The following is a 110670-nucleotide window of genomic DNA, read 5'->3' on the forward strand; positions in this document are numbered from 1 at the left end:
CAGAAGGTGCGCAGCGCCAACGCGGCCGCCCGCGCGGACTACATCGTCACCTCCATGCCCGCGCCCTTGCGGGCCGCCCTGGAGCTGGCGTACTTCAAGCGCCGCGACTACCGCCAGGCCGCCGCCGACCTGCAGATCAGCGAGGACGAGGCGCGGCGCAGGCTGCGGCTCGGCCTCCAGTTGCTGTCGACCGCCAACGTCCTCCCCCGGGAGGACACCGCCCCGCCCGGATACGGCCCACGCGGATACGGAACGCCCCGATGACCGGACCCTCCGAAGACACCCCCGACGACGCGTACGAGCAGCGGGCGGCCGGTCGCGCACGGATACCGGGTCCCCGCGCGGCCGGTGACGACCTGGACGCCCCCGAGACCCTGCCGGCCCCGCCGCCCTCGCACGCCGTGCTGAAGTCCCTGCTCGGCGCGTGGGCGCTCGCCGCGTGCTCCGCGGAGGAGACCCAGGCCGTCGAAGACCACCTGACCGAGTGCGCGCCCTGCGCCGAGGAGGCGCTGCGGCTGCGCGACGCGGTGGGCCTGCTGCACCCGGAGGAGAGCCTCGACCTCAAGCCGCTGCTGCGTTCGCGGGTGCTGGAGGACTGCCTGGGCAAGCGGCCCGCCCGCATCCCCGTGCCGGTGTGGGCGAACCCGTACGACACCGAGACGGCGCGGCTCGACGCGCTGCTACGGGACTTCGGCGACTCGGAGTGGCACACCCCGGTGCGGCTGAAGTGGTTCGAGGAGGAACGGCGGCGTACGCACCGCACCACGGTCGCGGGGGTGATCGGGCACCTGCTCACGGTGGACGGGCTGATCGCGACCGCGCTGGGGCTGGACGACCCGCTGGGCCCGGAGGCGCCGCCGGGCGGCCCGGCCGGACGCACCGAGCACTTCTGGAACTCCTCCCCCTACCCCGTCACCCGCAAGGTCCGCGAGCCCTGGCGGGCACAGGGGCACACGCTGGTCCGTACGGTGTCCTTCGCGGGCCGGGGCGTGGCCGAACTGGACGTGGACTACGGCGGGTTCGCGCTGCCGCTGGGGGACGCCTTCCTGGAGCGGGCCTTCGAGTGCTGGGTGCACGCCTGGGACATCGCGGAGGCGGTGGACTACCCGTACGAGCCGCCCTCGGGGCCGCACCTGCACCGGATGATCGACCTCGCTGCGCGGCTGCTGCCCGGAGCCCTGGCGGGCCGGCGCCGCTCGGGACTGGCGGCGCCGGCCCGCGGCCTGGTCGCGGCGGGCGCTCCGGGCCGGACCCTGCACCTGGAGATCGAGGGCGCGGGCGGGGGCGGCTGGGACATCGCCCTGGACTCCCCGGCCGCGAAACCGTCGCGGGAGCACACGGTGGCGGAAGTCGCCCTGGACGGGCTGGAGTTCTGCCAGCTGGCCGCCGGGCACATCTCCCCGGAGGAGGCCGCCGTCGGCCAGACCGGTGACCGGGAGGCGATCCGTGACGTGCTCTTCGCCGCGGCGTCGCTGAGCCGGCTGTAGGGCCGCGGCGGGCGGGACGCACGCGTACGCGGCTCCGGGTGAGTGGAGCCGCGTACGGGGGTGGCGGGATCAGTTGCGGGTGGCGAGCATCTGGGCGCTGCCGTCGGGGAGGCCGGCGATGGCGACCTTCTGGGCGCCCATTCCGGTGGCCCACCAGCCCTGCCAGGAGCCGTTGGCGTAGCGGGCGGCGTGGTAGGTCTTGCCGTCGTTGCCGACGGCGAGCATCTGGGTGTCGCCGCTGGGCATGCCGGTGATGGCGAGGCTGCTGGCGGCGAAGCCGGGGGCGCCGCCGTATCCGTCGACCTTGGCCCAGCCCTGGAGGGTGCCGTTGGCGGAGCGGATGTTGTGGTAGACGAGGCCGTCGTTGCCGGTGGCGAGCATCTGGGTGTCGCCGTTGGGGAGGGCGGCGATGGCGATGGCGCCGGCCTGGAAGGTGGCGGCGGTGCCGGTGCCGGGGAGGGCGTTCCAGCTGCTCCAGGTGCCGTCCACGGCGCGGACGGCGTGGTAGACGTTGCCGTCGTTGCCGACGATCAGGGTCTGCATGCTGCCGTCGGCGAGGCCCGCGGTGGCGATCTTCTTCGCCTGCCAGTTGCCGACGGGGACCCAGCCCTGCCAGGTGCCGTTCACGAAGCGGGCGTTGTGGTAGATGCGGCCGTCGTTGCCGATCGCCATCACCTGGGCGTCACCGCTGGCCATGCCCGTCATGGCCTGGTCCTTGGCGGCGAAGGTCGCGGCGCCGTCGAATCCGGGCAGTGCCGACCAGCCCGTCCAGGTGCGGTCCGTGTAGCGGGCGGTGTGGTAGAGGTTCCCGTCGTTGCCGGTGGCGAGGGTCTGCGTGGAGCCGTCGGGGGTGGCGGCGATGGATTCCTGCGAGGCGTTGAAGAAGGCCGCGCCGCCGAAGCCGTTCAGCGGAGCGAAGTTCTCCCAGCTGCCGTCGACGAGACGGGTCGCGTGGAAGATGTCGCCGGCCTTGCTGACGGGCGTCGAGGGGGTCTCGGGCAGGCCGGCCGGACCGACGAAGGCCAGGGCCCGGCCGGCGCCCACCGGGCTGGAGTTGGTCTTCCAGTTGAACCAGGAACGGAAGCGCACGCCGCCGCTCTCGTTGCCGCCCACCGTCTGGATGTCGTCCCCGCTGACCGCGACGACGATGTTGACGTGGTCGGCCTCGCCGTCGTTCAGGTTGCCGTCCTTGTCGTAGAGGACCGCGTCACCGACCTGCGGGGTGCCGTGCAGCGTCCCCTTGTTCTTGCCGTACTGGTAGATGCTGACCGCCGCCGCGCTGATGCCGGAGGTGTTCGCCCCGGCCCTGTTCCACACCCAGCGGGTGAACTCGGCGCACCAGGCGCCCGGGTACTGGCAGTTGTAGTCGCCGCAGGTGTTGCCGACCTGGGCACGGGCGATCGTGGCGACCGTCGTCGACTCGGCCTGCGCCGAGACCGCGGGCAGGGCCACGGCGAGCATCGGGGCGGCGACGAAGGAGGTGAGGGCGACGGTGAGCATGCGGGAGGAGCGGCGAGCGGACATGGTGGTGTTCTCCAGGAGGACATGGCGGCCCGATGCGTCAGGGCCGGGAAGGTTCGGGGACCGCGTACGTGTGACGCGGGCGGGCCTGGTCGAGGCCGGAAGGTGTGGGGCGCGCACCGTGGTGCCGGTGGGACGGCTGCCCTGCAGGAACAGCGGTCGGTGGGCCGGACGGAGAACGGTGGGCGGGGGTGGTGCGGTACGTCAGTTGGGGATCAGGGGGCCCATCGAGAAGTGGCGGGCCGCGCCGGTCGCGATGACGGCGGCGAGCAGTGCGCGGGCCTTGTCATGGGCGTGGGCGTCGTTCTCGGCCCGGACGAACAGGGCGACGCTCATCCCCTCCGGGAGGGGGCGCACCCGTACGTGTTCGAGGGCGTGCTGCGGGCCGGCGTGGGCCCAGAGGGCGTCCTGGAGGAGGCTCGCCCCGCTCTCCGTTCCCGGTGCCCCGGTGTGGCTGATCAGGGGCAGTCGGACGAGGAGCATGCCGTTTCAGTCCCACCCGATGGAGCGGTCCGCGGTGTTGCGGATCGCGAGGGCGCGGAGTGCGGTGAGCTGAGTGGTTCTGAACATGGCGGTGCCCCCTGGCGACGGTGCTGCGGTGGATCCGGAAGGCGGCTGTCCGGGCTTCGGGGGTGGTTGTCTCCCCGTCGGCCCCGGCTTCGGGTTTCGTTCCCGCCGCCGTTCCGGTGATCACCATCCTGCTCGGCCGCCAGGGCCCCGGGAAGGGCTTCGGCCCGGCACCAAGAGGCCTGGCACCTTGGTGTCAGCCGCCGCTCGATTCCGGCTCGGCTTCAGCTGTAGCGCTCGCGCAGCCGGTACTTCAGCACCTTGCGCAGGGCGTCGTTGCGGGGCAGGGCGTCGACCAGTTCCAGCTGCTCGGGGAGCTTGTGCGGGGAGAGGCCCTGGGCGCGCAGGTGGGCGGTGACCTGGGGCAGCGTGAGGGGGGCGGCGCCGGGGGGCTGTTCGACGACGGCGCAGACGCGTTCGCCGCGTTCCTCGTCGGGCAGGCCGATGACGGCGGCGTCGGCGACGCCGGGGAGCTGGTGGAGGAGGTCCTCGACCTCCTTCGCCGAGATGTTCTCGCCCTTGCGGATGATCACGTCCTTGCTGCGTCCGGTGAGGACCAGGTGGCCGGAGGGGGTGAGGTGGCCGAGGTCGCCGGTGATCAGGTAGCCGTCGGCGTCGAAGGTCTCCTCGCCGGTGTCCGGCCGGTTCAGGTAGCCCTGGCAGACGGCCTCGCCGCGCAGCCGGACCTCGCCGTCGGTGCCGGGGGGCAGGGGGGTGCCGTCGGGGGCGGTGATGCGGATGGACATGCCCCGCGGGGGCCGGCCCTCGGTGGTGGCGAGGTTCTCGGGGGTGTCGTCCGGGGAGCCCATGGTGATCATCGGTACCTCGGTCATGCCGTAGCCGTGGGTGAGCTGGCAGCCCAGCTCGCGCACCACCGCGTGGTAGATCTCCGGGGGCTTGGGGGCGCCGCCGCCCGCCAGCAGCCGCAGGCTCGGGAGGAGCCTGGCCGAGGGGTCCTTGCGCTGTTCGGCGAGGAACATGGAGTAGAAGGCGGTGGAGCCGCCGGCGACGGTGACGCGGTGGCGGCGGTAGCCCGCGAGTGCGTCGGGCATCGCGAACTTCTCGAAGAGGACGGCGGGGAAGCCGTACAGCAGCAGCATCACCGTGTAGTCGGGGCCGGCTATGTGCGCGTACGGGAAGGCCATCGAGCCGACGTCGGCGGGGGTCAGGCGCAGGGCGTGGGCGAGGCAGGAGCCGCCGGCGATGAGGGAGCGGTCGGTGTGCAGGACGCCCTTGGGGTCGGAGGTGGTGCCGGAGGTCCAGTAGATCCAGCGGACGGAGGTGCCGTCTGCGGGCGGCGGGGGCAGTACGGCCGGGTCGCCGTCGGGGAGGTCCGCGTACGCCTCGAAGACGCCGCGGGCGCCGAGCCGGTGGGCCATGGCCGTGTGGTCGAAGCCGCGCCAGGAGCCGGGTACGGCGAAGAACTCGGCCTTGGACTCGCGCAGCGCGAAGCCGACTTCGCGGTCGCGGTAGAAGGGGATCACCGGGGACTGGACGGCGCCGAGGCGGGCGAGGGCGGCCGACAGCAGCACGGTCTCGATGCGGGTCGGGAGCTGCCAGGCGACGACGGTGCCGGGGCGCACGCCCATGCCGTACAGGCCGGCGGCGACGCGTTCGGCGCGGTCGCGCAGGGCGCCGAAGGTGAGGGTGCGGTCGGCGGCGGGGTGGTCGGCGGCGGGATGGTCGGCGGCCTCCCGGTCGGCGGCGGGCTGACCGGCGGCCCCCTGCTCGGCGGCGGGATGGTCGGCGGCCTGGATGAGGACGGTGGCGGCGGGGGTGAGGGCGGCGCGGCGGGCGATCAGCTCCCAGAGGGTCGCGGACCGGCCGAGCGCGGTGGCGGTGGCCGTGGCGTCGTCCGCCGTCCGGGCCGCCGCGGCCGCTCCCGCCGCCGTTTCCGTGGTCGTCATCGCGGACCTCCCTGGGCGTGCCGGCCGGACACCAGCTGACGGTTAGTCAGATCAAGGGCCGAGCGTAGGGCTCCGGCGCTTGTCGGTCCAGGGGTGGCGGGGCTAGCTTGTTTCTGACGATGCATCAGATTGGGGAGAAGGAGCGCGCGCCCATGGCACTGGAACTGCCTCGGATCATCAGCGTCGACGACCACGTGATCGAGCCCGCCCACCTCTTCGACGTGTGGCTGCCCGCGAAGTACCGCGACCGCGGCCCCAAGGCCCTCACCGCCGGGATCGGGGAGCTGGAGTACACCGGCGGCAAGTACGTGATCTCCATGGATCCCGACGGCCCGCCCACCGACTGGTGGATCTACGAGGACCTGAAGTTCCCGTACAAGCGCAACATCGCCGCCGTCGGCTTCGACCGCGACGACATGACCCTGGAGGGCATCACCCGCGAGGAGATGCGCCGTGGCTGCTGGGACCCGAAGGCACGGCTCCTCGACATGGACCTCAACCACGTCGAGGCCTCCCTCTGCTTCCCCACCTTCCCGCGCTTCTGCGGGCAGACCTTCGCCGAGGCCAAGGACAAGGAGGTGGCACTGGCCTGCGTGCGCGCGTACAACGACTGGATGGTCGAGGAGTGGTGCGGCGACAGCGGCGGCCGGCTGATCCCGCTGTGCATCATCCCCCTCTGGGACATCGGCCTCGCCGTCGCCGAGATCCGCCGCAACGCCGCCCGCGGGGTCCGCGCCGTCACCTTCTCCGAGATCCCCACCCACCTGGGGCTGCCGTCCATCCACTCCGGGTACTGGGACCCCTTCTTCGCCGTCTGCCAGGAGACCGGCACGGTCGTCAACATGCACATCGGGTCCTCCTCCCAGATGCCCGCCGCCTCCCCCGACGCGCCGCCCGCCGTCCAGGCCTCGCTGAGCTTCAACAACGCCATGGCCTCGATGATGGACTTCCTCTTCAGCGGGGTGCTGGTGAAGTTCCCGACGCTGAAGCTCGCGTACAGCGAGGGCCAGATGGGCTGGATCCCGTACGCCCTGGAACGCGCCGACGACGTCTGGCAGGAGCACCGCGCCTGGGGCGGGGTCCGCGACACCGTCCCCGAGCCGCCGTCCACGTACTACTACCGGCAGATCTACTGCTGCTTCTTCCGCGACAAGCACGGCATCGCCTCGCTGGACGTCGTCGGCCGCGACAACGCCACCTTCGAGACCGACTACCCGCACGTCGACTCGACCTTCCCGCACACCAAGGAGGTCGCCCTCGACCACGTCAAGGGCCTCGACCAGGAGACCGTCCACAAGCTGATGCGCGGCAACGCCATCCGCATGCTCGGCCTGGACCTCGTCTGATGGACCTGGCCTACTCCGAGGAGGAGCGGGACTTCCGCGCCCGGCTGCGCGAATGGCTCGCCAAGGTGCTGCCCGAGCTGCCGCCCAGGCCCTCGCCCGACGACTGGCCCGGCCGGCGCGCCTACGACCTCGGCTGGCAGCGCAGGCTGTACGACGCCGGCTACGCGGGCCTGCACTGGCCCGTCGACGCCGGCGGGCGCGGCGCCACCCCGACCCAGCACCTGATCTTCCTGGAGGAGACCGAACGCGCGGGCGCCCCGTACGTCGGCGCGAACTTCGTCGGCCTGCTGCACGCGGGACCCACCATCGCCGCCGAAGGCACCCCCGAGCAGCGGGCGCGCTGGCTGCCGCCCGTACTGCGCGGGGACGAGGTGTGGTGCCAGGGCTTCAGCGAGCCGGGCGCCGGCTCCGACCTGGCCTCCCTGCGCACCCGGGCGGTGCGCGACGGGGACGCGTACGTCGTCACCGGCTCCAAGATCTGGACCTCGCACGCCGAGGTCGCCGACTGGTGCGAGCTGCTGGTGCGCACCGACCCGGCCGCGCCCAAGCACCGGGGGATCACCTGGCTGGCGATGCCGATGGACGCGCCCGGCGTCACGGTCCGGCCGCTGCGCACCCTCGTGGGGTCGGCCGAGTTCGCGGAGGTGTTCCTGGACGAGGTCCGGGTGCCGGCCGCGAACCGGGTCGGCGCCGAGAACGACGGCTGGCGGGTCACGATGGTCACCCTGTCCTTCGAGCGCGGCACCGCCTTCGTCGGGGAGGTCGTCGCCTGCCGGCGGACGCTGGGCGAGCTGGCCCGCGCAGCGAAGGCGAACGGCCGCTGGGACGACCCGGTACTGCGCCGGCGGCTGGGGCGGCTGTACGGGGAGTTCGGGGCGCTGTGGCGGCTCACGCAGTGGAACGTCAGCGAGGCGCAGGGCTCCGGCGGCGTCCCGGGCACCGGCGGCAGCGTCTTCAAGCTGGCGTACTCGCACGCCCGGCAGGAGCTGTACGAGGCGGCCGCGGAGGTCCTGGGCGCGCAGTCGCTGTCGCTGGAGGAGGAGTGGACGGCGCAGCGGCTCTCCTCGCTGTCGTACACCATCGCGGCGGGCACCTCCCAGATCCAGCACAACATCGTGGCCGAGCGGATCCTCGGCCTCCCGAAGGGGCGGTGAGCGGTCGTGGACTTCCGGCTGACGCGGGACCAGCGGGACGTGCGCGCGGGCGTCCGGGCCCTCCTCGCGGGGCGGTACGGGCGCGAGGCGCTGCGGTCCGACGTGGAGCGGGCGGCGGGGGCCGGGGTGGAGCCGGGGGCCGGGGCGGCGCCGGGGGCCGGGGTGGACCGTTCGCTCTGGCGGGAGTTGGGGGAGGCGGGCTTCTTCTCGCTCCGGCTGCCGGAGTCCGAGGGCGGGGCGGGCCTCGGCCTGCCGGAGGCGGTGCTCGTCTTCGAGGAGGCCGGACGGGTGCTGCTGCCCGGGCCGCTGGTGGCCACCCACCTGGCCGCCGGAGTGGTCCCGGGGGCGGCTTCGGGCGCGGCGGTGGTGACGGCCTTCGACCTGGACGGGCCGCTGGTGGCCCACCTGGGCGGGGCCGACGCCGTGCTGGGGATGCCGGAGGTGCCGGCCGGGGTGCCGGTGCGCTCGGCGGACCCGCTGACCCCGCTGTGGCGGGCCCGGGGCGTGCTGCCGGCCGGGTACCGGGACACGGGGGCGCTGCTGACGGCGGCGCTCCAGGCCGGGAGCGCGCTGCGGACGGTGGAGCTGGCGGTGCGGTACGCGGGGGAGCGCGAGCAGTTCGGGCAGCCCATCGGGGGCTTCCAGGCCGTCAAGCACCTGTGCTCGGGGATGCTGGTGCGGGCCGAGGTGGCCCGTACCGCGGTCTACGCGGCGGCGGTCACCGGGGACTCCGCCGAGATCGCCGCCGCCAAGATGCTCGCGGACGGGGCGGCGGTGCGGGGGGCCCGGGACTGCCTCCAGGTGTACGGCGGGATGGGCTTCACGTGGGAGGCGGACGTCCACCTGCACCTGAAGCGGGCCTGGGTGCGGGCGGAGCAGTGGCGTACGGCGGCGGGGGCGGAGGAACTGCTGGCGGAGGCGCTGCTGACGGAGGCGTCGGCGTCGGCGTCGGCGTCGGCGGGATAGCGTGGGAATGGCGCTCTGTTACGGGAGGAACGGCGCGGGACGCATGTCCGATTACAGAGAGTTGATATCGGTTTGTGTCCTTCGCCCGCCTCGATGCGGCCCGGAGGCGGGGGCGTGCCGCGATACGCTCCCACGATGCGAGCGGTTGAGCGGCGGCGTGAGCGTCGCACAGTATGCACCACGCCTACTCCTTCGCGCTGGAATATGCCCGAAGCGCTTGTTGTGGTGACTGTATGTCAACCATGCTGCTCGGCACGGGGATCACGGTCGGTGATCCCATCCTGTCGCGAGGCGAAGTGTCCGCCGGTTCGGATGGTGTGAGCGGTGCAGGTGCTTCAGGTACAGCTTGAGGTAGGACCCGACCCCGCCGAGGTCGGCCGGGCGCGCCGATGGGCGCGGTCCCGGCTGGCGGGCTCGGGGGTGGGGGACGACGAACCGCTCGCCGAGACGCTGATCCTGCTGATCTCCGAGCTGGTGACGAACGCGGTCGTGCACACGGGCTGTCCGGCCGTGCTGCGGATGCTGTTCGGGGGGCCGGGCGTGCGGGTCGAGGTGGCCGACGCCAGCGACCGCGCCCCGGCCAGGCGGCAGGCCGGCGGGGAGGACACCGGCGGGCGCGGCCTGGAGCTGGTGGACGGCCTCGCGGACCGCTGGGGCTGGCAGCGCGAGGGCGCGGGCAAGCGCATCTGGTGCGAGGTCGACCGGGCGGAAAGCGGCGGGCCGGAGGCTCCAGAGCAGGCTCCGAAAAATTGTGGGCTTATGCGGGAACCGCGCGTGTACCTCTAACGAGGTGTTGACGGTTCGTCACCTGTTGATCACCCTGGTGGTGAGCGATTCGTCGCGAGGGGACGCCAAGGGTCCTGTGCCTTGACGAGTGCGGGTCGTGGGGTGGCGGCTGCCGTGCCGCGCTCGGGGCGTGCACGACCGCACGCCGCCACCCGCAGGTTCCGCCGCTGTCACCACCGCTGCGTAGGCTCGGCCGCATGGCCGACCTCTACGCCCTCGAACTCGCCCTGACGCTCGACGCCTCCACCCCCGAGCCGGTCCTCGCCCTGATCCGCGACCACATGGAGCCGTACGCCGAGGACGGCGAAGCCGACTCCGACGGTGACGAGTGGGTACCCCCGCCCTTCAAGGTCCTGGCGGAACGCGGCCCGGCGTACCGCGTGGGCGGCGAGTGCACCGCGGTCCTCACCCGCACCCCGGTCGGCTGGACTCTCACGGCCCGCCAGGAGATCCACGCCGAGAACCTCCCGGACGCGGAGCACTTCCTGGAGGCCCTGACCCCCCACCTCCCCACCCCCGAGGCCCCACTGGGCACCCTCCGCTTCTACGAGGACCCCGCCCCGCAGCCGATCACCGCGGACGCGTCGGGGGCCGTGCGGCTGGAGTGGTGAGGGCCGGGGGTTGGACTACGTGCTGATGGTGTCGAACTCGCCGACCCAGCTGCGTGCGATGAGGTGCTTCGGCAGGTACTCGGACTCGATGGTCAGCGGGAATCCGGCGTCGCGGGCCAGGCAGGCCATGGCGAGGGGGCCGAGGGCGACGAAGCTGCTGCAGTTGCCGGTATCCGCGCCTCCGTCCACCCGCGTCCAGTACTCCTTGTGCCATCGGAGGGCGTCGGCGAGCGCCTCGTTGAAGCCTGCGTGGTCCCCCGTGACGTAGTGCAGGAAGAGGTTCATCGGGGGATAGATGATCCGCAGCATGAGAGCGCGGTCGGCTCCCTGGAGGCCTTCAGGGTCAGTGCCGGCCATAGCGGCGTCCAGCAGCGGGCCCAGGCCGTCACGCGAAGCCACCAGGTCTGCAGGGTCTCGATCCACGGGTAGACGTACTCGTCGTAATCGGCTCCCGAAGCCCGCAGGTGTTCCAGGGGGACCTGCGCCAGAGCCGTCATCCGCTCGGGTTCCCCGCAGACGATCGCCAGCCAGAACGCATTGATCCAGTTCTCCGGGTTGCTGTGGTACTGAGAACCGGTCGCAGGGATGGTCCGAACCTCGTCCGCAATACGGCACTTCACCGTGCCGGACGCCGCCATCGAGGTGGCGAAGAGGGCGGAACCGACCTGGGTGGCCGTCACCCACGCCTCCCAGGTCGGCAGGCTCGCCGCACGCGGGTCCTCACCGCAGTGCGTGAGCGCGGCCAGCAGCGCAGTACCGAAGGCCAGCCTGAAACCCGCCGGCGACGACTCCAGCCACGCGATGTTCTCCGCGGTGCTCTTGTCGAGCTCCTCGGCGCGACGTCCCAGCCCATCGGGCAGCTCATGCCGGGGAACGGAAACAGTCATGTCGATCAGCCTATCCATGGCGAAAGGGGTGGCGGTGGGGCCGAGGTGCGGGCCGGAGGGGAAAGGGGGTCGGCGGGTTTCGTTGCCGGGGGAGATCGGCGGGAAGTCGGGGGTGGGCGGCTGGAATTGGGGGGTCGGGTTGGTAGGAGCGTACATAAAGGGCAGGGGGGCGTTGTTTTGGGGTCAGGGGGGTGCTTACGGTGGCGGCGCATTCTCAGCGGGCCGTCGTCGGTACGCCTCCGGCGGCGGTCCGTGATCCTTTGATTCGGCCACAAGCCATGGATTGGGAGAGGGGGTACGGCGATGAAGATGCTTTTTGCCATCCGTAACGCTGTTTCCGGTCAGAAGAGCCTCAAGAAGAGCGCCTGGTACTTCTGGTACTAGACCGGCACAGCCGCCCCGGCCGCCGACCGGCGGCCGGGGCGGCGCAGCCGAGGCACCGACCGACGGTCAGACGGATACATCGGAGTCCCGCATGTCCATCGCCTCCCCGCCGGCCACGCGGACCACGCAGTTCGCGCCCCGGCTGGCCGCCCTGCTGCGCGAGCACACCGGCAAGGACGCCTTCCGGCTGGAGCCCGACACCATGGGCGTCGCCGGCCACGAGCTGGCCGACCGGATCCTCGCCGCGCGCCGCGCCACCGAGACCGAGCGCCCCACCTTCAAGCCGCTGCACGGCCGCTCCATCGAGCGCAACGAGGCCGCGGCCGTCATGCGCGTCATCGGGAAGGACGTACGGGAGGCCCTGGAACGGCCGTTGGTGAGGAGCGTCGATCTCGCCGGGAGCTGGCCGCTCACCGGGCACCTGTTCCTGCGCGACCTCATTCTCGGCAACGACCCGAGGCGACTGCGCATTCTCATGAGCCGGAATCTGGAACTGACTCCGAAACTCACCTGGTCGGTGATCGCCGCCGGCGCCGCCATTCCCCGGAGGAAGGGGGCGGGCGCCGACTCCAGCGGAATTGCGCGGCTGTTCGCCGAAGCCGGGGGTTATCACGACCGGCGTTACGCGATGGGGATCTACCGGAGGGCCGCCGCCCCCGTCTGCTTCACCGTCTCCACCCTCGTCGCGAACGCCCTCTGGCTCGGCTCCCCCTTCGACGAGGGCACCTCGAACCGCAACGTCCTCCACGAGGCCGCCCGGCTGCTGCCGCCCTCCTGGAACATCCTGCGCTACGCCTCCCCCGAGTACGGGGCCCTCGACGTGCGCATCGGCGAGCTGGACGACGTACTCGTACTGCCCCTGCTGTCCCACCGGGACCCCGCGCTGTGGGAGGACCCCGACGCGTTCCGGCCCGAACGGTGGGACCACCTCGACCCCGACACCGCCCCCGGCTACCTGCCCTTCGGGCACTCCTCCGAGCGCTGCTGGGGCCGGCACATGGTGATGCCGCTCGCCGAGCTGCTGCTCGACCTCGTCCGGGGCGCCGGGCTCGAGGTCGACCCCGCGCAGCGCACGGCGAAGGTGCCGCTGGTCGGGCTGCTCGGGGTGGAGGACGTACGCCTGGTCAAGGGGGCCGGGCGGCGTGGGCGTTGAGGAGGCGGGGGCCGAGGAGGTGCCCGTCTCCTTCTTCGACGACCCCCACCCCGACTACCGGCGCTGGCGGGAGCTGGCCGGCGGGGCGCACCGGGTGCGGATCCTCGGGGAGGCGCCGCTGGAGGGGTGGGTGGTCACCGGGCACGCCGACTGCCGGGCCGCCCTCGCCGACCCCAGGCTCAGCAAGAACGCCGCGACCGAGGCCTTCGACCGCCGCGACGGCTCCGACGAGGGCCCCGGGCCGGGCCGGGCGCTGACCGCGCACATGCTCAACTCCGACCCGCCCGCCCACACCCGGCTGCGCCGCCTCGTCCAGCAGGCGTTCACGGCACGGCGGGTGGCGGCCCTGCGGCCGGTGATCGAGGGGCACGTGAGGAGGCTGCTGGACGCGATGGAGGGGCGCGGGCCCGCCGTCGACCTGGTGCGGGACTTCGCCGTGCCGCTGCCGCTCGCCGTGGTCTTCGACCTGCTCGGCGCCTCCGACGGCGCCGAGGGCGTCCTCAGGGCCTGGGCCGCCACCCTCAGTGGCGAGGAGGGCGACGGGGAGGTCTCCGTCGGCACCGCCGAGGCGCTGGTGGGGCACATCCGCGCGCTCATCGACCACAAGCGCGCGCACCCCGGCGACGACCTGCTGACCGCGCTCATCGCGGCCCGCGACGAGGGCGACCGGCTCAGCGAGCAGGAGATCACCTCCATGGGGTTCCTGCTGGTGGCGGCCGGCCACCAGACCACCGCCAACCTCATCTCCAACGGCGTCCACGTCCTGCTCACCCACCCCCGCGAACGGGCCGCGCTGCGTGCCGACCCGGCCGCCCGGACGGGCCCGTTCATCGAGGAGGTGCTGCGCCACGAGAGCCCGTTCTCCATCGCCACCATGCGCTACACCACCCAGCCGGTGACCATCGGCGGCACCGCCGTGCCCGCCGGGGAGTTCGTGCAGGTCTCCGTGCTGTCGGCCAACCGGGACCCCGCCGTCTTCGCCGACCCCGACCGCTTCGACTCCTCCCGCCCCACCGCCGGCCACCTCGCCTTCGGGCACGGCATCCACCACTGCCTCGGAGCACCCCTGGCCCGGCTGCAGGCCGAGATCGCCTTCGGGGCGCTCCTCGCCCGCTACCCGGCGCTGCGCCCGGCCGCGCCGGGGGCCCGCCCGCTGTGGTGGCGCAACCCGCGCCACCGGGGACTGCGCACCCTGCCGGTGCTGCTGCGCTGAGGTCAGGGCCGGCCGCGCGGTGCGATGACGCGTACGTCGCCTCCGCGCGCCCGGATCCAGTCCTCCAGGGCGGTGCCGGCGAGGGCGGCGCGGGTGCCGTCCGCCGCGACGTGTTCCGCCGGGCCGAAGACGGTTCCGGTCAGGCCCGCCACGCGGGTGTCGTCGTCCAGCGTCACCTTGAAGCCGTTCTCCCGGAGCACCGCGCCGCTGAGGTCGGCCCCGCGCAGGTCGGTGCCGTACAGGTGCGCCCCGAGGATGCGGGCGCCGCGCAGGCTCGCGCCGCGCGCGTCGGCCCCGTACAGCTCGGCGCGTACGAGGTCGGCGCCGTCGAGGACGGTGCCGCGCAGGTCGGCTCCGTCGAGTCCGGCCCGTACGAAGCAGGCGCCGGTGGCGTCGGCGCCGGACAGGTCGGCGTCCTGGAGGTGCGTGCGGTAGAAGTCGGTGCCGGTGAGGCGGGCGCCGGCCAGCTCGGTGCCGCAGAACAGGGACGAGGAGAAGTCGGCCCCGGTCAGGTCGGCGCCGCTGAGGTCGAGGCCGCTCATGTCGGTCCCGCCGGGCTTGCCCTCGGCCCCCTCCTCGACCCACTTCCACAGCCAGTCCGCCGCTTCCGGGTCGGCGGGCAGCAGCACCCGCCACGGCAGTACGGCGGGCCGCCGCAGCCGGTACCAGGGCGCGGTCGCCGGGTCGGAGCCGAGCTCGTGGCCGGCGTCGTCGACGGTGACGGCTCGGAAGCGGGCGTCGAGGGCTTCGAGGCGGGGGTCGCCCTCCAGTTCGCTGCCGCGCAGCGCGTCGCGGGCGTCGAGATCCTCCGCGTACATGTCGGCCCCGTACCAGCGCAGGGGCGGCCATCCCCCGGCCTCCATGCGGCCGATCAGGTCGGCCCAGGCCCACAGGCGGGGGTCGGTGCCGCGGGGGGCGAAGGGCAGGGTGCGTACGGCCTCGGGGAGCCCGCGCACGGCGGCGTCGGGGAAGGCGGCGACGCCGGTCTGGGTGGTGGTGACGCGGAGGGCGGGGCGGTCCTCGCCGTCGAGGTCCTCGACGGCGGCGAGGGTGGATCCGCCGCCGGGGGTGTGGACGTGGTGGAGCCACGGCTGGGTGGCGTGGCCCGTCAGGACCGCCGTGCCCAGCCCCCGCGCCAGGGCCCCCGCGACGGCCTCCTCGGTGGGCGGGTCCTGGACGGCCTGGCCCGCGTAGAGGAGAAGCTGGCAGGAGATGTCGCCCGGCCCGAACCACGTGATCCCGCACTGGACCGGAGTGTCCCACCGCCAGCCCTCGGTCTCCCCCTCGGGCCCGACCTCGACCGCCCCCTCGCCGAGGCCGAAGACGGCGTCGAGTACCGGGCCGAGGGCGGCGGGGTCGGGCGGGGCGGCGACGAGGAAGCCGTAGTCGCGGCCGGCCATCAGGCGGATCCGTGGTGCTGGGCGGCGTACCGGGCCTCGATGCCGGCGACGACGAGGGCGAGGCCTTCCTCGAAGCCCTGGTCGTAGTCCTGGAAGAGGTCGGCTCCGGCTTCGGCGGACAGCGGGAACCGGGCGAGGCGTTCGGCGCGTTCGGCGAGGTCGTAGCCCTCGCGGCGTTCGCCGGGGAGCGGCTCGACGCCCTGTTCCTCGGTGACGAAGCCGAGGGTGAAGAAGTACGCGGTGGTCGTGGCGCGGACGGCCTGGTGGAGCGTGAACCCGGCGGCGGTGAGGGCGCGCAGGTGCTCCTCCATCTGGGTGGCGTACTCGGTGCCGGTGAAGCGGGATCCGCTGAAGACCTTGGCGCCGTCGCGGTAGCGGAGCAGGGCGGCGCGCAGGGCGCGGTTGGCGGCGAGGAGCCGGTCCTGCCAGGAGAGGTCCGGGGGGAGGGCGGCGTCGGCGGTCATGCGGCGGTACATCTCCGTCGCCATCTCGTCGAGGAGTTCCTGCTTGTTCTTGAAGTGCCAGTACAGGGCGGGCGCCTGGACGTCCAGCTCCTTGGCGATGGCGCGCAGGCTGAGCCCGTCGAGGCCGAGGTCGTTCAGCAGGCGCAGGGAGGTCTCGACGGCCTGCTTCTTGTCCAGCTTGGGAGTTCTGCGGGTAGCCACGCTTGACAGCTTAACAGTGTTAAGTGCAGTCTCGTGGAGTCAGCTACTTAACACCGTTAAGGAGAAGCTCATGGGCACCGTGAACACGGACGTACTGATCGTCGGCGCCGGCCCGGCCGGACTCGCCCTCGCCGTGGACCTCGCCCGTCGCGGGGTACGGGCGACGGTCGTGGAACGTTCCGCCGGCCTCTTCCCCGGCTCGCGCGGCAAAGGCATCCAGCCGCGCACGCTGGAGGTCTTCGACGACCTCGGCGTGTACGAGGCCGTCCGCGCGGCGGGCGGCCCCTACCCGGTGGGGATGATCTGGCAGGACGGGAAGAGGGTCGGCGAGCACGCCATCCTCGACCCCGACGAGACCGGCACGGCGGACGAGGCCACCCCCTACGCCGAGCCCTGGATGGTCCCCCAGTGGCGCACCCAGGAGATCCTGCTCGCCCGCCTCACCGAACTGGGTGGCGAGGTGGCCTACGGCCGGGAGCTGGCCGGCATCGCGCAGGACGCGGACGGGGTGACGGCCGAGTTCGCCGCGGGCCCGCCGGTCCGGGCGCGGTACGCGGTCGCCGCCGACGGCGGCCGCTCCACGGTGCGGCGCGCGCTCGGCATCGGCATGACGGGGGAGACCGTCGACCCAACCCCGATGCTGGTGGCCGACGTACGCATCACCGGCCTCGACCGCGACCACTGGCACGTCTTCCCGCCGGCCGACGGCGCGAACGGCTTCCTCGCGGTCTGCCCGCTGGCCGGCACGGAGGACTTCCAGGTGACCGCGGCCCTCCCGCCGTCCGAGGGCCCGGCCGACCTCTCCCTCCCCACCCTCCGCGCCTTGATCGCGGCCCGCTCGCACCTTCCCGCCGACTCCGTGACGGAGGTCCGCTGGGCGTCGGACTTCCGGCCGCGCGCGGCGATGGCCGACCGGTTCCGGGAGGGGCGGATCTTCCTCGTCGGCGACGCGGCGCACGTCCACTCCCCGGCGGGCGGTCAGGGGCTCAACACCAGCGTGCAGGACGCGTACAACCTGGGCTGGAAGCTGGCCGCGGTGCTGGGCGGGAAGGCCCCTTCCGGCCTCCTCGACACGTACGAGGAGGAACGCCTGCCCGTCGCCGCCGAGATGCTGGGCCTGTCGACCCGCATCCACCGCGGCGAGGCCCGCCGCGGCGCGGCCACCCGCCAGCTCGGCCTGGGCTACCGGGACTCCTCCCTGGCGGTGGAGACCCGCCCCGGCCTCCCGGCGGACGCCCTCCGCGCCGGCGACCGCGCCCCGGACGGGGTACGCGGCGGCACCCGCCTCTTCGACGCCTTCCGCGGCCCGCACTGGACCCTGCTGACGGTCGGCACGGCCCCGGCGGCCACCCTCCCGGGGGCCCGCACGGTCAGCATCCCGGCGTACGGGGCGTACGGCGACGGCGTCTTCCTCATCCGCCCGGACGGCTACGTGGCCTGGGCGGGCCCGGCGGCGTCGGCGGACCTGACGGCGTACGCGGCGCGGGTCGGGCTGTCACTCCAGGGCGAGTAGCGCGAGCGTCCCGAACTCCTCGACCTCGACGGCGGCCTCCGCCTCGGGCCGCCCCGCCACGGGGTCACCGGGACTCCGGCCCAGCTCCGCGAGGGCCACGCTGGGTGACAACCCCCGGTCGTACGCCGCCTGCAGCCGGTCCAGCCAGACCAGCCCGGCCCGGTAGGCGTCCAGGTCGGCGGCATCACGCGGCTCGAAACTGGCAGCGCCTTCGGCGTCCGAGGCCCAGAGGTAGCCCAGGACCTCTTGGGGGCCCGCTACGGGTACATACCGCACGGGGCCGGATGCCTGACGCCCGTAACCGGGCGTGAACTCCGGAGTCTGGCTGAAGATCCGGTTCCGATAGGGGATCTCGAACCGCCCCCATACGTCGGACGGGGAACCGTCGTCGTCCTCGAAGTGGTTCTCGACCCCCGATTCCGTCGGAATGCCGAACCAGGTGGCGTCGTCGGGATCGGTCTCCAGACCGAGCGCTTCGGCGATCTCCGCGAGCGCGGCGGCCAGACGGGGCCGGTTCGCGGCGCACACGGCCTCCTGGGCGCGCCCGCGCAGGTCATAGGGCATCCAGACGTCGGAGAAGGTGGTCAGGTCGACGACGCAGTACTCCGCGTAGGCGTGGACACCCAGCTCGAAGAGACCTTCCACCGGCTCGGCGCCGGCTCCCGTCTCGACGCTGCCGCCACAGGCGGCGTCCAGGTCCACGGTCGTCATCTCCCCGGCGGCCATGCCGTGCCGGATCCGGCACGCCAGGCTTTCGGCGAGCTGCGCCTCCCCCGCCGCACCGATCGCGGAGGCGTCGACGGGAAAGTCGGCGCGAAGCAGGGTCTCGCGGCCGCCCCTGCTCGAGACCCGCACGGCCACCAGCCCGCCGCGCGTGACGCCGAGCCGGTGCCGGGTGAGGACCCCGAGCGCCACGAGGAACTGCCGCACGGCCTCACCGACGAGGTCCGGGTGCTGGCCGAACTTCCCCCACGTCCAGCGCGCTACGGGTGTGCCGGCGATCACGGTCGTCCTCCTGATGCATGACTGATCGGTTCGAATCCGGGTTCGTAGCGCGACATGCGACGGACAGCCTCATGTCGGTGGGGGCTGGCCGGGGAGGTCGCGGCGTTCGCGGTACGGGTCCTGGACTCGCTAGGGGGCTGTTGACGCGGCCCGGCGGACCATTTCCGCGATCCAGGCGGGGGCGAAGGGGGAGGTGCAGCCCGGGGAGGTCGGGTAGTCCTTCAGGACCTCCAGGCGCTCCCCGATGGCGATCGCGCGGGCGCGGTGTTCGGGTTGCTCGATGCCGATCTGGGCGAGGCAGTGGTTCATCGCCCACTGGAGGCGGTCCGGGGCGTCCTTCATGTGCGTTTCGATGAGGTCGAGGAGGCCCGGGAGGTCGAGTCCCTCGGGCTTCTTCGCCACCCGGTCGGTGGTCAGCGCCCAGCCGGCGCTCGCGACCACCGGGTCCGGGTCGGCGAACCAGGCCCGGCGCAGCTCCTCGGCGTGCGGGCTCTTCTTGACGACGTTGCCGACCAGCCAGTCGTGCACCTTGGGCGTGCGGGCCTCGCGCAGCATGGCGTCGAGCTCGGCCCGGTCGTACGCCTTGGGGCGGCAGACGAGGAGTGCGAGGAGTCGGGCGGCGCTGTCGCCGGTGGCCCAGAGCTCGCGGGCGAGGTCCTGCTGCGTCCTGAGGCGTTTGGCGAGGGCGCGCAGCTTGGTGAGGTTCACGGCGTGGTCGTCGCCGTGGCGCTCGTTCACGGCGCGGATCCTCGGGTCTTCGAGGTCCGCGAGCTCGGCCATGACGGCGGCGAGCGTGGGCGTGTCGGTCACCTGGGCGTTTCCTGTCCGTCGTGCGCGCACGCGGGGCAGACGTGCAGTTCGTGTGCGGCGGTGGAGAGCATTCCCACGATATTGACGGACGGCTCGCGGAACTCGGCGGCGACCACGGCGAAGGGGTCGATGCGGTGGGCGCTGTGGGTGCTGCCGTGCCGGCCGGGGGCTTCGAGTACGTAGCGGTAGCCGCGCGACGTGTCGGGGTCGTCGGCGGTGCGCCAGGCGGCGCCGTGGCACCGGATCATCACGTCCGCGAGGTACGCGACCAGGTCGCAGTGGAGCGTGATCCAGTCCGACTGCTCGAACTCGTCGAGCGGGGCGCTGTGGACGTAGTCCTGGAGGGGCAGGACCAGGCTGGTCGGGTCGGCTGCGTACGCCTCGGCGGGTACACCGAGCATGTCGGCGATGCCGCAGGCGTTCTTGTGGTTTCCGTCGTGCCATTCCCGGATGTCCGGGGGCGCCGCAGGCATCAGCGGACCTCGAATTCGCCGACCCAGGAGCGCTTGAGGAGGTGCTCGGGGAGGTAGGGGGACTCGACGTTGACGGGGATGCCGCCGTCATGGGCGAGGCAGGTGACGGCGAGGATGCCGATGGGTACGAGGCCGTCGATGTCGTCGGCGCGTTCGGGGGTGGCCGTCCAGTACTGCTTGTGGAGTTCAAGGGCCTCGAGGAGGGCCAGGCGGAAGCCCTCTTCGTCCTTGCGGAGGAACTTGTAGAAGAGGTTGATCGGGGGGTAGGCGATGTGTTGGATGTAGTCGCGTCCGGCGATGACGGCGACGTTGGGGTGGGAGCGCTGGAAGGTCAGGGTGAGTTCCGGAACCAGTTCGGGGCGCTTCAGCCAGTAGGCCTGGAGTGCGGCGACCCAGTGGTAGAAGAAGTCGTCGTGGTCCGCGCCTGAGGCGCGCAGGACGTCGATCGGCAGCTCGCACAGTTCCGTCATGCGCGGCTGGTCGCGGGTGATGACCGCGTACCAGAACGCCTCGGTCCAGTCCTCGGCGTTCGCTTCCCACGAGGGCCCCGCCGCCGACAGGGTGCGCATCGCATGGTGGATGCGCACCTCGGTGGTTCCCTCGGCCATACCCGCCGTGCGGAACAGCGCGCAGCCCAGCTGTGCTGCATCGACCACGGCTTCCCACGTGCCCAGCTCGGCTGCCTGCGGGTCCACCCCGAACCGGGCCTGGACGTTGAAGGTGCCGTCCTTCCAAGCCGACCTGAGCCGCCGGGGCGATGAAGACAGGGCGTCGAGGTCCCTGATCAGGTTCTCGGTAAGCCTGGTGACCCAGGCCGCGCTGGTCGGCCTCGGCTCCGCATGGCTGGCCATAGGGACCGTCATCGCGACTCAGACTTCGAACTCGCCGACCCAGGAGCGCTTGAGCAGGTGCTCGGGCAGGTAGGGGGACTCGACGTTGACGGGGATGCCGCCGTCGTAGGCGAGGCAGGTGACGGCGAGGATGCCGATCGGTACGAGGCCGTCGATGTCGTCGGCGCGTTCGGGGGTGGCCGTCCAGTACTGCTTGTGGAGTTCGAGGGATTCCAGGAGTGTGGTGTGGAAGCCCTCTTCGTCTTTCTGGAGGAACTTGTAGAAGAGGTTGATCGGGGGGTAGGCGACCTGCTGGATGTAGTCGCGTCCGGCGATGACGGCGACGTCGGGGTGGGAGCGCTGGAAGGTCAGGGTGAGTTCCGGGACCAGTTCGGGGCGCTTGAGCCAGTACGCCTGGAGGGCGGCGACCCAGTGGTAGAGGTAGTCGTCGTGGTCGGCGCCCGAGGCGCGCAGGACATCGATCGGTAGCTCGCACAGTTCGGTCATCTTCGGCTGGTCGCGCGTGATGATGGCGTACCAGAACGCCTCGATCCATGCCTCTGCGTGCGTGTACGACGTGGGCCCCGTGGCCGACACCGTGCGCATCTGGTGGTGGATGCGCACCTCGGTGCTTCCCTCGGCCATCCCGGCCGCCCGGAACAGCGCGGTGCCCAGCTGTGCCGCGTCCACCACGGCCTCCCAGGTGCCCAGCGCAGCGCCGTGCGGGTCGACCCTGAAGGAGGCCCTGACGTTGAAGGAGGCGTCCCTCCATGCACGCCCGAGCCTTCGTGGTGACGCGTTGAGTGTTTCGAGGTCGTTGACCAGATCCTCACCGAGCTCGCTGACCCAGGCCGCGCTGTCGGGCCTAGGCTCCGAATGGCCGGCTACGAAGACGGTCATCGCTTCTCCTGTCACTTGGTGAGATCGAAACGCCGGATAGTGTATCCGGCGTAAGTACCCGTGTTATCTGCGCCCTTGACGACGACGTAGTCGATCCGCGGAGGTTCCGCGTCGAATGCTGCCTTCAGGGCCCTGTACAAGGTCTTTTCGCTTTCGATTTTCTGTCCGCGCTTCTTCATTTGCTCGAGGATGTCCTCGAAGTAGTCGCGGGTTCCTTGCGAGACACGCCTACCGCCGATCCGGCGTTCGCCCAGGTCCGTGGTGACGTGGCTTTTCGCCTCGACCACGACGTACCGGTCGCCGTGCTTGTACACCTGGTCGAACTGGTCGTTTCCGTTGGCCGGGCCATGCAGCGTTTCTTCCTTGGCGCCGGGGAATTCCTTCGGTATCGCGTGTTCCCTGGCTATTGCCTCGCCGTACGCCTCGCTCTTCTTGGAGAGGGCTTCGTGGAGCGGCGCGTGCTCTGCCCTGGCCGCGTCGAGGGCGGCCTGGGTTTCCGGCGTGTCGAGGAGCTTGTGCGCCTTCTTGGCCTCGCCGTAGGCGTCGTGGGGGCCCTTGTCGGCTGCGATGGCGTCGTGACGTTCCTTCGCGGCCTGGTCGAGGGTGTCCCGCATCTCCTTGGTGACGAGGACGTCCGTGTGGTCCACGGACTTCGCCTTGCCCAGGTAGTCCGGCGGAACCGGCGGCGGGATGTCCGACTTCGGTACCCAGACGTCGGGGGCCGTTTCCACGAGCTGCGGCGGGACCAGGCCGGTGTGGTCCGGGACATCGGCCCGCAGGCGGTAGCCGAGCTTGTTGTAGTACTTCTTGAAGTAGCCGTCCGTCGGGTCGTTCGCCCGGTGGACCTGGTACTCCATGATCTGCCGCTTTTCGGCGTCCGTGTACTTGTGGGCGTTCTCCCGGTGCGGAGGCAGCTCGGGGCGTCCGCCGTGGTCCGGCACCGCCGGGTCGGGGCCGTCTCCGTGCCCGTGGCCCAGGTTGTCGGGGACGCCGCCGCCTTGGTGCGGGATGGTCGGGCCGTCGCCGTGGCCGCCGCCGCCCGTGGAGGGGCCGTCGCCGTGGCCGCCCGTGGAGGGGGTGTCGGTGTGGCCGCCGGTGGGGGTGGTGTCGGTGCCGCCGTGGCCGGGGGTCGTGCCGCCGGGTTCGGTGTGGCTGTTGTGCGGGAGGTTGTCGGCGGTGCCGCCGGGGGTGTGGGACGCGGTCCCGCCGGGGGTGTGGGTGGCGGTGCCGCCCGGGGTGTGGGAGGTGACGTCCGCCGTGTGGGCGCCGACACCGACCGGGACTTCCTGCTTCTTGGGGACCTCGGCCAGGGGGTGGTCGGGGCCCTTGGGGACCGAGGTGAGGTCCTGCTTCGGGAGGCCCTTGTGGTCCAGGAGCTGGTTCGTCGTCTTGTCGAAGTACTGCGGACGGCCCAGCGCGTCGTCCGGGAGACGGACCGTGTCCTCGGGGTGGGGGAACTTGATCCCCGGGGCGTCGGCCTTGGGGAGGTCCTTCCACACCACGTCGTCGATCTTCGGGAACGCCCCGTCGACCTTCCCCAGGTTCGCGAACAGGTCACCGATCTTCAGCTTCGCCAGGGAGCCGGCCTTGCCGATGTAGGTGATCGGGTCGATGATCCTGCCGGCCTTCCCGGCCACCGAGAGGACCTTCGCGATCCCGCCCGTCTTGGCCGCGGTGCCGGCGCCGCCGGTGAAGACGGTGGTCAGGACGTTGAAGGTGACCGCTCCCGCGGCGCGGGCGGGGTTCTTGCCCCACTCGTCCCAGGCGACCAGGGCCTTGCCGGTCTCCTTCATCGCCGTGCGGGAGTCCTTCAGCCAGCCCGGGAGCTGCTTGTCGTCCGCCGCCCAGAACGCGGCCCCGACACCCGGCATGGAAGTGATCACGAGGCCGGTGGCGAGTTTGGCCAGGCCCGTCCAGGCCTGGCCCGCGGCGTCCCAGCCGTCGACGCCGACCAGGGTGCCAAGGCCCCGGATGGTGCCCCAGATGCCGTCGACGATGATCCCGTCCCACACGAAGGACTTGACCCAGTAGCCGACCTCCCACGCCCGGTGGGTCTCCTCCAGCTGCGAACCCCACGGCAGGTCCTGGACCTTGTTCAGGTCATCGGCCTTGTAGCCGTACATGTTCGCGCCGTTGGAGCCGTCGTTCACGGTCAGCGGCGGGGCGCAGTACAGGGCGCGGATCTTGTTCGCGCAGGTGCGTTCGGCCGCCCAGAACGCCTCGGCGGCCGCGTTGACGTCGTGGATCAGATCGTTGTTCTCATCGATCTTCTTCCCGTCGTCCTTCCAGTGCTCGTCCCCGGCGATCTTGTTGGAGAACGTCGTCGCCTTCGCCTGGAGCGCCTTCAGACGCGCCACGATCGGGCGGGCCTCGGTGACGTACTCGCCCAGCGCCTTCGCCGCCGACTCGAGCTGGTCGGCGAAGAAATCGCTGTCCGTCTTCACCGGCTTCGTGGTGGCGAACAGCTTCGCGGCCTCGGGAGCGGCATAGAACGCCGACAGGCCCTGGAACTCGGAGTCCACGTTCTCGCCGGCCGTGCGGAAGGTGCCCGCTGCCGCCGTGATCGCCGCGTGGTCCTGCTCCAACGCGTCCAGGTCACCCGTGAACTGCGGGATCGTGCACGGATTGATCGGTACGTGGTCGGTCACGTGTTACTCGCCCCCCGAGGTCGAGCTGCCTTCGCGAGCATCCTTGTCTACTCGTCAACTGACGCGAACACAAATGCGAATGGTTCCCGTGGGGGTCGGGGTGAGGGAGAGGTAGTCGACCGGGCGGACGCGCCATTCGGGGCGGAGGCCGCCGCGCAGGACGATGCTGAAGCCGGCGGTTTCGCCGCGGTGGAGGGCGGCGAGGGTGTGGATGCGGCCGCCGCCGTCGGCCCAGGTGAGGGCGCGGTGCACTTCCGTGGGGGAGAGGGCTAAGGGGTGCGCGGTGCGGATCTGGAGGCGGATGCGGCGGACGGCCTCTTCGGGGGTGTCCAGCATGGCGCGGTCGAGGAGTTCGGGGGGCCGGTCGCGGGCGTCGCGGTAGCGGAGGGCTTCGAACCAGTACCCGGTGCGGATGGCTGCCGTGTGGTCCAGGGGGAGGGGTCGCGCGGGCATGTACGGCTCTCCTGCCGTCGCTGAGGGTCGCCCCTTCCGGACCGTGACGGGCGGCGGGAAGGGGCGACGGTGACGCCTCCGGCCAACTGGCGCATAGTCGGCGGGAGTTACGTCACGGGACGTCGCCTGGCGGGCGACTCCCGTGACGTACAGCGACGGTAGCGTCACAGGCGTAGCCGTCGCAATGGTGTGACGTCCCAAAGTTGTACCGGCACATGCTGAGCGCCCCTCACCTGCGGGAATGAGGGGCGCTGCTGGTCGAGATTCGTCAGATCAGGTGATCGAACTCGCCGGCCTTGACTCCGAGGATGAAGGCACGCAGCTTCTCCACCGTCGTGGTCACGATCACGTGCGGGTCGTCGCTCTCCCGCATCTTGATCGCGCCGGCGACGGGCGCCAGCTCAACGCAGCTCTGGTTGTCGTCCGGTCCTGAGAACGAGGACTTCTGCCACTTGATTCCGTCGGTCATGCGCCTTGACTCACACTTCCTGAGCGATGCGGTGAATGTGTTCTCTCGACTCTTCCGGTCCGAGCGAGATCGACTCGATGGATTCGAGCAACCCTCGGTACTTGGCGAGCTGAGCCTCTGCGTCCAGGAATCCGCCGTCGAAGGCGCTGTCGATCTGGACGGTGTCGAGCGCCGGGATGGCGCCGCCTGCGTAGAGCATCGAATGCACGGAGCCCGTGATCTGCCGGTCGAAGGGGATCAGGCGAACGGTGACCGATGGCCAGTGGGAGACCTTGTCCAGGAAGGCGAGTTGTTCCCGCATGACCTCCGCGTCGCAGTACCGCATGCGCAGGGCGGCTTCGTGGATGAAGGCCTCGAACGGGGTGGGGCGGGGGCGGTCGAAGATGACCCGGCGCCTCATCCTGTGCTCGACGCGCGTGTTCAGTTCGTTCGCGGGCAGGTCGGACATGCCGCTGCGGATCAGGCTTCGGGCGTAGGCCTCGGTCTGGAGCTGCCCCGGGACGTACAGCATCTGGATGACGCGGATGTACGTGGCGTGGAATTCGAGTTCGGCCACGTCGAGGAAGCCCGGTGACAGGCGTCCCCGGTACTCGTCCCACCAGCCCTTGCCGCGCTCCTCGGCCATGCTCGCCAGCGCGTCGACGAGGTGCTTGTCCGTTGCCGAGTAATGGGAGGCCAGGCGGCGGACGCGCTCGTCGCTCACTCCGTAGCGACCTGACTCGATGTGGCTGATCTGGGCGCGTTCCCCGCCCAGGTAGGCGGCTGCGGTCGCGCCGTTCATGCCGGCCTTCTCGCGTAGCTTGCGCAGCTCGGCGCCCAATCGCCGTTGGCGGGCGGTCGGATAGCTCCTCGGCGGCATGACCCCTCCATCTCGTCCGGGTACGAGTGTGCCGCTCGCTCCGGTCCGGGGTCCACTCAAACGGATGTTACGGCCGTCCCACTGTTGCGCCGTCCCAATGTTGTGCCCTACGTTCCGAGGGCTGGAGCAGCCGGCGGCTGACCGAAGTGCAGCTGTCCACAGCCCTGTTGGGGCGGGCGGACGGCCAGGGACACGGTCGTGAGGAACCGGCATCGGATTCGTCTGGTGGGGAGAGGTCGCGATGAACGCGAACGCACTACGACAGGACTGGGCCGGACCGGCGGAGGGGCTCACCTACCGGATGGTCGCGCCCAGCAGGGCCGAGGCCGTCAAGGTCGCCCGGGACTGGGTCGTGGCCGTGCTGCGGAGTGCCGGGTGCGGGGCGGAGGTGGGGGAGCGGGCTCGGCTGTGCGTGTCCGAGGTGGTGACCAATGCGCACCGGCACACCGACTCCCCCGAGATCGCCGTCGAGGTGGCCCTGCTCGGGGGGAGGGTCACCGTCTACGTGTACGACTGCGCGCCCGAGCGGTGGCCCGATGAGGGAACGCGCGGGGTGATGGCCACCCACGGTCGGGGCCTCTCGCTCGTCGCCGCCACCGCCGACGACTGGGCGGCCGTGGCACAGGGGGACTGCGTCAAGGTGGTGTGGTTCGGCTTCGCGGCGGCGGGGGCGGAGGGCACGGGGTGAGGCCGCCCGGCCCCGCGGGCGGGATCGGGCGGCCTCGTCGGAGCGGCGCGTCTCAGCAGGGGCGGATGTGGTAGACGGGGGTCCAGGAGGCGGTGCCGCTGCCCTTCGCCACGTGCGACCAGCGCTCGCTGCCGTCGCTGTTGTAGAAGCGGGCGCGGGTGCCGGAGGTCTGGTTGTTGTTGAACGTGCCGTTGCCGACGCCGTTGAAGTCGTAGTAGCCGCAGCGGTAGTAGTCGTAGTTGTTGCCGTTGCCGTCCACGATGCACAGGTGGCCGTTGTTACAGGCCAGCGCCGTGTCCGGAGCGGCCAGGTCGCGGGTCTCGCTCTGGCCCGGGGCCCGCAGGACCACGCTGCCGCCCGCGGTGGAGAGCTTGTTCGCCGAGACCTGGCGGGCCGACGGGTCCGACGCGAGTAAGGCGTCGACCTGCTGCTGGAGTCCGGCCGTCTGCGCGGCCGTGAGGCCGGCGGCGCGGGTCTGCTGGGAGAAGGCGGTCGTCGTCGAGGCTTCGGCGGTCAGGACCGGGCCCGCTATCAGGGCCGCGGTGGCGGTCATCGTCGCGAGGATCTTGCGCGGTGACATGGGTGTTCCCCTTCTTCTGCTTCGGCAGCCGTGCGGTCGCCGCTCGTGACGGCGGCCGCTGAGTCGCGGGACTCATCGTTCCGAAGGCATGGCAGGGCCTGAAAGGGGTGAATCGGCCGGGTTGCGGCTCTTGTCGCGATACCTCGGCTATGCGCGTGCCTCAGGAGTCTCGGGGGTTACCGAACTGGTGCGTGGTCCATGCATCGTTCTCGCTGGCCGGGCGGGGTTCTTCGTCACCGTCCGTTGCGGTGGTGGCGGCGTGGCGCGATGAGGGTGGAACGGTTGGCCGTCAGCGCGGCGCGGCGTGGGGCGGGGCCGGCTGGAGGGAGAGGTGGTCGATGGAGCGCGCCTGCCGCACGAGCTTCGGAGCCACCGCCCGGAGGCTCGCCGCTGGCGCCGTAGTGAGCCTCCGGAGCGAGCGGAGTGCGAGAGCGCGGAGCTGCTTGCCGCGCCGGACGGTACGGGCTCCCCGGAGGCGCCGGCTACCGGGGGCACGGCGGCGGGGCGTGCGGCCTCGTGCGCGGGCACCCCCTAGCGCGCCGCGGCCCTGACGTTGTCGGCCATTCGGCGGAGGACCCGCAGTGCGGCTACGTACTCCTCGTCGGTGATGCCCTCGTGGATCTCCGTCCGGAGGGCGGTGACCAGTTCCCGGATCCGCTCGATGGCCTCGCGGCCGGTGTCGGTGACGGTCAGCAGCTCGCCGTTGCCGTAGCTGTCCAGCCAGCCGCGGTGAATCAGCTGGTCGACCGCGCGCGGGACGTCGTGCGGGGTGTCCGCGGACTCCGCCAGGTCGGCGAGGACGGTCTCGCGGGGAAGCGGCCCGTCGGCCCGCTGGACGCGGTTGAGCGTCCACCACTGGGGCTGGGTGACGTCGACCCGGGCCATCGCGTCCCGGATGTGCCCGATCACGGCCCGGTGGGCGACCCCGCTCCAGTACCCGATGGGCTGGCTGGGCAGCATCTCGTCGGTGGCGGCGGGGTCGGCGGGGGCGGCTGTGCGCTGGGTCTGTGTGGTCATGCCGCTGACCGTAGGACCCCAAGTCCACTTGAGGTCAACCCGCTTGGTCGAGGATCGCTCGACCCGGGCCCCTTCGCCCGGACGTATCGCCCGGTCGGCGCAGGTTGACGGGACAGGCGGGTCGTCCACGGGTGTAATGGCAGCCGGGGGTGAGACGGTGCCGACAGGGGCCAGCGGCCCTGGACAGCTTGGGAATGGGCGGCGAAATGGACAGGGCTCAGGCCGAGGAGCTGTCGCGTCGTGCAGGGGAACTGTTCCAGTCCGGGAGGGAGCGGATCTTCGATGACGTGGCGCAGCGGAGGCTCCACTACCACCTCCTCCGGCTGACCCTCGCCGGCCTCACCCGCGAGGACGTGGAGGATCTGCGCGAGCTCGGCCGCCGCGTGTTCGAGGACGGGGACGTCGCCGAGCAGTCGGCCAGGATCAGCCGACGGGCCGACGCCAGTGCCCTCGCGATGGCGATCGTGGGGGTCGTGGACGGTGTCGCGCAGGCCGGGAACGGCGCGCCCCGGGAGCAGGTGATGCTCGGAGCGATCCTCGGCGCGTACGCGGTCGTCGGCGGCTCGGGCGTGTTCAGCGGTGTCGCGCGGGAGGACCTCCAGACGGCGGCCGTTCTCTGCGCGGTCGGCGGTGCCCTCGCCACCTCGGCGAGCCCTGTCGTCCTCGACAGGATCGCCCAGGTGGGTCTGGAGGAGTACCTCAGTCATCAGGATTGAGGTGCCGTGCTGGAGCCCCCCCTGGATCCGTCGATCGTCCGGGACGGGGGAGGGGGAGCTCAGAGCACCGCCACCGGGGCCACCGGGGTGCCCGTGCCGCCGACGAAGGGTTCCGGCATCGCCGACAGGAGGAAGGAGTGGCGGCCGGCTTCCGCACAGGCTGTGGACAGTTCCTCCAGGTTCCAGTTCTGGCCCTGGTGCATGCCCATCTCGACCAGGTCCAGCGCGTGCACCGGCAGCCACAGGTTCTCGATCTCCGGGGGGAAGATCTCGAACGTGAGGGTGTCGTTCGCCACCGCCGCCACGTCCCTCGCGTGGAACCACTGGGGGGTGTGGACGGAGAGACCGGGGGACGGGAAGCCGTAGCCGTGCCTGTCGCCCGCCAGGTAGGTCTGGATCTGGCCGGTGCGGACGAGTACGACGTCGCCCGCGCGGACCGTGACGCGGCCGAACTCCTCCGCCTCCGCCAGGTCCCCGGGGGTGACAGCGTGGTCCCCCGGGAGCCGGTCCAGGCCCTTGGCGCGGGCCACGTCCAGCAGGACCCCGCGCGAGACGATGTGCCGGGCCTTGTCGATGCCGCTGAACTCCGCCCGCCCGTGCGCGGTGATCGTCGACGCCGGGCGGCCGTTGTAGATGCGGCCCGAGTGCGAGACGTGCGTGAGGGCGTCCCAGTGGGTGGCCGACTGGAGGCCCATCGTCACGGCGTCGTCGGAGCACGCCACCGTGCCCGGACCGAAGAGCTCCTGGTTGATCTGCACCATCGTGTGCAGGGGGTTGACCCGGCCCGGGATCAGGCCCGCCTGGACGCCGTCCTCCTTGAGGGGGAGGGCCAGGGGGACGCGGCGGCCGGTGCGGATCTCGGCCGCGGCCGCGCGCACCACCTCGTCGGTGATCAGGTTCAGCGTGCCGATCTCGTCGTCGGCGCCCCAGCGGCCCCAGTTGTTGATCCGCTTGGCGATCTCGTGGAACTCGGGAGGGAGGGGCACCGGCCATCAGCTCCTAGGACTCAGGGCTTGTGTGAAGGGATCTGACTGGTCATAGAATCTAACGGTCCGTCAGAAAACACGGGAAGGGGTCGGCCGTGGGGAACTTCTTGGCAGGAAAGGTGGTCGCCGTCACCGGCGCGGGCCGGGGCATCGGCCGGGCGGTGGCGCTCGCCGCCGCCGCCGAGGGCGCCAAGGTCGTCGTCAACGACTACGGGGTCGGGATCGAGGGCGGCGAGCCCACCAGCGAGATCGCCCAGAACGTGGTCAAGGAGATCCAGGCCGTCGGCGGCGAGGCCGTCGCCGTCGCCGACGACATCTCCACCATGGCCGGCGGCCAGCGCGTCGTCGACACCGCCCTCGCCGAGTACGGACGCGTCGACGGCGTCGTCTGCGTCGCCGGCATCCTGCGCGAGCGGATGCTGTTCAACATGTCCGAGGAGGAGTGGGACCCTGTCGTCGCCACCCACCTGAAGGGCACCTTCACCGTCTTCCGGGCCGCCTCCGCCGTCATGCGGCGCCAGGGCTCCGGCACGCTCATCGGGTTCACCAGCGGCAACCACACCGGATCCGTGGCCCAGGCCAACTACAGCGCCGCCAAGGGCGGGATCATCTCCCTCGTCCGCAGCGCCGCCCTCGGCCTCCACAAGTACGGGGTCACCGCCAACGCCGTCGCACCCGTCGCCCGGACCCGGATGTCCGCCAACGTGCCGATGGAGCTCAAGGAGATCGGCGACCCCGAGGACGTCGCCGCGCTCGTCACGTACCTGCTCAGCGACCGCGCCAAGGCCGCGGACATCACCGGGCAGGTCTACACGATCGCCGGCCCCAAGATCGCCGTCTGGGCGCAGCCGCGCGAGCTACGCGCCGGCTACGCCGAGGGCGCCTGGACCCCCGAGCGGATCGCCGACTTCCTCCCGGGGACCGTCGGCACCGACCCGATGCCGATGCTCGCCCAGCTCGACGCCATGGCCAAGGCCGCCGCCGCCAAGGACCGGCCCAACGCCTAGAAAGGGGCAGCGGCGTGGACTTCAGCTTCGGGGCCGAGGACGAGGAACTGCGCGCCCGCGCCCGCGCCTGGCTCACCGCGCACCTCGCCGGCCCGTACGGGGAGGCCGTCGGCCTCGGCGGGCCCGGCAGCGAGCACGAGGGCGTAGCAGCCCGGCGCGCCTGGGAACGCGAACTCGGCCGCGGCGGCTGGATAGGCACCGGCTGGGACGCCCCGGCCGGCGCCTACGGGCAGCAGCGGCTGACCCTCACCGGGCAGGTGGTGTGGGCCGAGGAGTACGCGGCGCTGCGCGCCCCCGCCCGCGTCGGCCACATCGGGGAGAACCTCCTCGCCCCCACCCTGATCGCCTACGGCACCCCCGGACAGCGGGCCCGCTTCCTGCCCGCCATCGCCCGCGGCGAGGAGCTGTGGTGCCAGGGCTACAGCGAGCCCGGCGCCGGATCCGACCTCGCCGGCATCCGCACCACCGCCGTGCGCGACACCGCCGACGGGCTGCCGCGCGTCACCGGACAGAAGATCTGGACCTCCCTGGCCCGCGAGGCCGACTGGTGCTTCGTCCTGGCCCGCACCGAAGCAGGCTCCCGCCGCCACCGGGGGCTGTCCTTCCTCCTCGTGCGCATGGACCAGCCGGGCCGCGTCGAGGTCCGCCCGATCCGGCAGATGTCCGGGACGGCGGAGTTCAACGAGGTGTTCTTCGACGGGGCCGTCGCCTCGGAGGTCGTCGGCGGCGAGGGCAACGGCTGGACCGTCGCCATGGGCCTGCTCGCCCTCGAACGCGGCGTCTCCACCCTCGTCCAGCAGATCGGCTTCGCCGCCGAACTGGAGCGCGTGGTCACGGCGTACGCGGCCTGCGGCGCGCCCGATCCGGTCCTGCGCGAGCGCCTCGTACGGCAGTGGGCGGAGCTGCGCACCATGCGCTGGAACGCCCTGCGGACCCTGGGCGGCGCGGCCGGTGACCCCGGCGCGCCCAGCGTGGCGAAGCTGCTGTGGGGCGGGTGGCACCGGCGGCTCGGGGAGCTGGCCGTCCAGGTCCGGGGCGCGGCCGCGTCGGCCGGGCCGGGGCTCTGGGCGCAGGGGGACCCGTACGAACTCGGGCTCGACGAGGAGCAGCGCCTCTTCCTGTTCAGCCGGGCCGACACGATCTACGGCGGCTCGGACGAGATCCAGCGGAACATCATCGCCGAGCGGGTGCTCGGCCTGCCTAAGGAGCCCAGGTGAGAGGCGTCGTGTTCGACGGCAAGCAGGCCCAGGTGGTCGGGGACCTGGAGATCCGGGACCCGGGGCCGGGGGAGGTGCTGGTCGCGATAGCGGCGGCCGGGCTGTGCCACAGCGACCTGTCGGTGATCGACGGGACGATCCCCTTCCCGCCGCCGGTGGTGCTCGGGCACGAGGGCGCGGGGGTGGTCCAGGCCGTGGGGGCGGGGGTGACGCACGTGGCGCCCGGTGACCACGTGTCCCTGTCGACCCTCGCGAACTGCGGGGCCTGCGCGGACTGCGACCGGGGCCGGCCGACGATGTGCCGCAAGGCGATCGGGATGCCGGACCGGCCCTTCTCCCGGGCCGGGCTGCCGCTGTTCCAGTTCGCCTCGAACTCGGCGTTCGCGGAGCGGACCCTCGTCAAGGCCGTGCAGGCGGTGAAGATCCCGGACGACGTGCCGCTGACCTCCGCCGCCCTGATCGGCTGCGGGGTGCTCACCGGGGTGGGTGCGGTCCTCAACCGGGCCAGGGTGGGTCTCGGGGAGACCGTCGTGGTCATCGGCACCGGCGGGATCGGGCTCAACGTCATCCAGGGCGCCCGGATCGCGGGCGCGTCGGTCATCGTCGCGGTGGACGCGAACCCGGCGAAGGAGGCGGTGGCCCGGCGGTTCGGCGCCACCCACTTCGTGGACGCGTCGGCCGTGGACGACACCCCGGCGGCTGTCCGTGAGGTCCTGCCGACCGGCGCGGACCACGCCTTCGAGTGCGTCGGCAACGTGAAGCTGATCCGGCAGGCCGTCGACCTCCTCGACCGGCACGGGCAGGCGGTGCTGCTCGGTGTGCCGGGCTTCAAGGAGGAGGCGTCCTTCCTGGTGTCCTCCATGTACCTGGACAAGACGATCATGGGCTGCCGGTACGGGTCCTCCCGCCCGCAGCGCGACATCGCCCTGTACGCCGAGCTGTACCGGCAGGGGAAGCTGCTGCTGGACGAGCTGGTGACCGAGGTCTACCCGGTGGAGGACTTCGCCAAGGCCGTGGACGACGCCCACCACGGGCGGGTCGCGCGCGGAGTGCTCACGTTCTGATCCGGGTGCCGGGCGGCCCGCCGCACTATGCGCGGCGGGCCGTCCAGGTCAGTGCCAGCGCCGGCGCGGGAAGGGCGAGCAGGGCCCACAGCCGCGTGAAGCCCGCCACCGGCACGTCCAGGGCCACCGGCAGCAGCGCGAGGACGCCGAGGAGCAGCAGGCCGAGGGCGGGCAGGTGCGTGCCGGGGTCGAAGCGGCGCATCCGCTCCACGGCCTCCGGATCCATGTACGAGCGGATCGCGGCGCCGGCGACGAAGGGCCACGGCCCGAGGGCGATGAAGAAGACCACGGCGATCAGCCCGCCGCCCGTCCGGGCGGGCGAGGTGCCCACGCCGACCTCGGGGTGGCCGGGGGCGAAGAAGACCTCGGCCGTCGTGCCCGGCCCGGGCCGCTCCCCGGTGGACACCCCCGTGACGGGGACGTCCCGGGGGCCGTCGTCGTAGGGGACGCTGAGGACCGCGTCGGTGCTGTAGTACGCGTCGCCGTCGTCCGTGGCCGGGTGGTGGACCGGTTCGCCGGCCAGCCGGACGATCCGGGCCTCGTGCCGGTCGTAGCCGGCCCGCTCCAGCCGCTCGACGCGCCTGCCCTTCTCGCCGGACTCGGTGAAGCACAGGACGAGCGCCGCGAAGGTGGCGACGGGGACCCCGAAGGCGAGCACGATGCGCAGCAGGCGGCCGCGCGGGCGTCGTCCCGGCGGGCGTTTGCGCAGGTCGGCCCGGGGCGGGACGCGGCGCGCGTGGAGGGAGGCGGTCACCCAGCACGCGGCGAAGAGCACGGAGGCGCCGGCCAGGCCGGTCTCCACCGTCAGCGGCGGGTACGGGCTCACCCCGACGATCGCGCACAGCACCGCCGCCACGGCGCTCCCCACCATCAGCCACCCGGTGGTGCTGGTCCACCGGGTGCGCCCCGGCCCGTACGTGTTCTCCACCGCGGCCCCCGCCCTGACGTCGACGGCAGGAGGATAACGGCTGGTCGGGGCGGGGCCGTCAGTCGGCCAGGCGGGCGAAGCGGCCCTTGTGGAAGAGGAGCGGGCCGCCCTCGCCGGAGGCGCCCATGGCCTCGACGCGGCCGACCACGATGAGGTGGTCCCCGCCGGTGTGGACGGCGTGGATCCGGCAGTCGATCCAGGCCGGTACGTCGTCCAGCTGCGGGGATCCGGTGGCGGGGGCGGGCCGGTGGGAGACCCCGGCGAACTTGTCGGCGCCGCTGACCGCGAACGCCCGGCACAGCTCGCCCTGCCCGGCCCCGAGGATGTTGACGCAGAACACCCCGGCGCGGGCGATCCGCGGCCAGGTGGTCGACGTACGGGCCACCATGAAGGTGACCAGGGGCGGGTCCAGGGAGAGCGAGGCGAAGGACTGGCAGGCGAAGCCGGCCGGGCCCTCCTCGCCCTCGGCGGGCGGGGCGGTGATGACCGTGACCCCGCTCGCGAAGTTGCCCAGTACGGCCCGGAAATCGGCGGGGCTGACGGGCGCGCGCTCGTCCTCGCCGACGGCCCGGAGGTCGGGGCGGGGCAGTGCGTCGACGTTTCCGGCGGAGGTGGGGGAGCCGGCTGACCTGAGGTATCGGACGACGGCGGCCGCCATCCCTGCGTGTCCCATCACCCTCCCGATTGAAGCTGACGATGTGTCAGATGGGAAGGGGTGCGGGGCGGCGCGAACAGCGCCTCCCACCCCCGGCGGCCGGCACCGGCCGCGCATCCCCCGAGCGGGTGAATCCGACGGGCCCCGGGCGGCCGTACGCCGTCCCGCGCGCGGGGGCGCGGGCATGGTGGCCAGCGACCGTGTCGCCCCACCCGCTGGAGGACCCATGCTCGGCACCGCCTTCCGTACCGGATCGCCCAACTGGCTCGACCTCGGCAGCCCCGACACCGCCGCGGCGGCCGCCTTCTACGGGTCGGTCTTCGGCTGGGAGTTCGTCTCCGCCGGGCCCGACACGGGCGGGTACGGGTTCTTCCGGCTCGGCGGCAGGACCGTCGCCGCGCTCGGCCCGCTCACCGAGAAGGGCGCCACCTCGGCGTGGATGGTGCACTTCCAGAGCGCCGACATGCAGGCCACGTCCGAGGCGGTGCGGGCCGGGGGCGGGACCGTGCGGATGGAGCCCACGGACGTCATGGGCGAGGGCTGGCTGGCGCAGTTCACCGACCCGCAGGGCGCCCAGTTCGCGTCCTGGCAGCCCGGCAAGACGGGCGGGCTGGAGGTCGCCTCCGAGGTGAACACGCTGGTGTGGGTGGAGCTCCACGTACCCGACCCCCTCGCCGCGATCCGCTTCTACGGCGGGGTGTTCGGCTGGCGCTACATCGAGATGGACACGCCGGGGATGACGTACCGGGTGCTCAGCATCGGCGAGGGCGACCAGGAGCAGGGCTCCTTCGGCGGGGTGGCCCCGCAGGGCGAGGGCGCGGGCGGAGCCTCGACGATGGTGCCGCGCTGGGTGCCGTACTTCCACGTGGTGGACGTGGACGCCACCGTCACCGCGGTCGAGCGCAACGGCGGCGCGGTAATGATGCCGGCCGCCGACGTCCCCGACGTCGGCCGGATCGCCTGGGCCTCCGACCCGGCCGGGGCGGTGTTCGCGCTGCTGAAGCCCAGCCCGCGCGCGTAGCCGCCGACGGGGTCCGGCCGACGGGGCGTGCGCCCCGCCGGCCGGTCCCGTTCACGGGGTCGTCTTGCCCACCTCCAGGTCGGCCGTCGGCTCCTTGACCGTGCCCGCGGGCGGGCCGGCCGCCGCGCTGGTGTTGTTGGCCGGCCGCGGGTCGGCGGTCAGCGAGTCCACCGTCGCCGTGTTGCGGATGTCCGAGCCGTTGCCGGTGTACTCCGGGTCCAGCTTCACCTTGATCACCCAGGTCACCGAGGCGCCCGGGGCCAGGTGGGCCAGCGGGCCGCAGGTGACGGTCCGGCCCGAGACGCAGGTCGCGTCACCCGAGACGAAGCTCAGCGCCGTCGGCAGGCTGTCGGTGACGCTGACCTGGTCGGCCTGCGAGGGGCCGTTGTTGGTGACCGTCAGGGCGTAGTCGAAGGTCTCGCCCGGGGCGACGGCGGAGGTCTGCACCGCCCGCTTCACGACGGCCAGGTCGGCCGAGGGCTCCGCCACGTGACCGCCGGGGACGGTCGCGGTGCCCTTGTCGTTCTCCGAGGCCGGGTCGATGTTGTCGGCCGTGACCTCGGCGGTGTTCTTCAGGTCGGAGCCCGTGCCCTTGTAGGCGGGGTCGATCTTCACCGTCAGCAGGTACTCGACCGTCTCGCCGACCTTCAGCGGAGCGGTCCGCCTGCACGAGACGAGGCGGCCGGCGGCGGTGCAGCCGGACGGCGAGGAGCTCACGTACGAGAGGCCCTCGGGCAGGTTGTCGGTGAGCTTCACGTTGAACGCGTCCGCCGACGGACCGTAGTTGCTGACCCGGATCCGGTAGTCGAAGGTCTGGCCCGGCACCGGCGGCGTGGTGCCGACGGCCTCCTTGCGCACCCCGAGGTCGGCGGTCGGCTTGTTGACGCGGCTGCCCGGCAGGCCGGCGGGGCTGCTCGTGTTGTTCTCCGGCTTGGGGTCCTTGGTCCGCGCGGTGGCGGTGGCCGTGTTGCGGATGTCGGAGCCGTCACCGGTGTAGTCGCTGTCGAGGCGGACCGTGAACCGCCACGTCCGGGACGCGCCCGGCTCCAGCACGGCCTGCGGGCCGCAGGTGACCGTGCCGTCCGTGGCCCGGCAGCCGTCGGACGGGGGCGAGGACACGAAGGCCAGCCGGGACGGCAGCCGGTCGGTGACGAGGGTGTCCACCGCACGCGACGGGCCGTCGTTGGTCGCCGTCACCACGTACTCGAAGGTCTGGCCGGGGGCGATCACCGTGTCGTTCGCGGTGCGCTTCGTCGTCCACACGTCGGCCTGCGGCTCGGTCACCCCGCCCGGCGGCAGCACCGGCTGCGAGGTGTTGTCGGCGGGCTCGGGGTCCTTCGACGCGGACGTGGAGGTGGCCGTGTTGCGCAGGTTCTCGCCGTCACCGGAGTAGGCCGCGTCCAGCTTCACCTTGAACGTCCACACCACGTCCCCGCCGGGGATCATCCGGGCCAGCGGGCCGCAGGTGACCGTCCGGCCGGACGCCGCGCACGGGTCGGCGGAGGAGACGAAGGCCAGCCCGTCGGGCAGGGCGTCCGTCACCGTCACGTTGCGCGCGTCCGAGGGGCCCTTGTTGGACGTGCGGATCTCGTACTCGAACTCCTGGCCCGGCACCGTCGGCCCCGACCCCAGCGGGGTCTTGACGGTGGCCAGGTCCGAGACCGGGGTGAACGGCCCGGGCGGCAGCACCGGGTCGGGCCTGTTGTTGCCCGGGTCCGGGTCGGTCGCGTCCGAGGTGCCGGAGGCGCTGTTGCCGAGGTCGGTGCCGTCGCCCTCGTACGAGGGGCTCAGCCGGGCGTGGAAGCGCCAGCTGCGGCTCTGCCCGGCCGCCAGCTGCGGCTCGGGCCCGCAGGTGACGGTCTGGCCGGCGGCCGTGCAGCCGTCGGAGGAGTCGACGAAGGTGATCCCGTCGGGCAGCCGGTCGGTGGCCGTCACGTTCCGGGCGACCGACGGCCCCTTGTTCCTCGCGGTGAGGGTGTAGGTGATCAGGTCACCGGGAGCCCTGGCCGCGGCCCGTTGGGTCGTCACCTCGACCTGGGCGGGCCGCGCCGCCGGGGGCTGTGCGGTCGCGGGGACCGGCGCGGCCCACAGTGTGGCCGCGCAGAGCAGCGGGGCCAGGGCCCGCACCGGCGACCGCCGGCCTGGGGTCGTCGTCATCGCGCATCGTTCCGTTTCGTGCGTGAGAGACCGTACAGAGCGCTGTACGGGAGATCCGGGGCCGTGGACACCGGCCGGGTGCGGGGGCGGGGGGTCAGCCCGCGCGGACCGCCTTGGACAGTTCGAGGTCGGCGGTCGGCGGGCCGACCCGGCCGCCCGGCGGGCCGGCCGAGCCGCTGTTGTCGACGGGGTTCGGGTCGGCGGTGTCCGACACCGCGGTCGCGGTGTTGCGCAGGGCCGTGCCGTCGCCCGCGAACGCCGGGTCGACCCGCACCGTGAACGTCCACGCGCGGCTGCCGCCCGGGTCCACGGCCGCCTCCGTCCCGCAGGTCACGTCCTGCCCGGAAGCGGTGCAGCCGTCGCCTCCGGAGACGAACGCCAGGCCCGTCGGCAGCGGATCGGTGACCCGCACCCGCCGGGCCACCGACGGGCCCGCGTTGCGCACGGTCACCGTGTACGTGAAGGTCTCCCCGGGCGCGACCGGCGTACGGTCCTGCGCCGCCTTGGCCAGCGACAGGTCGGCCCGCGGCGGGGCGAGCCCGCCGGGCGGGCCGGCCGCCGCGCTCGTGTTGTTCTCCGGCCGGGGGTCGGGGATCCCGTGCCGGACGGACGCCACGTTGCCCAGGTCGACGCCGTCGCCCGTGTACGCCGGGTCCAGCCGGACGCGTACCGTCCAGGAGGCGCTCGCACCGGCGTTCACGGGCCCCCGGGCCGGGCAGGAGAGCCGCTGCCCGGCCGCCGTGCAGTTGCTGGCCGAGGACACGAACCGCAGCGGGTCCGGCAGGGTGTCGGACATCAGCACCGTCGGGGTGTGGGAGGGGCCGAGGTTGCGTGCGGTGATCCGGTACTCGAACTCCTCGCCCGGGGCCACCGGCCCGGCCCCGAGGCCCTCCTTCTCGGCGGCCAGGTCGGCGCGGGCCGTGACGGTCACGTCCGGCGCGGTGGAGGTGTTGTCGGCCGGGTTGGTGTCCGTACGGTCGGCCGGGGCCGTCACCGTCGCCGTGTTGGCGAGGGAGGTCGGCTGCGCGGGGGCGTTGCCGGTGATCGTGTAGGTGACGGAGCCGCCGCGTTTCAGGTCGGCCTTCGTGTCGAGCGTGCTGCCGCTGCCGGAGGAGGCGCCGCAGGTGCCGCCCGTACCGGCCTTGCAGGTCCAGGTGACGTCGGTGAGACCGGGCACGGTGTCGCGTACGACGGCGCCCGTCACGTCGTTGGCCTGGCTGTTGGAGACGGTGACCGTGTACGTCACCGGGGCGCCGGCGGCGACGGTCGACTGGCCGGTCGACTTCACCACCTTCAGGTCGGCCGGCACGTTGATCGTCAGGTCGTCGATCTCGTGGATGTTCGTCGCGCCGCCGGTGCCGGCCGAGAAGCCCACCTTGAGGGAGGCGGGGAGCGACGGCTGGCTGGTGATCGAGGTGACGTCGTAGTCGGTGATCAGCTGGGTGAGGGCGGTGTCCGGGCCGCTGTCCGACCACACCGACAGCAGCAGCTTGCCGCCGCCCGGCAGCAGGGAGACGCGTACGCGGCGCTCCTTGGCCCGGCTCCCCGTCTCGACGGTCGAGCCGGGGCCGTCGGCGGCGGTGGCGTAGCGGTAGCCGGTGGTGCCGCTGCCGCCGCCGCGCACCACGATCTTGTTGGGCTGGGCGCCGGGGCCGCCGTTGCCGACGGAGCCGGAGGAGAAGTTGCCGAACTCGTCGAGGCCGATCCCCAGGTACGCGCCCGGCACGCCGGAGGCGGTGCAGCGGTTGGCCACGCCCGAGCAGGCGTAGCCGAGGCTGCCGCCGGAGGGGCCGGTGCCGTCGGCGGCGGTGCCGTCGGTGAGGTAGAAGGACAGGCCGTCGCCGCGCTTGCCCTCGAAGGCGGTGCCGCCGTAGGTGGCGTAGCGGAACTCGGCGACGACGCCGAGGGTGGTGGAGAAGGTGTCCCTCATCTTCCAGGTGCCGGCCTGGCTGCTGCTCGCGGACGTCAGCCGCAGCCAGCCGCCGCCGGCCGGGTAGGAGGCGTTGCCGCTGGCCGTGCCGAGGTTGGTGGAGCTGTCGAAGGTCTCGTTCACGGGGAAGGCCAGGGCCGCGCGGGGGCGCTGCGCGGCTTCGGCCTCGGCGTCCGCGGCGGCGGGCGTCAGGAGCGCGGCCGCGCACAGCAGGGGGAGGGCGGCCCTGAACCACCGGGCCGCGGTCCTCATCGGCGGCGCCGGGCGGCGACGCGGAGGGCGGTGCCGCAGGCGAGGAGGGCGGCGGAGGCCCAGGAGAGCCACCGGGGGAGGCGGGTGCCGCACTCGGCGAGTTCGGCGGGGTCGGCGGGGTCGGGGGCGTCGGCGTGCGGCTGCCGGCCGGGCCGGCCTTGGTCGGGGTGGTCCTCGGCCTCGTGGGGGTCGGGTTTCCCGGGGGTGCCGTGCTCGTTGCCGTTGCCGTTGCCGTTGCCGTTGCCGTTGCCGTGGTCGTGGTCGTCGTGCCCGGGCCGGGTGTCGTGCACCAGGCAGAGGCGGCCGCCGGCCGGGCCGGTCGTGCCCGGGGCGTTGGCGTTGTCGGACGGGTCCGGGTCGCGTACGGCGGAGGTGACGCGGGCGGTGTTCTCGATCGGGGTGCAACGGCGGCCGGGGGGATTGGCCCGGTCCTCCTCCCCGGTCAGGGCGCGCACGGTGAGGCGGAACTCCGCCGTGGCCCCGGCCGGGAGCCGGTCGAGCGCGGGGCACCGGACGAGGGGCTCCTCACCGGGGGCGGACGCGCAGTCGTCGGGGGAGGACAGCAGGGCCAGGGAGTCCGGGAGGCGGTCGGTGACCGCGACCTGGCGGGCGGTCGCGGGGCCCGCGTTGTGCACCGAGATCAGGTACGTGAACTTCTCGCCCGGCCGTACGTCCTCGCGGCCCTGGGCGAGTACGGCCGTCTTGGTCAGGGAGAGGTCCGCCAGGAGGGCGCTGGGCGGGAGGACGAGCCCGGTCAGCGAGGTCGCGTTGTTCGCGGGGCGGGGGTCCTTGGTGGCGGCGTCGACGAAGGCCTCGTTGACGATGTCCCCGCCCTCGCCGCGGTAGCCGGGCGCCAGCCGGACCGTGATCACCCAGGTGTGGGAGGCGCCGACTGCGAGGGTGGGGAGGGGGCCGCAGACCACGGTCCGGCCGGTCGCCGTGCCGGTGCAGCCGTCGCGGGAGGCCAGGAACTCCAGGGCGGCGGGGAGGCGGTCGGTGACGGTGACCTGCCGGGCGGCGGAGGGGCCGTGGTTGGTCACCGTCACGAGGTAGTCGTACGCCTCGGTGGCCCGCGTGCCCTGCTGCGGGCGGAGGGTGGCGGTGACGGCCAGGTCTGCCGGGGTGTCCGCGGCCGCGGCGGGCGCCGCGCCGCACAGGAACGCGGTGGCCGCGGTAGCCGCGGTGGCCGCGCACAGGTTGATTCGCCGGGCTCGCCGGGTTCGCCAGGTAGGACCCATGCGGTCAGCTATTCACATGAATCGGGCGTCGGGGGTTCGGTCAGTTGATCACTGCTGCCTCATGGGTGATCGATTTCAGTCATTCGGAGCCAGGCCCCCCGGGCAGGCCTCAACGGCCGAGGTACTTCGGGGTGCGGCGCTCCACGAAGCTCGCCACGCCCTCCTTCGCGTCGGCGGTGGTCATGTTGATCTCCTGGGCGGTGGCCTCGGCGGCCAGCGCGTGCGCCCTGTCCCCGTCCAGGGAGGCGTTGACCAGCTGCTTCGTGAGCGCCAGGGCACGGGTGGGGCCCTGCGCGAGCCGCTCGGCCCACTCGCGGGCGGCGGCCTCCAGACCGTCGGCGGGGACCACCTTGTTGACCAGCCCGAGCCGGGCCGCCTCCGCGGCGGGGACGGCGTCGCCGAAGAACATCAGCTCCTTGGCCTTCTGCGGGCCGATCAGGCGGGGCAGGAGGTAGGCGCCGGCACCGTCGGGGACGAGGCCGCGGCGGACGAACACCTCGACGAAGCGGGCGGTGTCGGCGGCGATGACGAGGTCGCAGGCGAGGGCGAGGTGCGCGCCGATGCCGGCGGCGGTGCCGTTGACGGCGGCGATGACGGGCTTCTCGCAGTCCAGGACCGCGGTGATCAGGCGCTGCGCGCCGAGCCGGATCATGCGGGCGACGTCGCCGGCGACGCGCTCGCCGCTGGCGTTGGCGCTGCCGCTGCGGAGGTCGGCGCCGGCGCAGAACCCCTTGCCGGTGGCGGTGATGACGACGGCCCGTACGCCGGGGTCGCCGGAGGCGGCGTCGAGCAGCGCGATGACGCGCTCGCGCTGCTCCCGGGTGAGGGCGTTCATGGCGTCGGGCCGGTTGAGGGTGATCCAGCTGACGCCGGCGTCGGTGCGGTGCAGGATCTCGTCCACGGGTGCGCTCCTGTTCGGGGTGGGTACCGCCGTTGCCCTGGGCGGGCCGGGGGCCGGGGCGGGTGGCTCGTTGCGCGGGCCGGCGTGCCGTGCGGGGCGTGGGCCCTGCGGGGCTGCTCCCCGCCCCACCCTTCGCCCGTTCCCCGGGCTCCGCCCGGACCCGCGCCTCAAACGCCGGCGGGGCTGGAAGAGCCCGGGGCTGCGCCCCGGCCCCCTGGGGGCTTCGCCCCCGGACCCCCGCGCCTCAAACGCCGGCGGGGCTGGATACATCCAGCCCGCGCGGCGTTTGAGCGCACCGGGCGCGGAGCGCCGTACTTCCAGCCCCGCCGGCGTTTGAGGCGCGGGGTCAGGGGCGGAGCCTCTGGGAACGGGGGAAGGGCGGGTAGGGGACCTCGCCCCGCGCAGCGGCCCGCCCACCCGCACCCGACCCACCGGCCCCGGCCACGGGCACGGGCACCGGCCCCGCCCCGCGCGAGCGGCGCGTCGGAAGGGCGGCGGCGGCGTCAAAGGCAGACCGCCAGCGCGTCCAGCGCCACCGCGCCCTGCCCGCGGGGCAGGACCATCAGGGGGTTGATGTCCAGTTCCGCGAGGTCGTCGCCCAGTTCCAGCGCCATCCGCTGGACCCGCAGGACGACCTCCACCAGCGCGTCCACGTCCGCCGGCGGTGCACCCCGTACGCCGTCCAGGAGCGCGTGCCCGCGCAGTTCGCGGAGCATCGTGCGGGCCTGGTCCTCCCCGAAGGGGGGTACGCGGACGGCCGCGTCCCGCAGGACCTCCACCAGGACGCCGCCGAGGCCGACGGTGACGGTGGGGCCGAAGAGGGGGTCCTGGGTGACGCCGACGACCATCTCGACGCCGCGTTCGATCATCTGGCAGACCAGGATCCCGTCCAGCGGGACGTTCTCGTAGCGGGCCGTGTCCGTCAGCTCGCGGTACGCGTCGCGGATCTGGCTGGCGGAGGTGAGGCCGACCTTGACCAGGCCGAGTTCCGTCTTGTGGGCCAGCTGGGGGCCCGAGGCCTTCATGACCACCGGGTACCCGACGAGCCCCGCCGCGCGGACCGCGGCCGCCGCGCTGGTCACCAGCTGCTCGCGCGGGACGCGGATCCCGTACGCGCGCAGCAGCTGCTTGGCGGCGTGTTCGCTGAGCTGCTGGCCGGGCCGCATCAGGGCCTGCGCCTTGCGGTGGGAGGGCGACGGGGTGCGGGGGGCGTCGGCGAAGGGGGAGCGGTAGGAGGCCGTGAAGCGGTGGTGTTCGAGGTAGGCGCGGACGGCGGTGATGCAGTTGCCGAAGGTGCGGAAGGTGGCGACGCGGGAGGAGCCGAGCAGGGTGGTGCGGTAGGCCTCCTCGGTGCCGACGGGGGAGCCCCAGATGACGCAGACCAGCTTGTCGGTGGCTTCGGCGGCGTCGACCAGGTCCTGCGCGAGCCTGTCGCTCATCGGGGGGAAGGGGCCGGTGATCGGACAGATGAGGACGCCCACGGACGGGTCGGCGAGGATCGCGTCGATGATCTTGCGGCCGCGCCAGTCGCCCACCGGGTGGCCGCCGTTGTCGACGGGGTTGGCCACGTTGAGGTAGGAGGGGATCCACTGGTGGAGTTCGGCCTGCTTGGCGTCCGAGAGGGTGGGGAGGGTCAGCCCGGCCTCGGTGGCCAGGTCGGAGAAGTGGGCGCCGGTGCCGCCGGAGATGGAGTACACGACGACCCCGTCGGCCCGTGGCGGGCGGGCCCGGGCCAGGAGGGCGGCGGTGTCCTGGAGCTCGTCCAGCCCGTCGACCCGGATGACCCCGAACTGCCGCATGGCGGCGTCCACGACCGTGTCGGCCCCGGTGAGCTTGCCCGTGTGGGAGGCGGCCATGCGGGCGCCGGTCTCGGTGCGGCCGACCTTCACGGCGACGACGGGGACCTTGTTGCGGGCGGCGCGGTCGGCGGCGAGGAGGAAGGCACGGCCGTCCTTGAGGCCTTCGACGTAGCAGGCGATGGCGCCGACCTCGGGCCGTTCGGCGAAGTAGGAGATGAAGTCGGAGGTCTCCAGGTCGGCCTCGTTGCCGGTCGGCGCCCAGTGGGAGAGGCGGATGCCCAGCTCCTGGAGGGTGTAGACGGGCCGGCCCTGGTGCCCGGACTGGGTGATGAGGGCGATGGCGGGGCCGTCGAGGTCCTCGCGGAACTCCTGGAAGGCGTTGAGGTTGGTGTTGGGGCCGAGCAGCCGCAGCCCGGAGCGGCGTACGGCGGCGGCCAGGCGGGCCTGTGCGGCGGCGCCCGCGTCGCCGGTCTCGGCGAAGCCGGAGGCGAAGGCGACGGCGAACTTCACCTTGGTGTCGGCCAGTTCCTCGATGACCGGGATCGGGTCCGCGACGAGGAGCACCGCGAGGTCGACCTGTTCGGGCAGCTCGGCCACGGTGGCGCGGCAGGGCAGCCCGAAGACGGCGGTGCGGGTCGGGTGCACGGGGTGGACGCGGGCGCCGACGCGCTCGGCCCAGGCGATGAGCTGCCGGGTGATGCCGGTGTTGGGCCTGCCCTCGGCGTCGGAGGCGCCGACGACCGCCACGGACTCGGGCCGGAAGAACCGGTCCAGGTCGGGCACGTCGGCGTGCAGGGGACGTCCGCTGACGTCCAGGGCGTCCGGCTCCTCGGGTGTCGCCGTGGAGTGGACGGCCGTCCTGGGGGTCTCCCCGCAGGCCTCGACGCGTGCGCGGAAGTCGGTGGTGAGGGTGCCGTGAGTAGATCCAAGCATCGCTTCGCCCGCCCTGCTCGAGAGTCCATAGCTGACGCCTAGTCAGATTACTGAACTGACACGCCGTCAGGAACAGGGATGCGCAGGAAAGGTGGTGGAGGTGGTGTGCTTGAACGGTGGCAGAACCGTCCGCTCCGGTACAGAGGTGATTTCGGCCCTCCGGGCCGCCCGGGCCCACGGCTAGGCCGTGTCTTCCGGATCTTGCTCCCCCAGCTACCGCTGGGAGGTGCCCCCAGACCCGCGCCGCCCGGTGCCGCACCTCGCCGCGTTGGCGGAGCACCCGAGTACGTCCAGTACAAGGGCGCCCCGCCAACGCGCCGATGCACGGCACCTGGGGGCCCCTCCCAGCGGTAGCTGGGGGAGACGCGGGCTTAACCGGCAAGATCCGAAAGACACGGCCTAGCCGCGCGAGAGTGCCTTCGCTATGCGCACCGCGTCGATGGACAGCTCGCGGAGCATCCCGCTGATCGGGTTCGTGTACCCGGTGAAGTGCAGCCCCGGCGCGTTGCGCGGCGCGCGGGGGCCGTGCGCGATGGGCCGGCCCCGCTCGTCCAGCACGTCCAGGTGGCCCACCAGCCCCTCCAGCCCGCGCCGGTACCCCGTCGCCGCCACCACCGCGTCCGGGGTGATCCGCGTACCGTCGGCCAGTACCACCTCGTCGCCGTCGAAGCCGGTCACGGCGGCCACCGGCTCCACCCGGCCCCCGCGCACGGCCTTGATCAGGCCGACGTCCTGCACCGGCACCGCCCCCTCCAGGACCCTGCTGTACAGGCCCGAGGCCGGGCGCGGCAGACCGTACGCCGTCAGGTCGGGGACGGCCTTGGCGGCGAGCGCCCCCAGCCGGTCCACGAGCCGCACCGGCAGCCTGCGCACCAGGATCCCCGTCCGCTGCGCCGGCCAGCCCAGGGTGGAGCGGCGCACGAGGTGCGGGACGGTGCGCACGGCGAGCCGCACCCGCGCGGCACCGCCCTCGGCGAGGTCGGCGGCTATCTCCGCGCCGGTGTTGCCGACGCCGACGACGAGCACGTCCTGCCCGGCGTACGGGGCCGGGTTGCGGTAGTCGCGGGCGTGCAGCAGCTGCCCGGTGTACCCGTCGCGGCCCGGCCAGTCGGGCAGTGCCGGGGTGTGGTTGTAGCCGGTCGCCACCACCACCGCGCGGGCCGCGAGCAGCCGCCCGCCCGAGGCGTGCAGGGTCCAGCCCTCCCCGTCGGCGGCGCGCTCGATCCGGGTCACCTCGACCCCGGTCACCAGCTCCAGCTCGTGGAACTCGGCGTACTTCTCCAGGTACCGGACCACGTCCGCCCGCGCGACCCAGCGCCCGAAGCGGCGCGGGATCGCCAGCCCGGGCAGGCCCGACAGCCGCCGGGTGGTGTGCAGCCGCAGCCGGTCGTAGTGGCCGCGCCACGACGCGCCGACCGCGCCGCTCCGCTCGACGACCACCGCGCGCACCCCGCGGGCGCGCAGCGCGGCGGCGGCGGCGAGCCCGCCGGGGCCGGCGCCGATCACGTACACGGGGCGGGGCTCGGTGGAGGTCAGGTCGGGCTCGGGCATGGCCAGTGAGCGTATCGACACAGGGCGTTGATGGGTCTCGGACGAGGAGGGAATCGATTGCGGATCGATCACGGGCGGCGGACCGCACCGGCGCGGCCCGCCGCCCGTGCGGCACGGGTGGTGTCAAAGTGGGACATACGGTCCCGATGTCCGGCCCCCGAGAGGAGTGCGTGCGCGATGTGGCAGCCCGACGGGTGGGACGTGCGCGTCCGCCTCGGAGTCCTCACCCCCCACGCCGACGTCGGCCCCGAGTCGGAGCTGCGCGCCATGGCCCCGGCGGGCGTGGGCCTGCATGCCGCCCGGGTGCCGTTCGCCGCGATGGGGCCGGGCGGCGAGATGGGCCTGACCGTGCCGCTCGCCCCCGTCCGGGCCTTCGCGGAGCCGCCGCACGTGGACGATGCGGCCGAGCTGCTGGCCGCCGCGCCGGTGGCGGCCATCGCGTACGCCTTCACCAGCTCCGCGTACGTGATCGGCGCGCGCGGGGAGGCGTACATGCTGGAGCGGCTGACCGAGCGGGCCGGCGGCCTGCCCGTGGTCGCCACCTGCGCCGCCGCCGTCGGGGCGCTGCGCGCGCTCGGGGTCGCGCGGCTCGCGCTGGTCGATCCGCCGTGGTTCGACGCCACCCTGAGCGATCTGGGGCGGGGCTACTACGAGGAGGCCGGGTTCGAGGTCCCGTACGCGGCTCCGTGCGGGCTGCCCAGCGGGCAGGCGCTGATCCGGCCGGAGGCCCTGTACGGCTGGGTGCTGGAGCAGGTCCCCGACGCGGCGCAGGCGGTGGTCGTCGGCGGCAACGGCTTCCGGGCGGTCGGGGTGATCGAGGCCCTGGAGGCGGAGCTGGAGCGGCCGGTGCTGACCGCGAACCAGGTGCTGCTGTGGGCCGCCCTGCGCGCGGCGGGCGAGCCGGTGGACGGGATCACGGGCTACGGCCGCCTGTTCTCGACCCCCTGAGTCAGGCCGCCCCGCCCCCGGTCCCGTCGCGTCCGGCCCCTTGCGGGATCGCCGCCGATCCGCTGAACTGACGTACCGTCAGATCGAGTGGGTGGAGGGGCGAACCGTGCAGACCATCTGGCTCACCGGCGCCGAGTGGCTCGCCGTGCTGCGGATAGGCCTCGGCCTGTGGTGGCTGGAGAGCTGGCGGCACAAGGACAAAAAGGGCTGGTTCGAACGCGGCACCGGCATCGCCTGGGCCGCCGACGTCGCGGGCAAGCACCGCTGGGGCTTCGTCAAGGGCGGCTTCGAGAAGGTCGTCAAGCCCCGCCCGCGGCTGATGGCGTACGTCGTCGTCTACGCCGAACTCGCCCTGGGCCTCGGCCTCGTACTCGGCTTCCTGACCCCCGTCGCCCTCGCCGCCGGCCTGCTGCTCAACCTGCTCTACCTGGTCCTGATGATCCACGACTGGGCCGAGCAGGGCCAGAACTCGATGATGGCCCTCATCTCGGCGGTCGCCCTGTTCGCGATGTCCTGGCAGACCTGGTCCCTCGACGCGGCGATCGGACTGTTCCCGTGAGCGCCGCACGGTACGACCTCCCCGAGACGGACGAGTTCACCCGCCCCTACTGGGACGCGGCGGCCGGGGGCCGGCTGCTGCTGCGCCGCTGCGCCGACTGCGGGCGCGCCCACCACTACCCGCGCGAGTTCTGCCCCTCCTGCTGGGCCGGGGAGGACCGCGTCACCTGGGAGGAGGCGAGCGGCCGCGCCACCCTCTACACCTGGTCCGTCGTCCACCGCAACGACCTCCCGCCCTTCGGCACCCGCGTCCCCTACGCGGCGGCCGTCGTCGACCTCGCGGAGGGGCCCCGGATGATGACCGAGGTCGTCGGCTGCCCGTACGGGGACCTCCGCATCGGCATGCCCCTGTGCGCCGCCTTCCGCGAGACGGCGCAGGGGGTGTGGGTGCCGGTGTTCCGGCCGGACGCGGACTGAACCGCCCCTGGCGGGGACCGGTCAGAAGTGCGGGTCGAGCACCGAGCCGAAGACGTAGGTGCCCTGCTCCAGCCTCTGCTCGTGCGGGTCGACGAGGTACGCGGTCTCCGAACCGGGCTTGGACAGGCTGGACGACTGCTTGTAGTAGCCGTTGCCGCCGGCGCCGCCCGACCTGGGGGTGAGGCAGTCCGTCCAGGTGTACGTGCCCGAGGCCAGGTAGAGGTCACGGGTCGGCCACTGGATCCCGTCGAGCGTCTGCCTCCACGTGTAGGTGCCGGACGCCAGGTAGATGCTCCTGGTGGTGCAGGCGGGCGCGTCGCTGTCCATGGGCACGCCGTCCACCCACACGCTCCGGGTGTTGTACGCGTCGGCTGCCGCGCCGGCGGGCGTGCCCGCGAGCGTGACGACCGCCGTCGCCGCGGCGGCCACGGCCGCGGCCTTGCCGAACGTGCTGGACTTGCCGAACTTGCCGAACTTCCCGGACATGAGATGTCTCCCCTTGGTGACCTCGTCGTCGATGGTGCTCGGACGATGAGCAGCCGCCGGACCCCCGATTCGGGCAGGGGTCCCGCGGCCGTCATCCGCAGGTGAATCTAGGCGCGGGCGGCACGAGTTGGTGTGCGTGGCGTGCCGGGTTCCTGTGCTCTGCGTGCGGTGCGGCGCCCAGCGAGAGCGCACGGTGCTCGGTCGGCGTGAGTCCGTACACCTCGCGGAACGCCCGGCTGAATCCCGTGGCGCTGGTGAAACCCCAGCGAGCCGCTATCGCCTGGACGGGATGGCCGCCGAGCTCCGCGCGGGCGAGGTCGGTGCGGGCGCGTTCCAGCCGGGACCGGCGGATGTGCGCCGCGAGGGTCAGGGGCTGGCCGGCGAAGAGGGCGTGCAGTCCCCGCAGCGACATGTTGTGCCGGTCCGCGATCAGGCGCGGGGTCAGGTCCGGGTCGCCGAGGTTGTGCTCGATGAAGCGGTGGATCCGCTGGAGCGTCTCCCGCGCACGGGCCTCGGCGGGCGTCGCGCCGGGTTCCCCGAGCTGCCCCGCGAGGAACGCGGTGGCCAGGTCGAGGGTGACGGCCCCCAGCCCGCGCAGCTCCTCCGGACGGCAGTGCGGGGCGCGCGCGAGCAGCGACCTCATGAAGTCGGCGACGACCGCTCCGGAACCGCTGTCCGCGGGCAGGTTCCGTGCGAGGAGGCCGTCGAGGCGGTCCGCGCCGAGCGGCAGGGCCTGCCGGGGGATCTGCAGCACCACCGACGTGAGCGTCTCGTCCGCGCAGGCCGCCTCGCTCGGCCGTGAGGTGTCGGTGAGCACGAGTCCGCCCGAGACCACCGACTCGTTGCCCCGCTGGGAGATGCGGAGGGCGCCCCGGGTCAGGAGCGCCAGCTGGAGGTGCTCGGGATCGCCCTGCCGGACGTGGGTCATGGTGCGGCGCGAACGCACCGGTGAGCAGGTCATGGCGGACAGGCGCACCGCGCCGAGGTCCACCTCCGTGATGTCCGCCCGGAAGTCGGCCGTGTGCCGGCTGCTGAGCAGGACGGGCATCACGTGGCTCGACACGGTCTCGCAGAACCAGTCGAACCTGTCCTCGCGCGCCCCGACGACGTCCGACGCGACCAGCGTTCCCATACGCCCCAACCCCCCCCCACACCTCCACCCGACACGAACCCGGCCCGGGGCGCGTCCGCCCCGGTACGCGGCTCAGGGCCAGAGCAGCTCCCGGACCCAGCCGTCACCCCCGTCGGCCCGGCGGTAGCGCAGGCGGACGTGTCGGCGCGCGGCGTCGCCCTGGAAGAACTCCGCCTCGGCGGGCTCCAGTACGTACCGGGTCCAGGTCGGCGCCGGCGCGTCCGGCTCGGACCCCGCCCGCTCCCACGCCGCCGCCGAGGCCCGCGCCAGCTCCTCGGCGGAGCCCAGCACCTCGCTCTGCCGGCCGGTCAGCGCGGCCGCCAGCGCCCCGCGCGAGCGCACCGCCAGGTCCGCCCGGCTCTCCGCGGCCCCGCACGCCACGACCCGGCCCCGGACCCGCACCTGCCGGGCCACCGCCGGCCAGTAGAAGACCAGTGCCGCGTCGGCCCGGCCGGCCAGCTGGCGGCCCTTGGCGCTCGTGGAGTGCGAGGCGAAGTGCCAGCCCCGCTCGTCGGCGTCGTGCAGCATCAGCACGCGCACGTCGGGCCGCCCCCCTGAGTCCACCGTCGCCAGCCCCATCGTGTGCGGCTCCGCCTGCCCCGCCCGCGCGGCGTGCACGAACCACTCCCGGAACAGCTCCACCGGCGTGCCGGGGGCGTCCGCCGGGTCGAAGCCGGGAAGCGGGACGTCCCACACCCGCAGGGAGTGCAGGACCTCGTGGAACTCGTCGCTGCTGCCGTCGTTCGTCATGCCGCCCAGGCTAAGAGGTACGCGGCCGGGTCCGGGCCGGGGGCTCAGATCCAGCCGTGGTCGCGGGCCAGGAGGGCCGCCTGGAAGCGGTTCGTCGCTCCGAGGCGCTGCATCAGGTCCGCCACGTACTTGCGGTACGTCCGGACCGACACGCCGACCTCGCGGGCCCCCGTCTCGTCCTTCTCCGCCTGGTACATGGTGGCCAGCACCTTGCGCTCGATCTCGCTCAGCCCGCCCTCGGGGCCCTGCCGGGCCGCGACGGCCTCCGCCAGCGGCACCGAGTCCGACCACATCCGCTCGAACAGCGACACCAGGTTGGCGACGAGGCCCGTCTCGCGGATCACCAGGGCCCCCAGCCGCGGGTTCTGCGGGTCGATCGGCGTCAGGGCAGCCGCCCGGTCGAAGACCAGCATCCGCTCCAGCGGCTTGTCCGAGATCCGGATGTCCGCCCCCATCGCCGAGATCTCCTGGAGGTAGGCCAGCGTCGGCGCGTCCTCCACCGCCGCCGGGCGCATGATCGTCCGCATCTTGATGCCCCGCCGCAGGATCCGGGCGTCCAGCGGCCGGGACGCCTCGATGCTGGCCGCGCTCAGCGCCCCGTGCGGCTGCGTGGTCAGCCCCTCCTCCCGGGTGAAGAAGGTCAGCTCGTCGATCACCGCCCGGACGTTGGGCGTGCCCTCCACCCGCTCGATGGGCGGCCGCTGCGACGCCTCGCGCACGGCCGGGCGTACCGCGTCCCGTTCCGCCAGCAGCGACTCCACCACCCGCTGCTCGGCGGCCACCCGCCGCAGCTCCTCCTGGAGTTCCCGCAGCCGCAGGTCGATCAGCCGCTGCACGGCAATCGCGGGCGGGGCCGGCCGGATGCTGCCGTTGTCGGCCAGGGAGGTCAGCTCCATCGCCTCCAGCCGGGCCAGCCACTCCTCCACCTCGTCCAGCGGCGCCCCGAGGTGCTCCGCCAGTACGGGGGGCGTGCCCTCCGTGAGGCGGAGCAGGCATCTGTACAGGTCTTCGTCCTCGGCTGACATCCCCAAGTGGATGAGGCTTCCGGCGCGCATGGTTCCCCCTTGTGATGGTGCCCCGTGTGGTCAGCACGGTGGGCTGATCATACGAACGCGGACACCGGCTGACCATGGGTAACGGAAGCGTTCCTACCGCTCTTGGTTCCCGCGTCCGCGCAGCTCGTCGTGCAGCTTGTTGCACGCACCGACGCAGGAAGCTGCGTCCGGAAACGCTCGAAAGCCGGTCCACCGAACGGCAGTCTTCTCCATGTCGGAACAACGGCGATCCACACAGGGGGAAACGATGAAGAAGAACCAGCTCGGCGGACGCATCCGAATCGCCTCGCTCGCCGCGGGATTCGCGGTCGCGGCCGGACTGACCTTCTCCGGGCCTTTCATCCACCCGCCGGCCCAGGACCAGCTCACCGCGTCCGGTCAGGCGGCCGACAGGGCCCGCTGCTTCCTCTCCGTCGTGGAACTCGACGACCTCGACATCACGAAGTGCGCACCCAAGGTGAAGCTCCCCGTCGACCGGCGCGAAACGTTCGACTGGATTTAACGGCGGGACACACCCCGGCCACGGAACAGAAGACGAGGAAGGAAGAAGGGAGCCACACCATGACCACCCACTCGGTACTCATACCGTTCCTGCCGACCCGGCCCGAACAGATCCTCCCCTACGCCGGCCTCGTCCACTGGACCCGGGCGCACCGGCTCTGGCAGGGACAGTCCCTGATGGTCGAACCCCACCACGGGTTCGTCCACGCCGCGGGAGCCGGCTTCCGGGTCCCCACCGGCCTGGGCGTCACGCTCATGCCGCTGCGCCACCCCTACGAGGCCGCCCTCCAGGCCCGCTCGCTGGCCCTGGCCACCGGGCAGCCGGTCACCGCCGGCTTCGGCCCCGGGGCGCCCTCCCTTCAGCAGGCCCTGCGCGGGGCCCCGTACCGCAGTCCCCTGACCGCGGCCCGCGAGTACCTGACGGCCGTGCGCGGCCTGCTGGCCGGGGAACACGTCACGATCGACGGCGACTACGTCACCTGTGACGCGCAGCTCGCGCCCTTCCCCTCCGCTCCGGTGGAGATCGGCCTGGGCGTGCTGCGGCCCGCCATGGCCCGGCTCGCCGGAGAGGTCGCCGACGTGGCGATCACCTGGCTGACCCCGGCCGCCTACCTGCGGGACACCGTCCTGCCGGCGCTGCGCGAGGGCGCGGCCAAGGCCGGCCGGCCGGTGCCCAGGCTGACGGCGATGGTGCCGCTGGCGCTCGCCAGGAAGGACCGCACGGCCGGCGAGATCGCGCTGGCCAGCAACTCCGCGCACCTGGGACTGCCGCACTACGTCGACATGCTGCGCAAGTCCGGGATCGGCATCACCGGCACGGACCGGGAGCTGGACGCGCGCGCCCTCGTCGAAGGGCGCGGATTCCTCAGCGGCGACACCACGGAACTCCTCGCCCAGCTGAAGGAGTACGAGGAGGCGGGCGTCGACGAAGTCGTCCTGAACGTCACCGGCGTGGCCAATTGCTACGGCCCGCAGGCGGCCTCCGAAGAACTCAGGACGATTCTGTCCGCCCTGGCCTGACCCCGGAATCTCCGGGTCCGGCCGCAGCACGGCCGGGCCCCGGCCCGGCGTGCCCCGAATCACTTCACACCACTGCACATCGCTTCACACCACTGCACATCGCTTCACATTGCTTCGCATTCCTTGAAGGGGGAGTCATGGCGGGAATCAAACGGCATCTGATGCTCTGGGGTACCGGAAAGCCGGGGGCGGAGCTTTCCGCGACGGGCTCCGCGACGGTCGTCCTGGAGAATCCGGACCACCTTTCCACGCTGCTCGGCTCCGACCTCGTAGGACCGCACTCGGTGGTGTTCGCCCCCGGCCACACCCCGGACGCGGGAATTCCGGACGGCCCCGTCGTCGCCGGCTACGAGGGTTCGCTGAGCGAACCCGGCCTGGAATGCGCCCTCGGCACGGACTTCTACCTCCAGATCCAGAACTACGGCGTCAGCGCCTACATGTCCGTGGTCGGTCCGACGCTGATCCGCGTCGCCGACGACATGGACCTCGACGCCTACCTCGCCGACGCCGACCAGGCCCGGCAGACCGGCGCCTTCCCCGACTTCCTCACCAACCCCGTCATCCAGCTCGCCGACCTGCCCGCACTCGGCGCGGGCCCGGCCGGCGACGGCCCCCGCTGCCGCCTCTACGCCGACCAGGACGGCGTCCTGTCCACCGCCCCCGGCGGCGCCCGGCTCGGCGTCCTGGGCGAGGACACCCTGGAGCAGCTCGACACCCGCTGGCTCCTCGACGCCGCCGCCGGCACCGACGGCGGACCGGCCGCGGAACGCCCCTGGCTGGCCCGCTACCTCGCCGCCGTCTCCGCCGTCCGCGACCTGCGGGCCCGCGGCCTGGCCGCCGACGTACGGGTCTCCGGGTTCGGCGGCCGGCTGAACGCCGCCGCGGCCTCCGTCCCCGCCGACGCCGCCGCGGACACCACCGACGCACGGCTGCCGCTGCTGCTGTGGTCCGGCGAGGACGCCTTCGTCCACGACCCGGCGAGCGGGCGCACCTTCGGCCTCGACCCGGTCGCCGCCGGCCTCGCCGAGGTGCTCCTCGTCGCCGGTTCGGTGGAGGCGGGCGCCTCCTACGCCGACCGGGCGGCCCTGGAGCAGGTCGCCGCCTACTTCGAGGACGCCGGGGTCACCCTGCGGTCCGCCCGGCTCGTGACGGCGGGGCACTGACCGCCATGACGACGATGACGATCACCAAGCCGATGTCCGACGCGGGCCACCGCGTCCCCACCTCCGCCGACGTCCCCGGACGCGCCGGCGAGCTCCTCGCCTCCCTCGGCGACCGGGCCGTCCTGTGCGACCTGTACGACGCCGTCGGCGCGACCGTCTACCACGACCTCGCCGGCACCGGCACCCACGAGGTGCGCGAGCTGCTCGCCCTCGTCCGCCGCATCCCCGGCGACGTCCTCGACCTGGCCGCCGGCTCCGGACGCCTCACCCTGCCCCTGCTCGCCCTGGGCCGCCAGGTCACCGCCCTCGAACTCTCCTCCTACATGCTGGAGCTGCTCGACCAGCGCCTCGCCGCCGCCCCGCCCGCACTGCGCGCACGCTGCCTGCCCGTCCGGGCCGACATGAGCGCCTTTGACCTCGGCCGCCGCTTCGGCGCGATCGTGCTGGGCACCACCACCATCTCCCTGCTCGACGCCGAGGGCCGCACCGGCCTCTACCGGGCCGTCCGCGAACACCTGGAGCCCGGCGGCCGGTTCCTGCTCTCGACGGTCGACATGGCCGCCACCGGTGAGGGCCCCGCCGAGGTCGACATGGAGATCGTGACCGACAGCGGACGCGCCTACCGCCTCTTCGAACACTGGACGCCCGACTCCGGCAGCCGCACCGTCACCCTCTTCCCCGCCGGCCCCGGCGCACCCGGCGACGAAGGCCCCGTCCAGGTGTGCACCACCACCATCGGCGTCCTGCCCGCCGAACTCCTGGAGGCCGAACTGGCCGCCGCCGGGTTCTCCGTCCGCTCCCGCCACCCGCTGCCCGCCGTCGGCGAGCGCCACCACGACGTACTCCTCGAAACGGAGGTGACCCCGTGAACGACACCACCACCACGCCCCCCGGCCACCACCCGCTGTGGCCGTCCCTGACCGCCCCCCAGGACCAGGGCCGCGACGACACCTGCGCCGTCTCCGCGCACGGCGTACGCGTCCGCTTCGCCGACGGCCGTGAACTCGTCGACGGCTCCAGCGGCCTGTGGAACACCAACATCGGCTACGGCAACGAGGCCATCGCCGCGGCCGCCGCCGAAGCCCTCCGCGAAGCCTCGTACCTCTCCGTCTTCCGCTACGAGAACACCCACGCCCGCCGCGCCGCCGAGGCCCTCGTCGAAGCGGCCGGCCCCGCCCACTACGGCCGGGTGCTGTTCTCCACCTCCGGCGGCGCCGCCAACGACCTCGTCATGAAGGTCGCCCGGCACTACCACGCCCTGCGCGACGAACCCCGCCGCAAGGTCGTCGTCGGCCTGCGCGGCAGCTACCACGGCCTGACCTTCGGCAGCTTCGCCCTCACCGGCGACGACCTCGGCCAGCAGCTGTACGGCGTCGACCAGCGGTTCGTCCGCCACGTCGCCCCCAACGACCCGGCCGAGCTGAACGCGCTCATGGCCCGCCAGGGCGCCCAGATCGCCGCCGTCGTCGTCGAACCCGTCCTCGGCAGCGGAGCCGTACCCCTCACCGAGGAGTACCTCGCCGAACTGCTGCGGCTGCGCCGCGAACACGGATTCCTGCTGGTCGCCGACGAGGTCGCCACCGGCTTCGGCCGCACCGGCAGCCTCTTCGCCTCCCAGCAGTGGGCCGAACAGCCCGACCTGCTCGTCTCCTCCAAGGGACTCACCAACGGCACCAGCGCCGCCGCCGTCGTCATCGCCTCCCGCCAGGTGGCACGGGCCTTCACCGACGCCGGCGCCATGCTCACCCACGGCGAGACCCAGGCCGGCACCCCCGTCACCTGCGCCACCATCACCGCCACCCTCGACGAGATGCGCCGCCTCGACGCGGTCGCCCTCGGCCGGCGCCTGGCGCAGCGCCTCGACACCGAACTCGGCGCACTCGTCGCCCACCACCCCCGGATCGCCGCCACCACCGGCCTCGGCTGCTTCCGCTCGGTCCGGCTGTGCGACCCGGACGGCACCCCCTTCCCGCAGGACCAGGTCCACGCCCTGGTCCGGGCCATCCGCGACGCCGGCGCCATCGTCCACCCCGGGGTGAACGGCATCCAGCTCTTCCCCGCCCTCACCTACACCGACGCCGAACTCACCGAACTCCTCGCCGCCGTCACCGCCGGACTCGACCTCCACCTGGCGCGGACCGCCGCCCCGGCGGCCGAGGCCCTGGCGTGAGCGCCGGCTGGCACGCCCCGGCACAGCAGCTGATCGGCTGCGACAGCCTGGGCGCCTGGTTCACCGGACGCCCCGAGCGGCGGATCACCGTCCTCGTGGACGCCGCGGTCGCCACCGCCCCGGTCACCGGCCGGGTACGGGCCCTGCTCGCCGGGGACCGCTACGAGACCACGGTGCTGGAACTGTCCGGCCCCGGCGACCTGGACTCCGTCGCCGCGCTCGCCGGCCGGGTCGCGGACGCCGAACTGCTCGTCGGCATCGGCGGCGGCTCCCTCCTCGACCAGGCCAAGCTGGCCGCCCTGATCCGGACCAACCCCGACGCGTACGCCCGCCTCACGGTGCCGCAGCGCAGCGGACTCCTGGTCCTCGGCCACACCACCCGGCGCGGACTCCCGCTGGTCGCCGTACCCACCACGGTCGGCACCGGCACCGAGTCCAGCGGAGTCGCCTGCCTCGGCTACCCCGGCCACGGCAAACGGCTGGTGATGGGCACCGCACTGCGGCCCAGGGCAGCCGTCCTCGACCCGGTCGCCACCGCCACCCTCGACGACGAACTCGTCGCCGAAGGAGTCCTCGAAGCACTCCACCGCGTGGTCAGCCCGTACGTCGGCGACCACGGGGACCTGCCCACCGAGGACGCCCTGGTGGAGACCATCGCCGAACGGCTGGTGCTGCTGGGACACGAGGTGCGCGACGCGCGCCGCGCCGGCCGCCCCACCGACGACCGGCTGCGGCTGGAGATCGCCAAGCTCAGCGGCCTCAGCCACGCCGAATGGGCCCACCTCGGCCGCGACCTGTACGCGGTCAAGGGCTGGCTCATCGCCAACGAGCTGTCCTCCGCCCTCGGAGTGCGCAAGATGACCGCGGTCGCGGCGATCCTGCCGCACCTGTGGCGGGCGATCTCCGCCGGCGAGGCACGGCTCGGCTCCGCCGGCCGGCTGCACCGCCTGTGGTCCCGGCTGCGGGCCACCGACCCCGAAAACCTCCCCGCGGACCCGGCGGCGGGCATCGAAGCCCTCACCGACTCCTGGGGGATCCACCGCGGCATCGACGCGGGCCCCGACCGGCTCGCCGAGATCGCGCACCGCACCGTCCGCGCCTGGGGCGCCGGACTGCCGATGCTCGGCGGCCTGCGCACCGACGACGTGTACGGCCTGCTGGCCGACGCCGCCGCGGCCTGAACCACCAAGACTTCCGCACCCGCGAGCACACCGCCGCGAGGAGCGGACGGGATCACACGTCCCACGCACAGAGCACGCCCTGATCGACCCACACGGAAAAGGAGAACGACCCATGCAGGACAACCTCGCGATCGACGCCTTCCCCGCCCTGGAGCTCGGCATGCAGGAGCTGGAGGCCATGGAGGCCCCGGGCTGGTGGACCGGTATCGGCGTCAGCGCCGGCGTGGTCGTCGCCTCCGCGGCGGGCTACGGCTCGTACGTCGCCTCCGCGGCCATCATCGCCACCTGAGAAGCCCGTACCGCGCACGGCGGTACGCCTTCCACCCACCAGAGAAAACACCCACGGAAAAGGAGAACAACCCATGCAGGACAACCTCGCGACCGACGCCTTCCCCGCCCTGGAGCTCGGCATGCAGGAGCTGGAGGCCATGGAGGCCCCGGGCTGGTGGACCGGTATCGGCGTCAGCGCCGGTGTCGTCGTCGCCTCCGCGGCGGGCTACGGCTCGTACGTCGCCTCCGCGGCCATCATCGCCACCTGAGAAGCCCGTACCGCGCACGGCGGTACGCCTTCCACCCACCAGAGAAACACCCACGGAAACAGGAGAACCCCATGCAGGACATCGTGAAGCAGGACATCGCCACCGAGAACCTGGAGCTCGGCATGCAGGAGCTGGAAGCCATGGAGGCCCCGGGCTTCTGGTCCGGCTTCAAGCAGGGCGTCGTCATCAGCGGCATCGCCGTCGCGAGCGCCACGCTCGCCACCTGATCCCCCCGGCGGCCCGCGCGGCCGCCGAGATCACAGCGGACCGGACTCCCGGTCCCCCAGGGTGACTTGGTCCCGTGGCGGTGGCAGCCGCCACCGCCGCGGGCCCCCGCACCCCCTCACGCACCACACGCACCACACGCACAGAGCGGAAGGAAGAGGGAGCCAACATGCCGAAGGAGAACCCCCGCAAGGGGACGAACGGACAGCTGGGGACGACCGCCGCGCTGCTCGCGCTGGCACTGGCCGTCGCCAACGCACAGCTGACCGGAGCCGCACTCGTCGCCGTCATGAGCGTCATCGGCCTCGGTCTCGTCGCCTGCGCCGCCAAGGTCGGCGCCAACGTCGCCGCGGGCAAGCGATGAGCGCCGCCGGCGTCGTCCGCGCCTCGGGCCTCACCAAGGAGTTCGGCCCGTTCACCGCCGTGCAGGACGTGACCTTCGAGGTCCGCCCCGGCCGGGTGACCGGACTGCTCGGCCGCAACGGCGCCGGCAAGTCCACCTCCCTGCGCATGCTCCTCGGCCTGGTCCGCCCCACCTCCGGCACCGCCACCGTCTTCGGCCACCCCTACACCGAACTCCCCGACGCCGCCCGCCGCGTCGGCGTCTGCATGGACGGCATCGGCCCCACCCCCGGCGCCTCCGGCCGCCGCGACCTGCGGATCTGGGCCCGCACCCTCGGCGTCTCCCGCGCCCGCGTCGACGAGGTCCTCGACCGCGTCGGCCTCACCGACGCCGCCGACCGCCCAGCCAAGGGCTACTCCACCGGCATGAAGCAGCGCCTGGCCCTCGCCACCGCCCTGCTCGCCGACCCCGAACTCCTCGTCCTGGACGAGCCCGCCAACGGCCTCGACCCCGACGGCATCCGCTGGCTGCGCGACACCCTGCGCGCCCTGGCCGCCGAAGGCCGCACCGTCCTGGTCTCCAGCCACCTCCTCGCCGAGGTCGAGCAGACCGTCGACGACGTCGTCGTCATCCAGCGCACCCTGCGCTTCGCCGGCTCCCTCGCCGAGCTCACCTCCGACGGCGCCCAGCGCCTCGAAGACCGCTTCTTCTCGCTGGTGGACGGGGACGCCGAGACCGCCGCGCGCACCGAAAGGCTGACCCATGCGTAACGTCCTCGCCGGCGAGTGGATGAAGGCCTGGACCGGCCGCACCTGGCTGATCCTCGCCACCGCAGGGACCTTCATGTCCCTCCTCACCTGCTTCGGGTACGCCTCCACCGGCGACGAGGCCATCGCGCTGGGCACGTCCACCGCCGCCGCCGTCACCGACGACATGGCCCAGGCGTGGATGATGACCTTCCTGATGTCCGCCGTGTTCGGCGCCATCCTCGTCACCCGCGAGTACAACACCGGCGCCATCGCCCGCTCGGTCCTCCTCAGCGGCGGCCGGCTGCGGCTGCTGTCCGCCAAGGCCCTCGTCGCCACCGCCGCCGGACTCCTGGGCGGCCTGCTCGCCGCCGCCCTCGCCGTGCTGTGCGCGTTCACCCTCCCCGGCCACTTCGGCTACGACGGCGACTGGACCGGCCACACCACCCGCATCGTCCTCGGCGTCGTCACCGTCAACGTGATCGCCGCCCCCTGGGGCGCGCTCCTCGGCTGGATCCTGCGCAACCAGCTCGCCACCGTCCTCACCGTCATCGCCCTCACCCTCCTCGTCGAGCCGGGCCTGCAGGAACTCGCCCCGAAGGCCGCCGCCTACCTGCCCACCATCGCGATGAGCTCCGTCTACCTCGACGGCAAGCCCGAGCTGCTCTCCGTACCGCTCGCGCTCCTGGTCCTCGCCGGCTGGCTCGCCGCCGCCGGGACCGCCGCCCGGCAGCTGCTGCTCTCCCGCGACGTCATCCAAGGGTGATCCCGACATGTCCACCAAGACGCTCATCCGGAAGGCGGCCCCCGCCCCGGCCGCCCCCCAGCCGGCCGCCTCCGCCGCGGACGGCTGGGACCCCGCCCTCCTGGAACGCCCCCGCATCGCCGCCAACGTGGAGATCCACGAGCCCATCGAGAGCGGCGCCCCCTGGGTCCTCCAGCGCGGCAACCACCAGCACTTCCGCCTCCAGCCCGACATGGCGCGCCTGGTCCGGGCCATGGACGGCACCCTCGACCACGACGGCCTCGCCGAGGTCCTCGGCCCGCCGTGGACCGCGCAGCACGTCGGCACCGCCGTGCACAAGCTCGCCGACTCCAAGGTCCTCGACGACGGCAAGCCCGCCGAACGCCGAAGCACCTGGTTCCGCTTCGTGCCGCCGATGACCCTCCAGTTCACGGTGCTGCACCCCGAGCGGGTCCTCGCCCGCCTCGCCCCCGTGATCCGCCTCCTCGCCGGACGCACCTCGGCCGCCGTCGCCGCCCTGTTCGTCCTCGGCGGGATCCTCGCCCTCGCCCTGCTCACCCCCGAGGTCGACGCCGCGCTCGGCAGGCCGCTCCCCTTCTACGCCTACTTCGGCGTGATGGCCGGAGTCCTGGCCACCACCGCCGTCCACGAGGTCGGCCACGGCGCGGTCCTCACGTACTACGGCGGCCGGCCCAGCCGGATGGGCTTCATGCTCTTCTACATGTCGCCCGCGTTCTTCTGCGACGTCTCCGACGGCTGGCGGCTCTCCCGCAAGGAACAGCGCGTCCGCGTCGCCCTCGCCGGCATCGCCACGCAGACCGTGATCGCCGGGGCCGCCGCCCTGAGCGCCCTGTTCCTGAGCCCCTCGGACCTGCGCGACGCCGTCCTCGTCTTCGCCGTCGCCACCTACACCAGCGGCGTCGTCAACCTGCTGCCCTTCGTGAAGCTCGACGGCTACATCGCCCTGATGAGCCACCTCGACGTCCCGCACCTGCGCGACCGGGCCATGACCGACGCCCGCCGCTTCCTCGCCCGGATCCTCTTCGGCGGCCGAGGCTACGCACGGGAACTGGCAGGCCGACGCTGGGCGGTCGCCTTCGGACTGGCCTGCATGGCCTTCCCCCTCTACGTCATCGCCGGTGCCCTGACCCTCTGGTCGGACCTGCTCCAGCGGCTCGGAGCCGTCGGCACCAGCACCGTCCTGATGGTCGTCTGCTACCTCGTCTACCGCCTCGGCCTCGGCTTCGCCAAGCTCACCACCGAGGGCCGCGCCGCCGGCGCCCCGCTGTGGCGGGTCATCGCCGCGGCCGTGCTCCTCACCGGGGCCGCCGGGGCCGCGCTGGTCCTCGTCAAGGCGCCGTACACCGTCGCCGCCGGATACGTCGCCCACGACGGCGGCCGCGTCGAGCTGGTCCTGCCGGACACCGCCGACCTGTCCGCCGTCCGCCCCGGCTCCGACGTCCGCTTCTACCGGGCCGGACTGATGACCCGCGAGGAGACCGGCGCAGCGAACGTCGCCGCGACGGCCCGCACCGAGACCACCGCACCCATGTCGGCCTTCTTCCCCGTCGCCGCCACCCCGGTGCGCATGCCCGTCGTCAGCCTCCCGCTGACCGTCGGCCGGGCCCCCGCCGACCCCGTCGGAGCCGCCCGGGTCGACCTGGGCGAACTCCCGCTGGGGGAGTGGCTGTACGTGAAGTACGTCGCCCCGCTCTGGCGCCGGTAAGCCTCCCCTTTTCCTTACCTCCCGCCCTTCCCGTCCCTCCTGTCACGAACGGAGTGCACCATGGACCTCCGCTACATGAACTACTGCCAGCCCGGCAATCCGTTCTACGACGTACCGGCCACCGCCGCCGCCGACGCCAGCGTCTTCCCGGCGGTGACCGGCCCCCTCCCCGAGGGCTGGACGCGCAACGACAACACCCACTGGCTGCTGATGACCCCGCCCGGCACCGTCCTCCCCGGCCAGGGCTGGAAGATCCACGTGTCGGCCACCCTGGAGAACGCCGACCGCGTCCTCGACCTCGTCTGGGACTTCTGCGTCGCCGAACGCGTCACCTTCAAGTTCATCCGCAGCGCCGGCATCCTCAAGATGCGCAACAGCAAGTACGGCGACCGCGGCAGCAGCGGCAAGTTCTTCACCATCTACCCCGGCGACGAGGCGCAGCTGGAGCGGATCCTGCGCGGACTCGGCGACCTCCTCGACGGGGAGGCCGGCCCCACCATCCTCAGCGACCTGCGCTGGCGCTCCGGCCCGCTCTACGTCCGCTACGGCGGCTTCGTCTCCCGGCTCGGCCGCTCCGAGACCGGCGAGCTCGTGCACTGCATCGAGGACCCCGAGGGCCGGCTGGTCCCCGACGTGCGCGGCCCGTCCTTCCGGCCGCCGTCCTGGGTCGAACTGCCCGCCTTCCTCGGCGAGGCCCTCGCCGCCCGCAACGCCGCCACCCTCCAGGACTTCCCGTTCCGCGCCACCAAGGCCCTGCACTTCTCCAACGGCGGCGGCGTCTACCAGGCCACCGACACCCGCGACGGCGGCACCGTCCTGCTGAAGGAGGCCCGCCCGCTGGCCGGCCTCGACGAGGACGGCGCCGACGCCGTGACCCGCCTCCAGCACGAGCACTGGGCCCTGGACAAGCTCGCCGGACTCGACTGCATCCCGCCGGTCGTCGACTACCGCAAGGGCAACGAACACTGGTTCCTGGCCCGCGCGTACGTCGACGGCAAGCCCCTCGCCCGCGAGCTCCTCAGCCGCAACCCGCTCGTCAACGACGACCGCACCGAAGGCGCGTACGACGCGTACGCCGACTGGGCCCTGAAGATCGTCGACCAGGTCGAGCGGGGCGTCGAGGCCATGCACGCCAAGGGCGTCGTCTTCGGCGACCTGCACCCCAACAACATCCTGGTCCGGCCCGACGACACGATCTCCTTCATCGACCTGGAGACCGCCACCCCCGTCGAGGACGAGTCCGCGCAGGCCATCGGCGCCCCCGGCTTCCGCGCCCCCGCCGGCTACACGGGCACCGCCGTCGACCGGTACGCCCTCGGCTGCATCCGGATCGGCGTCTTCCTGCCGCTGACGGTCATGGCCACCTGGTCCCGCGCCAAGGTCGACCAGCTGATCGGCCTGGTCACCGAGCACTTCCCGGTCCCCGACGGCTTCGCCGGGCAGGTCCACGCCGACCTCGGCCCCGACCCGCACCCCGGACAGCTCCCCGACCCCGGCCCCGCACCCCTGTGGACCGCCCCCACCGCCGCCGACTGGCCCGCGCTGCGCACCGCCCTCGCCGAGGACCTGCTGGCCAGCGCCACCCCGCAGCGCGAGGACCGGCTCTTCCCCGGCGACGTCGAGCAGTTCTGCGTACCCGGCGGCGGAGCCACCCTCGCCTACGGCGCGGCCGGCGTGCTGTGGACGCTCGCCGAGCTGGGGCACGCCCCCGCCGACGAGCACCTGGCCTGGCTGACGGACGCCACCGCCCGCGCCGCGGACATGGGCCCCGGTCTGTACGACGGGCTCAGCGGCGTCGCCTACGCCCTGGACCGGCTCGGCCGCGCCGACGAGGCCGCCGCCGTCCTGGACCGGGTCCGCCGGGCCCCGCTGGAGGACGCCGACCACAGCCTCTTCGGGGGCCTCGCCGGCATCGGCCTGACCCACCTCCACTTCGGTGACACCGACGAGGCCGCCCGGATCGCCGCGCTCATCGCCGACCAGGCCCCGGGCGGGACGGCCGGCCGGCCCCGGCCCGGGCTGCTGCGCGGCGCGGCCGGCGGGGCCCTGCTGATGCTCCGGCTGCACGAAGCCACCGGCGGTCCCAAGTACCTCCACGTCGCGGCCGAGTTGCTGCGCCACGACCTCGCGGAGGCGGGCTGGTCCGAGGACGCCGACCCGGCGGGCTCCGAGGACGCCGCCTGGAAGGTGCCCTTCCTGGCCTTCGGCGGCGCCGGCCTCGCCATGGTGCTCCACGAGGCGGCGCGGCTGCTGCCCGACCCGGAGTTCGCCCGGGCCCGGGAAGCGCTGCGCGAGCAGGCCGGCCCGTCCTTCATGCTCAACGCCGGGCTCTTCCACGGCCGGGCCGGCGCCCTGCTCGCCCTGCGCCACCTCCACGACGGCTCCGCCGCCACCGACCGGGCGGTCCGGCGGCACCTGGACGCCCTCGGCTGGCACGCGGTGCGCTGCGACGGCCACCTGGCCTTCTTCGGCGACCACACCCTGCGCCTGTCCGCCGACCTCGCCACGGGTTCGGCCGGTGTGCTCCTCGCGGTGGAGGCCGCGCTGGGCGATGCTGGCCCCGGTCTGCCGTTCCTCGCGCCGGGCCCCCGATGACCTGCCAGGAGGCCCCGATGCGCGGCACCACGTACCACTTCGTCGTCGCCCCGGACGGCCGCGGCCCCGAGGGCGGCGCCCCGGAGCTGGCGGCCGTGCGGCTGATCTCGTTACTTCCGGCGGACTGGGGCTACGCGCCCGAGTTCCCCGGCGGGACGGTGTCCCTGCGGCTGACCCCGCCGCCCGGCACCACCGAGGAGGCGGCGCACGCGGCCTTCGCCGGCGCCCTCGCCGCCCCCGGCCTGCGCGGCTGGAGCTGGGCCAACCGGCCGGCGTGAGCCGCCCGCGGCTAGGGTGCGGGGTCATGAACACGCCCAGAGCCGCCGCGTGGGGGCTGGTGGCCCTCGCCGGGGCCGCCGCCGCCACCGCGGTCGCCGCCCCGCTGTACGCACACCCCGGCGGCCCGGCCCTCGCGGCCGACCTGGACCACCCCCTGGCGCTGTGCGGCCTGGCGGTCCTCGCGCTCGCGGGGGCCGCCCTGCTGCGTTCGCGCCGCCCGCGGCTGCGCCGGGCGGCCGGGGCGGGGCTGGCCCTGGCGGTGGTCCTGGCGGGGCTCGCCGTCCCCGCGTACGGGGTGGTCACCGATCCGCAGCCCCTGCTGGAGTGGGACGTCCCCGCACCCGACGGGTCGGCCCGGCGGCTGGTGGTGGAGCAGACCTCGGCGCTGACCGACCCGGTCTGGCGGATCCACGTCGACGCCGGGACCTTCCCGACGGCCCGCCGGTGGCCGGTCGCCGCGTACCGGCCCGACCCGGAGTTCGACTTCACCAAGGGCGTACTGGAGGCGTACTGGCCTGACCCGGACCACGTCCGCATCATCGACCTCGACCACGGCCACCACGACCTGCGCATCGCCCCCGACGGCCGCCCGCTGGACCGGCTGGACTGGTAGCAGATCGCCGCCCGCTCCGGGGCCACAAGGGCGGAGCCCGCCCCAACGGGCCGCGTCCGGTGGGACGATGGTGCGAGCCGTCGAGGCAGGACGCCGAGTCGGGCCGAGGTCACCAGGGGGTGCCATGAGCGTTGACGTCCGCGAAAGGCTAGCCGAGCTCGGATTACGGCTGCCGGAGGTGAGCACCCCCAAGGGGGCCTACGTACCCGCCGTCCGCAGCGGCATCCACGTCTTCGTCGCCGGCCAGATCCCGCTGACGGCCGGGGAGCTGACCCTGACCGGGAAGGTCGGCGCCGAGGTCTCCCCGGAACGGGCCAGGGAACTGAGCCGCCAGTGCGCGTTGGCGGCCCTGGCCGCCGCCGACTCGGTGGCCCCGCTGGAGTCCGTGGTGCGGGTGGTGAAGGTCGTCGGCTACGTCTCCTCCGCGCCCGGCTTCACCCGCCAGGCGGGAGTGGTCGACGGGGCGAGCGAACTCCTGGTGGAGGTCTTCGGCGAAGCGGGCCGCCACGCCCGCAGCGCCGTCGGGATGGACATCCTCCCCCTGGACGCCCCCGTGGAGATCGAAGTCGTCCTGGAGGTCGCCCCCCATACGGCCGACCGCCTCTAGGCCGTGTCTTCCGGATCTTGCCTGACCCGCGCCGCCCGGCACCGCACCTCGCCGCGTTGGCGGAGCACCCGAGTACGTCCAGTACAAGGGCGCCCCGCCAACGCGCCGATGCACGGCACCTGGGGGCCCCTCCCAGCGGTAGCTGGGGGAGACGCGGGCTTAACCGGCAAGATCCGAAAGACACGGCCTAGCCGATCGGGACCGCTGTGCCCGTCACCTCGATGCCGGCCGACGGGTCCGCCGGGACCCCGACCGTGATCAGGCTCGGGCGGCCCATGTCGACACCCTGGTGGACGGTCAGTACGGCCGGCAGTTCGACCAGCCCCAGGCTCCGCAGGTACCCGCCGAACGCCGCCGCGGCCGCACCCGTCGCCGGGTCCTCGACCACCCCGCCGGGCGGGAACGGGTTGCGGGCGTGGAAGACGTCCGCCGACTCCCGCTGGACCAGGGTGATCGTCGTCCAGCCGCGGCGCGCCATCAGCCCGCTCAGCGCCGGCATGTCGTAGTCCAGGTCGGCGAGCCGCTCCCGGCTCGCCGCCGCGATCACCGGATGCCAGGCCCCCGCGTACGCGGCCCGCGGCGGCAGCTCCGGATCGAGGTCCTCCGCCGACCAGCGCAGCGCCGCCAGCAGCTCCGCCAGATCGGCGTCCGCCAGGGGCTCCGTACGCGGCTCCACGCTCACCAGCGTCGCGACGACGCCGCCGTCCGGGCCGGCCGACGTCGTCACCGGCACCGGCCCCGCCTGCGTGTGCAGCAGCAGGTCGCCGACGCCGTGCCGCTGCGCGTACGCCACGGCCGTCGCGATCGTGGCGTGCCCGCAGAACGGCACCTCCGTCCGCGGGCTGAAGTACCGGATGTCCAGCGCCCCGTCCTGGCGGGGCACGGCGAACGCCGTTTCCGAGTAGCCGACGTCCGCCGCGACCGCGGCCATCGTCGCCTCGTCGATGCCGGTGGCGTCCAGCACCACACCCGCCGGGTTCCCGCCCAGCGGGTCGGTGCTGAAGGCCACGTAGCGCAAGAGATCCATCACCCGAACCTAGCGGGCCCGGTCACCGGTCGTCAAAAGCGTTTCCCGGTACGGGAGTTGACGCTTCCCGGTACGGCGGCGGGCCCGCACCGCGGGTCCGTCACGCCCAGGTGAGCAGCCGCCCGGACGTGCCGATCCCCACCGCGAACCCCAGCGCGATCCTGCGGTCCCCGTGACTGGGCCGGACCGCGTGGAAGAACCGGGGATCGATCAGCAGCGCCTCGCCGACCTCCGGAGCCAGCTCGATCGACTCCGCACCCGCCACCACCGACTCGTCGAACCCGTACCGGGCCGACAGCCGGTGCGCCTCGTCTTCGGGTTGCCAGCGGTGCCTCCACAGCACCGTCTCACCACCCTCCGGCGGCACGCTCAGGTACAGGTTGAACGCGAACTGCCCGATCAGCGGTTCGTCGAGCAGGTCTCCTTCGTACTCGCGCAGCGCGTCGTCGAAATGGACCTGGAACCCCTGGTTCGGCTCCCGGGCCACCCCGTCGCCCATCTCCACGCCGCCCCTGCGGCCCACCGCCACCCCGCCCGGCCAGGCCACGGCCAGCGCCTCCCGGCAGGTGCGGAACGGATCGAACGACAGCCCCAGCCCCTGCCAGGACTCGTGGTGCCCCTGCAGTGCCTTCCAGTACGTGTCGGCGACCCCGCCGTCCGCCATGTGGTCGCTGACGCCCACCCCGAACCGCATCACCGGCGGATCGACGCGGGCCTTCCCGTACGAGTCGAACACCTGCTGCCGCAGCGCACCGAGCACCTCGTCACACCGCTCGCGCGGCAGGAAGGAGGGGACCCGGACCGCCGCGTACCGCCCGGCGGCCAGCCCGGCGAGCAGCTCGTGGGTGAACGCCGGCGCGGTCACGGCGCGGAAGAAGGGATCGTGCGGTGGAGCCGGTAACGCACTCTGAGTGGTTCGCCCTGAGGATTGCCCTGACGTCATTCGATCGCCCCCCGGCGTCGGAAAGACAACAGAAACCAATGGCGCCTATCCGGGATGCGTCCCGCTGGTCGCGCGGAACGCCGTCTTCGCGTCGAGCTCCAGTGCCTGCCGCCCGGCCTCCAGCGCTTCCATCGCGATCCGCCGGCCGACCTCCGCCTGCATCTGCTCCAGGTCACTGCCCGGAGCGCCCCATCTGAGGGACTGGTCGTCGTTCGTATCGGTCGGGACAGCAGCCATCGGCGGACCTCCGCGCGTTTCGGTGTGGGACGCGTCACACAGGGTGAGGCAACGTCAGGCTACGCGCAAGCTCGCCTCAGCCGAGCGAGTTCCGCCCAACTGATATGAAAAGAAGGGGATTTCACCCGGGCAGTTCCCGCAGAAGTTTCTGCAGAAGCGCCCTGGCCTGCACCAACAGCGGATGCTCCGGAGCCACCACCCGGGTGAGGTCGCGCACCAGCGCCGTCAGCTCGTTCACCGCTTCGGGGGTACGCCCCACGATCCCCAGCAGCACCAGGACGAACGTGTAGCGGAACCGCATCACCATGTTGGAGTCCGGCGGCTGCGCCGCGTCCCGCAGGGCCTCCCGGATCACCTGCTCCGCCTCCGATGCCCGCCCCTGGTCCAGCAGCGCGTGCGTCAGCGTCTCCCGCACCCGCAGGATCTCCGGCGTCGACGGCGGCCAGTGGTTGCGCCGGCTGATGTCCAGGATCTGCCACGCCTCCGCCTCGGCCTCCGCGTGCCGGCCCAGCGCGCGCATCGTCCGGGCCAGCGTGTGGCGCACCACCAGCGTGTCGTAGTGCTCCCGGCCGCGCACCTCGTTCTCCGCCTCCACGATCGAGCGCAGCATCTCCTCGGCCTCCGCCTCCCGCCCCTGCTGCTCGTTGATCGCGCGCGCCAGCTTGTGCCGGCTGGCCAGCGTGTCCGCGTGGTTCTCGCCCAGGATCCGGGTCCGCGCCAGCACCACCCGCGACAGCACCTCCTCCGCCTCGGACAGCTCCTCCCGGTCCAGATGGATCCGGCCCTGCTCGTGCCGCAGCCCCAGGACCTCCCGGTCGTCGATGTCGAAGCCGAACGAGGCGCAGCGGTCCACCATCGGCAGCACCAGGTCGTACGCCGGCCCCAGCAGCCCCGTCGCGATCAGGTAGCGGGCCGTCAGCCGCGCCAGCTCCAGCGCCTCCGTCCGCACCGTACGGTCCGACAGCTTCAGCTCACCCAGCAGGCACGCCCGGGACACCTCCAGCGCGTGCGGGGCCAGCGCCGCCCACAGCGGCCAGTTCGCCGGATGGTCGGGGTTGCGGTGGAGGGTCGCCCGCAGCACCATCCGCACCGCCAGCCCGTAGTAGTCCGCCGGCCGGTCCCGCACCCCAGGGTCCTCGCGCAGCATCCCGTGCACCACCGGGTGCAGGGTCAGCACGTGCGCCAGGTCCCGCTCGGCGACGCCCTCGCGCTCGTAGAAGTCCACCAGCCCGAACTCCTCCAGACCCGCGAGCGCCGCGTGCGTGCGCGCCGGCGTGATCCCCGGGAACAGCGGGGACTGCGACAGCGGCGAATCGCCCAGCAGGCACCGGTAGGGGACCGGCGCGACGCTCAGGCAGGCGAACACCTTCAGCAGGCTCGCCGCCTCCGCCCGCCCCTGGCTGCTCAGCAGGTCCATCGCTATCCCGCAGACCTTCTCCACGCTCTCCCGGCCCAGCAGCTCGCCCAGGTCCGGGCCCGCCCGCCCCGGCGCGGAGTCCACCCGCGCCGCGACCGCCCGGCCGAAGGTCTCGAAGTCCCGGATGTCACTGTCCAGGGAGATGTGGCTGTCGTTGACCGCCCTGATCACGTCGGCGGCGTGCCGCAGGGCCAGCGGCAGCCCGCCCAGCTGCCGCGACAGCCGGCGCGCCTGCTCGTTCGTACCGCCCAGGCCCCCCGTCCGCTCCAGCAGCATCGACGCCCCGTCGTCCTCGCCGAGCGGTCCCACGTCGTGCAGGGCGGCGCCCTCGCCCCACGTCTGCTGGCGGCGCACCCGGCTGGTGACCAGCACCGTCCCGTTCGCGTTCTGCGGGCGGCGCAGCCAGCCGGTCCCGTCGGCGACCGGGCCGTCGCGGGGGCCGAGCCGCTCCGGGTCGTCGGCGTTGACGAAGATCAGCACCCACGGGTCCGGACACCCGTTCAGCAGCGTCCACACCAGGTCCATCGCCGTCCCCAGCAGCCACGCCCGGTCCACCGTGATCGACGGGGCCCCCAGGTCCCGGGCGATCATCCGCATCCGCAGGCTCAGCTCCGGCATCGACACCCACCACACCCGCCGCCCGGCCCGCTGCGCCCGGTCGGCGACCTCCAGCGCCAGCCGGGTCTTGCCCGACCCGCCCAGCCCGGTGATCACGTGCACCCGCTGGCGGGCCTGCTCCGACAGCAGCGACGCGACCAGGCTCAGCCGCTCCTGCCCCTTCAGCTTGCCCTCCTCCAGCGTCCCGTACGGCGGCGGCGGGAACGGCGCCAGGTCCAGCTCCCCGGCGGCGGGCGGCGGCAGCGACGGCCGCCCGGCCGCCTCTGCGGCGGAACGCGGCGCACGCAGCCCGCCCCCGTCCGCGTCCCCGTCCGGCGGCCCCTCCGCCGGCGCCTGCGCCGCCTCCCGCAGCGCGGCGCGGACCGCCTGGTAGGGGGCGGCGGAGCGGTCGGCCGGCTGCACGATGGAGAAGTGGTCGGCGGTGACCACCCCGCCCTTGGGGAACACCCCGCGCGCGACGACGGGTGGCACGATCTCGTCGGCGGAACCCCCGTACGCGCGCACCGGAATCGGACACTCCTGGTCCCCGTACGCCCGCCCGTGCACCACGGCACTGAGGACGGTGCGCTGCGCTTCGGTCACGGCCCGGTCGAAGGGGCGCAGCTGCTTCTCCTGGGGGTTGTTCCAGATCTTGAGCCAGCTGCGGACGGTGAGGAAGAACCCGGACCCGGTGTTGGGGCAGGCGAACATCGTGAAGTGCTTGATCCGTGACAGCTCCCGCCCCTCGCCGACCCACAACTTCCGTGCGAGGAACCGCTGCACGACCAGTCCGCCCTGGCTGTGGGTGACGAGCACGATCCGCTCGGCCTCGGCGAGCTCGGTCTCCAGGAAGGTGCCGAGCAGGTCGGCGACGTCGTCGGTCTCCGCGACCCGCCGGTCGGGGCGCAGGCGCACGAGCGGGGAGTCGTACTCGAAGAGGTGGACGCTGACCCAGTCGGCCAGTTCGGGGTCGGTGGTGAGGAGGGCGTGGAAGGCCGTCCACACCTTGGCTGAGGAGAACAGGCCGTGCACCAGCACGAGGTGGACGCGTGTCCGTACCGCCATCGCGAACCTCCGCAGCCAGAATGTGGGTTGAAGCAGAAGGATTTCGGTCGCAGACGAAAACTCGGATGAAGAACTACCCGCGTCAATGATGCACGCGTGGCGACCGCGGGAGCCATAACCAGACACCCTTCCACCCGGCGCGCGACAGGCGCGCCGGTCGCGCGCGGGGGCGCGCCGAGCGCGAACCCCGCCGGCGCGAGCGCCCCGAAGGGGGGCGCCCGGCACGGCTGGGGCGCGTGGGGCGCGTGGGCGCGTGAGGGTGGCGGGGCGGCCGGAGCGGGATCCTCAGAAGTCGCCCGGCGGGAGGGGGAGCGGCAGTCCCGGCAGGCCGTCGATGCTCTGCGCGATGTGCTCCTTCTTCGCGAAGTACGCGCTCAGCGAGGCGTCGTCCTCGCGCGCGAAACGACGGCCGTGCAGGTCGCGGTCCTCGTCGTACGACATGAACGGCACCCCGTACCCGCAGGAGTCCCGGACGAGCTCGGCCGTCACGACGATGATCGCCCGCAGGCCGTGCTGGGTCGGGTCGATGTCCGGGAAGTGGGAGAGGAGCTCCTTGAAACGCGGATCGTCGCGGAAGACGGGCTCCCCGCGCCCGTGCACCCGGACGATGTTGGGCGGCCCCTGGAAGGCGCACCACATCACCGTGATCCGGCCGTTCTCCCGCAGGTGCGCGACGGTCTCGGCGGTGCTGCCGGCGAAGTCGAGGTAGGCGACGCGCTGTTCGTCGAGCACGGCGAAGGAGCCCTTGAGGCCCTTGGGGGAGAGGTTGACCGTGCCGTCGCCGGAGAGGGGGGCGGTGGCGGTGAAGAAGACGGGCTGCTGCTCTATGAAGGCGCGCAGGCGGCCGTCGATGCGTTCGTAAGTCTTTCCCATGGCCGAGGATTATCCGGGTGGCGAGCCCTCACCCGGAGGTCGGCTCCCGCCCGCACCGGAGGCTGACCGGGCCGGTCAGCGGATGCCCTCGTCCATGAGGACGTAGAGGAGGGGGACCAGGCAGCCGCTGCTGACGATCTCGCGGCGGTCGATCATCCCCCGGATCTCCGTCAGGGGGATCCACTCGACGCGGTCGGACTCGTTCTTCTCGGTCGGCGGTCCCACGTACGTGGCGCCGTCCGCGCGGAACAGGTGGTGCCGGGAGTCGGTGATGCCGGCCGCCGGCTCGGCGTAGACGAGCGGCCTGACCGGCCCCGGCCGCCAGCCCGTCTCCTCGAGGACCTCGCGGGCGGCTGCCTCGGCCGGCGTCTCGCCCGGCTCGATCAGGCCCATCGGGAGCTCCCAGGCCCAGGTGTCGGTGATGAAGCGGTGGCGCCACATCATCAGCACCTCGCGCCGGTCGTTGACCACGGCCGCCACGGCCAGGTTCTTCAACTTGACCACGTGGTGCTCGAAACGGCTCCCGTCAGGAGTCTCCACGTCCGCGAACCAGAGGTCGAGCCACTGGTTCTCGTAGATCGGACGCTCTCCGTGGATCTTCCACTGCATGCCTCAAGCATCGCTTATTCGGTTGCCGCCGGTCAGCCCGGCCCGATAGGAAGCTCACATGCTGAGAGGTGCCAAGGTCGGGCTCAGGGCCCGGCACGAGGACGACATACCCGTCCTGCGGACCGAGCTGTACGACGACGTCGTCAACGGCTCGCGCTCCGAAGCCGGGCCGTGGAAGCCGATCACGCCCGGCTCGAAGGACCCCCGGCTCGTCGTGGACGACACGAGGGACACCAGCGTCCAGTTCTCCGTGGTGGAACTGGAGGGCGGCTCGCTCGTCGGCACCGCGACGGTCTGGGGCATCGACACCCACAACCGGTGCGCACACATCGGCCTGGGCCTGCTGCCGACCGCACGCGGCAAGGGCTACGGCAAGGACGTCGTCGCCGCCCTCTGCCACTACGGCTTCGTCGTGCGCGGCTTCCACCGCATGCAGATCGAGACGCTGGCCGACAACACGGCGATGCTGCGCGCGGCGGAGGGCAACGGCTTCGTCCGCGAGGGCGTCCTGCGCTCCTCGGCCTGGGTGCTGGGCGAGTACCTGGACGAGGTCATCCTCGGCCTCCTGGCCAAGGACTGGAACCCGAAGTCCTAGGCGCTGAAGGCCTTGCGCAGCGCCCCGGCGAACTCGGCGGAATGCGTGGTCGTGCCGATGTGCCCGCCGGGAAAGCGCAGGAGCTCCGTGCCGAGCCGCTCGGCCAGGAAGGAAGCCGCACGGTAGGGCAGCTCCCCGCGCGAATCCCGTCCGCCGGCGAGCACGAGCCGGTCCGCCAGGACCCCCAGCCGCTGCACGTCCGGGACGTACGACATGAAGCCGGGCACGATGCGCCCGAGGAAGTACGGCAGACCGGCCATCGTCTGCTCGACACGCTCAGCCGGCACCGTGACCTCCTCCCTCGGCCCGTCCTCCCTCGGCCCGTCCCCCCTCATGCCGGCGGCGAACAACGCCACCGCCGGCATGAGCCCCTGGGCCCGGAAGACCTCCTGCACGCGCGCGAGGAACACCCGGTGTTCGGCGGCGTCCGGCAGGACCTCCACCACGGGCGGCTCGTGCGCCACGAGGCGTTCGACGCGTTCGGGACGGGCGGTGAGCAGGTGCAGCGCGGTGATCGCGCCCGAGCTGGCGCCGAACACCCGCGCGGGCGCGCCGGGCGACAGCAGCTCCAGCACCCGGAACGCGTCGTCGGCGTGCTCGGCCACCCGCTGCTCGGCCCCGGCATCGTCCAGCGTGCTCCGGGCCATGCCGCGCGGGTCGTAGGTCGCGACGGTGTACTCGCCGGCCAGATCATCGGCGATCCCGGCCAGGGAGGCCGCGCCACCGGTTCCTCCCGGTATCAGCAACAGGAGCGGACCATCGCCCCGCACCTCGTAGTGCAGGGTCGCGCCGTTCACCCGCAGGCCGGTCATGAGGGGTCTCCTTCTCGGGACGGGGGCCAGTGCTCCAGGAGGGTGTGCAGGGCATCGAGGGCGCGGACCCAGGAGTCCTGGGCCGGCCGCGCGTGCCCGAAACCGCCCGAGGCCTCCAGGGAGACGAAGCCGTGGAACGTGCTGCGCAGCAGCCGGACCGCATCGGTCAGGTCGGGCTCGGCCAGCCCGTAGCCGCGCAGCATGCTGTACGTCAGCTCGACCGCGCGCCGGGGCCCGGACGCCTTCGCGACCAGCTCGGGATCGATGGCGATCGAGGTCTGCGTCGCCATGTAGCGCCCGGGGTGCTCGTGAGCGTACGCCCGCCACGCGTCGGCGAACGCGAACAGGGCGCCCTTGCCCGAGTGCCCGGCGGTCGCCTCCGCGATGCGGAGCGTCTTCTCGTCCGCCGCCAGCAGCGCGATCCGCCCGCGCAGATCCTCCAGGCCGCGCACGTGCGTGTAGAGACTCGCGTCCCTCACGCCGAGCCGCCGGGCCACGTGCGCCATGGTCACCCGCTCGAACCCGACCTCGTCCGCCAACTCGGCGCCCGCGACCGTAACCCGTTCTGTTGTCAGTCCGGCCCGCACCATGCACATACTCCTGTTCCTAGGGGTCCTAGGCTAGGCCTAGGGCCCCTAGGGCTGCAACCCGTTTTGGTCCGACCGGCTGGACATGCCGGTGGGTCGCGCCTGGGCGCTCTGCGGCGCGGCGGAGGCGGGCTATGAAGGGAATCGAGCCAAATCGGATGGAAGTTCGCTATCCGGCCATTCCCGAACCTCAACCTCAGGAGTCGCACGATGCGCCCCATCAGAGCGGCCTGCCTCGGCACGGCCACGCTGGTCACCCTCCTCACCTGCACCCCCGTCGCGGCCGCCGCGACGGACACCGGTTCCGCCCAGGCCGGTGACAAGGGCCGGACCATCACGGTCACGGCCGAGGTGCAGCAGCTGACCCGCTTCCCCGTCCTCCCCGAAACCCCCGGCAGCCCCAAGCAGGGCGATCAAGTCGTCGTCCGCTCGCTCCTCTTCGACAAGGAGCACAACCAGATCGGCGAGACCCACGGCAGCTGCGTCACCACCCGGGGCGGCGCCGACGAAGCGGAGCAGTGCCTCGTCACGTACATCCTCCCGGGCGGCCAGCTCACCACGCAGGGGGTGTACTTCAACTACCTCGACCAGGGCCCCTTCGACAGCGCGATCACCGGCGGCACCGGGGAGTACGCGAAGGCGCGCGGCTGGGTCCACTCCACAACGATCTCCACGCCCCCCACGACCCCCACGGTCGTGAGGCGCTTCACGATCCACCTCGCCTGACCCCGGAACCCGGCTCCGCGGGGCGCTCTGATCGACCTTTCGTGCAGGCAGTCGCGCCCCCATCGCGGGCATCTGAGGGGCCCGGATACCCGGCGGGCCGGGCCCTTCGAACCCACCCTGAGACCGCCCGCGGGGGATCCCGCACGTGCGATCTGATGCGGCAGGAATTGCCGCACGGGAAACGCAGTTGATCACTGCATGACCAAGCCCGCGGCACCGCGCCCGCTCTCCGACGAAGAACTCTCCGACCTGCTCGGCCGGCAGCAGTTCGGCACGCTCGCCAGCATCAAGCAGAGCGGCCACCCCCACCTGACCACGATGCTCTACAGCTGGGACCCCGAAGGCCGCACCGTGCGGTTCTCGACGACGGCGGACCGGGTCAAGGTCGGTCACCTGCGCCGCAATCCCAGCGCGGCCCTTCACGTACAGGGCGGCAACGTGTGGTCGTTCGCCGTGGCCGAAGGCGACGCCGAGGTGTCCGAGCGCACCACGGTGGCGGGGGACGCCATCGGGCGGGAACTGCTCGGCATGATCCCGGCGGCCGCGCGCCCCCAGGACGAAGCCGCCTTCCTGGAGCAGCTGGTGGCCGAGAACCGCGTGGTCATCCGCCTCAAGGTGAACCGCCTGTACGGCACGGCACTCGACATCGACGCCTAGACCAGCCCCGGACGACCGCCGGCCGCCAAGGCCAGAGGAGCGCGTAGCGATCTGCTGCGCTTGGGGGCTCCGCGGGGCGCTCTGATCAACCGTTCGTGCGGGTAGCCGCGCCCCTCGCCCGGGATCGGGACTTCTGAGGGCCCCGGGTGGGCAGCCACCGCCCGGCCCCAGGGGGTCGAGGGGGAGATAGCGGGCCCGCGCCGGGAACCCCCGCCCCCTACCCCCGCCCCAGGATCACCGTCCCCGAGGAGCAGAACCAGCCTCCCGTGCCCGAGGCCAGGGCTACCTCCGGTAGACGGCCGCCCGGCTTCGTCACCTGGCCCTCGCCCGCCTCGCCGCGGAGTTGGCGGACGGCTTCGACCAGCAGGAAGAGGCCGCGCATGCCCGGATGGCAGGCGGAGAGGCCGCCGCCGTCCGTGTTGACCGGGAGTTCGCCCTGCCGCAGCAGGCGGCCCTTCTCCACGAAGGCGCCGCCTTCGCCCTTGGCGCAGAAGCCGAGGTCCTCCAGCGTCACCAGGGTCATGTACGTGAAGGCGTCGTAGATCTCCGCGAGGTCCACGTCCGCGGGGGTCAGGCCCGCGCGGGCGAAGGCCTGGCGGCCCGAGGCGGCCGCGGGGGAGACGGTGAAGTCCTCCCACTCCGACATGGTGGTGTGGGACACCGCCGTGCCCGTGCCCAGCACCCACACAGGGGACTTCGCCGTGTCCGGTACGTAGTCCTCGGCGGCCAGCAGCACCGCGCAGCCGCCGTCCGAGCGGATGCAGCAGTGGAGCTTGGTGAACGGGTCGGCGATGGGGTCGGAGCCGAGGACGTCCTCCACCGTGATGGGGTCCCGGAACATCGCGTCCGGGTTCGTCGCGGCGTTCGCCCGCGCCTGGACGGCCACCGAGGCGAGCTGTTCCAGTGTCGTGCCGTACTCGTGCATGTGCCGTCGCGCGGCCATGGCGTACTTCGCGACCAGCGTGTGGCCGTACGGGACCTCGAACTGCAGCGGCCCCCGGGCCCCGAACGACAGGTTCGACGTGCGCCGCCGGGCCTTGATGTCGGCGCGGGCCGTGGAGCCGTAGACCAGCAGGACGGCGTTGGCGTGACCGGCGGCGATGGCGTCGGCGGCGTGGGTCGCCATGACCTCCCACGTGGAGCCGCCGACGGAGGTGGAGTCGACCCAGGTGGGCCGCAGTCCGAGGTACTCGGCCACCTCCACCGGCGCGAGTACGCCGAGCCCGGCCGAGGCGAAGCCGTCGATGACGCAGCGGTCGAGGCCGGAGTCGGCCAGCGCCCGGCGGGCGGCCTGTGCGTGCAGGGCGTAGGGGGTCGGGCCGTCGACCCGGCCGCAGTCCGAGAGGGCGACGCCGACCACCGCGACCCGGCGGCGGGGTGTGGCGGGGGAGACGGGTGCGGACAGGGGTCCAGGCAGGGGTCCAGGCATGCGGGGACGGTACATCTGACGTACCGTCAGAAGCTAGAGGGCGAACGGCACCCCGCCCCCCGCACCCCCCGCACCCCCACCCCCCCTCCACATCCGGCAAAGGGCGCCCCCGCCCCCTGTGCATCTCACCCCCGCCGCCCTAACATGACGCCCCGTCAGATACGGGGAGGAGCCCGACGATGGATGCCGCCTTCACCGCGGAGCAGGACGAGATGCGCCGTACCCTGCGCGAGATCCTGGCCAAGCGCTGCGGGCCGGACGAGGTCAAAGCCGCCGTCCGGACCGCCGCGGGACACGACCGCGAGCTGTGGCAGCAGCTCTCCCGGCAGCTCGGCCTGCCGGGCATCGCCGTCGCCGAGGAGTACGGGGGCGTCGGCTGCGCCCCCGGGGACCTCGCGCTGGCCTGCGAGGAGACCGGGCGCGTGCTGCTGCCCTCCCCCCTGCTCGCCACCGCCGTCCTCGCCGCCCCGCTGATCACGGCCCTCGGCACCCCCGTGCAGCGCTCCGCCCTGCTCCCGCCGCTCGCCGCCGGCGAGCTGACCGCCGCCCTCGCCGTGCCCGGCCCCGCCCTGGCCGCCGCACTCGCCCTGACCGGCGACAACACCCCCGGCGACTGGGCGGGCGGGGGCCGGGCCGGCGGGGTCCAGGCGCGTCGCACCGACGAGGGGTGGCGGCTGTACGGGGAGGTGCCGCAGGTGCTCGACGGACACAGCGCGGGCCTGCTCCTCGTCGCGGCGCACACCGGCGGCTTCGCCCGCGGCCGCACCCTGCTGTTCCTCGTGCGGGAGGGCGCGCCCGGCCTCGTACGGGACCGGCAGACCACACTCGACGAGACCCGCCCGCAGGGCCGGGTCCAACTGCGCGACGTGAAATCCGAGTTGCTTGGGACGGACGACCGAACCGACCCTCCCTCCGCCCTCCCCGCCCTCCCCGCCCTCCCCACCCTCCCCGCCCTGGCCGCCACCGGCCGCCGCGCGGCCGCCGTCCTGGCCGCCGAGGCCGTCGGCGCCGCCGACCGGGCGCTGGCGCGCACCGTGGAGTACGTGTGCCAGCGCGAGCAGTTCGGCAGGGCCGTCGGCTCCTTCCAGGCGGTCAAGCACCGCCTCGCCGACCTCTACGTGCAGGTCCAGGCGGCCCGCTCGGCCGCCTACTACGCCGCCTGGGACCCGGACCAGGGCGGCCTCGCCCTCGCCCAGGCGCTGGAGGCCCTGCGCACCACGGCCGGGGAGGCGATCCAGCTGCACGGCGGCATCGGCTTCACGTGGGAGCACGACGCCCACCTGTACTTCAAGCGGGCGGCCGCCGACGAGCTGCTGTTCGGCCCCGTCCACCGCCTGCGCGCGCACGCCGCGCACCACGCGGGACTCTTCGACCCGTCCGCGACCCCGGAGAGGGCGGCCGTCTGATGGCTCCCACCGCTTCCCACGGCCCCGGCGCGTCCGCCGCCCTCGGCGTCAGGCTGATGCAGAGGGTCTCCTCGACCCTCCTCTTCGCCAAGATCGCCCCGCACTTCATCCCCGCCATGGACAAGGCCGTGCACCGCCTCACCCGGGGAAAGGTGCTGCTCAGCGCCCGGATGCTGCCGGGCGTGATCCTCACCGCCACGGGTGCGAAGACGGGTGAGCCGCGCACGACGCCGCTCGCGTGCATGCCGGAGGACGGAGGCGTGAGCTGGCTGCTGATCGGCTCCAACTTCGGCCGCCCCGGCCACCCGGCCTGGACCGGGAACCTGCTCAAGCACCCGGACGCGGACGTGAGCTGGCAGGGGCAGGACATCGCGGTACGTGCCCGGCTGCTGGAGGGGGCCGAGCGGGCGGCGGCGTGGCAGGCCGTGCTGAGGTTCTGGCCGCCGTACGCGACGTACCAGGCGCGCATCGAGCGCGAGATCAGGCTGTTTCGCCTGGAGCGTCGCTGATCGCGGGTGCGGTGGGACGCGGACCCTCCAGGGGGTCCGCCGTCACCTGGTCGGCTTCTTGCCGGTGATGCCCAGGTGCACGAGCAGGGCCAGGTTCGGCTTGAGCTCGGCCTGCTTGACGCCCCAGGTCTGGAAGCCCTTCTGGTGGGAGGCGACCGCCGCGAGCATCGCGACGAGTGAGCCCGCCATCGCGGCCGGGCTGAGGTCCTTGTCGACCTTGCCCTTCGCCTGGAGCTCCTTCATCGACTCCGTGAGGGAGTTGGTGACGGAGTTCAGGATCTTCATGCGGATCTTGTAGAAGCGCTTGTCGCCCTCGGCGGCACCGAGGTCGACGACCCGCAGGATCGCGTCGTTGCTGCGCCAGAACTCCAGGAATCCCTCGACGAGTTCCTCGGCGGCGGCCCAGCCGGCCTTGCCGACCCAGCTCCGGCCCTCGACGAGCGCGGTCAACTGTGCGCCCTCCGTGGCCATTTGCTCGGCGATCTCCAGGACGGCGCCCTCGACGTCCGGGAAGTACTGGTAGAAGGTCGCGGGGGAGGTACCGGCCTTGCGCGCGACGTCGATCACCTTGACGTCGCGGTACGGCGAGGAGCTGAGCATCTCGCTGAGGCAGTCGAGCAGCTTCTGCCGCGTCGCCTGGCCGCGCCGGCCGGCGACACGCCCGTCGACGGTGCGTACTTGTCCTGTCATGCCGTCAGCTTACCGAGGGGCGATCGGCGCGCTATTCGGCCGCCTGCAAATGGGGTGACCCGGCCGCCGACCTGCCCCGAAGGGCCTCCGGGCGGGGCCCGGCGGCGGATTCCGGCCGCCCTTCGGGCGGGGGAGGCCCGGTACGTACCGGGCCGTATCCCCCGAATAGTCTTATCAACAGGCTGTGGACAAGTTTTCGGGCGGACCATGGTTCACGGGCATGAAACGCCCGCTGTCCGGACAAGCCCCCCAAGCTACCCAACCGCCCCCGCCCGGCCCCACCCCGCACCACCGGCCGCCCCCACCACCGGCCGCCCCGCACCACCCGCACCACCCGCGCGACGGAAGGAACCGCCCCATGGCCGCAGCCGCATTCGCGGAAGGCTCGCCCTGCTGGGTCGACGCCTCCCTCCCGGACGTCGAGGCGGGCAAGCGCTTCTACGGGGAGCTTTTCGGGTGGACCTTCTCCGATCCCGCCGGTGCCGAGTACGGCGGCTACACCCAGGCCTACAGCCGGGGCCGCAACGTCGCCGCCCTCGCCCCCAAACCGGACGGCCGCATGCCCACCGTCTGGGGCGTGTACCTGTACACCTCCGACGCCTACGCCTGCGCGGCCCGCATCCGCGCCGCCGGCGGCCAGATGGTGATGGACCCGCAGCCCGTGGGCCCGTACGGCACCGCCGCGATGGCCGCCGACCCGGGAGGGGCCGTCTTCGGCCTGTGGCAGCCCGGCACCCACCACGGGTTCGAGGCGCAGGACGAGCCGTACACGTACTGCTGGGCGGAGGTCTACACGCGCGCTCGCGACGCCGTCGACGTCTTCTACGCCAACGTCTTCGGCTACGTCCCCCAGGACCAGGACGACTCCGGGACCGGCGTCGAGTACCGCGTCTGGTCCCCGCCCGGCAGGCCGCCCGGCCCCGACACGGCCGTCCTCGGCCGCAGCCTGATCACCGACGCCTTCCCGGAGATCATGCCGGCGCACTTCCTGGTCTACTTCGCCGTCCCCGACTGCGACCGCGCCGTCGCCACCGTGCAGCGGCTCGGGGGGCGCGTCACGGCCGACCCGTTCGACACGCCGTACGGGCGGATCGCGGTCGTCGCGGACAACCAGGGGGCGGTCTTCGCCCTGCTGTCGGAACCGTCACCGCAGCCGTCGTAGGAACCGTCGCCGCGACCGTCACCCCAGCCGTCGTGGACCTCTGGCCGCAGCCGCGTCCCCACGCACACCCCGTAGCGGGGCCGGACCAGGCGCGGGCCTGACAGAATCGGGTCCGTACCGGTGCGCGTGCCCTAGGCGGCCGCGTACGGGTGGAAGCGGGTCCGGCAGGGGCCCGTACGGGGAGGTAGTGGAGGCGAGTGGTGGAGCAGCTGACGCAGCACGACCCGAGACGGATCGGCCCCTTCGAGGTGCTGGGACGGCTCGGCGCCGGCGGCATGGGGCTGGTCTATCTCGCACGTTCGGCGTCCGGACGCCGGGTCGCGATCAAGACGGTGCGCACGGAACTGGCCGAGGACCAGCTGTTCCGGGTGCGGTTCACGCGCGAGGTGGAGGCGGCGCGCGCCGTGTCCGGCTTCTACACGGCGGCCGTCGTCGACGCGGACCCGCGCGCGGCGGTGCCGTGGCTGGCGACGGCGTACGTGCCGGCGCCCTCGCTGGAGGAGATCGTCAACGAGTGCGGGCCCATGCCCGCCCAGGCCGTGCGGTGGCTCGCGGCCGGCATCGCCGAGGCCCTGCAGTCCATCCACGGCGCGGGGCTGGTGCACCGCGACCTGAAGCCGTCCAACGTGCTGGTCGTCGAGGACGGCCCCCGCGTGATCGACTTCGGCATCGCGAGCGGCGTGTCCAACACCCGCCTGACGATGACGAACGTCGCGGTCGGCACCCCGGCGTACATGTCGCCGGAGCAGGCGAAGGACTCGCGCAGCGTCAAGGGCGCCAGCGACGTGTTCTCGCTCGGCTCCACCCTCGTCTTCGCCGCGACCGGGCACCCGCCGTACCACGGGGCGAACCCGGTCGAGACGGTGTTCATGCTGCTGCGGGAGGGCCCCAACCTGGAGGGCCTGCCGGACGAGCTGCGCCCGCTGATCGACTCCTGCATGCAGATGGACGCCACGCAGCGTCCGACCCCCGCCGACCTCCAGGCGCAGCTGGCCCCGCACCTGTTCGACGGCGGTGACGACAGCGGGACGGCCTCGGCGTGGCTGCCGGAGCGGGCCGTCGCGCTGATCGAGTCCCGCCGCGCGGGCAACCGTACGGGGACCACCCCGGCCCCCGTGGCCTCCCGGGCGCCCGCCCCCGGGCCGTCCACGCACCGCCGGCCGGCGCGCGGGACGGCCGACCCGTTCGTGGACCCGCGTACCGGGCAGGCCGTGCCGCCGCGCCCGGACCGGCCGCCGCTGACCCCGCCGCCGGTGCGGGGGCCCGCGCCGGTGCCGGTGTCGTCGATGCCCGGCATGCCCGTACGGCTGGGCGGTTCGCCGGTGCCGATCGGGCCCGGGCCGCGGGCGACGGCCTCCGCCCCGGCGGGGCACGCCGCGGCGGACTCGGCGACCGGCTGGGTGCGCCCGCCGGCCGGTACCCCGGCGTCGGCGGTGACGCCGGCGGCGACCCCGTCCGTGCCGGCTCCGGGGCCGTCGCCGGACAGCGGGCGCTGGCGGCCGTGGCGGTTCCGCATGTCCAACGAGGTGTGGGGTACCCCGACCGTGGCCGGGGACCTCCTCTACGTCACCTCCTTCGAGGTGCACGCCCTGGACGTCGGCAGCGGCCGGCGCCAGTTCAAGACGCGGGACGTGGCCTGGTCGATGGCGGTCGCCGACGGCCGCATCCACGCCTCCGACGGGCCGTCCCTGTTCGCCCTGGACGCGAAGGACGGCTCCGAGCGGTGGCGGCTGAACGCCGACGCCTGGGTGTACGCGCTGCGCGCCGAGCGGGGCACGGTCATCACGGCCACCCGCGGCGGCGGCGTGCAGGGCTGGGAGGCGTCGAACGGGCAGAAGCTGTGGGAGCTGAGCGGCGCCCAGTCCGACTTCGAGACCCCGGAGGCGGCGCCCGTCCTGCACGAGGGCACCGTGTACGTGTGGCAGGACGCCCGGCTGCGCGCGCTGGACGCCCGCTCCGGGCAGGAGGCCTGGTCGTACCCGGTGGGTGACGCGGCCTCCTGCGGCAACGTCCCGGTCCGCGTCACGCCCGCGCCCGACGGCAACGTGTACGTCGCCGCCGGCACCCGCGTGCTGTCCGTGGACCGGGCCTCGGGCCGGGTCCGCTGGCATTTCGAGGCCCCGGCGGTCTTCCTGGCCCCGCCCGCCTTCGCCCCCGGCCCGGCGGTCACGGGCGGCGGGGTCTACCTCGCGGACTACCTGGGCACCGTCTACGCCCTGGACGCGGCCACCGGCAAGGACCGCTGGCGCATCGCCACCGAGCCGCGCCCCGCGTCGGACCCGGTGCTCGTCGCGAACGGCAGCGTCCACCTGGGCGCGGGCAGCGCCCTGTACACGCTGGACGCGGTGACCGGCACGCCGAAGTGGCGGTTCGCGGCGGGCGGGGAGATCACCGGCCCGCCGGTGGTCGCGGACGGCCGCGTCCACTTCGGCTCCGCCGACCACTGCCTGTACACGCTGGACGCGGCGGGCGGCCAGCTCCGCTGGAAGCTGGCGACGGGCGGGGAGATCACCGGAGCCCCGGTGGCGGAGGCGGGCGTGGTGTACGCGTGCAGCAAGGACCGCTGCGTCTACGCCCTCGACGCCGCGAAGGGCACGGGCACCCGTACGAGTGCCTGAGCCACCGGGCCTCTGACCTGCTACGCGGCAGGCCCCCGCCGTCCTCGGCGGGGGCCTTCGCGACGCGCCGGGGGCCCGGTCGGCGGCCCCGCCGGAGTGCGGTTGGCACCGGGAGTGACAGGATGGGACCCATGAGCAACGTATTCTTCGACATCACCATCAACGGCGAGCCCGCCGGCCGCATCGTCTTCAGCCTGTTCGACAAGGTCGTCCCGAAGACGGCCGAGAACTTCCGCCAGCTGGCCACCGGCCAGAACGGCTACGGCTACGCCGGCTCCGGCTTCCACCGCGTCATCCCGCAGTTCATGCTCCAGGGCGGTGACTTCACCAACCACAACGGCACCGGTGGCAAGAGCATCTACGGCGCGAAGTTCGAGGACGAGAACTTCGACCTGAAGCACGACCGCCCGTACCTGCTGTCGATGGCGAACGCCGGCCGCAACACCAACGGCTCGCAGTTCTTCATCACCACCGTCGTCACCTCGTGGCTCGACGGCAAGCACGTCGTCTTCGGCGAGGTCGTCGAGGGCCAGGACGTCGTCGACAAGATCGAGTCCCTGGGCTCGCAGTCCGGCGCCCCGAAGGCCAAGGTCGAGATCGCCGCTTCCGGCACCGTCGAGGCCTGATTCAGGACTCCGCAGCACGTGCCGGTCGGCCCCGCCCCCCTCTCCGGGGAGCGGGGCCGCCGCCGTTTCCACGCGCCAGGTGCGTCAGGTGGCGCGGGCCGATTCCACGCGGGCGCGCAGGGCGTCGTTCATCGCGGTGAGGTCGCGCGCGGTCCCGTCGAGCATCCTGCCGAGGAAGGGGACCAGGACGCCGCGGAAGCGCTCCCCGTGCTGCAGCCGCGTGGTGCGGTTCGGTCCCTCGGACAGGCGCAGGTAGTGCTCGCCGTCGAAGAGGCCGCGGACGAGGAAGTGCCCGAGCCAGCGCAGTTCGCTGCCCGGGGTGGCGATCAGGACGGTGGGCCGGAAGGTCGTGGGCTTCCCGGACTGCGGGTACATCGTCAGGGTGAGCCGCTCCCCGGGGACCGCTTCACCGGCGGCCTCGCGGATGAACGGGTTCCAGGTGCAGTAGCGGGGGAGGTCGGTGAGGACCGCCCAGACCTCTTCGGGGGTCGCGTCGATGGTGATCTCGGTGGAGATGGTGCGCACTGTGCCGTGCTCCTCTTGGGTGGTTCGCTGCCACCGAAGGGACGCGGGGTGGTGCGGTCCGCCGCCGGGTTCGGTGCTCGGGATGCAACCACGGTTTGCGGTCGCGCAGCACGGCCCGGCGGGCGTCTTCGCTGGTGGCGGAGAGATCGGAGGAGCGCGTTCCGGGTGTCGGGTGGTGAATGCCGACACGTCGGGCGGCGCCGGACCGCCCGTGACCCGGCTCAGCGCAGCCGGAACCGCGTCCCCGGCGCGCGGGACGCGAACAGGTCCGCCTGCCGGTCCGGCGGGAGGTTCCCCAGGGCGATCAGCGCCGGCGCCTGGTCCAGGGCCTGCTGCAGCGCGGCCCGCTTCGCCGACCACAGGGCCCGCACGGTGCCCTGGACCGCCTCCGTCGGGAACCCGGCCAGCGTCCGCGCCGACCGCAGCGCCGCCTCCAGCAGCTCCCCGGGCTCCGCCAGCTCCGACACCAGCCCGATCTCGTACGCCCGCCGCGCGGAGAGCCGTTCGGACGTCCCCATCAGGGACATCCGGGCCGCCTCCCCGAACGGCATCCGCTGCGCCATGTACACGGCCTCGTAGGCGCTGACCATCCCGTACGAGGTGTGCGGGTCGAAGTACGTCGCGGCGGTCGACGAGACGATGAACTCGGCCTCGCCCAGCAGGTAGAACGCCCCGCCGCAGGCCATGCCGTTGACGGCGGCGACCACCGGCTTCCACAGGTCGTTGGCCTTCGGGCCGATCGCGATCAGCGGGTCGTCCGCCGAGTACGGGGACTGCGGCTGCGGCACCTCGGCCGACCGGTCGATCCCCGTACAGAACGCGGCGGTGCCCGCGCCCGTCAGCACCACCGCCCGCACGTCCCCGTCGAAGCGCAGCTCCCGCCACACCCCGGCCAGGGCGGCGGCGGTCTCCAGGTCGACCGCGTTGTGCCGGCGCTCCCGGTCCAGGGTGACGACGGCGACCCCGACGGCCTCGTCCCGCTCCACGCGCAGCGTCATGCCTTCTCCAGGACCCAGCGCGGCACGCTCATCCCGCCGACCTCGGTGAACACGGCCTGCACCCGGGCGCCGATGCGCAGCCGCGCCGGGTCGACGGAGTTCAGCGTGGCGTCGGCGGAGGTGACCAGGTTCCCGGCGAGCCGGATCTGCGGGGCGTCGGCCAGCTCGACGAGGATGACGTTGTACGGGGCCTGCGCGGCGTACGCGGGCAGCAGCGGCGGGTGCGGCCGGACCCAGGACCAGATCCGGCCCCGGCCGCTCGTCCGGCGCCACTCGCTGTCGAAGGACTGGCAGTGCGGGCAGCAGGGGCGGGGCGGGAAGCGCAGCCTGCCGCAGGCGGTGCAGGCCTGGACGCGGAGTTCGCCCCGGGCCGCGTACTCCCAGAAGGGGGCGCCGTCCTCGTCGGGCACGGGCAGCAGCAGGGATTCCCCTGCGGTGGTCTCTTCGGCGGTGGTCATCGGTCGGCTCCTCACGCGCGCAGCAGGATCGCGGACGTCGGGACGCCCTCGCCCGCCGTCACCAGGCAGGTGGCGGCGTCCGGCACCTGGGCGGTGGAGGTGCCGCGCAGCTGCTTGACGCCCTCGTTGATCAGGTTGAACCCGTGGACGTACGCCTCGCTCAGCCCGCCGCCGCCGGTGTTGATCGGCAGCCGGCCGCCGAGTTCCAGCGCCCCGCCCTCGGTGAAGGCGGCGCCCTCGCCGCGCCCGCAGAAGCCGTAGCCCTCCAGGGAGAGCGGGATGAGGGGGGTGAAGGCGTCGTAGATCTGGGCGACGTCCACGTCGGACGGGCCGAAGTCGGCCTGTTTCCACAGGTGGCGGGCGGCGGTCCAGGCGGGGCCGGACAGCGGGTCGTCGTTCCAGTAGTTGACCATCCCGTGGTGCTGGGCGGGCAGCCCCTGGGCGGCCGAGTGCACGTAGACGGGCTTCTGGCGGCAGTCCCGGGCACGCTCGGCGGAGACGATCACGCAGGCGAGGGCGCCGTCCGTCTCCAGGCAGTTGTCGAAGAGGCAGAGCGGTTCGCTGATCATGCGGGAGCTCATGTACATCTCGCGGGTCAGCGGGCGCTCGTACATCATCGCGGCCGGGTTCTCGTTGGCCCGGTTGCGGCAGGCCATCGCGACGTTGAAGAGGTGGTCGCGGGTGGCCCCGTACTCGTGCATGTAGCGGCGGGCCAGCATGCCGATCTCGTCGGCGGGGCGCAGCAGTCCGAAGGGGCGGGTCCACTGGCCGGGGGTGGGCAGCTGAACGGCGGTGTTCTTCCAGGGCCTGGGGCCGGAGCCGCGTTTGCGGGAGCGCCAGGCGACGCCGACGGTGGCCTGGCCGGTGGCTATGGCGGCGGCGAGGTGGCCGACGGTGGCGCAGGAACCGCCGCCCCCGTAGCCGACCTTGGAGAAGAAGGTGACGTCGCCGGCGCCGATGGCCTTGGCCACCTCGACCTCGTCGGTCTCCTCCATGGTGTAGGAGGCGAAGGCGTCGACCTCGGAGGGTGCGATGCCCGCGTCGGCGAGGGCCGCGAGGATCGCCCGGCAGGCCAGTTCCTTCTCGCTCGACGGCAGCCGTTTGGCAAAGGCGGTCTGGCCGATGCCGACGATTGCCGTAGCGTCCTTGAGCGTTGCCGCCATCGCCACCTCCGGGTGCGCCAGTACTGACAGCCGCGAAGGCTACAGCTAATCTGACGGATAGTCAGCTACTGGGTTCCAGGGAGGGGCGGGCGGATGTACGAGGGCGCGGGCGCGGACGGCACCGACAGGAACCCCGACAGGGACGTCGAAGGGCACAGGGGAACGGACACCACCGGCCCGCAAACAGCCCCGACGGACACCCGGGACACCCGGGCGGACACCCGGGACACCCGGGCGGACACCCGGGACACCCCGGCCGGCACCCCCGTCGACGTCCCCGACCCGCGCGGTGACCTGCGCTGGCGCACCGTCGCCGCCCTCGTGCGCGACGCCGCCGAGCGCTACGGCGACCGCGAGGCCGTCGCCGACGGCCGTACCCGCATCAGCTACGCGGAACTCGGCGCCCGCGTCGAACGGGCCGCCGCCGCCTGCCTCGCCGCCGGCACCGAACCGGGCGACCGGGTCGCCGTCTGGGCGCCCAACACCCTCGAATGGATCGTCTCCGCCCTCGGCGCCGTCACCGCCGGAGCCGTCCTCGTCCCCCTCAACACCCGCTTCAAGGGCACCGAGGCCGCCTACGTCCTCGCCCGCAGCCGCGCCCGCCTGCTCTTCGTCACCGGTACCTTCCTCGGCACCTCCTACGTCGCCTCCCTGCGCCGCGCCGCGGCCGAAGGCACCGGCACCGGCCCGCTCCCCGGCCTGCCCCACCTCGACCAGGTCGTCGTCCTCGCCGACGACGCCCCCGAGGCCTTCCGCACCTGGAAGGACTTCCTCGCCGGCGGCGACGCGGTACCCGCCGCCGCCGTCCGCGAACGCGCCGACGCGATACGCCCCGACACGCCCTCCGACATCATCTTCACCTCCGGCACCACCGGCAGCCCCAAGGGCGCCGTCATCACCCACGCCCAGACCCTGCGCTGCTACGCCGTCTGGAGCGAACTCGCCGGACTGCGCGAGGGCGACCGCTACCTCATCGTGAACCCCTTCTTCCACACCTTCGGCTACAAGGCCGGGATCATCGCCTGCCTGATGCGCGGCGCCACGATGGTCCCCCAGCCCGTCTTCAACGTCGACACCGTCCTCGCCAACATCGCGGCCGAGCGGATCTCCGTACTCCCCGGCCCGCCCACGCTCCACCAGTCCCTCCTCGACCACCCGCAGCGCGACCACCACGACCTGTCCGCCCTCCGCCTGGTCGTCACCGGCGCCGCCGTCGTCCCCCTCCAGCTCGTCGAACGGCTCCGCGCCGAACTCCGCATCGCCACCGTCCTCACCGCGTACGGGCTCTCCGAGGCCGGCGGCGTCGTCACCATGTGCCGCCGCGACGACCCCGCCGAGACCGTCGCCGCCACCTCCGGCCGCGCCATCCCCGACACCGAGGTCCGCGTCACCGGCCCCGACGGCACCACACTCCCCGCCGGCACGGCCGGCGAGGTCCTCGTCCGCGGCCACCACGTCATGCGCGGCTACTTCGAGGACCCCGAGGGCACCGCCGCCGCCATCACCCCCGACGGCTGGCTGCGCACCGGCGACGTCGGCGTCCTCGACACGGCGGGCAACCTGCGCATCACCGACCGGATCAAGGACATGTTCATCGTCGGCGGCTTCAACGCCTACCCCGCCGAGATCGAGCAACTCCTCGGCCTCCACCCCGACATCGCCGACGTCGCCGTCGTCGGCGTCCCCGACCCCCGGCTCGGCGAGGTCGGCAAGGCGTACGCGGTCCGCCGCCCCGGCTCCACCCTCACCGCCGACGACCTGATCGCCTGGTCACGGCGGGAGATGGCCAACTACAAGGTCCCGCGCCAGGTCGAGTTCGTGACCGCCCTGCCGCGCAACGCCAGCGGCAAGGTCCTCAAGACGCAACTCCGCGGACGCTGACACCGCGCCGCTGCCACCCACACCGCGCCGCCGACACCGCATGGCGTGCCGGGGCCCGCCCCCGCGGGGGCGTTAGCCTGCACGGGTGAGGTCAAACCAGTCAGGTGTCCGATTCCGTCTGCCGTGGCGGCCCCGCCGGCCCCCGCGCAGAGCGGCCGTGGCCTGGGCCGCCACCGCCGCACTGGGCCTGGGCGCCGCCGGCTGGCTCACCCTCGCCCCGTCACCGACCGGCCCCGCCGGCCGCGACGGCGGCGGAACCGCGAAGGCGAAGAAGGCGACCGGCCTCACCGCCGCCGTCTCCGCGCCCTTCAGCGCCTTCACCGAGGGGTACGACTGCTACCGCATCCCCACCCTCGTCACCACCAAGGACGGCACCCTCCTCGCCCTCGCCGAAGCCCGCACCGCCAGCTGCAACGACATCGGCGACATCGACATCGTCCTCAAGCGCTCCACCGACGAGGGCCGCACCTGGGGCCCCCTGCAGGTCATCCGCGGCGCCGGCGACCCCGGCGCCTACGGCAACCCCGTCCCCGTCGTCGACTCCGCCTCCGGACGCGTCACCCTGCTCCACGCCTACAGCACCTGGACCCCCGACGCCGACGGCAACCGCGTCCGCGGCCCCCGCGAACTGCGCCTGGCCCACAGCACCGACGACGGCGCGAGCTGGACCACCGACCCCGCCCCGCAGCCCCAGCTCAAGGGCGCCGACTGGGCCTGGGTCTCCGTCGGACCCGGCCACGGCATCCAGCTCACCCCCACCCGCCCCGACCGCCCCGGCCGGCTCGTCGTCAGCGCCGACTACCGCACCGAGTCCGGCGAATCCGGCGCCCAGCTCCTCTACAGCGACGACGGCGGCCTCACCTGGAAGCCCGGAGCCCGCTGGGGCGCACCCGAGGGCACCCCCGCCCCCAACGAACCCGCCCTCACCCAGCTGCCCGACGGCCGGATCTACGTCAACGCCCGCTCCACCGCCACCTGCGGCACCCCCGACCACCGCGTCGCCGCGATCGTCGAGGACGCCGCCGCACCCGCCGTCCCCGAGCCCGGCTTCCGCCCCGTCACCGACCTCCCGGCCCCGCCCGCCGCCGGATCCGTGCTCCAGCTGCCCGGCGGCCCGCTGCTGCTGTCCGCGCCCAGCCGGCCCGGCGCCGAGTTCTCCGACCGCTGGACCCTGGCCGTGCGCACCTCCAAGGACGAGGGCCGCACCTGGTCCAAGGACGGCGCCGTCGTCCTGCGCGAGCGCGCCGGCTACTCCGACATGGCCGTCCTGCCCGGCGGCCGCGTCGGCCTGCTCTACGAGACCGCCAACGGAACCCCGCACGGCTACGTCAAGTTCACCGCCTTCGGCCCCCACGAGCTCCAGACCGCCGCCGAGGACCTCACCCCGCGCCGCACCACCGACGCCGGCCCGTTCCACCACCACGCCGTCGTCCACGGCACCCCCCGGCTCGGCAACCGCCCCGACGGCGGCAAGGCCATGCGCTTCGACGGCAAGGACGACTTCCTGCGCCTGATCGACTGCCCGGACCAGCTCCGCATCGGCGACGGCGACTTCGCCGTCACCACCTGGGTCAAGTACAAGACCCGCGGCCAGGACCGGGACAGCGGCCTGCGCCAGCCCCTGTTCTGGGCCTACGGCCAGGGCCCGGCCGCCAGACAGCTCCGCATCGAGGCCGACCCCGCCACCGGCCGCCTCGAAGCCACCGTCAACGCCGGCACCGGCCCCGCCACCCTCACCGCCGCCACCCGCACCGACGACGACGCCTGGCACCACGTCGTCCTCCAGCGCAGGGGCACCCGCCTGGAACTCTCCGTCGACGGCGCCCCGCCCGCCACCACCGCACTCACCCCGGACCGGATGGACTTCCGGCCCACCGGAGCCTTCACCGTCCACCTCGGCACGCAGCCCGACTACAAGGCCTTCTACGCGGGCGCCCTGGACGACGTACGCGTCTACGGCCGCGCCCTGTCCGCCAACGACGCCGCCCGCCTGCGCGCCGGCAACGACCTCACCGACCAGCTGCGGGTGCACCTGCCCTTCGACCGGCTCTGGTGATCACCCCGGCTTGCGGGCCAGCAGCAGCCGCCAGCGGGGAGTGCCGTCCTCCCGGTACCCGAAGTGCTCCAGCGGCACCGTCTCCACCCGGAACCCCACCGCCTCCAGATCGGCGCGGACCGGCCCGAACGGGAACGTGCGGTAGTACATGACGAACGGCGGCCGCCACACCGCGTTGCGGACGCGCATCGCCGCGTCGAAGCCCGCCACCGCCCACCACAGCGGGGACGTCAGCGGGATCGGGGCGCCGACCGGGAAGGCGAACACCCCGCCCGGCCGCAGGGCCCGGTGGACCTCCGCGAACAGGGCCGGACGCTCCGACGGCAGGAAGTGCCCGAAGGCGCCGAAGCTCACCGCCAGGTCGTACGCCTCCCCGAGCGCGTCCGGCAGCGCCAGCGCGTCGGCCCGTACGAGGTCCACGCCCTCGGGGTGCGCCCGCGCGGCCTGTGCCAGCATGCCCGAGCTGAGGTCCACCCCCGTCACCCGGTCCCGGCACAGCCGGCGCAGCATCCCCAGGCCCGCACCCGTACCGCAGCACACGTCCAGCCCCGACCCGAAGGACCCCTCCCACGCCGCGAGGGTCTCCTCCACGGCGTCGAGCATCCGGTCCGGGGTCCGGAACGGGGTCCGGTCGAACTTCGGCGCGAGCAGGTCGTAGCCGTGCTCCACGGACGAGAGGGCCTGGACGGCCAGTTCGCGCAGGCTGGGTCCCTGAGAAGTGAACACGGTCACACCCTACGGCGTACCGGACGCGCGAAGGCGGCGGCCGCGGTGGTCCCCCTCCGGCCACCGCGACCGCCGCGCTCGTTTCCCCCGTGCGGACGGTCCCGGATTCCCCCGAATCCCCCGTGGGCCGTCCGTCCTCGCGTTCTTCCCCCGTACGCCCCCGAGCGGCTCCCCCGTACGTCCCCCGTACGACCGCTCAAGGCCCCCCGTACGCGCGTCCCCCCGTACGCCGTGCCCTGCTCCCGGTGTTACGGGCGCGGGCCGGACGCGTGGTTGTCCAGCGAGACGATCTCCTCGCCGGACGCGTGGTTGTCGTCCGGAGTCTCGCCGGGCTTCACCACGGGAGGCTCCACCGGAAGCTCCCGCGGGTCGATCTCGACACCCGACGCATGGTTGTCGAACGGTCTGATGTCTCCGTCGAGCGGCAGGCTGTTCTCGTTCGTCGTCATCTCGGCTCTCCTGATCATGAGTCGGGCCCGTGGTGGGTCGGGCCCGTTCGGCGGTTCCCCCGTGGACCGCCGAACGGGTAGTCCTCCAACCGGCCCGGTAGTCCCCCGAAGCGCCGGGTCGATGTACCTATCGTGGCGCGCGGCGATAAACGAACGATGAACGTCCACGTCCATCGCGCGGCGGCCACCCGGCCCCCCGGAAACCAGCCGGTCAGGCGGCCAGCTCCGACGCCAGCAGGGCCCGCACCTCGGACAGTTCCGCCGACCCGAGCTGGGCGAAGACCGTCTCCGCGTCCCGCCAGCACGCCCGCGCCCGGTCCGGCTGTCCCAGCCGCCGCAGCGCCTTCCCCAGGACCGTCAGCACGGTCGCCCGGCGCCACTCCCCGCCGATGCCGCGCAGCGCGATGGCCTGCTCGGCGTGCTTGGCGGCCAGGGTGGGCCGCTCCGCCGCCAGATGGGCCTCCGCGAGCCGGAAGTGCGTGACGCCCTCCCACAGCGGCTGCCGGTTGTCGTGGAAGAGGGACAGGGCCTCGCCGAGCTGGTCCAGGGCCTCGCCGAGCCGGCCGGCCTGGGTGAGGGCGATGCCGAGAGCGTAGCGGCCGTTGGCCAGGCGCAGGGTCAGGCCCATCCGGTCGTAGACGGCGATGCCCTGCCGGGCCAGGTCTATGGCGCTGTCCAGGCGGCCCAGGCCGACGTGGATGCGGGAGAGGTTGCACAGGGCGCTGGCCTCGCCGATGTGGTTGTCGTCGGCGCGGAAGCTCTCTATGGCCTCCAGCAGGTAGCGCTCGCCGTCCTCGTAGCGGTTCTGGTAGAGGGCGATGATGCCCCGGTCGTTGGGTGCCCAGCAGCTGGGCAGCGGGTCGCCCGCCCCGCGGGCCAGGTCCATGGCCTGGCGGGCCTGCTCGTCGGCCTCGGCGAAGCGGCCGGCGAACAGGTGGACCATGGTGAGGGTGGTGCGGGCCCGGCCCTCCGAACGCGGGTCCCGGGCGGCGCGGGCGGCCTCGCACAGGGTCAGCGCGGCGGACTCGTACTGCTTGGAGTTGGCGCCGGACTCGGCGAGGTCCTTGGCCGCCCACAGCAGGTCCACGGCCCGGCGCAGGGCGTCCGGCCGGCCGGCGGACTGGCGTGCGCAGGCGAGCAGCGGGTCGGCCTCGGCGAAGAGCCAGTCCAGGGCGGTGCGGGGGTCGCTGAGGACCAGGCCCGGGTGGCGGGTGGCGCTGAGGTGGGCCGGGAGCCGGTCACCGGGGCGTTCGACCGCGTACACGCGGGCGGCGGTGGCGAGGTAGAAGTCGAGGAGCCGGTCGAGGGCGTCGGTCCGGCCGGCGGGCCGCTCGTCGCGTTCGGCGCACGCACGCGCGTAGAGCCGTACGAGGTCGTGGAAGCGGTAGCGGCCGGGTGCGGCGGATTCCAGCAGGGAGCAGTCGACTAAAGCCTCCAGGAGGTCTTCGGTCTCGTGCTCGGGGAGGTCGAGGACGGCGGCCGCGGCGGCGAGGGAGACGTCGGGGCCGTCGGCGAGGCCGAGGAGGCGGAAGGCGCGCTGCTGGGCGGGCTCCAGCTGGCCGTAGCCGAGCTCGAAGGTGGCCTTGACGGCGAGGTCGCCGGCCTGGAGCTCGTCGAGGCGGCGGCGTTCGTCGGCGAGCTTGGCGGCGAGGACGGAGACGGTCCAGGTGCGGCGGGCGGCGAGCCGGGACGCGGCGATGCGGATGGCCAGCGGCAGGAAGCCGCAGGCGCCGACGACGTCGAGGGCGGCCTGCCGTTCGGCGCCGACCCGTTCGGCGCCGACGATGCGGGTGAACAGCTGTAGCGCCTCCTCGGGGCTCATCACGTCGAGGTCGACGAGGTGGGCCCCGGCGAGACCCGACATCCGGACCCGGCTGGTGACGAGGGCGGCGCAGCCGGCGGTCCCGGGCAGCAGCGGCCGGACCTGGGCGGCGTCGCGGGCGTTGTCGAGCAGGACCAGGACGCGGCGGCCGTCGAGGATGGAGCGGTAGAGCGCGGCCCGGTCGGCGGGGGAGTCCGGGATGGAGCTGTCGGGGGTGCCAAGGGCGCGCAGGAAGGAGCCGAGGACGGCTTCGGGGAGGGCGGGGCGGGGTTCGGTGCCCTGGAGGTCGACGTAGAGCTGCCCGTCGGGGAAGTGCGGCCGGGCGGCGTGGGCGACGTGCACGGCGAGGGTGGTCTTGCCGACGCCGCCGATGCCGGCCAGCGCGGAGACGGCCATGACCTGTCCCTCGGCACCGGCGAGGATCTCCCCGAGTTCCGCGACGAAGGGGGCGCGGCCGGTGAAGTCGGGCACGGTGGCGGGCAACTGGGCGGGCCTCACGGGGACGGGCGCGGCGGAGGGGGCGGGGTCCTCGGCGCGGGCCAGTTCGGCGTCGGCGTTCAGGATCCGCTGCTGGAGCGCGGACAGCTCGGGCCGCGGGTCGACGCCGAGCTCGTCGGCGAGGAGCCGGCGGGTGTCCGCGTACACGGCGAGGGCCTCGGCCTGGCGGCCGCTGCGGTAGAGGGCGAGCATCAGCAGCTCGCGCAGCCGTTCCTGGAGGGGGTGCGCGGCGGTGAGGGCGGTGAGCTCGGAGACGGCCTCGGCGTGCTGGCCGACCTCCAGGTCGAGGTCGAGTCGGGTCTCCAGCAGCTGGAGTCGCCACTCGGACAGGCGGGTGCGCTCGGTCTCGGCGTGCGGGCCGGGGACCCCGGCAAGGGGTTCGCCGTCCCACATCTCCAGGGCGCGGGCCAGCAGCGTACGGGCGAGGGCGCGGTCGCCGGTGGCGCGGGCCTTCTCGGCGTCGGCGGCCAGGCTGCGGGCGATCCCGAGGTCGAGGGCCTCCTGGTGGCGCAGCCGGATGGCGTAGCCGCCGGCGTCGCTGACGAGCAGCCCGGGTTCGAGGACCTTGCGGAGCCGGGAGGCGTACGTGCGGATGGTGGCGAGGGCCTGCTGCGGGGGGTCCTCGCCCCAGATGGCGTCGATCAGCTCGGGCGCGGTGGCGGTGCGGCCGTCGCGCAGCAGCAGGACGGCGAGCAGGGCGCGCTGCTGGGGGCTGCCGGAGGGCAGCGCCTCGCCGCCGCGCCAGGCGCGGACGGGGCCGAGGACGGCGAAGCGGTTGTCGGAGGGGGCGGGGGCGCTCGCGCCCGGCGTGGTGCCCGCTCCGGTTCCGGCTCCGGTGCCGATGCGGGGCGGGGCCGCGTCGGGGTTGCTCCGCTGCTGCGGGATGGGCGGTACGCCGTCCAACTGTCGTCCCCCCTGCCTTCCGTCGGTTCAAGGGTCAGTCTGCCCTGTGTTGCACGTACAAGTCAGCCCGCGGCGGAGCCAACCGTTCCTGGCCGAAGTGCGACTGCGGCGGGACTTCAGCGGGACTGCGGCGGAACTGCGGTGGGACTTCGGCGGTACTTCGGCGGTACTTCGGTCCAGCCGTGCGAATAGCTGACGGTTCGTCAGTTCAACGCTACCGTGGAACGCATGGAGACCTTCCCGAAGATCATCTCGGTGGACGACCACACGGTTGAGCCCCCCCACGTCTGGCGGGACCGGCTCCCGTCCAGGTACCGCGACACCGGCCCCCGGATCGTCCGCGCCCCCCTCAAGGAAATGACCTTCCTCGGCGGGAAGTTCGCGCCCGTCATGGGCGCCAGGGGCGACGACGGCCCGATCGGCGACTGGTGGGTGTACGAGGACCTGCACCGGCCGCTCACCCGCCTCGACACCGCGGTGGGGTACGACCGCGACGAGATCAAGCTGGAAGTCATCACCTACGAGCAGATGCGCCCGGGCTCCTTCTCGGTTCCCGAGCGGCTCGCCGACATGGACGTCAACCACGTCCAGTCCGCTCTCTGCTTCCCCACCTTCCCGCGCTTCTGCGGCCAGACCTTCACCGAGGCCAAGGACCGCGAGCTCGGGCTGCTCGGCGTACGCGCCTACAACGACTGGATGGTCGAGGAGTGGTGCGGGCCCGAGGCGCACGGCCGCCTCATCCCGCTGACCCTGATCCCGCTGTGGGACGCCCGGCTGGCCGCCGAGGAGGTCCGCCGCAACGCCGCCCGGGGCGTGCGGGCCGTCGCCTTCTCCGAGATACCCCCACACCTGGGACTGCCGTCGATCCACACCGACGCGTGGGACCCCTTCCTCCAGGCGTGCGACGAGACGGGCACGGTCATCGCCATGCACATCGGCTCCTCGTCGCGCATGCCCTCCACCTCGGCGGACGCCCCGCCGGCCGTCGGGTCCACCATCACCTTCGCCAACTGCTGCTTCTCGATGGTGGACTGGCTGATGAGCGGCAAGTTCGAGCGCTTCCCCAACCTGAGGATCATGTACGCCGAGGGCCAGATCGGCTGGATCCCCTACATCCTGGAGCGCGCGAACGTGGTCTGGGAGGAGAACCGCGGCTGGGGCGGCGTCGCCGACAAGGTCCACCGCCCGCCGTCCGAGCTCTTCGCCGAGCACGTCTACGGCTGCTTCTTCGACGACGCCTTCGGGCTGCGCAACCTGGGTGACATCGGGGTGGGCAACGTCCTCTACGAGACGGACTACCCGCACTCGGACTCCACCTGGCCGAAGTCGAGGGAGGTCGGCGAGGCCCAGATGGGCCACCTGGACCCGGACGTCGTGGACCGCATCGTCCGCGGCAACGCCATCGACCTGCTGGGTCTCACGGCGGAGGGGCTGTGGGCGGGGGCGGGGGCGTAGGGGGGTGAGGGGGTCCTGCTTTCGGCCGCGGAGTACGACATCCGGGGCGGGCGTCTCGGTATTGTCCCGGCGGGCGGAGGCAGGTAGTCCCCGCGCTCAGGAGGTTCGCCATGGCCAGGACGACGATCGACGTGGACGATGCCCTGCTGGCGGAGGCGGCGGAGATCTTCGGCACGAAGACGAAGGTCGCCACGGTCAACGCAGCCCTTCAGGACGCCGTCAACCGCCGCAAGCGGACGGAGTTCCTGGACCGGCTCGCCGAAGGCGGGCTGCCGGACCTGACCGGTCCGGTAGAGCGGCCGGGGGCCTGACAGGCGAGGGTGCGGGGCGGCCCGTGCGATGGGTCGTGCCGCGCGGGACGGCGGACTGACTCGCCTCGCGGTCAGGCTGTGGCGGCCGGGGTGGCCGTCACCGCCGGGTGGACGTGGGTGAGGAGGAGGTCCAGGAAGCGGTCCGGGTGGCGCAGGGCCGCGAAGTGGCTCGCGTCCTGGATCAGTGCGAAGGCCTTGCGGGGAGCGTCGACCGCGTCGAAGTACGCCTTCGCGCGGGCTGCCGGGGTGATCACGTCCTGGGCGCCCTGGAAGACGAAGAAGGGGATGCGGAAGGTGGTCCCGTCGGCCCAGACGTCGATGTCATGGGAGCCGGGGGTGACGGTCTCCGAGAAGGCCTGCGCTTTGAAGTACGCCGCGATCGTGCGGAGGGAGTACAGCGGCGACAGCCAGAGCGAGCCGAGAATGACCTTCTTCACGGTGTCCAGCGTCAGCGGGTCGCTGCCTGCACACAGCTTGTCGTACGCGGTCCGCTGCTTCGAGGTCCAGCGGCGCGGGTCCGGGCCCATGGCCTCGATCTCCGCCGCCTGCTTGGCCTTGCCCGCCGCCCGGAGCCGGTCGAGGGTGGCGTCGTACGCGGTGGTGTCGCGGCCCCCCTCCAGGACGTTCTGGTCGGTGCCGACGTACGCCGAGTAGAGCTCGGGGTGGCTGCGGGCCAGGCGGAGCCCGAAGACGGTGCCGAAGGAGCTCGCCAGGAGCACGACCCGGTCCACGCCGAGGCGCTCGCGGACGTGGTGGGTGACCTCCAGGGCGTCGGCGTACAGCTGCGCGAAGGTGGCCGGCCCCGGGCCCTGTGCGGCCGCGCCGCCGTTGGCGAAGGTGAGGCCGGCGCCGCGCATGTCCCACCGGACGAGGGTGAAGTGCCGCTCCCAGGACCGGGTACGGGCACCGTAGGGGGAGTCGGCGGCACCGGGACCGCCGTGGATCTCCAGGAGTACCGGGTTCGCCCGGTCCTCGCCCCGGATGGAGATCCACTGCTCGATCCCGCCGATGGTGACGAATCCCTGCTCGTCGATGCCGTTCGGCGTCCCGATCCGCATCAGGCGCGCGTTGGCGGCGCGGCGGAGGGCGCGGTGGGTGAGGAGGGCGGCGGCGGGTGCGGTGAGGGCGGTGGCGATGGCGGCGGTGGTGGCGATCAGCATTACTGTTTCCCCCGGACACTGTTTGGCTGTTGAGGGGGAGCTTACGGGAAACCGGTGGGTTGTAAAGGCCATTGCTGATCGCGGCTGGTCGAGTTTGACCGAGCTGCTGCTACAGGCCGCGCTGTACGAGTGGAGGTACTGCTCCGGGGGGAGGGGTCGCCCTGAACATGGCGCGGAGGTGCGTGAGTTGAGGGTGTCCGAGGTGGAGCGTGTGAACGACACCGGCTGTGAGACCGAAGAGGACCAGGACTTCGAGGACCCGAACGGGTCCCTGCGCAGCTTCGCGGCCGTCCTCAAGGCCTTCTGGAAACGCGCCCGCCTGACCCAGGAGGGCCTGGGCGAGCTGATCGGATACTCCCCGCAGTACATCGCCTCGGTGGAGCAGGCCGCCGCTACCCGAGTGAACGGCTGGTGGAGCTGAACGCGAGGGACGCTATGAGCAACGCCGATCTGCGCTGGTTCAAGAGCGGCTCCAGCAGTGGCGACGGCGATAATTGCGTCGAAGTAGCCCTCTCCTGGCGCAAGTCGACGTACAGCAGCGCCGACGGTGACGACTGCGTCGAGGTGGCCGCCTGCACGGACACGGTCCACGTCTGGGACTCCAAGGTGGCGGCCGGTCCCGAGCTGGCCCTCGCCCCTGCGGCCTGGGTGGCCTTCCTCGGCGGAGTCACGGGCTGACGGGGTTCCGGCCGGACGGTCTCAGAGAAGGTGTGGGGCTTTCCCGTCAGTCTCATCGTCCTTCCGCGTCGGGCCGGCCTGTCAAGGGCGCTCCTTCGTCGCGTCGCTTCGCGATGGCCTTCGGCCACCCTTGACAGGCCGTCCCGCCACGGAAAAACGAAGACTGCCGGGAAACCCCCAAAAGGACGGCACGGTCCATGGTGAAGGGACGGCCGCGTCAGCGACGAGGCGAGGGGCCGGGGGCCGGCTGCCTGCGCCGCATGCCGATCAGAGCGGCCCGGGGAGCCGCCAGGGCGCGACAGATCGCTACGCGCTCCTCAGATCTCAGCGTCCGCCGACCGCCCGTGGCGGATACCCGCACCAGAGGACGAAATGAGCAGCCCGGGAGTCCGGCAGGCGCGACAGATCGCTACGCGCTCCTCTCTCTCGGCGGCCGACGCGCCGTCCAGGGCTGATACCCGCACCAGAGGACGAACAGAGCAGCTCAGGTCACGTCCAGCCGGTGGCGGCGTGGATCAGGTCGCGCTCTGCGGGGGTGGGGAGGCGGAAGGCCAGCCGTTCGCCGTACCAGTCGAGGATGCCGCGACGGAGCTCGGCTGCCAGACCGTCCAGCCCATCGGTCTCGAACATGTCGTTGGCGTCCGCCGGCCGCCCCGGTGCCGCCGTCTGGAAGAGGACGACCTGGATGTGGTCGAAGGCCTTCCCGCTCTTGTCGTAGGTGAGCTCGCCCGCCGTGATCTGGAGGTAGAACGCGACCCCCTCGGCGTCCTCGCCGATGCCCAGGACGCCGTCCAGGTCCGCGTACTTCCCGCTCATGTGCCCATTGTCCTCACGTATCAGCCCTGGACGGCCGTCGGCCGCCGAGAAACGAGGAGCGCGTAGCGGTCTGTCGCGCCCGTCGGATCCCTTGGCGGCTCTGTTCGTCCTCGCGTGCGGGTACCAGCCCAAGACGGTCGTCGGACGCTGAGAAATGAGAAGCGCGTAGCGATCTGTCGCGTCTGGGGGGCTTCCTGGGCTGCTCTGGTCGTCCTCTCGTGCGGATTGTCGCGCCCCTGGCCCTGAATCCGGACTCTTGAGGCCCCGGATGTCGGGCGGGCCGGCACCCGGCTCCTCGCCTGGTCCCTGAGAAGGCTGTCCTCCTCCTCTGGACCGTGCCGTTTCTTTGGGGGTTTCCCGGCAGTCTTTCGGCTTTCCGGTTCGGGTCGGTCGGTCAAGGGTGGCCGACGGCCATCGCGTAGCGACGCGACCGAAGGGAGCGCCCTTGAGGGACCGGCCCGAACCGGAAGGACGATGGGACTGACGGGAAGCCCCCGACCTGCTCTGATCCGGCCAGGCTGAATCCCGCCAACCCGGTGCCGACCAGCCCTTCGGCCTTGCACCTTGGCATGCTCGCGGGGCATGCTCGCCGGGGCGAAGCGGGAGGGGATCATGGCGGTGGACAAGCGGTCCGTGGTGACGGGAGTGCTGTGCGCACTGGCGGCGCTCGGCGCCTCGGCGGCGGTGGCTGAGTTGGCTCCGCCACCCGAGGCGGCCGCGCCCGTGCGCGCCAAGTCGGCAGCGCCCGCGGCGTCGCCGACCGGGCCGTCGCGGGCGCAGGTGTCCAAGCCGCAGCTCGCCACGCCTCCGCCGGCCGCCGCGAGCCCCCAGCCCGGCGTGCCCGTCGCGTTCACCGGCGCCCTCTTCACCGGCGGCCTGGACGGCGAGCACTTCTGCACCGCCACCGTCGTGCGCAGTCCCGGCAAGAACCTGATCGTCACCGCCGGCCACTGCCTGATGGAGGGCAAGCAGACCGGCGGCAAGGGCGCCGTCTTCGCCCCCGGGTACGTGAACGGGACCGCCCCCTACGGGGTGTGGAAGATCGAGGAGGTCTTCGAGGACGAGCGCTGGGCCGAGGGCACCGACGACGACTACGACCTCGCCTTCGCCCGTCTCGCCCCCGACGACAAGGGCCGTACCGTCGAGGCCGTCACCGGTGGCGCGCCCCTGGACACCTCCGGCCGTGCGGGCGAGGAGGTCACGGTGACCGGTTACCCCGCCGACCGCAAGGTCCCGCGTACCTGCACGTCCGTCGCCGTCCGCACCGGCGAGCGGGAGCAGCGCTTCGACTGCTCCGACTTCCCGGGCGGCACCAGCGGCAGCGCCTGGATCGGCCGGGACGGGAAGATCATCGGCATTCTGACCGGCGGGGACACGGACGACGTCTCCACCAGCACGGTCCTCGGCGACTACGCCGCCAAGCTCTACGCGCGGGCCTCGGGCCAGCGCTGAGTCTCAGGCCTGCCCGTCCAGGACCTCCCGCGTCAGCGTGAGGAGGGCCGGTAGGGCGGGGTGGGGCGGGCCCTCGCGCCAGGCGAGGACGACGGGGACGGGCGGGGCGTCGGCCAGGGGGCGGTAGACCAGCGACGGGTGCGCGTGGTTGCTCGGGGTCGCCGAGGTGGTGATGCCCAGGGCGCGCCCGGCGGCGATGGTCATCAGCCACTCGTCGGTGTTCGTCACCTCGATCACCGGTGCGGGGCGGCCCGTCGCGGGCCACAGGTCCAGGGTGGTGGTCCCGGAGACGGTGTTCAGGGCGATGGGGCGGCCCGTGAGGTCGGCCAGGGTGAGGCGCGGGAGTGCGGCCAGCGGGCTGTCGGCCGGCATGACCACCACCCGGTCCTCCTCCAGCAGCAGCGCGGTGCGCAGTCCGGGCGCGGTGACGGCGCCGCGCAGCAGGGCCGCGTCGACCTTGCCCTGGGTGAGGCCGGCGGTGGGGTCGTCGACGCGGAGCAGCTCCAGCGGGACGTCCGGGCGGGACTCGTCCCAGCGGCGCAGCAGCGGGACCGTGTGGTCGCCGAGCGCCGCCCAGGTGTGGCCCAGGCGCAGGGGCCAGCTCCGTAGTCCGCCGGGGTCGAGGGCGGCGTCCACGGCGGCGACGGCGGCACGGGCCTTGTCGCGGAACGTACGTCCCTGCGCGGTGAGTTCCAGGTGGTGCGTGGAGCGGTCGACGAGGCGGGCGCCGAGGTGGTCCTCCAGTTGGCGCAGGGTCCGCGACAGTGCGGGCTGGCCGATGTGGAGGCGGGCGGCGGCGCGGGTGACGTTGCCCTCGTCGGCGATGGCGAGGAAGGCGCGCAGGTGCCGCAGCTCGATGGTCATGCCTGGGGAGCATAACCGGGCGCCATTCGGCATTTCACACGGCACGGCCCGGTTCCTAGCGTGAAAGCCATGACCTCCACGCCCTCCACGCCCTCCACGACCTCCGTGACCTCCACGACCTCCACGCCCTCCGTGCCTTCGGGTACCACGACTCCTGCCCCCGCCGCCCGCCTCCTGCGCCGCCCCGCCGGCCGCGGCACCCTCGGCGGGGTCGGGCTGGTGCTGGCCGGGACGCTGTCGGTGCAGTTCGGGTCGGCCTTCGCCGCGCTGCTGTTCCCCCGGGCCGGGGCCCTGGGGACGGTCGCGCTGCGGGTGGCCTTCGCCGCGGTGCTGCTGCTGGTTGTCGCCCGGCCCCGGCTGCGCGGGTACGCGCCCGGCGACTGGGCGGTGGCCGTCGGCTTCGGCCTGGCCCTGGGCGGCATGAACCTGCTCTTCTACCAGGCCGTCGACCGGATCCCGCTGGGCGCGGCGGTCACCTTCGAGGTGCTCGGGCCGCTGCTGCTGTCGGTGGGGGTCTCGCGGCGCGCGGCGGGCCTGCTGTGGGCGGCGCTGGCGCTGGCCGGGGTGTTCCTGCTGGGCGGGGGCGGCTTCGACGGGCTCGGGGCGGCGGGCGTGGCGTTCGCGCTGGGCGCCGGCGCGATGTGGGCGGCGTACATCGTCCTGGCCGCCCGGGCGGGCTCCCGGTTCCCGCGCCTGGACGGGCTGGCCGTCGCGATGGCCGTCGCCGCCCTGGTCGCCCTGCCGCTCGGCATGGGGTCGGCGGGTACCGCCCTGCTGGAGCCGGGCGTGCTCGCCCTGGGCCTGGCCATCGCGGTGATGAGCTCGGGGGTGCCGTACACGCTGGAGCTGTTCGCCCTGCGCAGGCTGCCCGCGGCCACCTTCGCGGTGCTGGCCAGCCTGTCCCCCGCCGTCGCGGCGGTGGCCGGCTACCTGGTGCTGGACCAGGGCCTTACGCCCGTCCAGTGCGCGGCGGTCGCACTCGTCGTCGTGGCGAGCGCGGGCGCGGTGCGCACCGGCGGGCGGTAGGGCGGGCGCCGCGGTCTCAGACGCCGCCCTCGATGAGCGTCCAGCCCGAGGAGACCTGGGGCAGCGGGCCGACGTTGGTGTAGTTGCCGTTCACGAGCGTCGAGGTCCAGGCGGTTCCGTCGTTCTTGTAGAAGAACAGGCTGTCGGAGGTGCGGCCCACCTTGTCCCAGACACCGCTCGTGCCGATCTTGCGGAAGGCGATGCCGCCGCCGTCGACGGCCTTGGACACCCGGAACTCCAGTCCACCGCCGACTCTCGCCCAGGACAGCAGGGAGTCCTTCGTGGCGGTCAGCTCGCCCAGGAAGTCGTCCCTCGGGATGCCGCCCTTGTGCGTGTAGACACCGCCGGAGAGGGTCCCGTACCCCACGTTGCTCCAGGGGAATTCGGTCGAACCGTGCCGCGCCGCCGCGACCAGCGTGTCGCAGGAGGCGGCCATGGTGCCCCAGCCCGAGCTGAAGTTGTCGTAGACGCGGCTCTCCCGGTACAGGCCGCCCTTGAGGGTGCCCGTGACGCCGTGACCGTCGTCCTTGTAGAAGATCACGGAGTCGCCGGACGCCTCGACGAAGGTCCAGCCCTTGGAGAAGTCGTCGTACTTCTCGCTGCGGGTGTACTTGCCGTTCGTGAAGGTGCCGGTCTCGCCGGCGCCGGTCTTCGCGTTGTAGAGCACGAGCGAATCGCGGCTGGCAGCCGCGTGCGTGTAGCCGGTCGGGAGGTGCAGCGCCTCCTTGTACTGCCAACGGCCGTTGGTGAGGGTTCCGGTGCCGGCTTCGCCGCTGCCGGACTTGTAGAACAGGATCGAGTTGTTCGGCGTGCTCTGGTTGCAGTACGGCGAGGCGGCGCTCGCGGGCTGGAGCGGGCCGGCCAGCAGGACTGCCGTCGCGGAAGTGGCCGTGGCAAGCGCGACCACCAGGGATTTCCTCATGGATGCTCCCCTTTCCTCGCACTCGGACGCGTGCGGCGGCCCCGTCGGGGCGTGCCGCAGCGGTGCGGTCTGAAGGAGGACGTTCCTGCGCGCGGGCCCGCCGCCCCCCGCGGCACCGGCCGTCGCTGCTGCGCGAACGTCCTCGTTCATCCTGCGCCGCCCGGCTCCGCCCCGCATCTCGGCCGCGCGGACGACGCGGACCCCCCGCCGGGCCGGGCCGGGCCGGGGCGCCGTGAGGCGATCAGGCCGTCAGGCGATCAGGCCCAGGTGGACCGGTTCGGCGGGGGTGCGGGCGAGGAGTTCCGGCAGGCGCGGGGGCCAGAGGGGTTCGCCGAGGCCGGCCAGGCGCTCGGGGGAGAGCCACTGCCAGTGGATGCCGGGCTCCTCGAGGACCGGCTCGCGGTGGGGGCCGGTGGTGACGTAGATGTGCTCGTGCTGGCGCACCGGGATGCCCTGGTGGGTGAAGTCGTGCTCCCAGGTGCACAGCAGCCGCTGCGGTTCCAGGTCGGTCCAGCCGGTCTCCTCGCGCAGCTCGCGCCGCACGCACTGCTCCGGGGTCTCGCCCGGGTCGATGCCGCCGCCCGGGGGCAGCCAGTGGATGCCGACCTCCACGTTGTTCTCGCGGAACAGGAACACCGATCCGCTGGGGGAGAGGACGACAATGCGCGCTGCCTGACGTGGAGTTCTCATCAGATCAGGGTAGGCCGGGCGGTACCGGGACGGGAGGGGTCGGCGGCACCCCGAGGGGCGCCGCCGACCCCTCCCTACGCCGCCTGGAGCACCAGGGCCGCGCGGACCGCCGGCACACCGCCGGCGAGGGCGCCGGGCCAGGCCCGTCCATCGTCGCCTCCCTCGCCCGGGCGCACGGCGCACGGCGCGCGGCTGCTCGCCGAGGCCGATCCGGAACCGGACGGCGGGCTCACCGTCAGCCTCCGCTTTCCGGCGCCGCACCGGGTGCGGGAGGCCGCCGTTCGCGGAGAACGATGATCACCTGATGTACCTTCGGGTGGATGAGCAAGCACGCCCGAGCCCGCTCCCGCTTCCGGACCGGCGACCGTACGCAGTCCCGTACGGGCCCCCGCGCGGCCGACCGCCGGCGTTCCGCTTCGGCCGGCCGGCCGCCGAAGGCGCTGATCGCCGTGGCCGCCCTCGGCCTGCTGACCTTCGCCGCCGCCTGGCTGCACGCCCTGCACGAACAGCCCGGCGCGCCCGTCCCGGCGGCCCGCTCGGACGCCCGCCCGCAGGCCCAGGGCGCGGCCCCGCGGGAGCAGCCGCAGGCGCAGGGCGGCGCCCCGGGCCACGCCGCGCGCGGCACCCCCCGGGCGGACGCCCTCCAGGGCCTGCCGGACACCCTCAGCGCGGCGACCCGCGCCCGGATCCCGGCGACCGCACGCCAGCTGGTGCTGGTCACCGGCAAGGCGAAGGACTCCTCGGACTCCACCGTCACCTTCTTCACCCGCCCCGCCGCGGGCAAGGACTGGACCGCGGCCGGGCAGTGGCCCGCCCGCAACGGCGCCAAGGGCTGGTCCGCCGAGCGGGAGCGCGAGTACGGGGACCTGACCTCCCCGGAGGGCGTGTACTCCCTCACCGACGCGGGCGGCCTGCTGCCGCCCCCGCCCGGCACGAAACTCCCGTACGACCAGGACCGCGGCTTCGTCCCCTCGGGCCGGGGCGTGAACGGCGAGTCCCTGGACGGCTCCTTCGACTACGTCGTGGCGATCGACTACAACCGCCGCAAGGGGGTCTCCCCGCTGGACCCGGGCATGCCGGAGGGCGAGGACAAGGGCGGCAACATCTGGCTCCACGTCGACCACGACGGCCCCTCCCAGGGCTGCGTGGGCCTGCCCAGGGAGGCGATGGAACAGCTGCTGCGCACCCTGGACCCGGCGGCGAAGCCGGTCATCGCGATGGGTCCGGCAGGCTTCTGACGCCGGCACGGGCACCGCTACCGGCACCGGCACCGCTACCGGCACCGCTACCGGCACCGACCCCGGGCCGCAGCACCAGCAGCCCCACGTAGACGAGGTCGAAGACGCAGCACAGCACCCCCAGCCCGAGCACGAACCCGTTCCCCTCCAGCACCCCGAACAGCACGGTCGGCGCGAGGGTGCCGAGCCATTTGGCGACGGCGATGAGCGGCGACTGCCCGTGCGGGCCGAGCCGGGCGGCGTACATGCCGATGAACAGGCCGGACATCAGCAGGTTCTGCAGGAACGCCGAGTAGCGGCTGGCGTCGTGCGTCCCGAAGTGCGCGACGAACAGCAGCTGCACGGCGAAGCCGGCGCCGAGGAGCAGCGCGCCCCAGGCGGCGAACAGCGGCCGGGTGACGAAGCCGGGCAGCCCGGCCCGGCCGTGGCGGAGCCAGGTGTAGATGATCAGGGTGTCGGCGACGGCCCACACCACGTTGACCACGCCCTGCGGGGAGAGCCCGGTACGGACGTCGTCGACGGCGTAGACGACCTCCCAGGCGAAGTTCAGCGCGAGCGCGGCGACGGGCATGGCGTACGTCCGGTCCCGCAGCCCGACCCGCACGGCCTCGACGTACACGACGGTCCAGGCGACCCCGCTGATGAGCGTCAGCATCAGTTCCACGCGCGCACCCTAGGCGCTCCGCGCCCGGCCGGACAGCCCCTGGGGGAGGGCGGCGGGTCAGGCGTCGTCGGGACGCTCCGGGTCATGTCCTGGGCATGGGCTCCTCGTCGGCGTCGGTCATGGGTTGAGGTCGAGGATCCGGACCCGCTCGCCGGCCCACCGCTTCGGTTCCGTGGTCGCGACGATCGCGCCGTCCGGCCGGTCGGGGGTGGGCTGCGCGGCGTGGAGGCAGTGGGCGGCGGCCCAGGTCTCCTGCCGTGAGACGGCCAGCGCGGCGGGCAGATCCAGGTCGAGGACGATCATGCCGGGCAGGGCCGCGAGGTGTTCCGCCGTACCTGGCCGGGTCCGGTCGGCCTCGACCAGCGCGCAGGACGGGGCGTACAGGAACCAGCCGGACTCGGCGTGAGCGCGGTGGATGAGGCGCGAGGCCAGGACGTTTCCCCGGCCGGCCGCGGTCATGGCCGACTCGTCCAGCACGATGTGCACGGGCTCGGTCACCGGGGCCTCGCCCCGTGCAGTCGGCGGTCCAGCTCGTCGTCCAGCGCCTGCTGTTCGGCTTCCGTCGGTGCGTAGCCGTTCCAGTCGCGCAGCAGTACGCGGGCGCGTTCGGCGCGTTCGGCGCGTTCGGCCGGGGTGAACAGGGTCTCGGCCAGGCGGGCCAGGTAGGCGCGGAGGGACAGTCCCTCGCCGGCCGCTATGGCGGCGAGCCTGTCCTTGGCTTCCTCGGGAATCCGGATGTTCGCGTCGGGCATCGTCGTGCTCCTTCCCGTTCCCGCAGCGTATGGGTGCGTACCCGTACCCGTACCCGGATCCACCGGTGTTCACCCCATCGGGTGCGCGGCGCCCACCCCTTGCCTGACGGACCGTCAGCTACGACGATGGCCCGGCACCGCACGACGAACCGGCATACGAAGGCGAGGCGGGCCCGGCATGGCACGCGTGTTTCCGGAAGGCCGGCTGGAGTACGGGATGCAGCTCCCGGTCCAGTCGCAGAGCACCCTCTACGCCGAGCCCTGGGAGGCCTCGGCCGGCGCGGCCGATCTCGCCGAGGTGGCCCGCGCCGCCGACCGGGCCGGCTTCGGGTACGTGGCCACCTGCGACCACGTGGCCATCCCGCGCCGCCTCGCCGGCCCCATGGGCACCGTCTGGTACGACCCCGTCGCCACCCTGGCGTTCCTGGCCGGGATCACCGAGCGGGTGCGGCTGCTGAGCCACGTCGCGATCGTCGGCCTGCGGCACCCGCTGCTCACCGCCAAGCAGTACGCGACCCTCGACCACCTCTCCGGCGGCCGGCTGGTCCTCGGGGTCGGTGCCGGGCACGTCCAGGAGGAGTTCGAGGTGCTCGGCGTCGACTTCGAGCGCCGCGGGGCCGTCCTGGACGAGAGCCTGGACGCGCTGCGCGCCGCCCTCGGCCCGCAGGAGTACCCGGAGTTCGAGGGGGAGCGGTTCTCCTTCCGGGACCTCGGCCAGCTGCCCCGCCCCGCGCAGGAGCGGATCCCGGTCTGGGTCGGCGGCTCCTCCCCGGCGGCCGTCCGCCGGGCCGCCGTGCGCGGCGACGGCTGGCTGCCGCAGGGCGACCCGCGCGAGCGGATCCCGGGGCAGGTGGCCCGGATCCGGGAGCTGCGGGAGGCGGCCGGGGTGGAGGGCCCGTTCGAGGTCGGCGCGATCACCGAGCCGCTGTACGTCGGGGAGCCCGGCTGGGACACCGGCCGCCGGACCCTGACCGGCAAGGCGGAGGTGCTCGCCGAGTCCCTCCGGGAGTACGCGGCGCTGGGCGTGGACCAGGTCCAGGTCCGCTTCCGCAATCGCGACCGCGCCGAACTCGTGGACCAGATCACCGCTTTCGGGGCCGAGGTGGCCCCCCTCCTCAACGACTAGGAGCACGCGATGGGCAAGCTGGACGGGCGCGTCGTCGTCATCACCGGCGCGGCGCGCGGCCAGGGCGAGCAGGAGGCCCGCCTCTTCGCCGCCGAGGGCGCACGGGTGCTGCTGGGCGACGTGCTGGACGAGCAGGGCGCGGCCGTCGCGAAGGAGATCGCCGCCGAGGCGGGCGCGGACCGGGTGCGGTACGTACGGCTCGACGTGAGCCGGGAGGAGGACTGGGCGGCCGCGGTCGCCGCGGCGAAGGAGGCCTTCGGCCGGATCGACGGGCTGGTCAACAACGCGGGCATCCTGCGCTTCAACGAGCTGGCCGCCACCCCGCTGGAGGAGTTCCGCCAGGTGGTCGAGGTCAACCAGATCGGCGCCTTCCTCGGTATCAGGGCGCTCGCCCCCGAGATCGGGGCGGCCGGCGGCGGGACCATCGTCAACACCTCCTCCTACACCGGTCTGACGGGCATGGCGTACGTGGGCGCGTACGCGGCGACCAAGGCGGCGGTCCTGGGGCTGACGCGGGTGGCGGCACTGGAGCTGGCCGCGAGGAACATCCGCGTCAACGCGATGTGCCCGGGCGCGGTGGACACCCCCATGGCCAACCCCGGGCTCCTCGACCCGGCGGGGATGACGGACGAGGCCAGGGATGCGATGGCCGAGCTGTACAAGCGGGTGGTCCCGCTGGGCCGGGTGGGGCGGCCGGAGGAGATCGCGAAGCTCGCCCTCTTCCTGACCGGCGACGACTCCTCGTACATCACCGGTCAGCCCTTCGTGGTGGACGGCGGCTGGACGGCGGGCGTCAGCATTGTCTGACGGCGTGTCAGATAACCCGTTACGACTCTCTTGACTGTCCCGCCCCGGCGGTGGAACAGTCGGACGCATCGCAGCATCTGACGCAACGTCAGAAACCTAAGGACGGTGAACCCCCTTGGAATTCGGGCTCTTCGTGCAGGGATACGTGCCTGAGGCGCGGTCCAAGGTCGACCCCGAGGCGGAGCACAAGGCGCTGCTG

General features: G+C 73.2%; 112 protein-coding genes (2 of these 112 running past the window's edge). 56 read left to right on the forward strand and 56 right to left on the reverse strand.

Features of this window, described 5'->3' with window-relative positions; all coding sequences use genetic code 11:
* Together D1J60_RS19650 and D1J60_RS19655 are read left to right on the forward strand one after the other, a co-directional pair.
* On the forward strand, window positions 1-264 hold the 3' portion of the coding sequence (locus tag D1J60_RS19650) for a sigma-70 family RNA polymerase sigma factor (protein ID WP_007265652.1). 315 nt of this gene lie to the left of the window's left edge; 264 of the gene's 579 nt are visible here — the last part of the coding sequence; its start codon lies off the left edge, out of view; the stop codon is at window positions 262-264.
* The gene (locus D1J60_RS19655; protein ID WP_125603040.1) at window positions 261-1487 is read left to right on the forward strand and encodes a zf-HC2 domain-containing protein; all 1227 of its coding nucleotides are present in this window, start codon (window positions 261-263) and stop codon (window positions 1485-1487) included. Before D1J60_RS19650 ends, D1J60_RS19655 begins: the two co-directional genes overlap by 4 nt.
* Window positions 1488-1556: 69 nt before the next feature.
* On the opposite strand, the gene D1J60_RS38665 is transcribed toward D1J60_RS19655, so the two are convergent.
* The 3 genes from D1J60_RS38665 to D1J60_RS19670 all read right to left on the reverse strand — a co-directional run bounded on the left by D1J60_RS38665 (window position 1557) and on the right by D1J60_RS19670 (window position 5482).
* Window positions 1557-3011, reverse strand: coding sequence for a CHAP domain-containing protein (locus D1J60_RS38665; RefSeq protein WP_125821967.1), 1455 nt, complete (start codon window positions 3009-3011; stop codon window positions 1557-1559).
* 201 nt (window positions 3012-3212) lie between these two features.
* Window positions 3213-3491 carry a hypothetical protein gene (locus tag D1J60_RS19665; protein WP_125821968.1) on the reverse strand — a complete coding sequence of 93 codons (279 nt, stop codon included), beginning with the start codon at window positions 3489-3491 and terminating at the stop codon, window positions 3213-3215.
* A 308-nt stretch (window positions 3492-3799) separates the two neighbouring features.
* Window positions 3800-5482: an AMP-binding protein gene (locus D1J60_RS19670; RefSeq protein WP_125821969.1), complete on the reverse strand. Its 1683-nt coding sequence runs from the start codon at window positions 5480-5482 to the stop codon at window positions 3800-3802.
* A 152-nt stretch (window positions 5483-5634) separates the two neighbouring features.
* Between D1J60_RS19670 and D1J60_RS19675 the strand changes: the two genes are divergently transcribed.
* The 5 genes from D1J60_RS19675 (at window position 5635) to D1J60_RS19695 (ending at window position 10345) form a co-directional block, all read left to right on the forward strand.
* Complete coding sequence (locus D1J60_RS19675; protein WP_125821970.1) at window positions 5635-6828, forward strand: amidohydrolase family protein; 1194 nt, start codon at window positions 5635-5637, stop codon at window positions 6826-6828.
* The gene (locus D1J60_RS19680; protein ID WP_125821971.1) at window positions 6828-7982 is read left to right on the forward strand and encodes an acyl-CoA dehydrogenase family protein; all 1155 of its coding nucleotides are present in this window, start codon (window positions 6828-6830) and stop codon (window positions 7980-7982) included. Before D1J60_RS19675 ends, D1J60_RS19680 begins: the two co-directional genes overlap by 1 nt.
* Window positions 7983-7988: 6 nt before the next feature.
* Window positions 7989-8948 carry an acyl-CoA dehydrogenase family protein gene (locus D1J60_RS19685; RefSeq protein WP_125821972.1) on the forward strand — a complete coding sequence of 320 codons (960 nt, stop codon included), beginning with the start codon at window positions 7989-7991 and terminating at the stop codon, window positions 8946-8948.
* Window positions 8949-9272: 324 nt separating this feature from the next.
* Window positions 9273-9734: an ATP-binding protein gene (locus D1J60_RS19690; protein WP_125605648.1), complete on the forward strand. Its 462-nt coding sequence runs from the start codon at window positions 9273-9275 to the stop codon at window positions 9732-9734.
* 197 nt (window positions 9735-9931) lie between these two features.
* The gene (locus tag D1J60_RS19695; protein WP_125821973.1) at window positions 9932-10345 is read left to right on the forward strand and encodes a hypothetical protein; all 414 of its coding nucleotides are present in this window, start codon (window positions 9932-9934) and stop codon (window positions 10343-10345) included.
* A 15-nt stretch (window positions 10346-10360) separates the two neighbouring features.
* Here the strand turns inward: D1J60_RS19695 and D1J60_RS38670 are convergent, their stop codons facing one another.
* The gene (locus tag D1J60_RS38670; RefSeq protein WP_347147192.1) at window positions 10361-10702 is read right to left on the reverse strand and encodes an immunity 49 family protein; all 342 of its coding nucleotides are present in this window, start codon (window positions 10700-10702) and stop codon (window positions 10361-10363) included.
* Window positions 10627-11232 carry an immunity 49 family protein gene (locus tag D1J60_RS19700; protein WP_277607504.1) on the reverse strand — a complete coding sequence of 202 codons (606 nt, stop codon included), beginning with the start codon at window positions 11230-11232 and terminating at the stop codon, window positions 10627-10629. The genes D1J60_RS38670 and D1J60_RS19700 overlap by 76 nt, the downstream gene beginning before the upstream one ends.
* Window positions 11233-11707: 475 nt before the next feature.
* Between D1J60_RS19700 and D1J60_RS19705 the strand changes: the two genes are divergently transcribed.
* Both D1J60_RS19705 and D1J60_RS19710 read left to right on the forward strand, forming a co-directional pair.
* Complete coding sequence (locus D1J60_RS19705) at window positions 11708-12769, forward strand: cytochrome P450 (RefSeq protein ID WP_125821974.1); 1062 nt, start codon at window positions 11708-11710, stop codon at window positions 12767-12769.
* Window positions 12759-13982, forward strand: a complete 1224-nt coding sequence (locus D1J60_RS19710) for a cytochrome P450 (RefSeq protein ID WP_125821975.1) — start codon at window positions 12759-12761, stop codon at window positions 13980-13982. Before D1J60_RS19705 ends, D1J60_RS19710 begins: the two co-directional genes overlap by 11 nt.
* 2 nt (window positions 13983-13984) lie before the next feature.
* Here the strand turns inward: D1J60_RS19710 and D1J60_RS38120 are convergent, their stop codons facing one another.
* Both D1J60_RS38120 and D1J60_RS19720 read right to left on the reverse strand, forming a co-directional pair.
* Entirely contained in the window at window positions 13985-15382 is a 1398-nt protein-coding gene (locus D1J60_RS38120; protein ID WP_241253328.1) for a pentapeptide repeat-containing protein, read from the reverse strand.
* Window positions 15382-16047, reverse strand: a complete 666-nt coding sequence (locus D1J60_RS19720; protein ID WP_125821976.1) for a TetR/AcrR family transcriptional regulator C-terminal domain-containing protein — start codon at window positions 16045-16047, stop codon at window positions 15382-15384. Before D1J60_RS19720 ends, D1J60_RS38120 begins: the two co-directional genes overlap by 1 nt.
* 16 nt (window positions 16048-16063) lie before the next feature.
* On the opposite strand from D1J60_RS19720, the gene D1J60_RS19725 reads away from it, so the two are divergent.
* Window positions 16064-17560: an FAD-dependent oxidoreductase gene (locus D1J60_RS19725; RefSeq protein ID WP_277607505.1), complete on the forward strand. Its 1497-nt coding sequence runs from the start codon at window positions 16064-16066 to the stop codon at window positions 17558-17560.
* Here the strand turns inward: D1J60_RS19725 and D1J60_RS19730 are convergent.
* The 9 genes from D1J60_RS19730 to D1J60_RS19770 form a co-directional block, all read right to left on the reverse strand.
* Window positions 17543-18565 (reverse strand): hypothetical protein, encoded by a 1023-nt coding sequence (locus tag D1J60_RS19730; RefSeq protein ID WP_125821978.1) that lies wholly within the window; start codon window positions 18563-18565, stop codon window positions 17543-17545. The two genes, D1J60_RS19725 and D1J60_RS19730, sit on opposite strands and share 18 nt — an antisense overlap.
* Window positions 18566-18694: 129 nt before the next feature.
* Window positions 18695-19345 (reverse strand): DNA alkylation repair protein, encoded by a 651-nt coding sequence (locus tag D1J60_RS19735; protein WP_125824105.1) that lies wholly within the window; start codon window positions 19343-19345, stop codon window positions 18695-18697.
* Window positions 19346-19371: 26 nt separating this feature from the next.
* Window positions 19372-19848: a hypothetical protein gene (locus D1J60_RS19740; RefSeq protein WP_125821979.1), complete on the reverse strand. Its 477-nt coding sequence runs from the start codon at window positions 19846-19848 to the stop codon at window positions 19372-19374.
* Window positions 19848-20699, reverse strand: coding sequence for an immunity 49 family protein (locus D1J60_RS19745; protein WP_241253329.1), 852 nt, complete (start codon window positions 20697-20699; stop codon window positions 19848-19850). Before D1J60_RS19745 ends, D1J60_RS19740 begins: the two co-directional genes overlap by 1 nt.
* Window positions 20700-20717: 18 nt before the next feature.
* Window positions 20718-21578 (reverse strand): immunity 49 family protein, encoded by an 861-nt coding sequence (locus D1J60_RS19750; protein ID WP_125821981.1) that lies wholly within the window; start codon window positions 21576-21578, stop codon window positions 20718-20720.
* A gap of 11 nt (window positions 21579-21589) precedes the next feature.
* Window positions 21590-24226, reverse strand: coding sequence for a hypothetical protein (locus tag D1J60_RS19755; RefSeq protein ID WP_125821982.1), 2637 nt, complete (start codon window positions 24224-24226; stop codon window positions 21590-21592).
* A 54-nt stretch (window positions 24227-24280) separates the two neighbouring features.
* Window positions 24281-24679 carry a hypothetical protein gene (locus D1J60_RS19760; protein ID WP_125821983.1) on the reverse strand — a complete coding sequence of 133 codons (399 nt, stop codon included), beginning with the start codon at window positions 24677-24679 and terminating at the stop codon, window positions 24281-24283.
* Between the two features lie 268 nt (window positions 24680-24947).
* A complete protein-coding gene (locus D1J60_RS19765; RefSeq protein WP_125813976.1) occupies window positions 24948-25148 on the reverse strand; it encodes a DUF397 domain-containing protein in 201 nt (66 codons plus the stop codon).
* A 10-nt stretch (window positions 25149-25158) separates the two neighbouring features.
* The gene (locus D1J60_RS19770) at window positions 25159-26007 is read right to left on the reverse strand and encodes a helix-turn-helix transcriptional regulator (RefSeq protein ID WP_125821984.1); all 849 of its coding nucleotides are present in this window, start codon (window positions 26005-26007) and stop codon (window positions 25159-25161) included.
* Between the two features lie 241 nt (window positions 26008-26248).
* Between D1J60_RS19770 and D1J60_RS19775 the strand changes: the two genes are divergently transcribed.
* Window positions 26249-26695 carry an ATP-binding protein gene (locus tag D1J60_RS19775; RefSeq protein WP_125821985.1) on the forward strand — a complete coding sequence of 149 codons (447 nt, stop codon included), beginning with the start codon at window positions 26249-26251 and terminating at the stop codon, window positions 26693-26695.
* 52 nt (window positions 26696-26747) lie between these two features.
* On the opposite strand, the gene D1J60_RS19780 is transcribed toward D1J60_RS19775, so the two are convergent.
* Together D1J60_RS19780 and D1J60_RS19785 are read right to left on the reverse strand one after the other, a co-directional pair.
* Window positions 26748-27275: a hypothetical protein gene (locus D1J60_RS19780; protein WP_164720926.1), complete on the reverse strand. Its 528-nt coding sequence runs from the start codon at window positions 27273-27275 to the stop codon at window positions 26748-26750.
* Window positions 27276-27806: 531 nt separating this feature from the next.
* Window positions 27807-28292, reverse strand: a complete 486-nt coding sequence (locus tag D1J60_RS19785) for a MarR family winged helix-turn-helix transcriptional regulator (protein WP_125821986.1) — start codon at window positions 28290-28292, stop codon at window positions 27807-27809.
* Between the two features lie 206 nt (window positions 28293-28498).
* On the opposite strand from D1J60_RS19785, the gene D1J60_RS19790 reads away from it, so the two are divergent.
* Entirely contained in the window at window positions 28499-29008 is a 510-nt protein-coding gene (locus D1J60_RS19790; protein ID WP_241253330.1) for a hypothetical protein, read from the forward strand.
* Window positions 29009-29067: 59 nt separating this feature from the next.
* On the opposite strand, the gene D1J60_RS19795 is transcribed toward D1J60_RS19790, so the two are convergent.
* Window positions 29068-29994 carry a cyclase family protein gene (locus D1J60_RS19795; RefSeq protein WP_125821988.1) on the reverse strand — a complete coding sequence of 309 codons (927 nt, stop codon included), beginning with the start codon at window positions 29992-29994 and terminating at the stop codon, window positions 29068-29070.
* A 95-nt stretch (window positions 29995-30089) separates the two neighbouring features.
* Between D1J60_RS19795 and D1J60_RS19800 the strand changes: the two genes are divergently transcribed.
* From D1J60_RS19800 to D1J60_RS19810, 3 genes are read left to right on the forward strand one after another with little or no spacing between them, the layout of a single operon-like run.
* A complete protein-coding gene (locus D1J60_RS19800; protein ID WP_125821989.1) occupies window positions 30090-31001 on the forward strand; it encodes an SDR family NAD(P)-dependent oxidoreductase in 912 nt (303 codons plus the stop codon).
* A gap of 14 nt (window positions 31002-31015) precedes the next feature.
* Window positions 31016-32218, forward strand: a complete 1203-nt coding sequence (locus D1J60_RS19805; protein ID WP_125821990.1) for an acyl-CoA dehydrogenase family protein — start codon at window positions 31016-31018, stop codon at window positions 32216-32218.
* Window positions 32215-33282, forward strand: coding sequence for a Zn-dependent alcohol dehydrogenase (locus D1J60_RS19810; protein WP_125821991.1), 1068 nt, complete (start codon window positions 32215-32217; stop codon window positions 33280-33282). Before D1J60_RS19805 ends, D1J60_RS19810 begins: the two co-directional genes overlap by 4 nt.
* 25 nt (window positions 33283-33307) lie before the next feature.
* On the opposite strand, the gene D1J60_RS19815 is transcribed toward D1J60_RS19810, so the two are convergent.
* Complete coding sequence (locus tag D1J60_RS19815) at window positions 33308-34210, reverse strand: hypothetical protein (protein WP_125821992.1); 903 nt, start codon at window positions 34208-34210, stop codon at window positions 33308-33310.
* A gap of 58 nt (window positions 34211-34268) precedes the next feature.
* A complete protein-coding gene (locus tag D1J60_RS19820; protein ID WP_125821993.1) occupies window positions 34269-34883 on the reverse strand; it encodes a flavin reductase family protein in 615 nt (204 codons plus the stop codon).
* A gap of 208 nt (window positions 34884-35091) precedes the next feature.
* Here D1J60_RS19820 and D1J60_RS19825 point away from each other — a divergent pair, with 208 nt between their 5' ends.
* Entirely contained in the window at window positions 35092-35886 is a 795-nt protein-coding gene (locus D1J60_RS19825; protein WP_125821994.1) for a VOC family protein, read from the forward strand.
* Window positions 35887-35937: 51 nt separating this feature from the next.
* Here D1J60_RS19825 and D1J60_RS19830 read toward each other — a convergent pair whose 3' ends face one another.
* From D1J60_RS19830 to D1J60_RS19860, 6 genes are all read right to left on the reverse strand, one after another.
* On the reverse strand, window positions 35938-38043 hold the full coding sequence (locus D1J60_RS19830; protein ID WP_125821995.1) for a DUF11 domain-containing protein: 2106 nt from the start codon (window positions 38041-38043) through the stop codon (window positions 35938-35940).
* Window positions 38044-38137: 94 nt separating this feature from the next.
* Window positions 38138-40225, reverse strand: coding sequence for a DUF11 domain-containing protein (locus D1J60_RS19835; RefSeq protein ID WP_125821996.1), 2088 nt, complete (start codon window positions 40223-40225; stop codon window positions 38138-38140).
* Window positions 40222-41463, reverse strand: coding sequence for a DUF11 domain-containing protein (locus D1J60_RS19840; RefSeq protein WP_125821997.1), 1242 nt, complete (start codon window positions 41461-41463; stop codon window positions 40222-40224). Before D1J60_RS19840 ends, D1J60_RS19835 begins: the two co-directional genes overlap by 4 nt.
* Window positions 41464-41572: 109 nt before the next feature.
* Window positions 41573-42364: an enoyl-CoA hydratase-related protein gene (locus D1J60_RS19845; protein ID WP_125821998.1), complete on the reverse strand. Its 792-nt coding sequence runs from the start codon at window positions 42362-42364 to the stop codon at window positions 41573-41575.
* Window positions 42365-42867: 503 nt separating this feature from the next.
* On the reverse strand, window positions 42868-45096 hold the full coding sequence (locus tag D1J60_RS19855) for an acetate--CoA ligase family protein (RefSeq protein ID WP_125822000.1): 2229 nt from the start codon (window positions 45094-45096) through the stop codon (window positions 42868-42870).
* 399 nt (window positions 45097-45495) lie between these two features.
* The gene (locus D1J60_RS19860) at window positions 45496-46647 is read right to left on the reverse strand and encodes an NAD(P)/FAD-dependent oxidoreductase (RefSeq protein WP_125822001.1); all 1152 of its coding nucleotides are present in this window, start codon (window positions 46645-46647) and stop codon (window positions 45496-45498) included.
* Between the two features lie 177 nt (window positions 46648-46824).
* Here D1J60_RS19860 and D1J60_RS19865 point away from each other — a divergent pair, with 177 nt between their 5' ends.
* The 3 genes from D1J60_RS19865 (at window position 46825) to D1J60_RS19875 (ending at window position 48570) form a co-directional block, all read left to right on the forward strand.
* Window positions 46825-47595 (forward strand): maleate cis-trans isomerase, encoded by a 771-nt coding sequence (locus D1J60_RS19865; protein WP_125822002.1) that lies wholly within the window; start codon window positions 46825-46827, stop codon window positions 47593-47595.
* Window positions 47596-47701: 106 nt separating this feature from the next.
* The gene (locus tag D1J60_RS19870; RefSeq protein WP_125822003.1) at window positions 47702-48154 is read left to right on the forward strand and encodes a DoxX family membrane protein; all 453 of its coding nucleotides are present in this window, start codon (window positions 47702-47704) and stop codon (window positions 48152-48154) included.
* Window positions 48151-48570 (forward strand): Zn-ribbon domain-containing OB-fold protein, encoded by a 420-nt coding sequence (locus D1J60_RS19875; protein ID WP_125822004.1) that lies wholly within the window; start codon window positions 48151-48153, stop codon window positions 48568-48570. The genes D1J60_RS19870 and D1J60_RS19875 overlap by 4 nt, the downstream gene beginning before the upstream one ends.
* 21 nt (window positions 48571-48591) lie before the next feature.
* Here D1J60_RS19875 and D1J60_RS19880 read toward each other — a convergent pair whose 3' ends face one another.
* The 4 genes from D1J60_RS19880 to D1J60_RS19895 form a co-directional block, all read right to left on the reverse strand.
* On the reverse strand, window positions 48592-49056 hold the full coding sequence (locus tag D1J60_RS19880) for a hypothetical protein (protein ID WP_125822005.1): 465 nt from the start codon (window positions 49054-49056) through the stop codon (window positions 48592-48594).
* A gap of 91 nt (window positions 49057-49147) precedes the next feature.
* On the reverse strand, window positions 49148-50188 hold the full coding sequence (locus D1J60_RS19885) for a helix-turn-helix domain-containing protein (RefSeq protein WP_125822006.1): 1041 nt from the start codon (window positions 50186-50188) through the stop codon (window positions 49148-49150).
* Window positions 50189-50260: 72 nt separating this feature from the next.
* Window positions 50261-50938 (reverse strand): pyridoxal 5'-phosphate synthase, encoded by a 678-nt coding sequence (locus D1J60_RS19890; RefSeq protein ID WP_125822007.1) that lies wholly within the window; start codon window positions 50936-50938, stop codon window positions 50261-50263.
* A gap of 44 nt (window positions 50939-50982) precedes the next feature.
* The gene (locus tag D1J60_RS19895) at window positions 50983-51993 is read right to left on the reverse strand and encodes a LuxR C-terminal-related transcriptional regulator (protein ID WP_125597374.1); all 1011 of its coding nucleotides are present in this window, start codon (window positions 51991-51993) and stop codon (window positions 50983-50985) included.
* 247 nt (window positions 51994-52240) lie between these two features.
* On the opposite strand from D1J60_RS19895, the gene D1J60_RS19900 reads away from it, so the two are divergent.
* The 17 genes from D1J60_RS19900 (at window position 52241) to D1J60_RS19965 (ending at window position 66446) form a co-directional block, all read left to right on the forward strand.
* Window positions 52241-52495, forward strand: a complete 255-nt coding sequence (locus tag D1J60_RS19900; protein WP_125822008.1) for a hypothetical protein — start codon at window positions 52241-52243, stop codon at window positions 52493-52495.
* Between the two features lie 59 nt (window positions 52496-52554).
* Window positions 52555-53514 carry an LLM class flavin-dependent oxidoreductase gene (locus tag D1J60_RS19905; RefSeq protein WP_125822009.1) on the forward strand — a complete coding sequence of 320 codons (960 nt, stop codon included), beginning with the start codon at window positions 52555-52557 and terminating at the stop codon, window positions 53512-53514.
* 137 nt (window positions 53515-53651) lie between these two features.
* On the forward strand, window positions 53652-54677 hold the full coding sequence (gene mpaB, locus D1J60_RS19910) for a daptide biosynthesis RiPP recognition protein (RefSeq protein WP_185899474.1): 1026 nt from the start codon (window positions 53652-53654) through the stop codon (window positions 54675-54677).
* 5 nt (window positions 54678-54682) lie between these two features.
* Window positions 54683-55546 carry a daptide-type RiPP biosynthesis methyltransferase gene (gene mpaM / locus D1J60_RS19915; protein WP_125822010.1) on the forward strand — a complete coding sequence of 288 codons (864 nt, stop codon included), beginning with the start codon at window positions 54683-54685 and terminating at the stop codon, window positions 55544-55546.
* Window positions 55543-56847, forward strand: coding sequence for a daptide-type RiPP biosynthesis aminotransferase (gene mpaD, locus D1J60_RS19920; RefSeq protein ID WP_125822011.1), 1305 nt, complete (start codon window positions 55543-55545; stop codon window positions 56845-56847). The genes mpaM and mpaD overlap by 4 nt, the downstream gene beginning before the upstream one ends.
* The gene (gene mpaC, locus D1J60_RS19925) at window positions 56844-58028 is read left to right on the forward strand and encodes a daptide-type RiPP biosynthesis dehydogenase (RefSeq protein WP_125822012.1); all 1185 of its coding nucleotides are present in this window, start codon (window positions 56844-56846) and stop codon (window positions 58026-58028) included. Before mpaD ends, mpaC begins: the two co-directional genes overlap by 4 nt.
* Before the next feature lie 112 nt (window positions 58029-58140).
* Complete coding sequence (locus D1J60_RS37345; protein WP_164720927.1) at window positions 58141-58317, forward strand: daptide-type RiPP; 177 nt, start codon at window positions 58141-58143, stop codon at window positions 58315-58317.
* A gap of 73 nt (window positions 58318-58390) precedes the next feature.
* On the forward strand, window positions 58391-58567 hold the full coding sequence (locus D1J60_RS37350; protein ID WP_164720928.1) for a daptide-type RiPP: 177 nt from the start codon (window positions 58391-58393) through the stop codon (window positions 58565-58567).
* A gap of 71 nt (window positions 58568-58638) precedes the next feature.
* Window positions 58639-58794 carry a daptide-type RiPP gene (locus D1J60_RS37355; protein ID WP_164720929.1) on the forward strand — a complete coding sequence of 52 codons (156 nt, stop codon included), beginning with the start codon at window positions 58639-58641 and terminating at the stop codon, window positions 58792-58794.
* A gap of 167 nt (window positions 58795-58961) precedes the next feature.
* On the forward strand, window positions 58962-59156 hold the full coding sequence (locus tag D1J60_RS19930; protein ID WP_042801453.1) for a hypothetical protein: 195 nt from the start codon (window positions 58962-58964) through the stop codon (window positions 59154-59156).
* Entirely contained in the window at window positions 59153-59905 is a 753-nt protein-coding gene (locus D1J60_RS19935) for an ATP-binding cassette domain-containing protein (RefSeq protein ID WP_042801454.1), read from the forward strand. The genes D1J60_RS19930 and D1J60_RS19935 overlap by 4 nt, the downstream gene beginning before the upstream one ends.
* Window positions 59898-60647, forward strand: coding sequence for an ABC transporter permease (locus D1J60_RS19940; protein ID WP_125822013.1), 750 nt, complete (start codon window positions 59898-59900; stop codon window positions 60645-60647). The genes D1J60_RS19935 and D1J60_RS19940 overlap by 8 nt, the downstream gene beginning before the upstream one ends.
* A 7-nt stretch (window positions 60648-60654) precedes the next feature.
* Window positions 60655-62352: a daptide biosynthesis intramembrane metalloprotease gene (gene mpaP, locus D1J60_RS19945; protein ID WP_206436542.1), complete on the forward strand. Its 1698-nt coding sequence runs from the start codon at window positions 60655-60657 to the stop codon at window positions 62350-62352.
* Window positions 62353-62412: 60 nt separating this feature from the next.
* The gene (gene lanKC, locus D1J60_RS19950) at window positions 62413-64947 is read left to right on the forward strand and encodes a class III lanthionine synthetase LanKC (protein ID WP_125822014.1); all 2535 of its coding nucleotides are present in this window, start codon (window positions 62413-62415) and stop codon (window positions 64945-64947) included.
* 17 nt (window positions 64948-64964) lie between these two features.
* Window positions 64965-65225 carry a hypothetical protein gene (locus D1J60_RS19955; protein WP_125602370.1) on the forward strand — a complete coding sequence of 87 codons (261 nt, stop codon included), beginning with the start codon at window positions 64965-64967 and terminating at the stop codon, window positions 65223-65225.
* Between the two features lie 26 nt (window positions 65226-65251).
* Window positions 65252-65839, forward strand: coding sequence for a hypothetical protein (locus D1J60_RS19960; RefSeq protein ID WP_125822015.1), 588 nt, complete (start codon window positions 65252-65254; stop codon window positions 65837-65839).
* A 124-nt stretch (window positions 65840-65963) separates the two neighbouring features.
* Window positions 65964-66446 carry a RidA family protein gene (locus D1J60_RS19965; RefSeq protein ID WP_125602365.1) on the forward strand — a complete coding sequence of 161 codons (483 nt, stop codon included), beginning with the start codon at window positions 65964-65966 and terminating at the stop codon, window positions 66444-66446.
* Window positions 66447-66633: 187 nt separating this feature from the next.
* Here the strand turns inward: D1J60_RS19965 and D1J60_RS19970 are convergent, their stop codons facing one another.
* From D1J60_RS19970 to D1J60_RS19995, 6 genes are all read right to left on the reverse strand, one after another.
* Complete coding sequence (locus D1J60_RS19970; protein ID WP_125602362.1) at window positions 66634-67473, reverse strand: PhzF family phenazine biosynthesis isomerase; 840 nt, start codon at window positions 67471-67473, stop codon at window positions 66634-66636.
* Between the two features lie 100 nt (window positions 67474-67573).
* Window positions 67574-68338, reverse strand: a complete 765-nt coding sequence (locus tag D1J60_RS19975; protein ID WP_241253331.1) for a proline hydroxylase — start codon at window positions 68336-68338, stop codon at window positions 67574-67576.
* Between the two features lie 123 nt (window positions 68339-68461).
* Complete coding sequence (locus D1J60_RS19980) at window positions 68462-68653, reverse strand: hypothetical protein (RefSeq protein WP_125602356.1); 192 nt, start codon at window positions 68651-68653, stop codon at window positions 68462-68464.
* A 121-nt stretch (window positions 68654-68774) separates the two neighbouring features.
* Window positions 68775-71732, reverse strand: coding sequence for an alpha/beta fold hydrolase (locus tag D1J60_RS19985; protein WP_125822017.1), 2958 nt, complete (start codon window positions 71730-71732; stop codon window positions 68775-68777).
* A gap of 285 nt (window positions 71733-72017) precedes the next feature.
* Entirely contained in the window at window positions 72018-72605 is a 588-nt protein-coding gene (locus D1J60_RS19990; protein ID WP_125602350.1) for a pyridoxamine 5'-phosphate oxidase family protein, read from the reverse strand.
* 75 nt (window positions 72606-72680) lie between these two features.
* Window positions 72681-73214, reverse strand: coding sequence for an NUDIX hydrolase (locus D1J60_RS19995; RefSeq protein ID WP_125822018.1), 534 nt, complete (start codon window positions 73212-73214; stop codon window positions 72681-72683).
* A 58-nt stretch (window positions 73215-73272) separates the two neighbouring features.
* Here D1J60_RS19995 and D1J60_RS20000 point away from each other — a divergent pair, with 58 nt between their 5' ends.
* Complete coding sequence (locus tag D1J60_RS20000; protein WP_125822019.1) at window positions 73273-73809, forward strand: GNAT family protein; 537 nt, start codon at window positions 73273-73275, stop codon at window positions 73807-73809.
* Here D1J60_RS20000 and D1J60_RS20005 read toward each other — a convergent pair.
* Both D1J60_RS20005 and D1J60_RS20010 read right to left on the reverse strand, forming a co-directional pair.
* On the reverse strand, window positions 73806-74621 hold the full coding sequence (locus tag D1J60_RS20005; RefSeq protein WP_125822020.1) for an alpha/beta hydrolase: 816 nt from the start codon (window positions 74619-74621) through the stop codon (window positions 73806-73808). The genes D1J60_RS20000 and D1J60_RS20005 overlap by 4 nt on opposite strands.
* Window positions 74618-75211, reverse strand: coding sequence for a TetR/AcrR family transcriptional regulator (locus tag D1J60_RS20010; RefSeq protein WP_125822021.1), 594 nt, complete (start codon window positions 75209-75211; stop codon window positions 74618-74620). The genes D1J60_RS20005 and D1J60_RS20010 overlap by 4 nt, the downstream gene beginning before the upstream one ends.
* 207 nt (window positions 75212-75418) lie before the next feature.
* Between D1J60_RS20010 and D1J60_RS20015 the strand changes: the two genes are divergently transcribed.
* Together D1J60_RS20015 and D1J60_RS20020 are read left to right on the forward strand one after the other, a co-directional pair.
* Window positions 75419-75934, forward strand: a complete 516-nt coding sequence (locus D1J60_RS20015; protein WP_125822022.1) for a hypothetical protein — start codon at window positions 75419-75421, stop codon at window positions 75932-75934.
* Between the two features lie 198 nt (window positions 75935-76132).
* The gene (locus tag D1J60_RS20020; protein WP_125822023.1) at window positions 76133-76591 is read left to right on the forward strand and encodes a TIGR03618 family F420-dependent PPOX class oxidoreductase; all 459 of its coding nucleotides are present in this window, start codon (window positions 76133-76135) and stop codon (window positions 76589-76591) included.
* A gap of 217 nt (window positions 76592-76808) precedes the next feature.
* On the opposite strand, the gene D1J60_RS20025 is transcribed toward D1J60_RS20020, so the two are convergent.
* The gene (locus tag D1J60_RS20025; protein ID WP_125822024.1) at window positions 76809-78020 is read right to left on the reverse strand and encodes an acetyl-CoA acetyltransferase; all 1212 of its coding nucleotides are present in this window, start codon (window positions 78018-78020) and stop codon (window positions 76809-76811) included.
* Window positions 78021-78199: 179 nt separating this feature from the next.
* On the opposite strand from D1J60_RS20025, the gene D1J60_RS20030 reads away from it, so the two are divergent.
* Together D1J60_RS20030 and D1J60_RS20035 are read left to right on the forward strand one after the other, a co-directional pair.
* Complete coding sequence (locus D1J60_RS20030; protein ID WP_125822025.1) at window positions 78200-79426, forward strand: acyl-CoA dehydrogenase family protein; 1227 nt, start codon at window positions 78200-78202, stop codon at window positions 79424-79426.
* Window positions 79426-79935, forward strand: coding sequence for a nitroreductase family deazaflavin-dependent oxidoreductase (locus D1J60_RS20035; protein ID WP_125822026.1), 510 nt, complete (start codon window positions 79426-79428; stop codon window positions 79933-79935). Before D1J60_RS20030 ends, D1J60_RS20035 begins: the two co-directional genes overlap by 1 nt.
* Window positions 79936-79977: 42 nt before the next feature.
* Here the strand turns inward: D1J60_RS20035 and D1J60_RS20040 are convergent, their stop codons facing one another.
* The gene (locus tag D1J60_RS20040; protein ID WP_125604929.1) at window positions 79978-80625 is read right to left on the reverse strand and encodes a TetR family transcriptional regulator; all 648 of its coding nucleotides are present in this window, start codon (window positions 80623-80625) and stop codon (window positions 79978-79980) included.
* Between the two features lie 358 nt (window positions 80626-80983).
* On the opposite strand from D1J60_RS20040, the gene D1J60_RS20045 reads away from it, so the two are divergent.
* The 3 genes from D1J60_RS20045 (at window position 80984) to D1J60_RS20055 (ending at window position 85031) form a co-directional block, all read left to right on the forward strand.
* Entirely contained in the window at window positions 80984-81787 is an 804-nt protein-coding gene (locus tag D1J60_RS20045; protein ID WP_125822027.1) for a VOC family protein, read from the forward strand.
* A 197-nt stretch (window positions 81788-81984) separates the two neighbouring features.
* Window positions 81985-84405 (forward strand): PQQ-binding-like beta-propeller repeat protein, encoded by a 2421-nt coding sequence (locus D1J60_RS20050; RefSeq protein ID WP_206436543.1) that lies wholly within the window; start codon window positions 81985-81987, stop codon window positions 84403-84405.
* Window positions 84406-84536: 131 nt separating this feature from the next.
* The gene (locus D1J60_RS20055; protein ID WP_125822029.1) at window positions 84537-85031 is read left to right on the forward strand and encodes a peptidylprolyl isomerase; all 495 of its coding nucleotides are present in this window, start codon (window positions 84537-84539) and stop codon (window positions 85029-85031) included.
* Between the two features lie 84 nt (window positions 85032-85115).
* On the opposite strand, the gene D1J60_RS20060 is transcribed toward D1J60_RS20055, so the two are convergent.
* From D1J60_RS20060 to D1J60_RS20075, 4 genes are all read right to left on the reverse strand, one after another.
* Window positions 85116-85556 (reverse strand): SRPBCC domain-containing protein, encoded by a 441-nt coding sequence (locus D1J60_RS20060; RefSeq protein ID WP_125822030.1) that lies wholly within the window; start codon window positions 85554-85556, stop codon window positions 85116-85118.
* Window positions 85557-85777: 221 nt separating this feature from the next.
* Entirely contained in the window at window positions 85778-86554 is a 777-nt protein-coding gene (locus tag D1J60_RS20065; RefSeq protein WP_125822031.1) for an enoyl-CoA hydratase/isomerase family protein, read from the reverse strand.
* Window positions 86551-87012, reverse strand: coding sequence for an OB-fold domain-containing protein (locus D1J60_RS20070; protein WP_125822032.1), 462 nt, complete (start codon window positions 87010-87012; stop codon window positions 86551-86553). The genes D1J60_RS20065 and D1J60_RS20070 overlap by 4 nt, the downstream gene beginning before the upstream one ends.
* An 11-nt stretch (window positions 87013-87023) precedes the next feature.
* On the reverse strand, window positions 87024-88175 hold the full coding sequence (locus D1J60_RS20075) for a lipid-transfer protein (protein WP_125603476.1): 1152 nt from the start codon (window positions 88173-88175) through the stop codon (window positions 87024-87026).
* A 93-nt stretch (window positions 88176-88268) separates the two neighbouring features.
* Here D1J60_RS20075 and D1J60_RS20085 point away from each other — a divergent pair, with 93 nt between their 5' ends.
* Complete coding sequence (locus D1J60_RS20085) at window positions 88269-90056, forward strand: FadD3 family acyl-CoA ligase (RefSeq protein ID WP_241253332.1); 1788 nt, start codon at window positions 88269-88271, stop codon at window positions 90054-90056.
* Between the two features lie 157 nt (window positions 90057-90213).
* Entirely contained in the window at window positions 90214-92112 is a 1899-nt protein-coding gene (locus D1J60_RS20090) for a sialidase family protein (RefSeq protein WP_164720930.1), read from the forward strand.
* Here D1J60_RS20090 and D1J60_RS20095 read toward each other — a convergent pair whose 3' ends face one another.
* From D1J60_RS20095 to D1J60_RS20105, 3 genes are all read right to left on the reverse strand, one after another.
* Entirely contained in the window at window positions 92113-92838 is a 726-nt protein-coding gene (locus tag D1J60_RS20095) for a class I SAM-dependent methyltransferase (RefSeq protein WP_125822035.1), read from the reverse strand.
* A 248-nt stretch (window positions 92839-93086) separates the two neighbouring features.
* The gene (locus D1J60_RS20100) at window positions 93087-93287 is read right to left on the reverse strand and encodes a hypothetical protein (RefSeq protein ID WP_125822036.1); all 201 of its coding nucleotides are present in this window, start codon (window positions 93285-93287) and stop codon (window positions 93087-93089) included.
* Window positions 93288-93498: 211 nt separating this feature from the next.
* On the reverse strand, window positions 93499-96510 hold the full coding sequence (locus tag D1J60_RS20105) for a BTAD domain-containing putative transcriptional regulator (RefSeq protein ID WP_125822037.1): 3012 nt from the start codon (window positions 96508-96510) through the stop codon (window positions 93499-93501).
* A gap of 228 nt (window positions 96511-96738) precedes the next feature.
* Between D1J60_RS20105 and D1J60_RS20110 the strand changes: the two genes are divergently transcribed.
* Together D1J60_RS20110 and D1J60_RS20115 are read left to right on the forward strand one after the other, a co-directional pair.
* Window positions 96739-97965, forward strand: coding sequence for an amidohydrolase family protein (locus D1J60_RS20110; protein WP_125822038.1), 1227 nt, complete (start codon window positions 96739-96741; stop codon window positions 97963-97965).
* Window positions 97966-98075: 110 nt separating this feature from the next.
* The gene (locus D1J60_RS20115) at window positions 98076-98276 is read left to right on the forward strand and encodes a type II toxin-antitoxin system VapB family antitoxin (protein WP_125822039.1); all 201 of its coding nucleotides are present in this window, start codon (window positions 98076-98078) and stop codon (window positions 98274-98276) included.
* Window positions 98277-98347: 71 nt separating this feature from the next.
* Here D1J60_RS20115 and D1J60_RS20120 read toward each other — a convergent pair whose 3' ends face one another.
* Window positions 98348-99436, reverse strand: a complete 1089-nt coding sequence (locus tag D1J60_RS20120) for an alpha/beta hydrolase (RefSeq protein ID WP_125822040.1) — start codon at window positions 99434-99436, stop codon at window positions 98348-98350.
* Window positions 99437-99647: 211 nt separating this feature from the next.
* Between D1J60_RS20120 and D1J60_RS20125 the strand changes: the two genes are divergently transcribed.
* Both D1J60_RS20125 and D1J60_RS20130 read left to right on the forward strand, forming a co-directional pair.
* Window positions 99648-99857: a helix-turn-helix transcriptional regulator gene (locus D1J60_RS20125; protein ID WP_125822041.1), complete on the forward strand. Its 210-nt coding sequence runs from the start codon at window positions 99648-99650 to the stop codon at window positions 99855-99857.
* A 14-nt stretch (window positions 99858-99871) separates the two neighbouring features.
* Window positions 99872-100114, forward strand: coding sequence for a DUF397 domain-containing protein (locus D1J60_RS20130; RefSeq protein ID WP_125822042.1), 243 nt, complete (start codon window positions 99872-99874; stop codon window positions 100112-100114).
* Between the two features lie 489 nt (window positions 100115-100603).
* Here D1J60_RS20130 and D1J60_RS20140 read toward each other — a convergent pair whose 3' ends face one another.
* Window positions 100604-100930, reverse strand: coding sequence for a hypothetical protein (locus D1J60_RS20140; RefSeq protein WP_125822043.1), 327 nt, complete (start codon window positions 100928-100930; stop codon window positions 100604-100606).
* Between the two features lie 582 nt (window positions 100931-101512).
* On the opposite strand from D1J60_RS20140, the gene D1J60_RS20145 reads away from it, so the two are divergent.
* Window positions 101513-102382, forward strand: a complete 870-nt coding sequence (locus D1J60_RS20145; RefSeq protein ID WP_241253333.1) for a trypsin-like serine protease — start codon at window positions 101513-101515, stop codon at window positions 102380-102382.
* Between the two features lie 3 nt (window positions 102383-102385).
* On the opposite strand, the gene D1J60_RS20150 is transcribed toward D1J60_RS20145, so the two are convergent.
* Window positions 102386-103246, reverse strand: a complete 861-nt coding sequence (locus D1J60_RS20150; RefSeq protein WP_125822044.1) for a LysR family transcriptional regulator — start codon at window positions 103244-103246, stop codon at window positions 102386-102388.
* Between the two features lie 69 nt (window positions 103247-103315).
* On the opposite strand from D1J60_RS20150, the gene D1J60_RS20155 reads away from it, so the two are divergent.
* The gene (locus tag D1J60_RS20155) at window positions 103316-104272 is read left to right on the forward strand and encodes an EamA family transporter (RefSeq protein WP_241253334.1); all 957 of its coding nucleotides are present in this window, start codon (window positions 103316-103318) and stop codon (window positions 104270-104272) included.
* A gap of 16 nt (window positions 104273-104288) precedes the next feature.
* Here D1J60_RS20155 and D1J60_RS20160 read toward each other — a convergent pair whose 3' ends face one another.
* Together D1J60_RS20160 and D1J60_RS20165 are read right to left on the reverse strand one after the other, a co-directional pair.
* Window positions 104289-105194 (reverse strand): hypothetical protein, encoded by a 906-nt coding sequence (locus D1J60_RS20160; RefSeq protein WP_125822045.1) that lies wholly within the window; start codon window positions 105192-105194, stop codon window positions 104289-104291.
* 249 nt (window positions 105195-105443) lie between these two features.
* Window positions 105444-105884 (reverse strand): NUDIX domain-containing protein, encoded by a 441-nt coding sequence (locus D1J60_RS20165; protein WP_125603591.1) that lies wholly within the window; start codon window positions 105882-105884, stop codon window positions 105444-105446.
* A 320-nt stretch (window positions 105885-106204) separates the two neighbouring features.
* On the opposite strand from D1J60_RS20165, the gene D1J60_RS20170 reads away from it, so the two are divergent.
* Window positions 106205-107122 carry a L,D-transpeptidase family protein gene (locus D1J60_RS20170; protein WP_345500172.1) on the forward strand — a complete coding sequence of 306 codons (918 nt, stop codon included), beginning with the start codon at window positions 106205-106207 and terminating at the stop codon, window positions 107120-107122.
* On the opposite strand, the gene D1J60_RS20175 is transcribed toward D1J60_RS20170, so the two are convergent.
* The 3 genes from D1J60_RS20175 to D1J60_RS20185 form a co-directional block, all read right to left on the reverse strand.
* Window positions 107094-107777, reverse strand: coding sequence for a hypothetical protein (locus D1J60_RS20175; protein WP_241253585.1), 684 nt, complete (start codon window positions 107775-107777; stop codon window positions 107094-107096). The two genes, D1J60_RS20170 and D1J60_RS20175, sit on opposite strands and share 29 nt — an antisense overlap.
* Window positions 107778-107903: 126 nt before the next feature.
* Window positions 107904-108284: a hypothetical protein gene (locus D1J60_RS20180; RefSeq protein ID WP_206436544.1), complete on the reverse strand. Its 381-nt coding sequence runs from the start codon at window positions 108282-108284 to the stop codon at window positions 107904-107906.
* Entirely contained in the window at window positions 108281-108538 is a 258-nt protein-coding gene (locus tag D1J60_RS20185) for a hypothetical protein (RefSeq protein ID WP_125822046.1), read from the reverse strand. The genes D1J60_RS20180 and D1J60_RS20185 overlap by 4 nt, the downstream gene beginning before the upstream one ends.
* A 178-nt stretch (window positions 108539-108716) precedes the next feature.
* Here D1J60_RS20185 and D1J60_RS20190 point away from each other — a divergent pair, with 178 nt between their 5' ends.
* The 3 genes from D1J60_RS20190 to D1J60_RS20200 all read left to right on the forward strand — a co-directional run.
* The gene (locus tag D1J60_RS20190) at window positions 108717-109664 is read left to right on the forward strand and encodes an LLM class F420-dependent oxidoreductase (RefSeq protein ID WP_206436545.1); all 948 of its coding nucleotides are present in this window, start codon (window positions 108717-108719) and stop codon (window positions 109662-109664) included.
* A gap of 9 nt (window positions 109665-109673) precedes the next feature.
* Window positions 109674-110471 (forward strand): SDR family NAD(P)-dependent oxidoreductase, encoded by a 798-nt coding sequence (locus tag D1J60_RS20195; RefSeq protein WP_125822047.1) that lies wholly within the window; start codon window positions 109674-109676, stop codon window positions 110469-110471.
* A 115-nt stretch (window positions 110472-110586) separates the two neighbouring features.
* On the forward strand, window positions 110587-110670 hold the 5' end (the start) of the coding sequence (locus tag D1J60_RS20200; protein WP_125822048.1) for an LLM class flavin-dependent oxidoreductase. It continues 1041 nt past the right edge of the window; the window shows 84 of its 1125 coding nt (coding positions 1-84); it begins with the start codon at window positions 110587-110589; its stop codon lies off the right edge, out of view.

Origin of the sequence: Streptomyces sp. W1SF4 (genome assembly GCF_003950035.1) — a bacterium.
In the GTDB taxonomy this organism is placed as follows: domain Bacteria; phylum Actinomycetota; class Actinomycetes; order Streptomycetales; family Streptomycetaceae; genus Streptomyces; species Streptomyces racemochromogenes.

Coding starts and splice junctions, on each gene's coding strand:
- D1J60_RS19655 (WP_125603040.1), top strand. CDS start 261: ATGACCGGACCCTCCGAAGACACCCCCGACGACGCGTACGAGCAGCGG.
- D1J60_RS38665 (WP_125821967.1), bottom strand. CDS start 3,011: ATGTCCGCTCGCCGCTCCTCCCGCATGCTCACCGTCGCCCTCACCTCC.
- D1J60_RS19665 (WP_125821968.1), bottom strand. CDS start 3,491: ATGCTCCTCGTCCGACTGCCCCTGATCAGCCACACCGGGGCACCGGGA.
- D1J60_RS19670 (WP_125821969.1), bottom strand. CDS start 5,482: ATGACGACCACGGAAACGGCGGCGGGAGCGGCCGCGGCGGCCCGGACG.
- D1J60_RS19675 (WP_125821970.1), top strand. CDS start 5,635: ATGGCACTGGAACTGCCTCGGATCATCAGCGTCGACGACCACGTGATC.
- D1J60_RS19680 (WP_125821971.1), top strand. CDS start 6,828: ATGGACCTGGCCTACTCCGAGGAGGAGCGGGACTTCCGCGCCCGGCTG.
- D1J60_RS19695 (WP_125821973.1), top strand. CDS start 9,932: ATGGCCGACCTCTACGCCCTCGAACTCGCCCTGACGCTCGACGCCTCC.
- D1J60_RS38670 (WP_347147192.1), bottom strand. CDS start 10,702: ATGGCCGGCACTGACCCTGAAGGCCTCCAGGGAGCCGACCGCGCTCTC.
- D1J60_RS19700 (WP_277607504.1), bottom strand. CDS start 11,232: ATGACTGTTTCCGTTCCCCGGCATGAGCTGCCCGATGGGCTGGGACGT.
- D1J60_RS19705 (WP_125821974.1), top strand. CDS start 11,708: ATGTCCATCGCCTCCCCGCCGGCCACGCGGACCACGCAGTTCGCGCCC.
- D1J60_RS38120 (WP_241253328.1), bottom strand. CDS start 15,382: ATGGCCGGCCGCGACTACGGCTTCCTCGTCGCCGCCCCGCCCGACCCC.
- D1J60_RS19735 (WP_125824105.1), bottom strand. CDS start 19,345: ATGGCCGAGCTCGCGGACCTCGAAGACCCGAGGATCCGCGCCGTGAAC.
- D1J60_RS19740 (WP_125821979.1), bottom strand. CDS start 19,848: ATGCCTGCGGCGCCCCCGGACATCCGGGAATGGCACGACGGAAACCAC.
- D1J60_RS19745 (WP_241253329.1), bottom strand. CDS start 20,699: ATGGCCAGCCATGCGGAGCCGAGGCCGACCAGCGCGGCCTGGGTCACC.
- D1J60_RS19750 (WP_125821981.1), bottom strand. CDS start 21,578: ATGACCGTCTTCGTAGCCGGCCATTCGGAGCCTAGGCCCGACAGCGCG.
- D1J60_RS19760 (WP_125821983.1), bottom strand. CDS start 24,679: ATGCCCGCGCGACCCCTCCCCCTGGACCACACGGCAGCCATCCGCACC.
- D1J60_RS19765 (WP_125813976.1), bottom strand. CDS start 25,148: ATGACCGACGGAATCAAGTGGCAGAAGTCCTCGTTCTCAGGACCGGAC.
- D1J60_RS19770 (WP_125821984.1), bottom strand. CDS start 26,007: ATGCCGCCGAGGAGCTATCCGACCGCCCGCCAACGGCGATTGGGCGCC.
- D1J60_RS19775 (WP_125821985.1), top strand. CDS start 26,249: ATGAACGCGAACGCACTACGACAGGACTGGGCCGGACCGGCGGAGGGG.
- D1J60_RS19780 (WP_164720926.1), bottom strand. CDS start 27,275: ATGTCACCGCGCAAGATCCTCGCGACGATGACCGCCACCGCGGCCCTG.
- D1J60_RS19785 (WP_125821986.1), bottom strand. CDS start 28,292: ATGACCACACAGACCCAGCGCACAGCCGCCCCCGCCGACCCCGCCGCC.
- D1J60_RS19790 (WP_241253330.1), top strand. CDS start 28,499: ATGGACAGGGCTCAGGCCGAGGAGCTGTCGCGTCGTGCAGGGGAACTG.
- D1J60_RS19820 (WP_125821993.1), bottom strand. CDS start 34,883: ATGGGACACGCAGGGATGGCGGCCGCCGTCGTCCGATACCTCAGGTCA.
- D1J60_RS19825 (WP_125821994.1), top strand. CDS start 35,092: ATGCTCGGCACCGCCTTCCGTACCGGATCGCCCAACTGGCTCGACCTC.
- D1J60_RS19830 (WP_125821995.1), bottom strand. CDS start 38,043: ATGACGACGACCCCAGGCCGGCGGTCGCCGGTGCGGGCCCTGGCCCCG.
- D1J60_RS19835 (WP_125821996.1), bottom strand. CDS start 40,225: ATGAGGACCGCGGCCCGGTGGTTCAGGGCCGCCCTCCCCCTGCTGTGC.
- D1J60_RS19840 (WP_125821997.1), bottom strand. CDS start 41,463: ATGGGTCCTACCTGGCGAACCCGGCGAGCCCGGCGAATCAACCTGTGC.
- D1J60_RS19855 (WP_125822000.1), bottom strand. CDS start 45,096: ATGCTTGGATCTACTCACGGCACCCTCACCACCGACTTCCGCGCACGC.
- D1J60_RS19860 (WP_125822001.1), bottom strand. CDS start 46,647: ATGCCCGAGCCCGACCTGACCTCCACCGAGCCCCGCCCCGTGTACGTG.
- D1J60_RS19865 (WP_125822002.1), top strand. CDS start 46,825: ATGTGGCAGCCCGACGGGTGGGACGTGCGCGTCCGCCTCGGAGTCCTC.
- D1J60_RS19880 (WP_125822005.1), bottom strand. CDS start 49,056: ATGTCCGGGAAGTTCGGCAAGTTCGGCAAGTCCAGCACGTTCGGCAAG.
- D1J60_RS19885 (WP_125822006.1), bottom strand. CDS start 50,188: ATGGGAACGCTGGTCGCGTCGGACGTCGTCGGGGCGCGCGAGGACAGG.
- D1J60_RS19890 (WP_125822007.1), bottom strand. CDS start 50,938: ATGACGAACGACGGCAGCAGCGACGAGTTCCACGAGGTCCTGCACTCC.
- D1J60_RS19895 (WP_125597374.1), bottom strand. CDS start 51,993: ATGCGCGCCGGAAGCCTCATCCACTTGGGGATGTCAGCCGAGGACGAA.
- D1J60_RS19900 (WP_125822008.1), top strand. CDS start 52,241: ATGAAGAAGAACCAGCTCGGCGGACGCATCCGAATCGCCTCGCTCGCC.
- D1J60_RS19905 (WP_125822009.1), top strand. CDS start 52,555: ATGACCACCCACTCGGTACTCATACCGTTCCTGCCGACCCGGCCCGAA.
- mpaB (WP_185899474.1), top strand. CDS start 53,652: ATGGCGGGAATCAAACGGCATCTGATGCTCTGGGGTACCGGAAAGCCG.
- mpaM (WP_125822010.1), top strand. CDS start 54,683: ATGACGACGATGACGATCACCAAGCCGATGTCCGACGCGGGCCACCGC.
- D1J60_RS37345 (WP_164720927.1), top strand. CDS start 58,141: ATGCAGGACAACCTCGCGATCGACGCCTTCCCCGCCCTGGAGCTCGGC.
- D1J60_RS37350 (WP_164720928.1), top strand. CDS start 58,391: ATGCAGGACAACCTCGCGACCGACGCCTTCCCCGCCCTGGAGCTCGGC.
- D1J60_RS37355 (WP_164720929.1), top strand. CDS start 58,639: ATGCAGGACATCGTGAAGCAGGACATCGCCACCGAGAACCTGGAGCTC.
- D1J60_RS19930 (WP_042801453.1), top strand. CDS start 58,962: ATGCCGAAGGAGAACCCCCGCAAGGGGACGAACGGACAGCTGGGGACG.
- D1J60_RS19935 (WP_042801454.1), top strand. CDS start 59,153: ATGAGCGCCGCCGGCGTCGTCCGCGCCTCGGGCCTCACCAAGGAGTTC.
- D1J60_RS19940 (WP_125822013.1), top strand. CDS start 59,898: ATGCGTAACGTCCTCGCCGGCGAGTGGATGAAGGCCTGGACCGGCCGC.
- mpaP (WP_206436542.1), top strand. CDS start 60,655: ATGTCCACCAAGACGCTCATCCGGAAGGCGGCCCCCGCCCCGGCCGCC.
- lanKC (WP_125822014.1), top strand. CDS start 62,413: ATGGACCTCCGCTACATGAACTACTGCCAGCCCGGCAATCCGTTCTAC.
- D1J60_RS19955 (WP_125602370.1), top strand. CDS start 64,965: ATGCGCGGCACCACGTACCACTTCGTCGTCGCCCCGGACGGCCGCGGC.
- D1J60_RS19960 (WP_125822015.1), top strand. CDS start 65,252: ATGAACACGCCCAGAGCCGCCGCGTGGGGGCTGGTGGCCCTCGCCGGG.
- D1J60_RS19965 (WP_125602365.1), top strand. CDS start 65,964: ATGAGCGTTGACGTCCGCGAAAGGCTAGCCGAGCTCGGATTACGGCTG.
- D1J60_RS19970 (WP_125602362.1), bottom strand. CDS start 67,473: ATGGATCTCTTGCGCTACGTGGCCTTCAGCACCGACCCGCTGGGCGGG.
- D1J60_RS19980 (WP_125602356.1), bottom strand. CDS start 68,653: ATGGCTGCTGTCCCGACCGATACGAACGACGACCAGTCCCTCAGATGG.
- D1J60_RS19985 (WP_125822017.1), bottom strand. CDS start 71,732: ATGGCGGTACGGACACGCGTCCACCTCGTGCTGGTGCACGGCCTGTTC.
- D1J60_RS19990 (WP_125602350.1), bottom strand. CDS start 72,605: ATGGGAAAGACTTACGAACGCATCGACGGCCGCCTGCGCGCCTTCATA.
- D1J60_RS19995 (WP_125822018.1), bottom strand. CDS start 73,214: ATGCAGTGGAAGATCCACGGAGAGCGTCCGATCTACGAGAACCAGTGG.
- D1J60_RS20000 (WP_125822019.1), top strand. CDS start 73,273: ATGCTGAGAGGTGCCAAGGTCGGGCTCAGGGCCCGGCACGAGGACGAC.
- D1J60_RS20005 (WP_125822020.1), bottom strand. CDS start 74,621: ATGACCGGCCTGCGGGTGAACGGCGCGACCCTGCACTACGAGGTGCGG.
- D1J60_RS20010 (WP_125822021.1), bottom strand. CDS start 75,211: ATGGTGCGGGCCGGACTGACAACAGAACGGGTTACGGTCGCGGGCGCC.
- D1J60_RS20015 (WP_125822022.1), top strand. CDS start 75,419: ATGCGCCCCATCAGAGCGGCCTGCCTCGGCACGGCCACGCTGGTCACC.
- D1J60_RS20020 (WP_125822023.1), top strand. CDS start 76,133: ATGACCAAGCCCGCGGCACCGCGCCCGCTCTCCGACGAAGAACTCTCC.
- D1J60_RS20025 (WP_125822024.1), bottom strand. CDS start 78,020: ATGCCTGGACCCCTGCCTGGACCCCTGTCCGCACCCGTCTCCCCCGCC.
- D1J60_RS20030 (WP_125822025.1), top strand. CDS start 78,200: ATGGATGCCGCCTTCACCGCGGAGCAGGACGAGATGCGCCGTACCCTG.
- D1J60_RS20035 (WP_125822026.1), top strand. CDS start 79,426: ATGGCTCCCACCGCTTCCCACGGCCCCGGCGCGTCCGCCGCCCTCGGC.
- D1J60_RS20040 (WP_125604929.1), bottom strand. CDS start 80,625: ATGACAGGACAAGTACGCACCGTCGACGGGCGTGTCGCCGGCCGGCGC.
- D1J60_RS20045 (WP_125822027.1), top strand. CDS start 80,984: ATGGCCGCAGCCGCATTCGCGGAAGGCTCGCCCTGCTGGGTCGACGCC.
- D1J60_RS20055 (WP_125822029.1), top strand. CDS start 84,537: ATGAGCAACGTATTCTTCGACATCACCATCAACGGCGAGCCCGCCGGC.
- D1J60_RS20065 (WP_125822031.1), bottom strand. CDS start 86,554: ATGACGCTGCGCGTGGAGCGGGACGAGGCCGTCGGGGTCGCCGTCGTC.
- D1J60_RS20070 (WP_125822032.1), bottom strand. CDS start 87,012: ATGACCACCGCCGAAGAGACCACCGCAGGGGAATCCCTGCTGCTGCCC.
- D1J60_RS20075 (WP_125603476.1), bottom strand. CDS start 88,175: ATGGCGGCAACGCTCAAGGACGCTACGGCAATCGTCGGCATCGGCCAG.
- D1J60_RS20085 (WP_241253332.1), top strand. CDS start 88,269: ATGTACGAGGGCGCGGGCGCGGACGGCACCGACAGGAACCCCGACAGG.
- D1J60_RS20100 (WP_125822036.1), bottom strand. CDS start 93,287: ATGACGACGAACGAGAACAGCCTGCCGCTCGACGGAGACATCAGACCG.
- D1J60_RS20110 (WP_125822038.1), top strand. CDS start 96,739: ATGGAGACCTTCCCGAAGATCATCTCGGTGGACGACCACACGGTTGAG.
- D1J60_RS20115 (WP_125822039.1), top strand. CDS start 98,076: ATGGCCAGGACGACGATCGACGTGGACGATGCCCTGCTGGCGGAGGCG.
- D1J60_RS20120 (WP_125822040.1), bottom strand. CDS start 99,436: ATGCTGATCGCCACCACCGCCGCCATCGCCACCGCCCTCACCGCACCC.
- D1J60_RS20130 (WP_125822042.1), top strand. CDS start 99,872: ATGAGCAACGCCGATCTGCGCTGGTTCAAGAGCGGCTCCAGCAGTGGC.
- D1J60_RS20140 (WP_125822043.1), bottom strand. CDS start 100,930: ATGAGCGGGAAGTACGCGGACCTGGACGGCGTCCTGGGCATCGGCGAG.
- D1J60_RS20145 (WP_241253333.1), top strand. CDS start 101,513: ATGCTCGCCGGGGCGAAGCGGGAGGGGATCATGGCGGTGGACAAGCGG.
- D1J60_RS20150 (WP_125822044.1), bottom strand. CDS start 103,246: ATGACCATCGAGCTGCGGCACCTGCGCGCCTTCCTCGCCATCGCCGAC.
- D1J60_RS20155 (WP_241253334.1), top strand. CDS start 103,316: ATGACCTCCACGCCCTCCACGCCCTCCACGACCTCCGTGACCTCCACG.
- D1J60_RS20160 (WP_125822045.1), bottom strand. CDS start 105,194: ATGAGGAAATCCCTGGTGGTCGCGCTTGCCACGGCCACTTCCGCGACG.
- D1J60_RS20165 (WP_125603591.1), bottom strand. CDS start 105,884: ATGAGAACTCCACGTCAGGCAGCGCGCATTGTCGTCCTCTCCCCCAGC.
- D1J60_RS20170 (WP_345500172.1), top strand. CDS start 106,205: ATGAGCAAGCACGCCCGAGCCCGCTCCCGCTTCCGGACCGGCGACCGT.
- D1J60_RS20175 (WP_241253585.1), bottom strand. CDS start 107,777: ATGCTGACGCTCATCAGCGGGGTCGCCTGGACCGTCGTGTACGTCGAG.
- D1J60_RS20185 (WP_125822046.1), bottom strand. CDS start 108,538: ATGCCCGACGCGAACATCCGGATTCCCGAGGAAGCCAAGGACAGGCTC.
- D1J60_RS20190 (WP_206436545.1), top strand. CDS start 108,717: ATGGCACGCGTGTTTCCGGAAGGCCGGCTGGAGTACGGGATGCAGCTC.
- D1J60_RS20195 (WP_125822047.1), top strand. CDS start 109,674: ATGGGCAAGCTGGACGGGCGCGTCGTCGTCATCACCGGCGCGGCGCGC.